This is a genomic window from Sphingomonas sp. NFX23 (assembly GCF_049887795.1).
Lineage (GTDB): Bacteria > Pseudomonadota > Alphaproteobacteria > Sphingomonadales > Sphingomonadaceae > Sphingomonas.
On sequence record NZ_JAGEKH010000008.1, the window covers coordinates 1 to 111,795 of the forward strand.

The following is a 111,795-nucleotide window of genomic DNA, read 5'->3' on the forward strand; positions in this document are numbered from 1 at the left end:
AGCGGCGATTGCAGGGAAGAAGTCTGTCTCAGCAGGCGTATGACAGCCTCGAGGCTTTGATCGTCACCACCGAACTTCGACCTGGTTCACGCACCACACTCAGCGAACTGGAAGGCGTGTCGGGGTTCGGCCGCACGCCTGTGCATGATGCCGTCAAGCGGCTCTCGACCGCACGACTGATTCACGTGCAGCCGAGATCAGGCCTGCGAATCGCTCCGCTTGATCTTGAGGAAGAGCAGATATTACTGCCGGTGCGCATTGAAATGGAGGCAATTGCGTGTAAGCTCGCAGCCCAGCGGGCCGATGACGAGCATATTGCGCAACTCATAGAGGCTGCAGATGCCCTACGCAGCGGCATCGAAATCATGACGCTAGCCGAGTTCAATGTTGTCGATAGTCAACTCAACACTGTTATCCTGTCGGCGTCCGGAGAAATGATGCTGGGCAACACACTCCTGCCGCTGCAGACTCTCTATCGGCGCTCGGGCTGGCTATTTCATCTTCATGTCGCACCGAAAAACGCGCTGCACGACCTCATCACGTCCCACCTCGATCTGCTCGATACGGTGATTAGCCGTGATCCCGTATCGGCAGAACATGTCGTCCGCGCCATGCTCGCCGGGAACTACTCTTCCTTACATAAATTGCAGAAAAGCAAGATCATGGAGCAATACGGCTAGGCGCTCTGCTGCTCCCAGCGGTCTACGGATCGCCATCGCGCGATTTCTTCGTCAGTCAGTGAAAGTGCGCCAGCGGCCTGCTTGCGTGCCGATGTCGCGCCGGCCTCGATGACGGCTATTACCGTTAGAGCCTCGATCAGAGTTACAGGATTAGGTGTTTGATCCCTTCTTCGGCATGGCGGTATCGTTGATGACGAGAAACGCATCGGCGCCACCAACCAGCCGGTCGGCCTCGCTCAACAGCGCCGCCTCAACCGGGGCGCTGTCCCAGACACCTGCGGCGACGAAGTGGTGGAGCTGATCGTAGCCGGCCTCACCGCCGCGAGCGGCCATCGGCTGCACGCTCTTGCGATCGCCCGGACCGATCAGACCCGAGACATACTGCGGGCACATCCTGCGCCGCGCTGGATGCGACAACCCCGCCAGGAACGGCTCGAGCCATCGCTCCAGATCGCTTCGCCAGCCCTCGTCCACCACCATCACACGTGATCCGTCAGCCTACACTGACACACGAGAATCAACGACGATTCCGGCCGGTTCCTTTAACCTGCCAAAGTAGTGCTAGTTTCTGTCGCGAGGTCCCAGAAGGCATCAGCTTTCCTGATCGACCATCGCTTCCGAGAACGCCCCGGCCATCTCGCTGGCCGTTCGTTTGCGGGAAGGCTCAGCCGGCTGCTGATAGTCGGCTCAGCAGCTCGGAAATGAGCAGGCGCTCTCCCGGTGTGACGGCCTCGACTTCATCAAGGCGGGCATTGAGGGCGATGGCGAGCGACGTCACGCCGGCGTGCCCTTGCTGGTCGTGAGCGGCCAGGATCGCGGCCATGACGGCATCCCGGGCAAGGGATGTAGTTGCCTTCGGCGGGCTGAACCTCGGCGATATTAGTATAAAAGAAGCCGATCGGGTAGCGCTTGAAGTGTTGTGGCTTCGCCTTGCGCTGTTTTTATGACCCTAAACCGACGGATTGTCGTTCGCCCGCAGCGGGGGCGCCGGGGGGGGGGCAGCATGCCAATTTAATCAAGATGCTTAATGAGGGCAAGGAGCCGATCCTCCAACTTTGATACGTCGCTTGGATACATCACGGTCCATTGCTGATGCAGCCTAACGGCTTTACTTGACGATTTATCAGTTGCCAACTCACGGCCCACCGGTAGGGTTGCTCGGAATACAACTATTTATAGCTTCCATTTCCTGCTCTCCGAGTGCAAACAGCTCTCGCATATGCGAAGTGTCAAACAGTGGCGCATCGTCATGCTTCGCTCGCTTCTCGATCGAGCAAACGACTAGTTTACCCTTAGTTTGAGTGGCTATAGCCTGCAAATCATCAATTCCGTTTCGATCGTTCTGTCCAAGCACGGTCGCGAGCGCACGTGACACGATTGTAAATGTTTTTTGTCGAACAATGGAAAAGTCAGGCTCAAGGCGACCATTATATAAGATATATATCACGCCTGCTGATTTATCGTCAGATGCGCCGAGCGCCAGCATAGCCTTTGGCAACACAAAGAAGCTGCCGATCGTACCGCCATCGACGTGCATTTCTTCAATTTGTTGCCCATTGGCGGCGCTCTTGATCAGCACAGGCGGAAAGGCGCCTGGGATGCTCGCGGAAGCGAGCAATACCTGCTGGAACAAAACAACCCGTTCAGGCGAAGCGCTCGCCGCAATTGCACCCATGTCCCAAATGACGCCGCGCTGCGCGTCAAGGTTGGCCGTCATGACTAATAACCGCCTACCGTGGCGGTGTTCCTGGGCGATGCGCTCGAGAAAGGCGGGGGTGACGTAGCGATCGATAAGCGCACGCAATGGTTTGGTATCAAGTACGCTGGCACCCCCGAAAAGGCCGCTCAGGATCCGCGTCCGATACACGTCCTTTCGGCTGAGGTTCGTATAGATTGTCCGTAGCGTGCCATCCTGATCACTGCCGAGAAAAGCGAAAGGCGCGATCAGAGCTCCGGTGCTTACGCCGGTCACAATGTCAAAGACGGGACGATCCCCGCGGTGGGTCCAGGCGTTTAGCAGTCCCGCCGAATAGGCACCCTTGTCCGATCCACCCGACACAGACAACAAGACGCGTGGCACACCGCTGCCGGAAGCCTGCCGCTGTCCCAAGAGAGTGCTGGACCAGTTTCGGTAAGCGGTATCATCGTCCTTCGCCCAAAACCGGACTATCTCCTGCCCGACTGGATGCGCGGTTTGAAGATCGCTAAGGGAATAGGGTACACGTGGTGCTAACGTGCTGCAGCCCGACAGCGCCACGGTCATAAGCCATACCGTAGAGATGACCTCGAGCCGCTGGTTCCGGCTCCGTGTGTTTACAGTCGACCGATACTTCGTCCGGATCTCCCTACTTTTGCTCATCGTAGGGGCTTTCCAAGATTCTATTAAGCTGCCCAGCGGCGCCCTTGAACGCCATGCGGGCGTGATCGTAGGCAACGTAGGACCCTTTAACGTTCCAAGGTTTGCCGTTGCGGTATGTCGCCATCTGGATCAGCACCGTCCCAGACTTCCCGGCTTGGACCTGCATCTCCTCACTCGCGCCGCCCTGTAGCGGTGCGAAGACGCCAAGCCCGCCTAGAGCGAAACTGGCCGCCTGGGCGGGTACGTTGAGGTACCATCGTGTCCGTCGAACGTTGGTGAGTGCGGAGCGAATCCTCAGGGTATTCGTTCCAACCCGGTCGACGACGCGGTAGCGCGTAGCAAGTTCGGCAATAAGCTGGCCTCGGAACTCATTGAGCAACTTTGATTGAATTTCCGCGTCACGTGGCGCAGCATGCCATTCCGGTATGTCCACGACCACCTCATCGTAACGCGAGAGATCGATCCCCGGCGCTACCCACAGAGCGGTGTTTTTCCGGCTCTGGACTTTGCTGAGTTGGCTGTTGTCATGGAGGAACCCGGAAGATGTGATCTTTTGCCCCCCCGTCGAGCAGGCGCTGACCAACGGCAAAAGCATCATGACGCAAGTACGGCAGGCAAAACGATTAATAGGCACGGAGTCAGTCCTTCGCCATTATGCGGTTGGTTAGATCGTTTCTCTCAACGTAGCCTCACCCTATCCAGAGAGTTTGGTTCGATGCTTTCGCAAGTGCCCAGACATTACGACCGGAAACAGATTGAATCTTCGATGATGAGGATTCATCTGGTAGATCGGGCATTGGCTTGGCGAACGTTTGACTTGCTAAGGGCAAATCATCGCGGAGCATGTCGTCCATTGCGGCACGTGCACGGGCCACACGACTTTTCAATGTCCCAAGTCGCACCCCGGAACGATGCGCCGCCTCCTCGTAAGAGAGCCCCTCGATGGCAACGAGCGTCAGCGCGTCTTGCTGTTCCTGTGAAAGACGGCTCATCGCTCGCGCAACATCGGTCAATTCTACGGTCGCAACTTGATTACCATGATGGGCTAGCTGGTTCTCGGCAACTACCTCGTCATAGACGCCGATGAAGCGGGCGCGGCGGTGAGAGCTTTTGAATGCGTTTCTTAAAATGGTGTGTGTCCATGCCTTCAGGTTCGTACCTTGCTCAAAGCGACCACGGGCAGCCCAGGCGCGCATCATCGTATCTTGCACCAGATCATCCGCTTGGTCGGGGTCGCGTGTCAGCGATCGTGCATAGCTTCGCAGCCGGGGCCGAAGCGCGGCAAGTTGCTCGCCGAAAATACGGTGGTCGCCATCACGGTGTGCCTCGTTAAGCGTTATTAGCAAATCACGAAAGATTTTGGGCACCTCCGTTACCGGCCCCTGCGCATGTCTCAACACGTCGCCGAGGCGGTTCAAGCTTGCGGTACAGTTCATCATATCACCGTTGCTCCATGAACTGGCTGATCATCCCCTGTAGGTCCAACGAGGCGCGACAGTCGGGGCCGCAGCCAATTTTCGAAATCATCGATCATCTCATAGACGACTGGAACCAGTACCAGCGACAAGGCGGTCGAAGAGATCAGCCCGCCAATTACGGCCAGGGCCATTGGTACGCGGAACTCGGATCCTTCGCCCAGTCCAAGCGCCGTAGGCACCATGCCGGCTGCCATTGCGACGGTTGTCATCACGATAGGTCGTGCCCGCTCGCGACATGCCTCCAGCAGCGCCTCGTGCTGAGGGACGCCAGCCCGCTCGGATTCAATCACGTGCTCGACGAGAAGGATCGAGTTTTTCGCGGCAAGGCCCATCAGCATTAGTAAGCCGATCAGTGCCGGCAGGTTCAATTCGGCATGACCTAAGAGGAGGCCTGCAAAAGCACCTGCAAGCGATAGCGGAAGCGCCGCCAGGATGGTGATCGGCTTGAAGAAGCTGCGAAACAGAAGGACCAGTACGCCGAAGATCATGGCAATACCGGCAAGGATCGCACCACCAAAGCTGCTGAACAGCTCCGCCATGTCTTCCGCCTGTCCGAATGCCGGTTGTGTGACGCCAGCGGGCAACTGATGAAGGATGGGCAATGTCTTGATGCGATCAAGTGCCGCGCCGAGTGAGACCCCGTTCAGTTCAGCTTGAACCGTTGCACGTCGCTCGCGATCGAAACGCTCGATCCGAGCCACACCTGGCTGGAAGCTGATGTCCGCTACGGCCTCCAGCGGCACCGAGCCGCCCGCCGAAAGAGGCACCCGCAGATTACCAATTGTGTCCAGGTTCGCACGAGCAGCGTCAGGCAAACGGACGCGGATCGGCAGACGCTGCTGCCCCGCGTTGAACTTGGCGGTGTTTGCGTCGATGTCCCCTAGGGTTGCGACGCGGATGATTGCCGCCAGGGTTTCCGAGGTGATGCCGAGCCGTGAGGCCTCATCCGGCTTGGGGCGAATCACCAACTCGGATCCCGGTCGCGGTGTTACCTGGTGGACGTTTGCGAGCTCCGGCAGGCGCCGCATCTGCTCCTCAAGCTGAAGCGCTGCCTTCGATAGCGCGTCGCCGTTCTCGCTCGACAAGATGATTTGCACGTTCGAACTGCCGCCACCTCCGCTTTCCGCGAACCCCAGGCGCACATCAGGAACGTTCAGAAACATAGGGCGAATTGCACTTTGAAACTGGGTAGTCGTCTGCGACCGATCGGGTTTGAGCAAGACCGTAATTGTTCCCGAGCCGACATCCCCACCCGCGCCGACGGACGCAAACACGAGGGCGACATCACCGAGCCGTTGCAGGTCATTGGTAATCGTTGCCGTGGCGCGGCGCATGTCGTCGATAGTCGCCCCAGGTGCGCCCTCGATCGACATTTCAACGATCCCGTTGTCACTTACGGGCGTGAACCCCGTCGGCAAAGTCGAGGCAAGGAACAATGAAGCGACGAACAATGCTGCTGCAGCGCCGAGCGATAACCAGCGGTGCGCCAACGCCCACTCGATTGCCTTGCGATAGCGCCCGGTGAAAGGCTTGCGCTCCAAGGTATGAGCCTTGGGCTTTATGAAATAGGCAGCGAGCAGCGGCGTCAGTAACCGGGCGACGAGTAGCGAGAACAGCACCGAAATCGATACGGTGAGGCCAAATTCCTTGAAGAACTGACCCGCCGCGCCTGGCATGAAGGAGACCGGTAGAAACACAACGACAATTGACATTGTAGTGGCGATGACCGCCAACCCAATTGCGTCGGCGCCAATCAGTGCGGCTTGGTACGGTGCCTCGCCCGCCTCCACCCGCTTCTCGATATTCTCGATCTCGACGATCGCATCATCGACCAGAATGCCGATGACCAGCGTTAGCGCCAGCAGCGTGATGATGTTCAAGCTGAAACCGAGCATCGCCATGGCAGCAAACGTCGGGATGAGCGAAATGGGCATGGCAATCGCCGCGATGATCGTGCTGCGCCAGTCACGTAAGAAAAAGAAGACAACGATTGCAGCCAGCACCATACCTTCGAGCAGCGTGTGTACGGTCGCGGTAAAACTGTCGCGGGTATTTTGGGCCGTCGATATGATTTTGCGAAACGCCACCCCAGGGTGATCATGTTGTAACTGCACGATCTGCGCATTTACGGCGTCCTCGACTGCGACATCGGACGCAGCCTTGGTTTTCATCACTTGGAACGCGACAACTGGGTTGTCGTTGAGCTGAGCAAAGTGAGTGCGTTGCCCCGCCCCGCTGCTTACATTTGCAACATCGCCGAGCTTGACCTGGCTTCCTTGCCCGGTCGACAACGTGGTATTGCGAAGTTCAGCCACGGTTTCGGCCGCGCCCAGAACGCGGATGGTTTGCGCCCGACCGCCGATGTCCGCGGTACCGCCTGGCGCATCGACATTGTAACGCCGTAGCGCATCGTTGATAACTGGAGCGGTTAGGCCCAAAGCATCAATTCTGACAGGATCCAGCGTCACATTGATCTCACGATCGACGCCGCCCAACCGCTGCACTTGCGCCACGCCTTTTGCAGTCGCCAGCCGCTTGGTCACCGTATCATCGACGAACCAACTCAGGTCGACATCCGACATCTTCGGCGCAGAAACCGCGTAGGTAACGATCGGAGCGCCATCAAATTCGACCCGCTCGACGATCGGCACCTCGATGTCGCGAGGCAAATCGCTGCGTATGCGATCAACCGCCGCACGCACCTCATCGGTCGCGCGCTGCGTATCTTCGCCAACTGCAAAGGTGACGGTGGTGCTGGAATTTCCCAAGGAGACGGTCGACTGGACGTGATTGACGCCTGCGATGTTCGATACTGCCGCTTCGACGGGACGCGTAATTTGGGTTTCGATCTCAGTCGGTGCCGCACCTGTCAGCACTACGCCGACTTGCACGGTCGGTAGCGACACGTCGGGCAGCAGCTTGACCGGTAGGCTCGCATATCCCGCAAGACCAGCGATCATCAGCAGAATGAAAAGGACCGCAACGGGAATGGGATTGCGGATCGCCCAGGCTGAAATCTTCACGAGGTCAATTCCCGCCCGCCAAGGCGCGGTCTATGGGGCGAACGGGATCGCCTTCAAGAAGGAATGCACCTCCTCCCATTGCGACCCTAGTCCCGGCTGCCGGACCATGCAGCAGCTCGACCCAACCACCCGCACGGACTCCGGTGCGAACCGGAACCCGGTGGGCATGATTGCCGCCATCAAGAACAACGAGCAGTGGCCCACTGGCCTCGAACTGCACCGCGGCCTCTGGAACAGCAGCCACTGTACGGGCCATGCGCTGAAACTCGGCTCGGGCGAACCCACCAGACCGCAACTGAGGATTCACAGGTAGGCTGATCCGCGCGCGCCCCAGCTTAGTCTGAGAGTCCACACGCGGCGACACGAAACGGACCGTCCCGTCAAGCCGGACGCCCGATGGCAGGCTAACCTGAGTGTCCGTACCGGGTCTAATGGTAGCGAGAGCGTCCTCTGGCACTTCGGCATCGAGCTCAATTCGGCGATCTCGTGCAATACGGAACATAGGATCGCCGCCAGGGGCGGCGACCGCACCTGGCCGGATCGTCCTCTGTAGGACAATGCCCGACACTGGAGCTCTGATCACCATTTGCGCGCGTTGGGTAAGAAGATCTTTCAGCTGCGCACGAGAGACGTCGATTGCTGCCTCGGCACTCGCCGCGTCACCACGCCTCGTTGCGATCTGCTCGTCCGCAAGAACGCCAGTGCCGTCGAGTCCACGCACCCGGTTGGCTTCACCCTGAGCTTGGGTGGCCTTTGCTTGCGACTGGACCACTTGAGCTCGGGCTTGGAGGATTTTTGCCTCAATCAGCGTCGGATCGAGGCGTGCAAGGGGTTGTCCGGCACGAACCAGATCGCCTTCATCGACGAAAACGTCTGCCACCCGGTATCCAGACAATTCCGAGTTCACCGCTGCCTCTTCGAGCGGGACCAATAAGCCGGACGCAACAAAGCTGCCGCCCAGGGCTCGCGACTGTACCCTTGTGACCGATACCGCGCGAGCGCCTTGGACAGGTGCTGCCGCCTGTTCCGTCTTCGATTTGTTAGAGCATGCAGCCAGCGAAGTTAGCAGCATGAACGCGACCATTCGGGGATTGTGCGTCATTGAAGATCAGTATCCGGAAGGTTGCGGGGTGGAGGTGCCCCAGCCCCCGCCAAGGGCTTGAAAGGCCTGGACCGAGCGTTCGAGACCGTCGATGTGCGCTGTAGTCAGGGCGGTGCGTGCACCGCGAAAAGTGCGTTCGGCATCGAGGACGGCTTGAAGGTCGGTGAAGCCGAGATCGAAACGCTTCACGGCGGCGTCGTAGGCACGACGCGCGCGTGCAAGGCCGGCGTCGAGCATTGTAATTCTACGCCGGTCTGCTTCGAGCCGTACCAGGGCCTGATCAGATTCTGAGTACGCCGTCTGCAGCGTGCGTTCGTATGTCAGAACAGCTTGTTCCGCTCGTGCGCTCGCCCCACGCAACTCGGCCTTCAACCGCGAGCGATCGAAGATCGGCACGGCTAGGCTGCCCCCACCGGAACCCGAAATCGTCGTCGTCGCGATGCCCCCAGTCTGCGTGGCGAAGGCCAAGGCCGCTTGCAGCGTTATCGTTGGATAAAAGGCCAGTTCAGCCAGCCGAACGTTGCCTGTTGCGGCTTGCAAACGCGCCTGTGCTTCGCGGACATCGGGGCGGCGGGTCAACAACTCGCCTGGCATCGAACTGGGGATGTCGGGTACCGCGCTCAATGTGGCGGTTATGGGCAGCGACTTCAGTGGCGAGGTGCCGGAACCAATCAAAACCAGTAACGCCCGACGGGTGGCGTCCAACGCCCCGGCGAGATCGGCCGCCTGTGCTTCTGCCTGCGCCAGATTGCCGGCGACCTGATCGACCTCAGAGGTTGCAATCAGCCCGCGGGCCGCGCGCTTGCCAGTTACATCCACAAGGCGCCGCTGAATCGTCACCGTCGCTCGCGCGTCTTCCAGCTGTGCGGCCAAGCCGCGCGCTTGAAAGAGAGATCGTGCAACGTCTGCGGCAAGGGTTGCGCGAGCACCTTCGTAAGTAAAGCGAGCGGCTGCCAAATCGGCATCGGCAGTCTGCCGAGCAGCACGGCGACGCCCAAACAGATCTAGCTCCCAACTGACCGGCAAGCTTGCATTGCCGGTTTTAGTCGTTGTTGGAGCAAAAAGTTCAGTGAGCGACGAGCTATCGCCCAATCCTGGAATATCGAGACTGTTGCTCAGAGTATGTGTACGCTGAATTTGGCCCTTCGCCTCCACGTTGCCCTGCACCCCGTACCGTGCGAGTGCCGCAGAGCGGACGGCTTGCGCTTCATCAAGGCGCGAAAACGCTTCTCGCGCGGTCAGCCCGTTTGCGAGCGCGTGCTCAACTAGTCCTGCAAGTTGAGCATCGGCATAGAGGTTCCACCAGCGATCCAGCGACATCGCGGGAAGCGAAGACGTGCTTGCATCATAGCTTGACGGCAGCGTGGTCACTGGCGTGCGAACGGAAGGCGCCGTTGCGCAGCCGACCAGAATCGCGGCGAGACCAAGTCCGGCGTATCGCCGAACGGCCACGGAGGCCGAAATCCCCGGCCATCCGCGGCTCACCGCACCGTCGATCACTACGCAAGCACCTAGACCGTTCAGAATATACTGAACGGATAATGCGACTGAAAGCCTGTGTCAACCGTCGACGGACGTCAGGCGTCGCTGGACGACATTAACTTAAGGGTCTCGCGATTTTTTGCCTCTGATGCCTTCAGAAGATCGGCCATGTAGCTCACACGCTGCCGCGCAACTGGCGATAGGTCCGCCCCACTGCCAAGCAATGTTTCGGCGCATTGGCGTGCCTTGCGCTCTCGCGCCATCTGTCGCTCAATTTGGCGGTGCCAGCCATCCGCTGGAAACTGAAAATAGTCCTGCCGGTCGCCCGGCCGAGACACACGTTCAACCATGCCCATCTCTTCGAGCAGGCGGACATTAGTGCTTACCCCGCCACGGCTGACCTGGAGCCGCTTTGCAATTTCTGAGAAGCTTAGCGGTGCCCCTGCCGACAGCAGGAGTGCCAGCATACGTCCGGCGGTCCGGGACATGCCGTCCTCCTCGCCGATGATGCCAAAGCGTTCTACAAATTCCTCGATGCCGTTCATTTCGGGTACGCGTGATGTTCGTTCAGTCATAACGAAACGTAATTGCAGGATGGGTGCTCTGCAACCCGCGACAGCACCGTACCAGCGACGATCATGTCACTACCTGATATTCGACCACCGGCTGCTCCACATGTGAAACGAGCAAAATGTAGCCATCGGCCGTGACGCCGTCAGGATCCTGCCCCTTTGGCCCACCTAGCGATTTGGCACTATCATGAGACATTTGATGCGTCGGAGAGCCCTACGCAATGGTCGTGTAGCGCTTGGCAATAGGCGTCGTGGCCGGCGTCATTAACCTACTGTCGATGCCTGACCCTAACGACATCACCACCTTGCCGCGGACGTCGTTCGGCAATATATGAACGATATGAACCATATGAACCATATGAACCATATGAACCATATGAACCTTTTGCCACCTCAGTGGTTCACGGCTGAGCCAACCGCCACTCGGAGCATCGTTGTGAAGCACATCGTAAGCATCGCCATTGCCCTGATTCCACTAGCCGTAATGGTCGTTGCCGTTATGTCTTCGTAGCATAGGACGGTCCTACAGGCCGACTCCCCGGCAGAGCGTAGTGCTGATGGTATCATTATCGGGGAAGAACGACCAGACAGTCGGTGATAACGCAGTTTTATGACGATATGTGCTGGGGTAATGGATAACGCATTAACCAACACCGCAGTCCCAAAGTCAATACCGATCCAATTGCAATCACCCTCGGAAAAACGCCTAATCGCGACCTTGCGATGGATCTGTAGATGAACCTGATAGATTCCGTGCTACACGATGTCGACACCGCAAAGACTGTCGTCGAACGTCAATTAGATGTGCCTTTCTCAACGCCATACGGCGGCTTAATTCTTCTAATAGCAGTCAGCGTTGCGATTGCGCTTGTGGGACCCGTCCGAATCCGGCTCCTCGTCAAATTATCGGCATTTCTTTCTGGAGCCCGTAGAGACAGTGGCACTGCTACGTATGCGAAGGCGGTAGGCGCCGTCGCGGTGACGACCGTGCTGACGGCGGTTGCCGCACAGATCGTCCTCCTTACCACTGGAGCGATCCTGCCGCTGCTACCGGAAGTCGCAGCGATTGCATCGACGATCACAATGGGCATCGGTGTTATCGGCTTCGGTCTCGGCATCGGTCGAGCCTTGCGATCCCCCGAGGACAAGGCCATGCGCCCGGTGCAGATGCCGCCAGGGCTCGGTCGCGTCATTGGCCTTTATCCATTCGCTGCCGGCATCGCCCTGGCGTTGAATGCCTTCATTGATCAAACTTCGCGCATTCTTCACGCGACCTCCGTGTCGACGCTGCTTGCCCAGATGGTCGTGGTCACCGGTGAAGCGGTCTTGATCGGTAGATTCCTAGTACTTGCTGGCCGTGCACGCGAACGGCAGACCGAGAATGCGATCGGAGGCGAGTCCAATATGGCGATCCCCGCCGTGTTTGGTATGACTGCCGCCGCTTGGCTCGCTTTAACGGTTGGATGTGCGGCGTTTATTTTCGGCAGTCGCCGGTTTGCGCTGTTGCTGCTACAGGAGATGCTGTGGGCGGCGTTGCTGCTCACGACTGCCTGGCTCCTCACCCGATTCCTCGACGCACTTGTCATTCGCCTTCTCGATACTAACCGCCGGGCCGGAAGGTTCGCGACGGCGGTCGTCGGGGTTGGGCAGGCGCGAGTAGCACAGATCGCTCTTCTCGGCAGCGTCCTGCTAACAATCGTCGTCTGGCTGATCGCGGTCGGAATGATTGCAGTGCCACTCCATGGCCAAGGCGGCGCTGTCACTGAAAAAGTCCGGCCCGGACCGCTGCTTCAATCTTTGCAGTCCCTCAATATATCCCCCCGCAGCGTGATCACCGCGCTCGCTATGTTGTTTGCCGGCATCTGGCTCACGCGTGTTTTGCGGCGATGGATGGAGAACCGGTTTCTTCCATCGACGGCGTTGGACGTTGGCGCGCGCAGTTCGATCCTGACTGCATTGACGTACGTCGGCGTGATTATTGCTATGTTGAGTGCCACGAACACGCTTGGCGTTCAGCTTGAGAAGATCACGCTGATTGCCAGCGCACTATCCGTCGGCATCGGTTTTGGCCTCCAATCAATCATTCAAAACTTTGTTTCGGGGGTTATTCTTTTGATTGAACGACCAGTTAAATTGGGTGACTGGGTTGCTGTTTCGGGAACGGAAGGCACCATTCGAAAAATCAAGGTGCGCGCAACTGAACTAGCCACCGTGGATGGGGGCATATCAATCGTCCCCAACTCCGCTCTAATCTCGTCGACGGTCACAAACAGAGCTGACACACTTATGACAGAACGGCTCGAACTTTCGCTAAGTGTGACCGGTTGCGATACCGTTCGAGCCGCGCATGATGCCCTTGCGGACTTGGTTAACCGATGTAACGCCGTGCGAGCCCAACCAGCCCCTCGCATTTATTTACGGACCCTTGGAGAAACCGAATGGACGTTCGATTTGTGCGTCTACAGTGAGGAAGGGGTATCTCGCGCACAATCTCACAGTGAGTTGCTATTCTGGCTTAGCGAGCAAGCTTCGAAATACCCTCTTCGCGTGCAATCAGCATAACACGCAGGCGGGAGTTGTCGCGTTCGTGTCGTCCTCGATCAAAAAGAAGCGCGCGTTTCGGACCTAAAACGCGGTTGCGGTGTTTAGCTACGACTGAACAGTATGAAGGCACTAAATTAATGCGCGTTGCAACGAAGGCAGGCTTAGTCTGCATGATCGCGTCGTCGCTGTTGACATCGGCGGTTCCAGCGGCGGCTCAGCGGCGATCGGGCTGGGACAATCGTCGGCCGGACTGGGGTGACGGACGGCGGCATGACCGAAACGATAAGGCGGTCGCCGGGGCCGTGCTTGGGGGCATACTTGGCCTTGGTATTGGGGCCGCAATTGCTTCAAGTAACAATGACCGTGATCGTTACCGGGATCCACCCCGTTATCGTGATGGGGGCAATGGCTATTACGCAGGTCCGGCTGAAAGCGACCCTTGGGGTTCACCCTCGGGTTACGCGGTCGGAGGGGTCGTTGATCAAGGTCGGGGAAATTACCCGTACCGGTAATACACTTCCGGCCAAACTTCTCGGGAGCATTCGCAGGCCCCATCTTTTGCAGGATTAAAAAAATGATCAAGACTTTCTGTGTCGCTCTGGCGATCGCGGCCCCCCTCGCTGGCGTGAATGCCCAGACCACCGATGCTACAAAGGCTTACATCGATGCCGGCTTCGCGGCAATGGACATTAACAAGGATGGGAACGTAACTCGCGCGGAATTTGGCGCTTTTATGCGCACGCGCCTCGATCGCCAGGCCGCCGAGTTCGACGCAGCGTTCAAGCAGTTGGATTCGAACGCCGATGGCAAGATCACACAGGCCGAAGCGAGTGCGGGTAACGCTCTTCTCGCAGCGCATTTCGCAGAGGTCGATGCCAACCATGATGGCAGCATTTCGAAGGAGGAGCTGCGTTCGGCGATGCTTGCCGCACAAGCGCGATAGTGTTCCCTTCTACAGAGTGGGATCCATCCTCGCTCACGAGCATTTCGCAGTTAGTACAGTGTAAAATCACTTAATTTAAAGGGACTTTTTATGAATAAATCCAAGATTGGCATGGTTTTACTCGCAATTTCACTCTCGGTTTCTGCGCCCGCCCTCGCGCAGGATCCAACGGCGGTAACGGGTACGCTTTCCGCTACCGACGTCGGTGTATCCCCGATCAGTGGGCAATCCGCGTCCGACTACGTGAACGCAGCCGCAGATGGCGACAATTATGAAATCGCCTCAAGCCGGATAGCGCTCTCCAAAACGAAAAACGCGAACGTCAAATCCTTCGCCCGCCAGATGATCGCCGATCACACTACAACCACACAGTCGTTGATGGCCGCTCTCAAAAATCCCGATCGTACCATCACCAAGCCGTCGCCCAAGCTTTCGGTAGCAAACGCGTCGAAGATTGAGCTCCTTAAGAAGGCCCCGAAGGCAACCTTCGATCAACTGTACATGCAGCAGCAGATGCAGGCCCATCAAACCGCCTGGGCGGTCCACAAGGGGTATGTCCTTGACGGAAACGATCCAGCTCTGAAGCAGGTCGCTTCGACGGCATTGCCGATTGTCGAGCGCCACATCAGCACGGTGAAGGCCAGCAACGTGGCCGGAATGTAACAGCGCAGATCGGTTATTGAAGCGCAAGGTATCAAGGGGCGGCTTCGGGTCTCGAGGCCGCCCAAGCCTGTTTTATGACCAGTTCAGGCCTATCTACGGCGTGATCGCGATTGACGGCACGATGATGTCCGTGATGCCGAGCGCAGGTGCGGTGCTACTGGGCTGATATTTCCTGCAGCCGATGCTGTGGCGCGGGCGGTTGTCGGTGTAGACCTCGCCGAATGCCGCGCCGAAGTCTCGATCGATGATACCCTGGTTGATTTCTTGATTCAGCCGACCCGGTGGCGAGGGGGCTCACGGCCTGCTCCGGTAATCGCTCACCGGCCGCCAGGCTGGTGGGTGACGGTTTCGGCGCTGCGCAGTGCCGCTTCGGCCTGAGCGTGTGCCGTGGTTTGATCGAGAGCCGACAGGAGCAATAGGCTCGCTTCGATTGCGACAAATCTCTGGTCATCTCTTGTTCATTCAGTCATAGCTAAACGGAATGAACATTGAGGGAGTTGATTATGAAACGATGGATGCATCAGGCTGCCGTTGGTCTAGCGCTAGCTACAAGCCTTGTTGGCGCAATGCCCGCCCAGGCTCAGCGAGGTGGTGATCGCGGCTGGGCAGATCGCGGCTGGGGCACTCGTGGATGGAGCAATCACGGATGGGGCCGGCGCAACGATCGCGCGGCTGCCGGTGCCATCCTTGGCGGATTGGTCGGATTAGGAATTGGTGCGGCGGTAGCGGCAGACGCGCGTGGTTATGACAGCCGCGGCTACGATGCCCCTCCCCCGCCAGCTATGCCCCCACGTGTTGTCTATCGCGACCTATATTACGCGCCGCCCCCCCCGCCGCGCGTGGTCTACGAACAGGACTACTACGGCTACTAATCCCCGCCCCCGCCTTTGCCTGCTCCTTTAGTGGGCACGCTTGTTCATTTAGGAGAATATCATGCGTTCCTTCTCGTTTCCCATCGCTGCTTTCCTTACTGCTTGCGTCTCGGTGACCGGTGTCCAGGCACAGACTGCTCATGCGCAAGCTGCAACACCTCGATATTCGACCGCAACGACGCCTCTCTCCAAGCTGCTCTCGGACCCAGCAGCCAAGGCAATCATCGAGGCGCATATCCCCGGAATGACAAAGCAGCACGGCCTTATGTTCGTGAAGGGCAAGTCGTTGAAGACCATTCAGGGCATGTCGAAGGGTGGCATCACCGACGAGCAGCTCGCTGCGATCGATGCCGACTTCGCCAACATCCGGTAACTTTCGCCTGCCGGACACCTGCCGCTTGTCGGAATTCGAGGGTCTAACGAACTTGTGAGCGGCAGGTCGTTCGGCGCTTGTGTGGTCGCATCGGTTGGCAGGTCGTCAATGGCACTGCAGCCGGACATGCGGTTAGAACAGGCCGATAAGGCGTACCAGCATAGCGACGATACCAGCCAGGGACAGGACGAAAACGCCCGTTCGCCACCTTTCGACACCCTTTAGGTAGAGTGGAAGATAGATTACGCGCGCGACCAGCCAGACGACTGCGCCAGCCGCGCCGATCCCGCCCGCCCTTCCCGTTGTTTCGAGCGCCAGCGTCAGCGCGATGAGCGCGGGCCATGTCTCCTTGTAATTGTCGAGCGCTCGTTGCGCGCGCGCTGCTGTCTTGCCGAGTGGCGGTTGCAGCCCGTCGCGGGAACTGAGGTTCCACGCCTTGCCGCGCTCCCTTGTCACCGCACCACCCTGGATCTGGATATGGATCAGTAGCAAGACGACGGACGCGCTCAGCACAATCATCTCGGTCGCCAACATCATGGTTCCTTGTCAGATCAGAGGAGCATAGTGCACAATCGTCTGGCGTGGCGGAAGCTATTGTCAGCCACGTGCGCAAAGGTAATAAATATTCATGGTGTCGAAGGAACACACAGGTAACGGGTTAGCATTCTGCCCGTCAAGCATCGAGACATGAGGCCGTTGTCTCTGGCGGTTTTTAGCCGATTTGCACCACCATCGATTGCTGTGCCGAGTGACGCTTTGGATTCGGTACGGTTTGCTTGTCGTTCGCATGCTTGAAATCGTGTCTCCCCGGACCCATCAGCGAACCACACCACCTCAATGTCACCAATGAATGACAATCGATAAGTGTGCTCGAACTGGTCAATCGCCGTACATAAGCAACGCCGTCTCTTTGTTTACCTTCATTCCGAGCATGCCGACGGCGATAACAACAAAATCAGCCTTGACGTTCATTCTGTTGTGAACAAACCATCAACTAATAAGTTTGGGGGCGAACACAATGGAGAAAACGATATGACGCTCAGACCCGACGGAAAGATCGCGCTGATCACCGGCGCCGCTCAGGGTATTGGTCCGGCCTCGGCGCGCATCACGGCCGAGCAGGGTGCAACCGTGATACTGGCTGACATAAACGAAGATGTTGCGCAGGCGCAGGCGGAGAAGTGACGTGCTCCCCAAAGCTCTACCAGTCATAACTGGAGTCCGGGGTTGGTATGAGCCTCACCCCTTCTCTGGTCCGGTCTTTATGAGAAACCGGCTCTCTTTTCGTCAGGGCAGGCATGCCTGCCCTGACGAAAAGGCGCGCTCCATCGGGGTCTGGTTGCCGAGGGAACTGTGCGGACGGTGCTCGTTGTAGTCGCGCCGCCACGCCTCACATTTTTCCCGTGCGTCGTCCAAGCTCAAGAACCAGTACGCATTGAGGCATTCGGCCCGCACGCGGCCGTTGAACGCCTCCGCGAACGCATTGTCGGTGGGCTTGCCGGGGCGGCTGAAGTCCAGCACCACATCATGTTGATAGGCCCACAGGTCGAGATCCTTCGAGATGAATTCCGGGCCATTATCCAGGCGAATGCGTCTGGGGCGGCCATGAGCCGCGGCGATGCGGTCGAGGGTCTCAACCACGTCAGCACCGCGATAGCTCGTCCGTACGTCGAGCGCTGGTGACACGCGCGTGAAATTGTCCACGATTGACAGCACGCGAATCTTGCGCCCGTCAAACAACTGGTCTGACAGGAAGTCCATCGACCAGCACCCGTTGGGCGCCGTTGCCGGCGTCCGGTCGTCACGCAGCTTAGCCTTCACCTTGCGCTTGGGGGTCTTGCTGCGCAGCTGCAGCCCGAGTTCGCGATACAGGCGGTGGGTGCGCTTGTGGTTGATCTCCCAACCCTCACGCCGCAGCAGCACATGGATGCGTCGATACCCGTAGCGAACACGGGTCGCAGCCAACTCCTTGATCCGCATCTTGAGGCCGGCCTGATCGAGGCGGCGGGACTGATAGCGCTGGGTCGATCGATTGATCGGAAACGCGCCGCAAGCTCGCCGTTCGCTGACCTGGTAGCTCGCCTGCAAATAGCCGACGATCTCCCGGGCTCGATCAGGCCTTACATTTTTCGGCGGATGCCATCCTGCAGCATCTCTTTGTCCAGGCTGAGGTTGGCCACCAGCCGCTTCAGCCGGACGTTCTCCTCCTCCAGCACCTTGAGGCGCTTCATCTCCGACGGCATCAGCCCTCCGTATTTGCTACGCCATCGGTAGTAGGTCTGGATGGAAATGCCCGCCTTCCGGCAAACCTCCTCGACGGTTGTTCCATCCTCAGCCTGCTTGAGGATGAACGCTATCTGCTGCTCGCTGAACCTCGACTTCTTCATTGGCGGATTCCCTCGGCCGGCACCTGCCAAACCTAACCGGGAAATTCTCACAAAGAATGGACCAATCTGAAGGGCTCAGGTCAGCACCCCCAAGCGAGGCGCTGAAAATCATCGCTGCGAACTGTCATCCCTGCCTCACATTAAAGAATGGGGACGCTTGGCGCCTGGCGATGCGGATTGAAGGTTTGGGAGACCGTCCCGACCTGATGATTGCCATTCCCTCCTGACTGCGAAACATTCCGTTCTCTGATCCCACGCGGGACGATCGCGGTCAGCGCGGTACGACTGGTTCGGTCGTAAGCGTATATCTGTGCCCGTTCCTTGCGCCGACAAGCGCTGAGCCTCGCTCCCCGGTCCTAATTGGTAAGCCCTGGCGGTTTCGATCATCGATGGTTGGCGAGAATTAGGACTCCCCCTGCCCTCGCGCACCGGCCCCTTAGCTCCGTTGCCGACGTGCACGTTGGGATAACCCTGTTGGACGCGTCTTTACCTGTGAACCTAACATCCCTTTAATATCCAAAGCATGTCGTAATCATAGCTTAGCTTTGACACCGCGAAACGGCGCGGATATATAGGTGACATTAATATCCTTTTGGGGTGCTTCCGTGATTGTCACGATAGGAAATACAAAGGGTGGCGTTGGTAAAACCACCTTAGCCGTTCAAATCGCAATCGCGAGGGCGATGGCCGGCAGAGATGTGTGGCTCGTTGATGGAGATCGTCAAGGAACCGCCGCAGCAGCCATCGCCGCTCGGGCTCAGGCTGGTCGCCTCCCTGGCATTGCTTGCGCCCAATATCCTGACGGCCCGGCACTGCGTGCGCAGATCCAGCAGCAGCGGGACAAGTGGCAGGACATCATCATCGATGCCGGCGGGCGCGATTCCACCGCCCTGCGAGCCGCGCTCGTCTTGTCGGATGTGCTCCTCGTCCCGTTTGCGCCGCGTTCCTATGACGTCTGGGCGCTCGAGGACATGGCAGCGTTGATTGATGAGGCGCGGAGCGTGCGAGACGGTCTTCGCTGTTTCGCCGTGATGAACCAGGCGGATCCCGGTGAGAAGTCGACCGACAACGCGGAGGCCGCTGCGGCGGTCAAGGACTTCCCACAGTTTGAGTACCTCCCCTCCCCCATCCGGCGCCGCAAGGCGTTCAGCAATGCAGGCGGCGCGGGTCTCGCGGTCTCGGAACTGGCCGCCAAGGACACCAAAGCCGCGGTCGAGCTAGACACGCTAATTGCATCGCTTTTTAATATTCCTTCGCGATCCTGATAGGAGCCAGACCAATGGCTATCACACCCCGCCCCAAGCCGGTTTCCAGCGCCGCCTCAATGGCCGCACAGGACGCCTTCATCAGCGGTGCGCCCGATGCCTCGCCGGTCCCTAAGGATGCGCCGGCAGAATACGAGAAGGGGATCAAGAAGGGGAACAAGCGTCAGATCACTCTGACGATCGCACCAGAGTTGCTCGAACGTGTCGACCAGGTCGCGAAGCGTACTGGGCAGGCGAGGGCGGCCGTCATCAACATGGCTATCTTCCAGGCAATCGAGGGCGATCTATTCCGCTCCTAACTCGTTCGCCTGCAGTCCGTTTTAATATCCAACGACGATCCAGAGCCCATCGATTAACCCGGATCTTCAGCTTCAAAGGCGTTTGTCTCTCATGTCTGAACCGCAGCTATTCTCCCCGGCCGACGGGGTCGACTATCTTGCCATCGGAAGGGGCAAGATTGTCTGGTTCAAGGACGCTGAGGCATATTCCGACGACCCGGACGAGATAGTCCCGCCGGAGTGGGCTGTCCTCGCGTGCGGCTGGCCGCGCAGCTCGCCGGCCAAAACCAGCGACATCGGTGCTGACGATCTCAGCGCGATCGCGCAAGGGATCATCGCCCAGCCGCTTTCCGGGTATCCCGTGGCACGGGTTGATACTCTGCCGATCCCGGCTGCGACGGCCAACTTCACGAACAACGTGGTGACGTTTGATCTCGTCACGCCGGTCCGGGATCTGGATTTGCCCGGCCTCTTCCGCGTCAATTACGTCTCGGGCGCGACGGGGCTGGCCTACTCCGATGGCATCCAGGGATATCAGATTTTTGTGACGGTGCCGCGTGGCTACGTCATCATCGTCGTGGCTTCTGACGACGATAACGTCAGGGTAGGGGCTGTGCTTCGCCCTGCTGACAAGCCAGGATGGCCTATCGATGATGGAGTTTCTCGACCTTGCGATCGCGGCGCTTGGCATCGAGAGGCTTGACCTCGATCTTGATCTGCGTGTCCCGGGAAACCTAATCTAGCGCCAAAGGCACCGCCTTTAATATTAAATGCACTGCCCTACGACATTCCTATGCACTCCATACGGGGCTGCGAACCGCCTCCATGCGTCAAGCCGAACCACCTAGATGTGTAAGCCGATCACGACCAACCCGGTAGCCAGACCGCCCGCCGCTATCTTGGCGGCGCCCAACATGGGGTCAGTTCCGGCTGAGGGCGAAATGACACCTTAAGCAGTTGGTTGGTGCTGAGCTAGCCTCCGGTTCTGAAGCCGAGGTATACCGATATTGCGCCATTCTTCTGCCTCAAAGTTGAAGATTAAAAGGGAGGCGGGATGGCTTTCTTAAAGCGAACCTTCACTATCCTGCCGCCATCCAATACGATTCCAGCGTTCCAAGTCCCGCCTGCGAAAAGAGATATGGCTTCCAGATCGTGTCCCTTCTCATCTTTCAGATCGGAATCTGATAAGGTGTCATCCCAAGCTTTGACGTAATTTCTTACGTTGCTGATGCTTGAGATTGGAAATCTCTCGATCGCAATGCGACCATTGGTTATTGGCGTTGTATACTCTTTTAGTAGGCCCTTCGCTTGGGAAGGATTCTTCCTGACATAGTCTCGCATGCCACGAGCCTCTTGGTCGTCAATGCTAACAAGAACCTTACGATCCCCGTTTATCTGTAAAGAGTTGAGCAAACGGAGAATCGTAAACGTCCGACCAGCTAGTTTTTCGTCCAAAGAAAAAAACTCGTAGCGTTTCGCTTCACATTGCGATGCTCCATTTTTTTGTACCGCCATTCGGTATAACTTCGTCAGCAACACAGATTTTGGTCGCGATGGCGGTAATTTTCCTTGAACACGTAGCACAGGTTCTAACGTCACCACTGCCCTTGTCTTCTCGCAGAAATCGGGTTGCTGAGCAGGTTCTGCCGCAGAGAAAAGCTTGATTTCGCTTTCTTCGGGTAAATCTGGAGGGGGTGGAGGAAGCATTCCCTCAGGTCCAACAACCGCCTCTACAATAGGCGAATGACCAGCCTTGAGTAACGCATCGCCTAAGTCGGCTGGTGACATGCTACGAGCTTGCTCCAGGGTAACGGGCGGCGCATCACGACGGATATCAATTGTTGCTGCTAACATGATGAGCGCAAGCATATTATCTCCCTAGATTTAGAAACCGCGCGCAACAAATTTGCGTATGTGGATGCCTGCTACCACTTATTCCATCTTTTCGACATCGGAAGACGCATCGGCTCGGGATCGCCCAACAATTGCGGCAACGGTATTTTTGCTAAGGCCTAGGTCACGCGCGATCCAGCGATAACTGCGCCCCTCCACAATAAGCGCGAGCACTCTGGGTGCGAGACGGTCGGACTTGGGACGGTCACCGATTTGCCGCCCGAGCTTGCGGCCCCGCGCTTTCGCCGCGGCGAGGCCGGACCGAACGCGCTCGCTGAGCATGTCGCGCTCGAACTGCGCGATGCCGGCAAGCATTGTCGCCATCATCCGTCCGTGAGGCGTATCGACCTCGAACGTCATGCCGCTCATCGCAACTACCGACACGCGCCAACCCGACAGCCGGTTGAGCGTATCAAGCAGGTCCTGCGTCGAGCGCCCCCAGCGGCTGAGTTCGGTGACGAGGATCGCGTCGATGTGCCGCGCCTGCGCCAGCTTCATCACTTTCCCGCGTGCCGAGCGGTTGGCCTTCATGCCCGAGGCGGTTTCGCGGAAGACCTCGACCACCTCATAGCTGCCCCGCTCGGCGAAACCGGCAAGATCGCGCAGCTGTCGCTCGCACGACTGGTCGGCGGTCGAAACGCGGGCGTAGATGGCGGCACGTTGTCCCAATTGAACCTTCCCGAAATCAGGCCTCAAAAACCCTTGATTTGCGTGGGGTCAGTGTTGTCCAAAACAGACTTCTGTTCAACAGGGACACTGCCGCATGCCGAGACGCCATATCCTGAGCGCCCGGCAGCGGTCATCGCTGCTCGACCTGCTGACCGACGAGGCGTCGCTGCTGCGGCATTACATCCTAGCCGACGACGACCTGATCCATATCGATAGGCGACGCCGGCCGGAGAACCGGATCGGCTTTGCACTGCAACTCTGTGCACTGCGTTATCCCGGTCGTATGCTCGCACCGGGCGAGATGATCCCGATCGCGGTGTCCACCTTCCTTGGTGCCCAGCTCGGCATCGCCGGCGACGCGCTCGTTCGTTACGCCGTCCGGCGTCAGACCCGCCAACAACATATGGACGTGCTGCGCTCCATCTACGGATACAGGACGTTCCCCGGTCAGGGCGCGCCGGCACGGACGTTCCGTGACTGGCTGTTCGCCGAAGCCGAGCAGGCACACTCGAACGACGATCTTGCCCGGCGCTTCATCGCCCGCTGCCGCGATACCATGACCATCCTGCCGGCGATCACGACGATCGAGCGCTTGTGCGCGGATGCGCTCGTCGCGGCCGAACGCGGCATCGAGAAGCGCATCGCATCGCGCCTTGATCTTGTCGCCTGCACCCGGCTTGACCGGCTGACGACCGAAATGCTGCCGGGGGCAATCAGCCGCTTCATCTGGCTGCGCCGGATTGAGCCGGGCAACAATTCCGCCGCGGCAAACCGACTGCTCGACCGGCTTGAGTTCGTGCGTGCGATGAACCTTGATGCCGGCCTGCTCGGCGACGTCCCGCCGCATCGCGTCGCCCGGCTGCGCCGACAGGGCGAGCGTTACTTCGTCGATGGCCTGCGCGATCTCGGCGCCGACCGGCGTCGCGCCATCCTCGCGGTCTGCATCATCGAGTGGGCCACCGCGACCACGGATGCAGTGATCGAGACGCATGACCGGATTGTCGGGCGCACCTGGCGCGAGGCGAAGCAGCTACATGATGTACGCGCCGCGGAAACCAGAGGTGGGGTCACTGCGACGCTGAGCGGCTTCACTGCGCTTGGCCAGTCGCTGCTCGAAGCGCATGGCGACGGCGCGTCGTTGGAGGATGCGGTCGCGCGTGTTGCGGGATGGGATCATCTCACCCGTCTCGTCGCGACGGCCAGAACGCTGACCGACACGCTGGGCGACGAGCCGCTGGCCCATGTGGATCAGGGCTATCATCGCTTCCGGCGCTATGCCCCGCGCATGCTGCGCTGCCTCGACCTCGAAGCCGCGCCGGTCGCCCGGCCCTTGCTGGATGCTGTGACCGCCATCGCCACCAGAGGCGCACTTCCGGCTACCGATGATTTCCTGCGCCCACATTCCAAATGGCGGCGTCAGTTGCGGGCGAAGGGCGACGATGATGCGCGCCTTCGGGAAGTCGCAGTCATGTTCCACCTGCGCGACGCGCTTCGCTCGGGCGACGTCTGGCTCGACCGCTCGCATCGCTACGGCGACCTCCGGAACGTCCTCGTGCCGATGGAGGTCGCGCGCGCTGCGAAGCTGGCGGTCCCGGCCGACCCGCATGTCTGGCTCGCCGACCGCAAGGCGCGACTTGCCGATGGCCTTGCCCGGCTCAGTCGCGCCGCGCGCAACGGTACGATCCCGAAAGGCAGCATCGAGGACGGGACGCTGCGCATCGATCGCCTGACCGCCGATGCGCCGGACGGGATCGATGACCTGGTGCTGGACCTTTACCGTCGCCTGCCGCCCATCCGCATCACCGACCTGCTGCTCGAAGTGGACGCCGCGCTGGAGTTCACCGACGCCTTCACCCATCTGCGCACCGGTGTTCCGTGTGGCGACCGGATCGGCCTGCTCAACGTCCTGCTCGCCGAGGGATTGAACCTGGGCCTGCGCAAGATGGCCGAGGCGTCCAACACCCATGATTACTGGCAACTGTCCCGTCTCGCACGCTGGCATGTCGAAAGCGCGGCGATCGACCAGGCGCTGGCCAACGTGGTCGCCGCGCAAGGTGCGCTGCCGATGGCGCGGGTCTGGGGCATGGGCACCACTGCCTCGGCCGATGGCCAGTTCTACCCCGCCGCGCGGCAGGGCGAGGCGATGAACACCGTCAATGCCCGCTACGGCAACGACCCCGGCATCAAGGCTTATACTCACGTCAACGACCGCTTCGCGCCGTTCGCATCGCGGACCATCCCCGCAACAGTCAGCGAGGCACCCTATCTGCTCGACGGGCTGACGATGAACGAGGCCGGGCGACGGATCGAGGAGCAGTATGCCGACACCGGCGGGTTCACCGACCATCTGTTCGGAATTAGCGCCATGCTCGGTTACCGCCTCGTACTGCGTATCCGCGACCTTCCGTCCAAACGGCTATACGTGTTCGATCCCGCGGCCACGCCGAGCGAATTGCGCCCGCTGGTGGGCGGTAAGGCACGCGACGCACTGATCGTGTCCAACTGGCCCGATCTGTTCCGCTGCGCGGCTACCATGAGCGCTGGCCAAGTTGCGCCGAGCCGCATCCTGCGCAAGCTTGCCGCCTATCCGCGCCAGAACGATTTGGCGGCTGCATTGCGCGAGGTCGGCCGGATCGAGCGGACGCTGTTCATCATCGAATGGATTCTCGATGCCGGCATGCAGCGCCGTACCCAGGTCGGCCTCAACAAGGGCGAAGCGCACCACGCGCTGAAGAACGCCTTGCGCATCGGCCGTCAGGGCGAGATCCGCGACCGCACCACCGAGGGCCAGCACTATCGGATCGCGGGCCTCAACCTGCTCACCGCCATCATCGTCTACTGGAACACCCTGCATCTCGGCCATGCCGTCGAAGCCCGACGCCGCGAAGGGCTCGAGACGCCCGATCACCTTCTCGCCCATATCTCACCGCTCGGATGGGCGCATATCCTCCTCACTGGCGAATACCTCTGGCCCAAGGATACCGCCGCTTAGGGTGTCATTTCGCCCTCAGCCGGAACCGACCCCTTGACGGACGCACCGGCCGTCCTGCCCGAGAGGTAGTCGCGACTTGGGTCCGCGCCGACAGCGCGATGATCGCGGACGGTCTTTCGACCTCGCTGTTCTTCATACCCCCCGGCGATCTCGCCGGGTCGTTCGCATTTTCATATGCCCTGATGTTCGCGGACGGCCGTGCCGAGATGTCGCCGTGCTTCGGTGGCGAACTCTTCATCGACTAAAGGAACGTTCATGCGCTTATCGCCCAAACATGCCGCCACGCTCGCCGGGGTCTCCGCGTCGTTACTGGGCGCCGAGGCCCCGGTGGCCGACGCGCAAACCGTCGAACCTAGCGAAGCTGCCTCCAAGGCATCGCGCTACGCCGACGGCGTTTACACTGCGACCGGGCAATATGGCGGCCTGCCGTCCTCACTCGTCGTGCGGGTCAGGCTGGTGCGGGGCATCGTCGCGCGCGTCGAAGTCGGGACGCCGGCAAAGGATCCGACATCGCTTGGCTACCAGAAACGCTTTGCCGCTGCCGTCCCCGCGGTCGTTGTCGGCAGGCCGATCGACCAAGTGAAGGTCAGCAAGCTGGCAGGCGCGAGCGGTTGTCCCGATGGATTCAACGCAGCGATCGCCAAGATCCGAGCGCAGGCGGCACGCTGATCCGAGTTTCTTCACCGACGCCGCACGTCCAGTGTAGGCAAGGCTGCGACGCCCATTCGGGGCATGGGCAGGCCACAACGGGAGCGTCGAATTGATTATCTTTGAGACAATCCTGCTCCTGCTGTTCGGTGCCGCCTTACTCTCGATCCTGGCCGGCCAGATCGGCGTGCCGTATCCGACGCTGCTGGCCTTGGGCGGCGTGGCCCTGGCGTTGATCCCAGGGACGCCGCGGCTTGATCTACCGCCGGACCTGATCCTCGCGCTCTTCGTCGCGCCGGTGCTGCTCGATGCCGCACACGACACGTCATTGCGTGATCTGCGGGCAAATTGGCGGCCGGTATTGTCGTTGGTGCTTGTCGCGGTCGGACTGACGACGATCGCGGTAGCGGTAGTAGCGCGCATCTTTCTGCCGGACATGCCGTGGGCGGCTGCAATAGCGCTTGGCGCCCTGCTGGCACCCCCTGATGCTGTAGCTGCACTGGCCGTCATGCGCTCCGTCGCACCGCCCCATCGCATCCGTTCGATCCTGGAAGGCGAAAGTCTGCTCAACGATGCGTCGTCGCTGCTTGTCTACAAGCTGGCGGTAGCGGCGGTCGCGGTCGGCTCCTTCCGGCCTGCCGATGCCGTTCCGGCTTTCGCGCTGGTCACGGTCGGTAGTGTCGTAGTCGGTTGGGTGCTCGCAAAGCTGGTCATCCGCTTGACCGCGCCGATCGAACATCCGGCAATCGCTACGATCATCCAGTTCGTGACGACGTTCGGTGTGTGGATAGTGGCCGAGCGGCTGGAGCTGTCGGGCGTCGTCACGATCGTTGTATTCGGCTTGACCGCGGGGCGGCGCAGCTCGTCTTCATCGCACACGTCGGTCCGTGTCCTGTCGTTTGCGACCTGGGAAACGCTGACGCTGGTGCTGAATGTGCTGGCGTTCACGATGATCGGATTGCAACTGCGACCGATCCTCGAGCGGCTCGATGGCGTGGAACGGGCAACCTATCCGCTCTATGCGCTTGCGATCCTCGGGATAGTCATCGTCGTCCGGCTCGCATGGGTGCTGTTCTACGGTGCATCACATCGCCTCTCGCGCAAACCGGACGACGCACTGCGGAGCTGGGCGGGCACCCTCAAGAGTGGCGTCCTGGTCGGGTGGTCGGGGATGCGCGGCATTGTCACCCTCGCAGCCGCGCTCGCCGTCCCGGAAGGCTTCCCCTACCGCGATTTCATCTTGCTGGTGGCGTTTGTCGTGGTGCTGGGGACGCTGGTGATCCAGGGCCTGACGCTCAAGCCGCTGCTGCGCGCGCTGCGGTTTCCGGCTGATACGATCGTCTCGGATGAGATGGCGACCGCACGGGCGGGCGCGATAGATGCGGCGATGCAAACGCTTGATAATGACGCCAGTCCTGCGGCGGAGCGTCTGCGCCACGAATATCGCGAGGCGCTGGGTGTCGCGCAAGCCGGCGATGATCCACGGGCTTCCTCCGACAACACGCTGCGGCAGCGCATGATCCCGGCATCGCGCCACGCGATCGATACACTGCGCGCGAACGGGACGATCGGCGACGAAGCGTATCGCGCTGTCGAGGAAGAGCTGGACTGGCTCGAACTCAGTTCGCGCCCCTCCGCTGCGGATTGATAGCCGGGGCTTTCATGAATGACGGATATCACCGCATGCCGATCTTGCCGTCTAATCGCTGGGAAGCCTGCATCTTAAATTGAGGATGACGCGATGGTCGCGTCGGTGCCGTTCGGTGCCGGACAGGTGGACCTCATGAATGCTCGACTTTTGACGATGCCCGACAACGACACCCTGATCGCCCCGGCATTGCCGACCGCAATGACCGCCCACGGTCGAAGCCTGCGCGTTATGGCAATCTTAAGCGTCCTGATGGGGTTCGGGTCGATCTCGACCGATATCTATCTGCCGGCGTTGCCGACGATGGGGGAGGCACTCGGGTCGTCCAGTGGCACGATGGAGCTGACGATCTCAGGGTATCTGGTGGGGTTTAGCCTCGGCCAGTTGCTGTGGGGTCCGATCGGCGATCGCTATGGTCGCCGGCTGCCGGTTGCAGCGGGCATAGTGCTGTTCATCATTGGGTCGGCCGGCTGTGCGCTGTCGGACACGGCGTGGCAGATGATTGGCTGGCGCGTCGTGCAGGCAGTCGGTGCCTGTGCCGGCGTCGTGCTGGCACGCGCGATGGTGCGCGACATGTACGACCGCGACCGCGCCGCTCAGATGCTATCGACGTTGATTGTCATCATGGCGATCGCGCCGCTGATCGGCCCGCTGGTTGGCGGGCAGATTCTCGCGGTTGCTTCATGGCACGTCATCTTCTGGCTGCTGGTCGGCGTCGGACTGTTGACCCTAGCGGCCCTCTTCACCTTGCCCGAAACGCTGGCCCCTGCGCAGCGCAGCCGGGAGCCACTGATCCGGGCGATCGCGGAATATAGCCACCTGCTGCGCCAGCGCGCGATCCTAGGCTACGCAGGCGTCGGAGCGTTCTTTTACCTCGGTGTCTATGCCTACATCGCCGGCACGCCGTTCGCTTACATCAGCTACTATCATGTGCCTGCGCAGCTCTACGGTCTGCTGTTCGGGAGCGTCATTGCCGGCATCATGGCGATGAATATGGTCAACACCCGGCTGGTCACGAAGCTGGGGAGTGACCGGCTGCTGCGGCTCGGCACCGTAGGTGCAGCAATCTTCGGCATTGCCGTAGCCATCGCCGGGGGCACCGGATGGGGCGGCTTGACCGGCCTTGCGACGACGCTGTTCCTGTTTTCTGCCATGTCGGGCCTCATCGTCGCCAACTCAATCGCCGGTGCCCTGGCACGCTTCCCAGAACGCGCAGGCACGGCCTCTGCACTTGTTGGAGCAATCCATTACGGAGCGGGAATTATCGGGTCGGCGCTGGTCGGAGCATTCGCCGACGGCACCCCCTGGCCGGTCGGCTGGGTGGTCGGCGTTGCGGGCATCGGTAGCCTCGTCTGCGCGCGCCTTTTCCTCCCTGCAGCTCGCACTAATCGAAAGGTGATGTCATGACTTCGAAGCCTTCCCTGACCGTCCTGGTCGTCGGCGCGACCGGCAGCATCGGGCGGCTTGTCGTGGCCGAGGCGCTGCGACATGGCCATTCGGTTCGTGCGCTGGTGCGGGACGCCCACAAGGCAGCACGCCTGCCTGCTAGCGCACCGACGATCGTCGGCGACGTGACCCGTCCCGAAACGCTCGCCGCTGCGGTCGAGGGCATCGATGCGGTCGTGCTGACGCTCGGTTCCGAGGGCGCCGGCAAGGCCGGTGCCGAGAGTGTCGACTATGGCGGCGTACGCAACATCTTCACCGCGCTCGGGGACCGGCCAGCGCGGATCGCACTAATGACAGCGATCGGCGTCACCAATCGCACCAGCGACTACAACCGGCGAACGCAAGCGCATGACTGGAAGCGCCGGGCCGAACGCCTCGTTCGCGCGAGCAAGCGCCCCTACACGATCGTTCGGCCTGGCTGGTTCGATTATCAGGCTGCGGACGAACAGCGGATCGTCATGCTTCAGGGCGACACCCGGCAAGCCGGTGACGCAACTGATGGGGCAATCGCCCGCGCACAGATCGCTCGGGTGCTGGTCGACAGCCTGACCAGCGGCACCGCGGAGAACAAGACGTTCGAGCTGGTTGCCGAAAAAGGCGGCGCGCAGACCGATCTTGCCCAGGTCTTCGCCAGTCTCGAGTCCGACGATCCCGCCTCGCTCGACGCGATCCGTGACGCCGACAACCAACCGTTGGCAGATGAGCCGCAGCGCGTGCGTGACGACTTGGAAGCCATCCAAAAATGACATCTCCCGCCGATTGCAACGCAGGCGGCGTCTTTCTCCTGCGCACTTCGACCAAGGAACGAACAATGACCCAAGTGATCGTAGTTATTGGAGCTGGCTCTATCGGCCAGGCCATCGCCCGCCGCGTCAGCACCGGCAAGCATGTGTTGCTCGCGGATTTGCGGCAGGAAACGGCCGATGCAGCCGCCAAGGTGATGAGCGACGCCGGGTTCGTCGTCAGCACCGCCACGGTCGACGTGTCGAAGCGTGAGTCCGTCGAAGCGCTGGTCGCCACGGCGACGGCGATCGGTGATGTCTTCGGGGTAATCCATGCCGCCGGCGTCTCGCCCTCCCAGGCACCGCCCGAGCTGATCCTTCACGTCGATCTCTATGGCACCGCGCTGCTCCTTGAGGAGTTTGGCAAGGTGATCGTTGAGGGCGGGTCGGGTATAGTCATCGCCTCGCAGTCCGGCCACCGTCTGCACGCACTGACCGCGGAGGAGGACACGGCGCTGGCGACAACCCCGGTCGAAGAGCTGATGGCGCTGCCGATGCTTCAGCCCGACGTCGTGACCGACCCTCTCAACGCCTATCAGATTGCCAAGCGCGCCAATTCTCTGCGCGTGAAGGCGGAGGCAGTGAAGTGGGCGAAGCGCGGTGCGCGAGTGAACACGATCAGCCCTGGCATCATCATGACGCCGTTGGCGAACGACGAACTCTCCGGCCCGCGTGGCGAGGGCTATCGCCGCATGATCGACCATTCGCCAGTGGGTCGCGCCGGCACGCCCGACGAGGTCGGCGTGCTGGGTGCGTTGCTGATGGGGCGCGACGGCGCGTTCATCACCGGCAGCGACTTTCTGATGGATGGCGGCGTAACCGCGTCGTGGTTCTACGGCGAGCTTGCCCCGAAGTGATTGACCGCGGAGCGGGCCGGCTCCTGGCCCGCTCCATCTGGAACTACATAGCACCAACGACATTCGACAGCGCGTTCGCGCTGGCATTGCACATGAGGAAGGCAGAAAATGGCAGACGTTATCGTAGTGATCGGTGCGGGCGGCATCGGTTTGGCGATCGCCAAACGACAGGGCTTCGGAAAAACGGTGCTGCTGGCCGACTTCAATGAGGTGGTGCTCGAGGCCGCGGCCGAAAGCATGAGGGATGCGAGCTACCTCGTTGAGACGCAGATCGTCGATGTGGCCTCGCGTGGGTCCGTACGGGCCCTGGCTGACAAGGCGGCATCGCTCGGACCGGTCATGCAGGTGGTCAACACCGCCGGTCTGTCGCCCAACATGGCGCCTCCGCAGAAGGTACTCGAAGTCGATCTCTACGGCTCGGCCGTGGTGTTCGAGGAGTTTGAGCGCATCATCGCCCCAGGCGGCGCCAGCGTCATCATTTCCAGCATGGCGGGGCACATGATGCGTCAGTTGCCGGAAGATCAGGAGCACGCGCTGGCGTTCGCGCCCGCCGACGAGCTGCTCGACCTGCCGTTCCTGAAGGACGTCACCAATTCTCTCGTCGGCTACATGATCGCCAAGCGCGCTAATCACCTGCGCGTCCAGGCCGCGGCAATGACGTGGGGCGAAAAGGGCGCGCGGGTCAACTCGATCAGCCCGGGCATCATCGTGACGCCGCTGGCACAACACGAGCTGAACTCCGAGATCGGCGACGGCTATCGCGCGATGATTGCCGCGTCGCCGTCCAAACGCATGGCACCGCCCGAGGAAATCGCGGTTGCGGCCGCGTACCTGCTGGGCCCCGACGCGGGCTTTATTACTGGCAGCGACCTGCTCATCGATGGCGGTGTCATCGCAGCTATGCGCGCCGGCAAGCTGCCTGTCCCGGCCTGACGATCCGCATCCAAAGGTTATGATCCAAATAGGCGCTCCGGTGTACCAAATCCGTACGGCAGTGACGACGGACGCCTCGATGCTTGGCAGGCTCGCGGCGGACCTCATGAGGCTCCATCACGAGTTTGATCCAAGCCGCTTCATCGCGCCCGCCTGGCGGACCGCTGCTCGATACGCCGATTTCCTGGAAGCGCAGCGATTGCGCGACGACGCCATCGTGGCCTCTGTGCATTATCCGGACACAGATTCACGGTAGAAATCGGTTGGCCTGAAAGCGTCCAGTGTCGAACGCTAAGCTTGGCGATCCGCGCAACGAACGCACCCTTTCGTTAGGCGTGATCATTCCCGTTTTCCCATCTCTGATTGGCAATTTCGGGAAAGAGCAATCGGGAACAGATTTTGGGAAAAAGGGGATGGCGCGACGGCGACCGGTACAATCGCCAAGGCGACTTTCCTGCTGTGGGTTCGTTTACGGGAAGCGCCTGACCTCCACCCGACCACCTGAGACGTTCATAAGATTCTCATACGTCGCGTTCATTCTGTCTGGGTGACCGAAGCCGGTTCACGAGGCGATCAGGCAAACGATACGGACTCTTATATGCGAGTAGGAGGATTAGGGGGACTGATAGCTTGTGGGCTATTACTGGCAGGATGCGTGCAACGCCTCCCTACACTGCGCTATCGTTTAACAGTCGAAATCGAGACTCCTTTCGGATTGAAGGCTGGATCAAGCGTCATCGAAGTAACGACTGTCGATCAGGGCAAAGGTTTCCCTGGACCAGAAGCGGGCGGTGTTCGCCGCGATGCAAAAGGTCAAGCTGTTGTTATAGAGATAGCACCGCATGAATACGTCTTTGCTCTGCTCGGCAAAAGACGTTACTACGATTACGCCGATGGCCTTCCGGTTGGGGTTCTTCAACCGTTAGTTGGTTCCGGTCGGAAGTCGATCGGGCCAAACACGGATCGGATTCAGGACTACCTTTCGTACGATCAGTTTCACAAGCGGATGATCGCTGACCACAACATATGGCCAGTCCCGCGAACAGTGCCAGCTAATGCTGGAGATGGACAGCGGGATTATTGGCCCGACCTAGTTCGATTCCGCGACCTCAATAATCCTAAAACGCTTGAGCTGATTGCGACCAATTCCGTCAATGTCAAACGCGTGACCCTGCAAATAGTTGATGAGCCAGTGACGACAGGCATATCTGCGATATTACCTTGGTTGGACAATCCCTCGTACGTCAACGCACCGCCAATGATCGTCAATGACGATGAGACATTGATCGCAATGACTCGCGGAAACTTTATTAGAAAATAGGGCGAGGCGGCATTTTCCCATTTATCGATCGATTCCGAGAACGCCCTTCCAGTCCCTACAACCGCCGCCCCCTCGGAGGAGGTTTATCCGAAGAGACGTCCCACTTGCGGCCATCCGCGCCTCGCCCGTAGACTCGTACAAAGCTGCTGGAGTGCGACAATGGACCTACCTGATCTGCCTGGTGAGAACGATAGGGATGCGATCTTCACATTTGCGATGACCTTCAACGGCTATGAGCACTTCGGCTCCTTTGAAGCTGCGGCCGACGCCGCGAAGTCGCGTGATAGGTCCTCGCTTGAACTTCTGAGAAATGAGCTATTTTTCGCGGCCCGTGCATCACGCCATCGTGATGACGATCGCTTCGTCGATACCTACCAAGACCTTTTGGCTTTGCTTCGGCTACACGCCAGCAACGCGTAAGTCAGCGAGCCGCGACGAAGCTCTCAACCCGGACATTCCCGTAATTCGATCCCTTTGAGAAACAAAACCGCCGTTATCAGCCGGTATATTCAGTGCGACGCAGCCGCTTGCAGCCCCTCTGCATCGGTGAAATCACGGAGTGACAAATCGAAGTTGTAGCCCATGTCGGTGATGCGGAGTGGGCTGGAAATACCTGATTGAAATGCCAGAACAAACAGCGCAGCGGGGCGTTCAAGATACCCGTTTACCGTTACCGTTTCAGCATCCGCACTTAGGCGAACGATCAACTCGCTATCGTCGCGGGCACAAAGATATTGGCTGACTGCCCCGATACCTGGTCCAGTTTGAGTGACGGTCCAATCGGCAAGAGATGTGATTGCTCGCTCAACAGCGACAGGGTCGAACGCCTCGTTAGGGCCAAGGAAGATGAGGATCTTATCTGACATGGCGCTCGCATACCGTTCTTGCCTCGCCCTGTCTGGTGTTTATCAGACGCCACCATTCATTGCCGACCGTCCGGATTCCCATTTCTCGATCCCTCGCGGGAAGCGCCGACCGTCTCAATTCCGGTTCTCGATCAGAAGCCTAGTCGTTTGCTGTTCCCCCTCGCAGGGCCGGGCCGGCTTATATAGGTTGTCGGCTCCGCTGGAATTCGACCCGAAAGGCGAAAAGCGAAGTGAGTTTGATGGTTGGGGAAGGGGCAGGACCGGCCGCGCGCCTGTTTCGTTACGATCGGCGGATCGCGATCAACGCTGCGAGGGCTACCTTTTCGGGTTGGCACGACCGTCTGATCGCGGCGACGATGCTGTTGTTCGCTTTGGCGGCCGCGCGCTCATGGCTTTTGGATCGCGCATGGCCGATCGCCGCCTGGACAGCCTTCGGTGCCGGCGTATCGATGGGTCTTACCGCCGGACGCCTGATCGCGGTACGCCTTGCGTTTCACACCTTCGATGGACCCTTGGCGGCCGACGCCCTGTGTCCAGAGCTCCGCAGGCGTTACTTGATCGCATGGTATGGGATCGGGCTGACACTGCTGGCAATTTTCACGGTCATCGCCCGCCCATCCCTACTGATTACAATTCTACCCGGCTATCTGATTGGTGCAGTCGTCGGGCATGTAACAGGTAGCCTCTCCATAGCCGCCTTTGGCGCGGGCAAGGCGGGGTTCGGCCGGATGCTCCGATCATGGATTCAGCGTCCCGGTGCCGGGATCTTCGCTGCCGCCATATTGCTTCTGTCACTGGCGTTTGCGGCTCAATACCTACGGGGTAATGCCTTGGTTGTAGTCGCTGGTATCGAGACCGCCCTATCCGGGTTGGCGCTGACTATAGTCGATGACAGCAGCGTCCGCTTCCAGACAATCGCAGGGCGGGGCGCATGGCGCATCATTGGTCGCCAAGCGCGCGGCGCGATGCTCTTCGTCTGTACAGCGGCACCGGTCTGCGCTTTCGCATTCGGACCTGCCCTCGCCGCCGTTGTCGCGGCAACCTCGATCGGGGCTCTGCTGCTGATGGTACTCCAAACCCTCGCCTATCGAATCCACGGCAAGGGCTTCGCCGATTTCATCGTTTCGATACTGACGGGACTACTCATTCTGACGGCTTTCTCCATGCCGATCATCCTGCCATTCGTCGGCATTGCCATCTTGTGGCAGTTGCAGCGCCGCTCTGCGGCAAGGACCTGGTTGCTTGCATGAATCCGATCATCGACCTCACTGCCGTATCGATCGAGCGTACTGGCGAGCGTGTCGTTCGCCACGTTGAGCTGACGGTTATAGAAGGATCGTGGTTCGGCCTGATCGGGGCAAACGGGTCGGGCAAGACCAGCTTGCTTCGCGCACTTGCGGGGCGATTGCCATTCGCCAGCGGATCATGCCGCATTGATGGCGTGGAGATGATCGCGGACCGGCCGGCGCGAGCGACGCACTTCGGCTTTTCGCCACCGGCCGAAACACTGCCCGATGCGTTGCGCGGACGCGAGGTGCTGGAACTGGTCGGCGGGGATATCGAAACGATCTGGCCCCGTTTAGGCCCATTGCGTGGGGCGCTCGGTTTGGACGCCTTGCTCGACCGCTGGATCGGCGACTGCTCGGCCGGTATGCGGCAGCGGATCACGATCGCCCTTGCGTTCGCGCAGGGCCACACGCGGGTGATACTGGACGAGCCCTTCAACTGGCTGGACCCCGTTGCCGCGTTCGATCTTCGCCAAGCGCTGCGTGGGATGGTCGACAATGGACTGACGCTGATGACCGCCCTTCACGATCTCGGGACGCTCGCGGTCGCGTGCGACGCCGGCATCATGCTCGCTGGTGGCAACGTCGCAATGGAACTGGACAGCCGCTTGCTCGAAACTGCCGCTAAAGATCCGCAGGCATTCGAACGTCAGACAATCGACCGGCTGAGGTCAGCAGCGGTATGAGGGCGGTAATGCTATTCCCCCATCTCGACAGCTACGCTTACAAGAGAGCCAGTTGGTATCGGGTCAACCCTACCTATCAGCTGATTTTTCCCTATTGAGATGAGGGAAAATCTTGAGCCGCTGGCGACCGCTTTAACTCCAGTCGCTTGCTCTAACGCGAGCGTCAAAACGGTCAGATCATATGGCTGGCGTATGTTGAAGCTGATAATACAGCTTCCTCCACTTGGCCGGGTTCCTAAAGATGCGCGGAGATCGTGTTTCGAATAAAAACGATCGCCGGGCGCTCCACTAGCAGCCTCTGTTGTCCAACCCCCGCTCAAGAATGGTTTGTCATCGACACCGAGCTTTGTAGTCGCTTGGACGCAGACCTCTACGGCACGCGTGAATTCGCCTACGTCCACCGCAGGCACGCCCGCCGCAGCCGTTGACAAGCCAAGCGCACCAAACAGCAGGCCGAGCTTGAATTTTGGTCCCATGACGTTGTCCTTTGCCATACAGCTAAGTCTCCGCCGCTTAATTCGGCAACTCCGCTACGGGCAATCATGCGCCTAAACGTTGCCAGGCTGCAATTTATCAAATCGCGCGGTGCATTGCCGTTTCGGGGCCACGTGGATTCCCATTTCTCGATCGAGTTTCGCGAATGGCCAAGCCGATCATGAACGGCACGGATCAGTGGCATGCTGCCCGTTAGGTTTCGCCTTCAGGGTAACTTCTCGGCAATGCGATCTCGCTATGCTCACCTAATCTGAAGCGGTACGAGGCGGACTCTTTCGAATGTGGCGTGCTTGGGGATGGTTGGGCCTTGCTCTTCTAACGCCAGTTCTGCTGATCATTGTTGCCCTGAAGAAACAGGAGGCGGTTGGACGTCAGTGGGCATCCGAGCAAGAAGCAACAGAGATTGCAGCCTTGCGTCCACCAGCATCGCCTCCAAATTGTCCGGCTTACACTTCTATTGACGGCACCCGTGTGCCGGCCGGCAACCTCGCCGACGTACGAATCATTCGGTTTGGAAGAACCGTCTATTATTATCCGACCCATTGGATTCACTTCGAGCAGCCTTCACCATATAATCACGTCGGCGGCATCGACCGGGATGCTCTCGGTGTTCTCGATCCGGACCTACACCTCGTCGAGTGCCCAGGCATCGTCCATAAAGTCACGAATGGAGGGCTGTATTTCAGTCGCTTCATGGGAATTGGTGTTAGCCCTGAGCCAGGATTTCTAATGAACAATGCCCTTCGCCCGTTACGTAGCGTCACGTTCATCTACGCACAGAAGCTGCGACATGAGGGCGATAACATCCGAGAAGCTCGCATCCTCGATTATATGGAGGACGGCTTTAAGGAAAGCTTTGATCACAAGCGACTTGACGCTTACGCGTATCTTGCACCAGACTTGGGGTGGCGAATTGGCTGGCATCCACGTAGGAAAAGCCAAGCGGAGTGGGACCGGCAATTCGAAGACTGGCATCATTCATCCAGCCGTCCACGTCCCTGGGATAAAGAGTCCCGGACCGCAGAATATGGTGCGCTGATGGCCGCCGCACGCAAGCTCCACGCGTGGCTGATGACCCCGCCAATGGTCCGGAGCGCTAATCCATAGCTAATGGCTGAACCAAGTATTCGCCGATCGACGTTCCCACAAACAAACGGCAGGCGAGAAGGGATCGGCGTTCTCGGAACCGATGGTGAAATGAGAATATGCTTCTGCGTTGGGCGGTGAGAGTGATTACCAGTTTACCGGAATGCCACCCATTTGAAGCTCAGCTAGCTAGGCGTGCCCGTAGCAATGGCGCGTGACAAGGCTCCGGCTGCGGCGCGCATTCGGCATTTGTATATGGAAGATGCGACCTCGAGTGATCGATTACCTCGGATCGAGGCCAATACAGGATTAGTTTCCTTTGGTGCGCGACCTGCACATCGCGCGATCAGCTTGCCGCTGCCTTCCGCCACCAACGTGAAATTAAGAATCTGCGCGTCACCATCATCGACGTGTTCCAGCTTGAGATAGGGTTTGTGGGCTTCGGCATTGGCTGCAGTATCGACATTTTGTTTAGCGCTTCCCCAGCTTATCACCCAAGTGCGTGGCAAACTCTGAGCAAGCCTCGCGTCAACAATTAACGGCTGCAAAGTTGCAAGTTCAGCAGTTGGGCCGCGAAGCCATTGATAGAATACCGCTCCACCTATAATTCCGCTAAATATTGCTACGATGCCGACAATATCAATGCGCCCATCTCGACGAAATCCGCTCCGGACACTTCGAAAGCCACTCATAATTAACGCAAGTAGAATTGCACTAAACACAAAGGGTGCGGCTAATACGAGCATTAACTCGACATAAAATGCACCCACCATCATCCGCTCACCCTTTTAGCCTTCAACGGCATTAACGCGGATGGCTTACAATCATTCTAACGCGTACCCCCGCAGCCGGCCAATGGCTTCCCGAAAACGATGGAGTTTTGGGAATGGCTGAGGCGGGAGTATGGCAGTAAGGCCACTGTGCGACAGCGGCATGTCCTGCTTGCCAACGACTAGATATGCAGAACAAAGGCTCCGATGAAATGGAGAATAATTTCTCGCGCAAGGTCGTGTTCTTGATCGGAAACTAGTGGGTCAGGCCATGGCACGACAACCAGCAAAGGTCGATCGGTGATTGCATAGAGTTCAGAAAACGCCTCACTATCCGGCGCGTGAAACCGCAAAGTAGCTTGCGAAGTTGACTCTGCAAACATGGTAAGTACCTCAACATCAGATTGAGGCTCTTTGCCCGAAGCGAAGGCCCCCAATAAGACAGGGCGATTATGAATTGAAATTGTTACAAGTGCTGCAGCGTTAGCGGAAACGAATTTGATCGACAGATGGTTCAGATTCCCGCCAAGCGATTTGTCAAAAGTCGTGCCATTTTCTCGAATCAAATCACTGCACACTCCAATCCATTTGGGAGATAGATCAGCGACGTTCCAGACAGCACGCCCCTCTAACGATCCGTCTAAGCCGAAAGGGGCGATGGAGAATTGCTGCGACTCTATCATGGGTGCGATCATATTCTCAGTCTTGGAGCAGCTTTTGGGAACGCGCAATGTCAGCATTTGAGCGGATGCAAATGATCTTGGGTATTCTCGATTAACGATCGATTTCGAGAACGCCCGTGCCTTCCCGCTGACGGTTCCCAATCGGGAAAGCGGATCGCCGACGCATCTTTGGCTGACACACGCTTGCCGCAATGATGGAGGACGTTGCGACAGGGAGCATGGGCAGATGTTGGCAATGATGATGTTGCAAGCGACGGTAACGCCTGCTGACCAAGGGCCTCCGATCGACTTTGATCTTCGATCAAGCGCCGATCTCAGGTCCAGCTCTTGCAGGTCTCCGGCCACTGACGATGGAGAGATATTGGTATGTGGTCGACGTGACGCAGACAGCCGCTATCGTCTCAAACCTCTTGACACCTCTCGTTATGAGCCGAACCGCCGTGCGGAAACAACGCTAGTTGGCGACCTCAAGGGAGCTGCCGAAGTCGAACAAAAAGAGCTTGCGCCCGGAATGACAAGTAACCGTATTATGTTTCGGCTGAAGCTGCCATTTTAATATCGGAGTATCATGCTAATTTATAGATTCAGGCACCTGGTTGTGGTCATTTGTTCCTTCGCGGCAGCCGAAGCAAGAGCCGACGAGCTACAGACCAAGGTTCTTCATGCTATTCGTGCCAGCCAGCCTGACGCGTACAGTTTTCAACGCACTTTGGCGTTTGAAAGAACTGGATCAGCGCGCAAGGTGTTGATGGAGCGTTATGATCCGCGCCATCCGATGAATCAGCGGTGGTCGTTGGTTAGCGTAGATGGGCATCCGCCTAGCAGCAAAGAGGTAGAACAATCACAGAAATCCCGGAAAGGACCTACGCCGTCATACCATGAATTGGCAGAGTGGTTCGGCGCGCCAGCGGTACGAAGTGATGCCGCGCCTGGATATGTGACTTACCACTTTAGTCGGTTGCCTGCCGGCGTTATGAAGATAGGATCACATGACGCGTCTGCCGATACACAGGCGGACGCATTGGTAAATATCAAAGGCAAAATACCATTTGTAGAGAGGGTTCAATTTACATCGGCTAAAGGGTTTAGAATGATGATGGTTGCATCGGTGCAGAGCATCGATTTTAGCGCGCGGTACACGCAGTTCGCAAACGGTGCTGTCGTTCCGGCAACATCTGCAAGCACGATCAAAGGTTCTATGCTTGGTAAATCTGGACAGATGACTACGTCTGTGACGTTCGCCTCGTTCGAGGCTGCCCGATAAATTTCAACGCCTGCCCATGACTCGCGCTCCCAAGTGCAGTTTCGAATAACTTGCCGGGCGTGGCACCCTATTCCCAGATGACCATCCCTTTGAGGACGCATCGAGGGGCCTGTTTCAGCGCTTACGACGTTCGCCTAGGCGTTCGAACTAGATCTTATTTATTCGGCCGAACTCGCCCGCGCCGCTTTAATCCGCGGTCTCGCAACGGCGCGAAACAGGGCGTATTGTCCTAAGAACAAGACGACCTTGCTGCCAATAGCGAGCGGCACCATTATCAGCGCGGTTGCCCGAGGATCGGCGGTCAACGCTAATATGAGATTCACCGCGCCGGTGCATAACATTAGCCCGGCCCAAGCGCGTTCGAAGAAAGCAACCATGTGTTCTGGAATGTGTCCGTGCGCGATATTCGGTATGTATCGTGTCATCCAACCCGGTCTGAGCATCGTCACCCCGAACGCTGCATAAAAAACGGTTACTTTTACCAATACGAAGCGCGGGTCATGCGTCACGATTGTCAGTCCACCAAACACAACAGCCATGATCGTGCTCGCCCATTGTAGGGGAGCGACCGACCTACCTTGGAATTTAATCCACAATATCTGCGCTATCCCCAGCCCTATGCTAATTCCCGCAGCAACCCTCGGGTCGCCAGTGAGCGCAAGTACGCCGTAGAAAAAGAACGTTGAGGCAAGATCGGTTGCGATCGGCCGAACAGCATACAGGAACGATGACGTTTCCAACCGTGATGTTCGAGCCGCAAGGTTATTGTCACTTGTTGTCATATTAGTCAGCCTGCTTGTTCATCAGGCACTAAGCAAGATCGTAATTAGACAGGGAGCGCTGCGAAGGCAGCGGGATCATTTTGACTGTGGCAGGCGCGCGATCATCGCATCGAAGGCTGCAAGGTCATGGCGTTGCCCGACCGTCCCCCCGACGGGCAGATTAGCCGGCAGACTGAACTGGACGCGGCCGGGCAGCACCACATCGAGCACCGTGTACCATTCGAGTAGTGCGGGACGCAGCCGCGCATGAAGATCAAAATTGCGCCTGCGCCGCCTTGAGTCGGTCATCGCCTGTCGTCGTGCCGTCTCCACATCGGTATCTGCGACGAGATAGCGGTCAGCAAAGCCGATCCGGCCATCGGCGATCGTTTGGCGGGTTGCGGCGAGTTCGAGCGACCAGTCACGTTCGGAGGCCTCACCGACCCGCCATAGGCACCAGACATAATGGAGCTTCAGAGGGTCGGTGTCGCACAGGGCATGGCCTGTCGCACGCTCCACGGCCAAGGCCGCCTGCCATCGGTCGATGTTGCGCTCCGCCCAAAATGCAGCTGCGCCTGTTGGATCGGCGACACGATCGGGCGCTCCGGCAATTCTTGCGTTCTCTGGAACGACATGCGAGCCGCCATGCCGGGCGCACCAGGTGCTTTTACCGCTCGCGCTGATACCTTCGACGACAACGATCATGACAGCATCTATCACCGGATGCGGTGACCGCTGCCAAGCAGTGATTCCCGATTACCCATCGAATTTTGGGAATGGAGGTCTGGTGGCTAGCTGGCGCAGCCGCTACCGCTCCAGCCGACGACGGGGGCGATAAATGCAATTTGATGTAGAAGGTAACGACCCGCTACTCGACCCATCTGAGCGGCAGGTTCGATCAGCTATCAGCGCGCTACGTAGCTACGGTCCGAAATCCTTCGCATCGATCACAGATGCCGCTGGTAATTATCTTCAGGTCGCCGGGGGCTCCCAAACCTGCCTACTCGAACGACGCGACGCTGCGGCCGGTCGTCACTTCCGCGCCTATCGGAACGAACGAAGCACAATTTTCGAAGACGGCACTATCCTCGCCTTTAGCGGCGGGAAAATGCCAATGATGGCGGATGAGTGGTTCCCGTCAACGATTGTGGCGGATGCGTTTGCCTGTTTTCTGACCGGTGCAGATTTACCAGCCCAAATCCATTGGCGAGACATCACTGGCAATTTGTTCGGCCACGACAGCTAAGGCAACGGGCGGGTTATAACGATCCCAGGTCTCGATAGAACCCGGACAGCCGTTGCCGTGACCGGATTCCCGTATTCCGATCCTAATGGGAATGCCCCGACCGTCTCGCTGGCCGTTCCCAGACAAGATCCTGGAAAAACGGCTGACGTACCCGTTGCGATCATGCGCGCTTACATCATCAAGCTTCCACGGAGAGATAGCCGGCCTCCACCTTCGGAGGCCAGCCCGAGGTTACTCTGCTACGGCGTCGTCAGCCTTGCGCTTACGCGGCGCTGGTTTTGCAGCCTCTGCCTTGGTCGCGTTTGTCTGGCCCGGCTTGCGACCAAGGCCGATCTTTTTCGCCATCGCGCGACGGCTTTCCGAATATGTTGCCGCGACCATCGGATAATCAGCTTTCAGGTTGTAGCGCTCGCGGTACTCCGCTGGTGTCATGCCGTTGGTTGCGAGGTGGCGCCGCAGCGTCTTGTACGATTTGCCATCGATCATACTGATGATGTGATCTGGGCTGGCAAGGGACTTCCGGGCAGTTACCGCGCCAATATATTCTTTGGGCTCTTCGACGGGAGATTCCGATGTCGGCGAACCGCCAACAAGCGACTGAACGCTAGTGTGCATCTGCAAAAGGAATGCTGGAACGTCATCGGCAGACGTTCGGGTATTTGGGTTGCTCAGCCAGGCGATCGTCAACTCGGTAGCGAGTTCGACAGCGTTGGGCTGGTAGGTATCATCAGACATAAAGGGCTCCATGTAGCTGGCGAACCTGTATACTAAAGCCACCATGGCGGACGACGCAAAATTGTTTAGAGAGCGTGCAGCCGCGGAACGCCTGGAGGCAAGTACCGCCGTGTTACCCAATGTTCGGGATCGAGCGCTTCGGTCTGCTGAGCGATGGGACGAAATGGCTCGCCGCGCTGAGCTGACTCAAGCAATGTCTTTGGGGCGAAAGGGTTAACTCGCCAATTAATGAACGTCGCGGACGCAACGACAGTGACAGCCGCCAACCGACTCAATAAGCCATCTTTTCGCGAAGGGCTGTATCGGCAGAAAGCGCCCACTTGCGTACGCTAGTGAATGGTCGGCTCGGTTCCCGACAAGACCCATGCCCGGCCCTCCTCTGTCGTTGCCACGATGCGGGCGTAGGGCTGGGTGAAAAGGCGGCGAACCTGCATCCGGGCTAGCGAACTGCCGACCACGACGGCGAGGGCCGTGGCCTTGGGCATGGTAGCCATATGTGAACCCATCGCCTGGATCATACTCTGCTGCTGGATCGGGCAGTTCGTCACGTCGACGATCATCGAGTAGCTGTGCAGTTTCTTCATCACGAAAGCGCGCTTCAGGTCCACAATGTACTCTGCTACCTCATCGATCGTCATCATGCCGCCAAGGGTGGCTTCAACGAGGTTGTGCGTGCGGTCTATATGAATGTCGTACATGGGCGTTCCTCGCTGGCTTTATACCAGCAGCCGATTGACGAAGCGTTACTATCCCGTTCATGCCGGGTTTGAGCATGACAGCTAACGCCCAGATAGCGGACGCACCGCGCGCGTGTTAGCAGATGCCGTGTCACGCCGCTTTTTCGCCCACCCGCTCGTCATTTGGCTTATCGTTGTGAGCGCCACTTTCGTACTCGAGACTGTCTTTCGGGGTAGGACTGAGGCGGCCGCAAACGTTCCGTATCGGGCGTTAGCGGTAGGAGTTGTGATCCTGTGGACGCGTCGCGCGGCGAGCAGACGAATGACAGGCAATTGACTGACCGTTCCAAAGCCGGTCATTCCCAAAATTCGATCGATTCTGAGAACACAGGCGTCGTCTCGCTGGCCGTTCCTTTCCGGGAACTGGATCACCCGCAGAGTTCGCCCCCTGAACTGCTGTGTTAGCGTGCCAACTGTAATGCTAACCATTGCCGCCGAAGAGCGTGAACAGCTTGCGGACTATTCCAGGCTTTGGAGCCTTTTGCTCGTGGCGCGCTCGATATTCGAGCATCGCCTGCTCCGCGTGACGGCGCTGATCTGCCAGCCCTGCGAAATAGCGATCCAAAACGCCAGTATCCGAGACCGGTCCTGCAAAATCCAAAAGGTAGTCTGCGATTACACTTGGCGCTAGCGCGTTGATGGCTTCGATCGCATTCCGCAGTCGATCAACGGCAACCGTTTCCTCAGTGCTTAGGTCGAACCATATATTGCCGACCAACGAACCCTTAGCATCCAGCTTAAGATAGCAGTCGGGTCCCAGTCCGAAGCACCACGCATCGTCTTCATACGACCCGTACGGATCGCGCTCTTCACTACCCATCGCGGAGCCGATCGTTGCGTGAAACCCGCGCACGCGCGGGAGTAAGGGCGCAAGCGCGAGCTCCGCTGCCTCCAGCGTCAAACCTACCTCAGTATAATCGGCAGACGGCTGCTTCGCCATATACATGTTCGTGAAGCCGAAGCCGGACGGATCGCGATTTTGCTCTGCGGCCGCAGCAGCGTTTGCCACGTCTTCTTCAACTTCTTCCCGAACGGTCAGCGGGTATAGATTCCGCATCCCCCAATCGTCTTCGTGGACGTGAATTACATCGACCATTGCACCGCCCGCCTGTAGCTTTGCCTGATTATGGCAGAGAAAATTTCGAAGATCCTATCTTATTGGTTGCGGCATTCTCCGGATTCAGGGAACCTTACACTCGATAGTTCGGGCTGGGCGACGGTGAAAGCGGTTCGAGTTTCGTTGGCTCGAGAGGGGATCGATCCATCGTCATTGGAGTCCACCGTGGCGGAAAGCGACAAACAGCGGTTCGAACTATCCGATGATGGAACTCGCATCCGCGCCCGGCAAGGTCACTCCGTTTCTGTCGATCTCGGTTGGCCCATCACGACTCCACCCGAAAACCTTTATCACGGCACCGTCGATCGGTTCTTGAACTCGATCTTTGCCGAGGGGCTGATGCCCATGACGCGACACCATGTTCACCTTTCTCCCGACGAAGATACGGCCGCTCGGGTGGGTGCTCGCCGCGGGCTAGCTGTAATACTAAGGGTTGCAGCAGGAAAGATGGCGCATGAGGGTTCATTCTTCCGATTGTCGAGCAACGGTGTCTGGTTGACGGATGCAGTGCCCCCTCGCTTCATTGATCGTGTTTGAAACCCGGATCATCAGCTGACAGCGCCACTTTGCGTTCCACGCCGGTCGTTCCCGTTTCACCATCCAGACCGTCCGAAAACTCGCCCGTGATCGAGGTCCGTACGATCCCCCGCTGAAAAATGGCTGAGGGCTAGCCTTTTCCGGTTTTTATGCGCTGATGAGGCCGGAATAGGCTGTCACAAGGCGATATTCGGCGTCGTGACGGCAGGCGTGGCGGGCCGGATCAGGGCTGCACCGCCCGCATCATCCCCGGCACACCGATGAGGGTGATAGCCCGCCTGAGATTGTAGGCGAGTGCCGTTAGGCTGAACTCGGCGCGGACCTTCTCCAGCCCGCGCATCAGGAACGCGCCCTGGTTCATCGACTGCTTGATTGTTCCGAACGGGTGTTCGACCGTGGAGCGGCGGATGACGAGGAGGTCTGGCCGCTTCGCAAGGCGCGCCGCCATGCGCTCGAGGATTTCCTCCTTCTCCCAACGGTTGACGCGCCGCCAGCGTCCCTTGGTGCACAGCGTCTTCATCGGGCAGCCGGAGCAGGCGGCAGGATTGGAATACTGGATCGTGACATGCCCGCGCGTCACCGAGTTGTAGCGGGTGTCGAGCAGCTGCCCGGCAGGGCAGTGATAGGCGTCGGCTGCTGGATCGTAGCGAAACCGCTCTTTGGGAAAGAGGCCGTTGCTGACGTTGACGCCCCGGTGCGGGCGGGGAATGTACGGCGTGATGCCGGCGGCTTCGCACGCCTCGATATCTTCGCCCTTGTGGTAGCCCATGTCGGCAACCGCATCGATCTGCTCGACGCCGAGCAGCTCCTTTGCAGCACCGGCGGTGGGCGCCAGCAGGCCCATGTCGTTGCACGCGTTCGTGACGTGCTGCTCGACGATGAGGCTGTGCTTAGCATCGACTGCCACCTGCGCGTTGTAGCCGATGGTCACCTTGCCATGGGCGACCATCGCGCGCGCATCGGGGTCGGTAAGCGAGATCTGCCCTTCGCCACTCTCCTCCAACTGACCGAGCAACGCCGAACTGACCTGACGCTGCTCGCGCAGTTTAGCGATCTTCGTCGCCAGAGCGTCGGCGCGGCCGGTGCCGGCACCATCTTCGCCGCGGTCGATCTGGTCCAACTCGGCCAGGTAGCGCTCTAGCCGCGCGTCGGCCGAGGCGAGATACGTTGCCAGCCGCTCGCGGCTGAAGTTACGCGACCGGCTGTTCACCGCCTTCAGGCGCGTACCGTCGACCGCCAACAACTCGCGCCCAAACAGGTCGAGTTTGCGGCACAGGACCACGAACTCGCGGAACACCGCCTTGAACGCGGCTCGGTTGTCTCGCCGGAAGTCGGCGATGGTTCGGAAGTCAGGCCGCACCCCGCGCAGTAGCCAGATCAGCTCGAGATTGCGTATAGCTTCAGCCGCTAGGCGCCGGCTCGACCGCACCCGATTAAGGTAGCCGTACAGGTACAGCTTGAGCATATCGGCCGGATCGTAGCCGGGCCGCCCCGTCGCCTTTGGTTGAGCTCGCGCGAAGCCGGCACCGCCAAGATCAAGGTCATCGACGAAGGCGTCGATGAACCGCACCGGGTTATCCGCAGCTACATAGTCGTCGACTGACGCCGGTAGCAGCAGCGCCTGGTCCCGAGCATGACCTTCGATGTATGCCATGTCCGCAGGATACACCGTCCCAGCATGCCGGGGAATCCAGAATGCCGTTTTCGGACGGTCTGCATCCCTCGCGAGAATGCGGGATCGTACCAGAACGCCCAAATTCGGTCATCCAAAGGTAACAAGCGGCCGCCTGATAGCGGTCACTTCACTCCGAAATAGAACGCTGCTTTACTACAGCAATTGATCCTTCCTCGCCGGGCCAGAGCTGAACTCTGTAGAGGTCGTTTCCCTCTAGGCCATCAGCGGACAGATCGTTCAGATTGGCATATGATACACGCGCTTTGTATGAGCCGGGCTGAACGGAGAACCGTTTCGCATCATCAGGATTTTCGGTGCAGCCAAACGCGATAACCGTGCCACTCGAAAGTGATAACCCGCAGTCAATCACTTGATCCCACTCGGAGATATCGCTGGCGGGCTCAACGTCATGAACCTCAAGTTTCAGCGGAACGTCCATATTTCGGGCGGTTCCGACCGCCACAAGATCGGCGCCTACTGCCAGCATACGATCGGTCGCGACTTCATCCCAAAGTGTGCTTGTGTCCGTCTCGAAATGCCCGTCGCAGACATAGAACTGAAAATAATCAGCGAACAGGTCGAGGCTATGAAGCTGGGTTTTCATCGCAATTGAGTACCGCAACCCGTGTCAGCTTTCCATCGCATTTGCTCGAAACCGGAGCGGCCGCAGTCCACCAAACCCGGCCATTCCCGGAATCCGATCGATTCCGGGAACGTGCATCTTGTCGAGGAACCATCCGTGTGAGACGCTGCTAACCCTGCAATACAGGGCTAGACATGAAGAACGCCAGAACTCGATACCTGCCGCTCATCATCGTCCCCGCGATCATGCCGGCGGTGCTTATGCCGGTATTGGTAAGCCAGCATGTGCCGGACAATCTGATCGGCGGAGCAATGGGCGTTTCAATCGGTTTGGCTATTGTAGGCCTCGTTCGGATGAAAAGAGGCGGTGGTCGCTGCGCTACAAATAGCTGACCTCGCCTAAGGGTTCGACCCTCCTGATCGCGATTCCAGACCGGAAACGGGCGTTGGCTCGACGTCCAGATCAGGGCAACGTCACCGGATGCCACAGCACTTGAACCTGACCGCCGTCCTCGTCGACGAATATGACACCGCCATCTCCTTCTTCGTCGGGAAGCTTGGCTTCGAGCTGCGTGAGGACATCGCGCTGACAGATCATAAGCGGTGGGTCGTGGTCGCGCCGCCCGGCGCGGCGAACGGACTGTTACTGGCGCGGGCTGTCGGCGACAGGCAACGTGAAGCGATCGGCGATCAGAGCGGCGGTCGAGTGTTCCTGTTTCTCGAAACGGACGACTTCGCCCGCGACCACCTTGCCTATACGCAGCAGGGTGTCCGCTTCGTTGAGGCACCTCGCCATGAACCATATGGCATCGTGGCTGTCTTCGAAGATCTGTATGGCAATCGATGGGACCTGATCGAACCTGTCACCGGCATGCGATGATTCCCGATTGAGCATCCCTTTCGAGACCGTAATCCGACTGTTCGGGCAATCTGCGCCCCGTTAAACCGACGCTGCCTCCACCCCGATTTGATCGAGGAAAGCATCAAAGTCAGGTGCGATCGCCTTGGCGCTGCTACCGCCCGCTACCATGTCGATGGTCACCACCGGCCAGGGTGATACGTCGCGGGTGTCGAAGGCAATATACTCGCCGCCACCATTCGAACCGAAGATAAGGAAGCCTTGCAAATCCGCCTGTCCGTTGTTCTCGCTTTCAATCGCATCTGCGACCGTCGTTGCTGGGTCTAAGCACAGGTACAAAGGCTGGATCGGCAATGGACCTTCTCCACCGTCGCTGAACGCGAGCAGATCGTGATACCGCTTAGGCAGACCGTTTGGCGCAACCCCCTCAAGGCGTGACAGTACCTCAAGCGTCGCACTATTCACCCCCGCCCAATCACGGCCTTCAAGCATTGATCCGCCCCTACTCTGTATGTCGCCGCATGGTGGCCCGCCTTTAGCCACTCTGCAATCGGCAGCGGACCGGCGTCGTCTAGCTCCCAATCCGGACATTCCCGAAATTCGATCCTTTTCGAGAAAGGCGGCAGCGTCGCGACATGTCGGCCAGCGCGACGGATCATCCGTAAGCCGACCGGTCTATCATCCCAATCCTGGCCGTTACCGAACCAACTTCCGCCCTACCATTCCTTTCATAAACGACCGTCTTCGGGGTAATGGCGGCGCTGGCGTGTCCCTACGGGAAACGCCTTTCGCAAACCCCTTTCATCCGCTGACCGAAAGGCAAGGCTAGTGTGAAAGCCAAGCCTACCGTGAATCTGTGTCCGGATAATGCACAGGGGCCATCGTGCTGGTCGCCGTGGAAGGCGAGCGGGTCCAAGGCTACGCCTACGGATTAATCGAAGGGAACGACTTCATGGCTTTGCGCGGCCCGGCGGGCGTGCTTCACGACCTTATGGTTGATCCCGATGATCGCGGACTAGGCATCGGCCGCGCGCTTGTCGAAGCGATCCGAGACCAATTCGTCCGCCGTGGTGTACCCCGGCTCGTCCTGTCGACCGCGGCCAGGAACGAGCCGGCAAAACGCCTGTTCGCTGGCCTGGGCTTCCGAGCGACCATGATAGAGATGACGACGGATCTAGCTTGAGATCGGTGCCGACGTAGCGAAGTCTAGCATAGGCCGGACGACAGCACCGTAAGCCTGTAGTTCAGGCGATCGACGGTAGCTTCGCGAGGTGCTTATCGAGCGTCATCGGATAGTCGCGCACACGCACGCCCGTTGCGTTGTAGATCGCATTCGCGATCGCCGGCGCGACGCCCGAAAGTCCCAGTTCGCCAACGCCCTTCGCCTTCATCGGCGAGATGGTCGCGTCCGTCTCTTCGAGGAAGATCACGTCCATGTGCGGCATGTCGGCATGAACCGGCACTTCGTAGCTTGCGAGGTCATGATTGACGAAGAAGCCGAAGCGCTTGTCCACTGCCAGCTCCTCCATCAACGCCGCGCCGGCGCCCATTGTCATGGCGCCAATGACCTGGCTGCGCGCGGTTTTAGGATTGAGAATGCGTCCTGCCGCGCAAACCGCGAGCATCCGCCTGAGCCGTACCTCCCCGGTGTATGCATCGACACCGACCTCGACGAAGTGAGCGCCGAAGGCCTCCTGCGCATAGATCTTGCCAAGCTCTTCGCCGAATTCGACTGTGTCTTCGCCGACCAATGGTCCGGTGCGAGCGGCGTCGGAGAGCGCGATGCGCCGATCGCCACTAACGACACGTCCATCATCAAAGCTGACGTCGGCTGCGTTCAACCCGAGCCGCTGTACGACCGCCTCGCGCAGCTTCACGCAGGCGGCGTAGACGCCCGATGTGGCGCTGGTCGCGCCGCGCTGTCCCACGGAGCCGACCGTCACCGGATAGTCGCTCTCGCCGAGCCGCACGTCAATGCGGTCGAGCGGTAGCCCCATCATCTCTGCTGCCGTTTGCGCGATGATCGTGTAGCTGCCGGTGCCGATATCCGTCATATCGGTTTCGATCACGACGCGGCCGTTCGGCTCCAGCTTCGCGCGAGCGCCCGAAGTCCTTGTGCGTGCACCGCGGATCGCGGAAGCGACGCCCATGCCGACCAGCCAGCGGCCGTCGCGGACCTGCGCCGGTTTCGAATTGCGGTTGCCCCAGCCGAACCGCTGCGCACCGGTGCGCAGCGCAGGCACCAATGCACGCGTTGAGAACGGGCGCTTGCCGTCGCCGGGATGGACCTTTGCGTCGTTGCGAACGCGCAGCTCAACCGGATCCATCTCCAGCACCTCGGCTAACTCGTCCATGGCGATCTCAAGTGCCATCATGCCGGGCGCCTCGCCCGGCGCACGCATCGAGCTCGCTTCCGGCAGATCGAGCAGTGCAAGACGCGTCTCCGTCATCCGGTTATTGCCGGCGTACAGCGATGGGGTCTGAATGGTGCATGGCTCCACCATGCCGTCGGGCAGATTGCCGCTAACGGTCTCGTGTCCGATCGCGAGGATGCGCCCGTCGCGCGCGGCACCGATCCGCAACCGCTGGATCGTCGCGGCTCGGTGGACAGTGCCGTTGACCATCATCGGCCGGGCGAGCGCCACCTTCACCGGTCGGTTCGCCGCCCGCGCGCCGAGCGCAGCCAGGACGACGTCGGCCATCGCCGTCGCCTTCCCGCCGAAGCCACCCCCGATGTAAGGCGAGCTGATCTTCAAATTATCCTTGGGCATTCCCAGGATCTTGGCGAGGTCGCGCCGCGCCCAGTCAATCGTCTGCACCGAGGTCCACACCGTCAGCCGGTCGCCAGCCCAAGCTGCGATGGTGGCGTGCGGCTCCATCATCATGTGGCTCTGGTCCGGGGTCGTGTAGGTCTGGTCGATCCTGATCGGTGCGCCGGCGAACGCTTCAGCGAAATCGCCGCGCGCGGTTGGCGGCGAGGTTGGGGCCAAGGCCGCCGACGACTTCTCCCTGGCAAGGTCGAACCTGCCCGCCGTGCGCGTATAGTCGACCCGCACCAACGCTCCTGCGGCGCGTGCCTGCTCAAACGTGTCGGCTACCACCAGCGCGACCGCCTGATGATAGTGGGTAACCACGGTACCAGCCAAGGCGGGGGCGTGGATGAAGTCGCCCTTGCCAAGCACCCCAGCATTCTCGACCGTGACGATCGCGATCACACCCGGTGCCATCGCGGCTTCGTCGGTGTCGATTTTGACGATGCTTCCCTTTGCGATCGCCGCCCCCACGACATGGCCGTACGCAGCGTTCGGCGCCACGTTGTGCCGCTCGTAGGCATAGGGAGCCGTTCCCGTGGTCTTGAGTGGACCGTCGATCCGGTCAAACGGCTTACCAACCACGCGCATGCGGTCGATCGGATTGGGCCCCGCCGGCGTGTCGAACTTCATGGCATGGCCCTTATTGGTGTTGCTACGGGTCTCGCTGCTCAGCGACGGGTCATGGCAAGCGCACCTTCGGGCAGCCGAGTGCCTTCTACTGCGAAGCCGGCAGTTCCGCTCTCAATCTCCGCGAGGTCTTGTGCCGTCAGTGTCAGGTCGACCGCGCCCAGGTTTTCCTCGAGCCGCGGCAGTCTGCTGGTTCCTGGGATCGGCACGATCGAAGGACTTTGTGCCAATAGCCATGCGAGCGCGACCTGAGCGGGTGTTGCCAGACGCCGGGCGGCGACGCGTCGGACGACGTCGACCAGAGCCATGTTCGCCTTGCGCGCCTCGCGCGAAAAGCGCGGGACGTGGTTGCGGAAGTCACCCGGGGCGAAGACGGTGTTCTCATCGATTTGCCCTGTCAGGAACCCGGCGCCGAGCGGACTGAATGGGACAAAGCCGATCCCCAGTTCCTGCACCAGTGGAAGAAGCTCCTCTTCGGGTTCGCGCCAGAACAGCGAATACTCGCTCTGCAGCGCCGTGACCGGCTGGACCGCGTGTGCCCTGCGGATCGTCTCCGGTGCCGCCTCGGACAAGCCAAAGTGTCCGACCTTGCCCTCGGCAATAAGCCTCCCGACCGCGCCGGCGACGTCCTCGATCGGCACGGCCGGATCAACCCGATGCTGGTAGAACAGATCGATGCGATCGGTGTGCAGTCGCTTCAGCGCCGCCTCTGCCACCGCCCTGATGTGCTCGGGCCGGCTGTTGACGCCTCCGCGGCGCTCGCCGGTTTCCAGGTCGATGTCGAAGCCGAACTTGGTCGCGATCACCACCTGATCGCGGACGGTCTGTAACGCCTCGCCTACCATCTCCTCATTAGTGAAGGGGCCGTATGCCTCGGCGGTGTCGAAGAAGGTCACCCCCGCGTCGACAGCTCGGCGCAGCAATGCGATCCCGTCCTGCCGGTCACCCGCCGGACCATAGGTCGATGCAAGGCTCATGCACCCGAGCCCGAGGGCAGAGACCGTAAGACCGCCCTGTCCAAGAATACGCTGTTTCATCTGAAGTCCTGTCAAAGCCGAGCGATCAGGCGACCTGAGGAAGCCGGGCGAGATGCTTTTCGAGCGTAATTGGATAGTCGCGGACGCGGACGCCGGTGGCGTTGTAGATCGCGTTGGCGACCGCCGCGCCAACGCCGCAGATGCCGAGCTCGCCAACGCCCTTGGCCTTCATTGGCGACGAAATCGGATCAACCTCGTCGAGGAACACGACCTCCTGGTGGGGAATGTCGGCATGGACTGGCACCTCGTAAGTCGCCAGATCGTGATTGACGAAGAAGCCGAAACGCTTGTCGACCGCCAGCTCTTCCATCAGCGCCGCACCGGCACCCATAGTCATGCCCCCGATCACCTGGTTGCGGGCGGACTTCGGGTTGAGGATGCGTCCTGCGGCGCAGACCGCGAGCATGCGGCGGATGCGGGTCTGGCCAGTGAACGAGTCCACAGCGACCTCGACGAAGTGACCGGCGAAGGTCGACTGCTGGTACTTCTTGGCAAGGTCGCCATACTCGATGAAGTCCTCGGCGGTCAGCGGACCGTTGCGGGCCGCATCGGCGAGCTTGGCACTGCGACCGCCTGCACGGACTTCGCCATCCGCGAACTGGACATCGCCGCTCATTCCGAGCCGCTGGCCCACCTGCTCGCGCAGCTTGATGCACGCCGCATAGACGCCCGCAGTCGAGTTGTTCGCGCCCCACTGGCCGCCTGAGCCCGCCGAAGCTGGAAAATCGGAGTCACCGAGCTTCACCACCACCTTGTCGAGCGCGACGCCCATCATCTCCGCAGCGGTCTGTGCGATGATCGTATAGGTGCCGGTGCCGATGTCGGTCATGTCGGTTTCGACCGTCACGATCCCCTTAGCATCAAGGCGAACACGCGCAGCAGACTTGGTCAGCTGGTTGTTACGAAACGCCGCGGCCATTCCCATCCCGATCAGATAGCGCCCCTCGCGCACTGATGCGGGCTTTGCGTTGCGTCGGCTCCATCCGAACCGGTCAGCGCCTTCGCGCAAGCACTTGATCAGCTGCCTCTGAGAGAACGGTCGCTGCGGCTTCTCGGGGTCGACCTGCGTGTCGTTGACGATGCGGAATTCCACTGGGTCCATACCCAGCTTCTCCGCCATCTCGTCCATCGCCATTTCCAGGGCCATGAGACCGGGTGCCTCGCCCGGCGCACGCATGGCGTTGCCTTCAGGCAGATCAATGACCGCGAGCTTCATCAGAGTCATGCGGTTCGCACCAGCGTACAGCAGCTTGGTCTGCGCAACGGCGGTCTCGGGCTTGCCGTCGGGCAGGTTGCCGGAGGTGCTCTCGTGCGCGATCGCGGTGATCTTGCCGTCCTTCGTCGCCCCCAGTCGGATGCGCTGGATGGTCGCAGGACGGTGCGTCGCGTTGTTCGCAATCAACGGCCGTTGCATCGCCACTTTCACCGGACGACCCGCCGCCTTCGCGCCCAGCGCAGCGAGCGGCACGTCAGCGCGGACGAACAGCTTCCCGCCGAACCCGCCGCCAATGTAGGGCGAGTCGACGCGCACGTTCTCGGGTGCGAGGCTCAGTGTTTTGGCGACGTCGCGCTTCGCCCACGCGATCATTTGGTTGGACGTCCAGACCGTCAGCTTCGGACCATCCCAGGCGGCGATGGTCGCGAACGGCTCCATCATGGCATGGCTGTGACCCGGCGTCGTATAGTGCTGATCAAGCTTCACCGGCGCCGAGGCGAAGGCACCGTCGAAGTCGCCGACGCGGTCGATCGGCGGTGCGCCGCTGCCTTCACCACTGCTGCCGCCTTCCAGCGGGGCGGTGGGCGCAAGTGCCTCAAGGTCATACTTGCCCTTCGTCCGGGCATAGTCGACGCGGACTAGGTTCGCCGCGGCACGCGCCTGCTCGAAGGTCTCAGCGACGACGAGTGCGATAGCCTGATGATAGTGCTGGATCTCCGCTCCGCCGAACAGATTGGCAGTGTTCTGCGGTCCGAGAGGCAGCGGCTTGTGGTCGAGCGTCGAGACGATCGCCAGGACGCCAGGCGCAGCCTTGGCATCGGCAAGGTTGATCGAGCTGATGCGGCCCTTGGCGATCGCCGATCCGACGATGTAGCCATAGGCCTGGTTCGGCGCGACGTCGTGCCGCTCGTAGGCATAAGGCGCGGTACCGGTGGTCTTGAACTTGCCGTCGATACGATCGGTCGGCTTGCCGACGACCTTGAGCTGATCGATCGGGTTGGTACCCGCAGGTGTCTCAAACTTCATGCTGCCACCTTTTTCATGCCTGCGTCATGCATCACTGCAGCGAGTGTCCGCTCGACGAGGGGCACCTTGAACGCATTGTCCTCGGTCGGCTTGGCACCTGCCATCAGACGCGTTGCTACGGCGCGAGCGCCTTGCGGCATCGCCGTCTCCGCCGCCTCGACCCGCCACGGTTTGTGGGCGACACCGCCCACCGCGACGCGGCCGGTGCCGTCGGGCTGGATCACCGCAGCGACGGAGACGAGCGCATAGGCGTAGGATGCACGGTCCCGAACCTTGTTGTAGAAATGCTGCCCGCCGAGCGGCTTGGGCAGCGTGACAGCAGTGATCAGCTCGCCGCGCGCAAGCGTGTTGTCAAACTGCGGCGTATTGCCGGGTAGCCGGTGGAAGTCGCCCATCGGGATGGCCCGAGTCGTGCCCTGCGGGTTCACCGTTTCGACCGTTGCATCGAGGACCCGGAGCGCGACCGCCATGTCGCCGGGGAAGGTGGCGATGCAGGCGTCGGACGAACCGATAACAGCGAGCTGACGCGAATAGCCGCCGATCGCGGCACAGCCGGACCCCGGCTTGCGCTTGTTGCAGGGCTGGTTGGGGTCGTAGAAATACGGGCATCGGGTCCGCTGCAGGATGTTGCCGGCGGTCGACGCCTTGTTCCGCAACTGTCCGCTGGCGCCCGCGACAATCGCCTTGGTCAGTACCGCATAGTCGCGCCGAACCCGGTCGTCCGACGCCAGCGCGGTGTTCGTGACGTTCGCGCCGATCCGCAGCCCGCCGTCGCGCGTCGCCTCGATCCGATCGAGCTTCAAATCCTGGACATCAACGAGGTGCGTCGGCGTCTCGATTTCCAGCTTCATCAGATCGAGCAGGTTGGTCCCGCCAGCGATGAACTTGGCGCCAGGTCGGCCAGCGACAATCGCGGCAGCCTCGGCGGGCGTCTTTGCGCGTTCGTAGGTGAAGGGCTTCATGCGTTCGCTCCCGCGACTTCGGTCATCGCCTCGAGGATGTTCGAATAGGCACCGCAGCGGCAGATATTGCCGCTCATCCGCTCGCGCATCTCGTCGTTGGTGGCCTGTGGTCGCGCAGTGACGTCCGCCATCGCGTGGCTTGGAATACCAGCCTTGATCTCACCGAGCACCGCCACGGCCGAGCAAATCTGTCCAGGTGTGCAGTAGCCGCACTGATAACCGTCGTGCTTGACGAACGCCGCCTGCATCGGATGCAGTTTGTCCGGCGTGCCGAGCCCCTCGATCGTGGTGATCTCGTCGCCTTCGTGCATCACGGCGAGGCTCAGGCACGAGTTTATGCGGGTGCCCCCGACCATGACGGTGCAGGCACCGCACTGACCATGATCACAGCCCTTCTTGGAGCCGGTCAGCTGCAGGTGTTCGCGGAGCGCATCGAGCAACGTCGTCCGAGTGTCGATCTCTAGCGAACGGCGCTGGCCATTCACCTTCATGGCGACCTTCATCATTGCCGGCTTCGGCTGGACCGGGGCGGCCTGTGCGTCCGCTACGGACACGGTCGTCAACGCCGCAGCCGCGGCGCTTCCAACGAGCACTCCGCGCCGGGAGATCTCCATGTCGTTTGAGCTGCTCATATCCCTGTCCTTCCCGGTCCGCGCATGGGCGGCCGTCAATGCAAACGCCGATATTATCGTCACTGCAGAGCGCAGCTTACGACCCCTCGACACGATAACGCATGAGAACTGATTTGATTACATGCCCTTATCGGCATGAACCTATCTGCCGTATTCATAAACGACGGCAAGCTTTGTTGGTCTTTCCATCAGCTGATGGGACGCCGACCATAATCCTTGTCAGTGACCGGCTCTGCCCAGACGACCTGTTGTCCGTCTACCGCTTCGCTCACTGCGACGTGGGACATAACGCTGTCCGGTGCGGCGCCGTGCCAGTGCCTAACTCCTGGTGCGGTCCACACGGCATCGCCGCGCCGCATCGTGCGGACAGGCCCGCCCTCTTCCTGAACTAGTCCCCTACCTTCCGTGACGAAAAGAAGCTGGCCGAGAGGATGGACATGCCAGTTGCTGCGCGCGCCAGGCTGGAAGGTCACACGCGCGCCGCCCAGCATTGATCCACCCGTTCCGCGAAATGGCGTGTCAGTAGCGACCACGCCGGTGAAGTTACTGGCTGGCCCGCGTGCCAATCCGGCACCCGCGGGCACGATGGTCAATGCAGCCAATGGGGCGCCGTCACTGGCCGTAACCTTTTCCGCAACCGCAACCGCCGCCATCGACTTCGGCCAGCCGGCGTAGAAGGCGAGATGCGTCAACGCCTCGCCAATCTGCTCGCGCGTCAGCCCATTCTCGATACCGCGCCGGATATGGAAGGCGAGCTGATCGCTGTCACCGCCAGCGGCAAGCGCTGCAATGGTGACGAGGCTACGGTCACGCGGTGCCAGATCCGCACGGCGCCACAGATCGGCGAAGAGCACGTCGTTGGTCATCTCCGCAAGCTTCGAAGCAACCGGTGCCACAGTCGCACCTACCGCCTTCGCCCGGTCGCCATCCGACGCAGGCACCGGCAGCATTCCAGTGCGTCGCGGGATCTTGGACGTATCGATCCCCCGGGCGCGGAACACCTTTTCAATTACTTCTAATGACGAGACCGCGCTCGGCCAGCCGCTATAGAAGGCAAGGTGAGTGACGATCCCCGATACCTCGGTCGACGTCACACCGTTGTCGAGCGCGCGTCCCAGATGCCCTTCCAATTGCGCTGTCTTACCCGTCGCGATCAATACGGCAACGGTGACGAGGCTGCGATCACGTGGCGCGAGCTGCGGTCGGCGCCAGACATCACCGAACAGGACGTCGTCTGTATAACCGGCAAGGCCCGGTGCAATTCGTTGCATCGCAGGTGGAGCAATAGATCCAGTCTGCGGCTGTTGCGCGAACGCGGGCGACGCGATCACGGCGAAGATGATGGCGAGACGCTTCATGAAGCATCTCGATCCGACCGCACGTCATAGCTCAAGTGAACGACGCCGTGCTCCATCGGGGTCGCCGACAGGAACGAAAGTTTCACCGTCCCGGCGAGGCCGCCAGCGCCATGAGAGACGATACCCTGGATGCCGTCGCCGCCATCCAGCGCTGGCGCGACCAGCACGTGAAGTTCGTCCACGAGGCCAGCCGCCAGCATCGAGCCGTTAATTCCACCGCCGCCCTCTAACAGCAGGCGACGAATGCCGAAGTGCGCAGACAGAGTGTCGAGTGCCGCAGCGAGATCGATCTGCGCCGTATCCGCGACGACGTAGGACACGCCATCGCCCGCAAGCTCGGCCAGATGCTCGTCCGAAACGTCGGCACCGAGCAGCACGATCACATGGTCGCCGCCCACGTCACCCTTGTCAAAATGCAGCTTACCCCCGCGGTCGGCCGCGACGGCGTAGCTGTCAGCCTTCGCAGCGACATGGACCGGCCTGATCGCGGCGACGCCGTCAGCGGGTGCGTGAGGACCCGCCTTAGACATCTCCGCCATCGTCACGCGCCCGACGAGCCACGCGTCGGCCGCCATCTCGCCATGCAATCGTTCATAGAGACCGCTCCACTCCTTCCGGGTGCCGTCCGGACTATCAGTGTAGCGGCTCGGGTGCAGACGTCCGTCGATCGATGACATCATCAGGCAAGCGACATGCGGCTTCATAAGCGGATCCTTTCAGTTCAAACGGCTTCGGCCAGATCGAGCGAGGCCATGTCGATGACGAACCGGTAACGCACGTCGGACCGCTCCATCCGTTCATAGGCCTGGTTGATGTCGGCCATCGCGATCATCTCGACCTCAGGCAGGATGCTCTTCTCCGCGCAGAAGTTGAGCATCTCCTGCGTCTCGGCGATGCCGCCAATCGGCGAACCCGCGACGCGTCGGCGCCCGAGCAGCAGCGGCACGGTGTTCATTTCACTCATCGGGCCGATCTGGCCGACCAGCACCAGCGTGCCATCGACGTCAAGCAGCGGCAAATAGGGATCGAGCTCGTGCTTGACCGGCACCGTGTCGATGATGAGGTCAAAGCTGGATGCCGCCTGCGTCATCGCGTCCGCGTCCTCTGAGACGAGGAAGGCGTGTGCGCCCAGCGCCAGGGCATCGGCCCGCTTATCCGCTGTGCGGCTCATTACGGTCACGTGCGCGCCCATGGCGGCAGCCAGCTTTACCGCCATATGGCCGAGACCGCCGAGCCCCGTCACGCCGACGCGGCTACCGTCCTTGATGCCCCAGGTCTTCAGCGGCGAATAGGTCGTGATCCCCGCGCACAGCAGCGGCGCCGCCTTGGCGACGTCCAGGCCATCAGGCATTGTCAGAATGAACTCCTGCCGGGCAACAATGTGCTTGGAATAGCCGCCCTTGGTCGGCTCGCCGGTGACCCGGTCAGTGCCGCCATAGGTGCCAGTGTTGCCCTCGCGGCAGAGCTGCTCCTCGCCTTTGAGGCACTGGTCGCAATGCTGGCAGCTATCTACCATGCAGCCGATCGCGACGATGTCGCCGACCTTGTGCTTTGTCACATCGGGCGCGACCTCAGTGACGCGGCCGACGATCTCATGACCCACTACCGTCGGATAGGTTGTCCAACCCCAGTCGTTGAGGACGGTGTGGAGGTCTGAGTGGCAGACCCCGCAATACAGGATCTCAATCGCAACGTCGTTCGGTCGCAGTTCGCGACGGTCGAAATGGAAGGGCGCAAGATGGCCGCTGGTGTCTTGGGCGGCGTAGCCGATGGTCTGCATGATCTTCCTTGGATTCTGAGATAAACGGATCAGACGCCCGCGTCGGCGAACGCCTGACGCAGCACGGGAATGGCCGTGTTTGCCGTTGGCCAGCCCGCGTAGAAGGCGAGATGGATAACCGTCTCGACCAGCTTGTTCTTGGTGACCCCGTTGGCGAGCGCACGGGCAACGTGGCCAGGCAGCTCGTTGTGCCGATAGGTCGCGATCAGCGCCGCGACGGTAATAAGGCTGCGGTCACGTGGGGAGAGGCCGGGCCGCTCCCAGACCTCGCCGAACAGCACGCGGTCAGACAACTCGGCGAAATCAGGGGCGACGTCCGCATAGGCCTTCTGCGCGGGGGTGCGTTCGTGCGCCATTACGCAACACTCGCCTGATAGTCGGCGTCAGACACCTTCTCCAACCAGTCGACCGCCTTGCCGTCCTGCACCTCAGCAATGGCGATGTGGCTCATGGCATTGCTCGGCGCAGCACCGTGCCAGTGCTTCTCGCCTGGCCCGAAATAGACGATGTCGCCGGCGCGAACCTCCTCTACCGGGCCACCCTCACGCTGCACACGGCCTAGCCCGAACGTGATGATGATCGTTTGGCCAAGCGGATGCGTGTGCCACGCAGTGCGGGCGCCGGGCTCAAAGGTGACCGTTGCACCACTCAGGGCACCGCTGCCCTTGAACGGTGCGTCGGTCCGCACTGTGCCAGTGAAGTAATCGTCCGGTCCCTTGCCCGAAGGCTGTGACCCACTGTGGGTGATGTCCATCGCTCGATCTCCGCTTGAGAATGAGGATATGGTCCTGCGCGCCGCATTCGATTAGGCGCTAGATGCCGCATGAACCTATCGCTATGGTTCATGAATGGACCGCGATGACCTTGTCGATCTGAACGCCTTCATGGCGGTCGCTGCAGAGCGCAGCTTTACCCGTGCAGCAGCGAAGCTAGGGACATCGCAATCGGCGCTCAGTCATACCGTACGGCGACTTGAGACGCGCCTTGGTGTCCGACTGCTGACGAGAACCACCCGGAGCGTTGCGCCCACCGCAGCTGGTGAGCGACTGCTGGCGACGTTGACGCCGGCGCTAGGAATGATCGATGCCGAGCTCGCTTCCCTCAGCGATCTTCGCGACAAGCCGCGGGGCATGATCCGGATCACCACGTCGGAACACGCGGCGGAAACAGTGCTGCTGCCAGTGTTGGCGCCGTTCCTGGCAGAATACCCGGACATCCAGGTCGAGCTCAGCATCGATTCCGGCCTTACCGACATCGTCACGGATCAGTTCGATGCCGGCGTCAGGCTTGGCGAGGCGCTGGCAAAGGATATGGTCGCCGCACGGATCGGCCCCGATCTACGGATGGCGGTGGTTGGCTCACCGTCTTACTTCGATCAACACCCCATCCCGAAAACACCGCAGGATCTGGCGCAGCACAATTGCATCAATCTTCGTCTGCGGTCGGCGGGCGGCATGTATGCCTGGGAGCTGGAACAAGGCGATCGGGAGGTACGGGTCCGCGTCGAAGGTCAGATGTCCTGCAACAACACGGCGACAATCGTTCGGGCAGCGCTTCGCGGCGTCGGCTTGGGGTTCGTGATGGAGACCTCGGTTGCCGAGCACATTCGCCAGGGTAAGTTAACACGCGTGCTGGAAGACTGGTGTCCACCATTCGCCGGTTATCACCTCTATTACCCCAGTCGACGACAATCGTCGGCCGCCTTCATCCTTTTAGTGGATGCTCTGCGACATAGGTCATAGCTCCAAATATTCCTGCTTCCGACATGGAAAATTACGGCTTTCAGAGCCATTGCCGTTTGCCTGCAGGGTTCGGCAGAACTCGTAGAGCGCCAACAATTCCAAGTCGTGGATGCCTATGACGTTCACCGCGATGTAAACATCTGGCGTTAGCGTACTTTGCTCAATGCAGCGGCCTTTACCGAAAGAGATGGTGAAGCGGGAAGGCGATTGTCATCTACACTGCCCCATCGGAACCAACGGAATTACCTTCCTGGGGTCGCGACACAGAACGGGCACAGATATACGCTAAGCGCAAGCCGCGTTGTATCCGGCTCTGGTGAACTTCGGTCCGGCCGATTTTGAGCGGCCGTGCAGCGTGAGTTGCCGTTGCCGACGTTCCGGGCTGTCTCGCAGATGCCGTCTGGCAGCCCGTCTGTAGCCGGGTGTTCTCAGGCGCGCCGGCTGGTTTCGGCGAGTTCTGCCGACCGCGATGCTTCCCAGCGCCGGAGCAACGGCCCGCGTGGTTCGCCGATCGGCTGATCCAGGAGTTCGGCAGCCTGCATCCGGTCGGTGCGGAAATGGCGAAAGCCCTGCTGCGTCTCGCACCACGCGATCAGTACGCGCTTGGTGTCGGAATAGCCAAGCACAACGGGCCAGACGACCCGCTCGGTCCGCTCACCGTTCTCAGCGCAGTATTGGAGGCGCAGTTTCAACCGCTTGCGAATGGCGTCCCGCAGGCTGGCGGTTTCCACCACCTCCTCCATGTCGTTGAGGGATGGCTCTGTGGCCGTGCTCGGTTCCGCGATAAACGGCCTCAGATGGGCCGGCACGGCGGTAGCAATCTTGGCGAGAACGTCACGGGCAGCGGGAGAGAGAAGTTTATCGTCCCGTCCGGCGACCCACTGCGCGCCCAGGACGACGGCTTCCAATTCGGCCGATGTCAGCATCAGTGGCGGCATGTCGTACTCGGCTGCCAGCAGGTAGCCGAGCCCGGCCGCGCCCGTGATCGGCACCCGCTGCGCCATCAGGTCCGCGACATCGCGGTACACGGTACGCGTGGACACCTCCAGCTCGGCTGCCAAGGCGGCTCCCGTCACCGGCCTGGTCGACCGGCGAAGGATCTGAATGATCTGGAAGAGGCGTTCGGCGCGACGCAACGGCTCATGACTCCTGCTGACAGAACGCTGTCAGCAGGCCTGTGCCATTAGCCCGCCCCGTACAAGCCGATCTTCGGCCAGCCAGGAAGATGATCATGAAATTCGCCTCTGTCCGTTTGATCGCCGCCGACATCAAGGCGATGGTCGCCTTCTACGAGACGGTGACCGGCCAGGCCGCCGATTGGCTCGCGCCGCAGTTCGCCGAGATCGTCACGCCCGCCGCCACCTTGGCGATCGGCAGCGCAGAAACCGTCGCGGTCTTCAGCGCGGGAAGCGCCGAGCCGGGCGCGAACCGCACGGCGATCCTGGAGTTCATGGTCGACGACGTGGATGCCGCGTTTGTCCGCCTGAAGGACAAGGCCGAGTTGGTGCATGAGCCCAAGCTGCTTCCCTGGGGCAATCGCTCGGTCCAGTTCCGCGACCCCGAAGGCACGATCATCAGCCTCTTCATGCCCGTCACCGAAGCCGCAAAAGCCCGCTTCGGATCACGATTGGATCATTTCCGGTTGGCCTTCCCCGGAACGCGGTGATCGCCTGAAACTTCGAGGAGAATGCGTAAGCTGCCGATCCTCCCTGACGACAATCACATCAGACCGTCCGAAAACCGCCTGATGGATTCCCGTAAGGTTTCGTATCCGGTATGATCGGGCATGGGCTACATCGAACGTCAATCGCGCGATCAAATGCTGCTGCTGCCAGCCTCGGTCGATGACTATGTGGCGGCAGACAACGCGGTGCGTTTCATCGCGGCCTTTGTCGACGATCTGGATCTGGGGGAACTGGGCTTTGACCGCTTTCGGCCAAAGGCGACGGGCCGACCCGGCTACGATCCCGCGGATCTGCTGAAGCTTTATCTCTATGGCTATCTCAATAGGGTCCGCTCAAGCCGATGCCTGGCGGCGGAAGCCGGGCGCAATCTCGAAGTGATCTGGCTGCTGGGTGGCCTGCGTCCCGACTTTCGCACGATCGCGGATTTTCGGCGCGTGAACCGGGCAGCATTCAAGCCGCTGTTTCGCGCCTTCGTGCTGCTGTGCCGCAAGCTCGATCTGTTCGGGCGGGAACTGGTTGCCGTGGACGGCACGCGCCTCAAGGCGGTGAACAGCCGCAAGCGCAACTTCACGCAGCAAAAGCTGGCCGGATGGATCAAGCTCGCCGACGAGCGGATCGAAGAGTATTTGGGACGGCTTGATCGGGCCGACCGCGCGGAAATCGAAGCGCAAGGCGCGGCGCGCCGTTCGGCCACGCTCGAGGCGAAGCTCGCGCGGGTGCGAACACGGCGTGAGCTGCACCAGGCGATGCTCACCGAACTGGTCGCCAGCGGTGAGAGCCAGCTGTCACTTACCGACCCTGATGCCCGGGGGATGGCGATGCACCCCAAGGTCGGGGTGGGCTACAATGCACAGGTCGCGGTCGATGCCCGATACAAGCTGATCGTCGAGCAGAACGTCACCAATTCGGGCAGCGACCTTGGATTCCTGGCCCAGACAGCCGGGGCCGCGCGTGAGGTGCTGGGCGTCGAACGTATCGATGCAGTCGCTGACAAGGGCTACTACAAGGGCGAGGACATTGCTGCCTGCGAGGATATCGGCGTCGTGCCCTATGTCGCGCGGCCGCAGCGCGGCTCGGCGGTTGCAAGCGGCTATTTCAACAGGACCGAATTTCACTACGACCCGAAGGCCGACTGTTACGTCTGCCCGAGTGGTGATCGCCTTGATCCTTATACCCGCACCCGCAAGGACGAGCATATCTCTATCCGCTATACCAATATGCGGGCCTGCCAAACCTGCTCCCTAAAGCCGCAATGCACTTCAGGCTCCCGGCGAACTATTGATCGCTGGGAAAACGAGGCTGTGCTTGAACGCATGGCCGAACGACTTGTCGCGCGGCCCGATATTCTCGACAAGCGACGCGAGACGGTCGAGCACCCGTTTGGATCAATCAAACAGTGGATGAACCAGGGTGCGTTCCTCATGCGCGGTCTCGCCAACGTCAATGCCGAGTTCAGCCTGACAGCGCTCGCCTACAACCTGCGGCGAGCCATCAACATCCTCGGCATTCCCGCCCTGCTCCGCGCCGCGCAGGCCTGAAAAGGCCGGACATCCATTTCTCAAGAGAATATCGCGCTGACGATGCCCAATGTGAGGGATTTGGGCCGCCGACGAGCGATCCAATCCAGAAATCCTGCCTCACGCGCCCTCCAGCGCAGCGCGCGCCTAATGGCATGGCCATCCCGGAGTTTTCGGACGGTCTGACATGCTTTCGGACAGGGTGCGCTCCGGCCTTGGGTCGTGGCGCCAACAGGATGGCAGAGTGTGCGACAAACCCTGTCGCTTTGGTCAGCTGTACGGAAACCCGAATCTGGGGGTTTGCTGACACCCGATCGCGTTAGCGTACATCTGGGTCCGTTCTATGTGCAGACCCCTCTTCAAAGCTGCGCGTCACCGCTCCCCGAACGGGTGCTTGCCGTAATGGCGCATGAGAAGGTCGATTGCCTCGCCCATCAAGGCCTGAAGGGTAGTTCCGTTCTCGGCCGCCAGCACATTTAAGCCTCGGCTAACTTCCGGACTAAAGTATGCGCTGACAGCCTTCTTGCCCTGCCGCGCCGCCGATCGCACCGACGCCGAGCCCTCAATGGCTGGGGTCGAGACGCTCGGCTCCACCTTCGCGCGTTCTGCACGCTGCTGCCTCATGGCGCCAAATTTGCTCATGTCAGCCTCGCTTCTTTCTGCCCTGCTTACTTGTGGGCAAGTTCACACGTTCGCTTGTCCACGTCCATAGCGCGGCGATCTCCTCCGCCGCCTTACCGTCAGGCTCCGCCTCTATCGCGGTTTTCCCTTGCGCCGTGCTGTGGTGATAGATCGCGCGCATCGTGAGCATGACGGGCGCGACCGGCACACCCATACCCTCAACGCCTTCGCTGCCCTCAATCAGCTCCCGCGCGTCTCTGTAAGTAGTTGGCGCGCGCTGAGGACCGCCCATGAAGAGCACGAAGGCCGGCTTGCCTGCTGCCTTCACCAGCTCGGCCGTCGTTTCAACGGCTGACAAGTCGAACGCTTGGGGACGACAAGGAATAAGGATCAGGTCCGCAGCCTTGCACGCCTCGCGCGCCATGATGTCCGCGTGTGGGGGCGTATCGATAATGACTAGGTCCGCGCCTAGATCGGCTGCTTGCTGCACCTTGCGCGGAAGGAGGGTGGGGGAGGCACAATCTACGACCTCAGGGTCCGCGCCGCCTCGCCAGTGGTTCCATTGGCTAGCGGTCGCTTGCGGGTCCGCGTCGAGGATCAGCGCGGAGAGGCCCGCACTGGTGGCGGCACCGGCAAGGTGGATGGCAAGCGTGGTCTTACCCGCTCCGCCCTTCTGGCTGATGATAGATATGGTCTTCATGTAGCCCCTGCACGTGTTCGCGTGTGAACATGATGGATAGCACACAAGTGAGCAAGATAACAATCTCACTTGTGAACTGATAGCCTTCGTGGCCTGTAGCAGCGTGGTTGGGTGGTCGTAAGCTGCACCCGAGGTTCGCGGCATAAGGGAGCATACGTGACAGGAATATCAGGGGGGTCAGGATCAGGCGGCTGGACGTGGGTGCAGGGCTTCGGAACGGCCTTTGCGGGCGTGCTTGCCTACCTTGGCGCGCGTTTTGGCGCGCAGGCCGGGAAGGAGAACGCAGACAAGGCCATCTTCGTCCAGATCGTCACCAGCGAGCGCGCGGTATGGCGAGAAGCAATGCGAGGGCTGGTTGTAGAGTTAACGGCCGAGGTGCGGCGTGGTGCAGTTAGCCCTGCCAAGCCGGTGAATTGGCGAAAGGTACATGCCGCGCGCGCTGGTATCGTACTCCGCCTAAACCCGGCCTGCCGCGACGTAGGGACTGAGGACAAACATGCCCTGGATCGCGCGCTCTTCCGCGCAGTCGAGGAGCTAGTGAGTGCGCGGCATACTCCAAAGCCCGATTGGCTCAAAAAGGCGGATACGGTCGAGAAAGCAGCCCAACGGCTCATCAAGAAGGAATGGGACAAGTCGAAGAAGGAGGCTCGCACAGGCAGGCTTGAAGAATGAGGCTGTGAGGGCCGCAGGATAGCAACTGTCGACTGTCTCAAATGTTCTAAGTTTCGCAACAGAGCCCTTAGAGCTCGTGTTCTCTCATGTGCTGATGTCGCAAAAGTCGGTTGCAAAATACTTTTATTACGATACAATTTTGCAACATGCTGATTGGCTATGCTCGTGTGTCCACCGATGACCAAGATCTCCGGCTGCAACGCGCCGCGTTGAAGGAGGCCGGATGCAAGCGGACGTTCGAGGAGAAGATCTCGGGCGCGAAGCGTGACCGGCCCGAGCTGGCCAAGATGATCGAGCAGCTGCGCGACGACGACACGGTGGTAGTGACGCGGCTCGACCGACTGGCGCGCTCGACGCGCGACCTGCTGGACATCGCCGAGAAGCTGAAGGAGGCTGGTTCCGGCCTGCGCTCGCTGGCCGAGCCCTGGGCCGACACGACCTCGCCAGCTGGTCGCATGGTGCTGACCGTGTTCGCCGGCATCGCTGAGTTCGAGCGTGAGCTGATCCACCAGCGCACCAGCAGCGGACGAGTGGCGGCTAAGGCGAGGGGAGTCCGCTTTGGCCGTCCGCCAAAGCTCACCCCCGATCAGATCACGCTCGGCGAACGATTGATAAGCGAAGGCACATCGGTGCGCGAAGCCGCCAAGCTGCTCAAATGCCACCATGCCACACTCTACCGGGCGCTGACCGCAGCGACGGTGGCTTTATAATGCGGTGGACTGCGCAGCCTGACACTTCGGCAGGGAAGGCCTGATGCCTATCCGGCCCGAGCACGTGTTCTTGTACCCGATCGACTGGGTGCAGCTATCACACCAGGTACGCTTCGTGCGGGCGGGGGGACACTGCGAGCATTGTGGACGTCCCCACAGGCAGAAGGTCTTCCACCTAGGCGACGGACGGTGGTGGGATCGGAACCGGCAATGCTGGCGCAATGGCCGGGGCCGGCGCGTGCGACGGCCTACGGAAAACATTCTGGTACAAGGCCGGTGGACACCGGTGGTCCTGGCCTGTGCGCACCTTAACCATGATCCGAGCGACAGTGCGCTTCACCAGCTCGCAGCGCTCTGCCAACGCTGCCACATGCTCCACGATGGCCCGGAGCATCGACGCCGGCGCTGGATGAACGCGCACTATCGGCGTGCGCTGGGTGATCTGTTCTACGGTCCATACCCCAAGCTGGGAGGCGACTGGATTACGCCCACCCCGCTCAGCATGCTCGACGATCACCGCAGTGGAACGTCTTCCCGTTGACACTCGTTTCACTTATTGCGTTTACAACTCGCAGTCACTAGATGGCTTCCGCCCTGGGAGATGAAACATGGCCGCCGTGGCCTTCAATATCGACGAGGCCTACGAGCCTACTGCACACGAGATCGAGGCGGCCGGTAACGCCGCGCGTGCACTGTCGAGGGTAGATTCCAGCCGCCCTATTCACCTGACTGTAGAAGGGGCAGGTGAGGACGTTATCAGCCTGCCGTCTGGTGTGTTCAACAGCATCGTCAAGATGCTAGTTGAGATCGGCAACGGTCATGCCGTCACTGTCGTGCCGGTACAGGCAGAGCTTACAACTAGCCAAGCAGCCGACCTGCTCAACATGTCGCGTCCACACCTCATTAAGCTCTTAGAACGCGGTGATCTGCCGTTCCGGATGGTCGGCACGCATCGTAAGCTGCTCGGACGCGACGTGCTGACCTACCGCAGCCGCATGGATGCGGCCCGGCATGAGGCCCTGCAGGAAATGGCGGATCTGGATCAGGAAGCTGGCCTCTTCGACGATCACACGCCTCTCGATCGTCCCTGATGCTGGTCGGCCGCTACACCGTCCTGCTCGATGCCAACGTCATGCACCCCTCCATCGTGCGGGGTGCGCTTTTGTGGTTCGCCGCCAGCCGGCTGTTCCGGCCGCTCTGGAGCGAGGCCATCCTGGCCGAGTGGGAGGAAAGCTTAAGGCGACGGTTTGCCGATCTGGCAGCTGACCATTTCCAACGCCAGCGGACCTACATGGACAGCTTCGGAGAGGCGCTGGTGGAAGGCTACGAACCGCTGATGCCTGCCCTGACACTGCCTGATCCCAAGGACGTCCATGTTCTTGCCGCAGCGATTCACGGCAGAGCCGACGCGATTGTCACGTACAACCTCAAGGATTTTCCGGTCGAAGCAGCCGCCCGCCACGGTATCGAGGTGAAGCATCCCGACGACTTCATCGTTAATGTCATCGACCTCGATACGGCCAAGGCGCTGACCGCAATCGGAAACCAACGCCGTCAGTTTCACAATCCCGCTGTCACCGCCGAAGATTACCTCGACCGCTTTCGGAAAAGCGATTTGGTCCAAGCAAGCCACCGACTGCAACCCCTTGTCGAGCTATTCTGAATGAGGGTTCTGACACCAGTAAGCGCTTGAAAGGCGGCGACCTATCTCAAGCGTCAGAACCGTTCGGTTTTGACACAAAGCTTCCTCGAAAACGATGGTCTTTTGGGAACGATAGATCTTTCCCAAAAGCCGTTTTCACACGAGAAGGGAGAACACTAGAACCGCTTGCGAACGCCCACAGGCGGTAGAGCGCGGCACGCTAAGCGCCGCGCTCGATCGGATTATTCAGCGAGGCTTTCGATAATTGGGCACTCCGGGCGATCATCGCCGTGACAGCGCTCAACCAAGTCGATCAGCGCCAATTGCATAGCTTTCAACGCGCGCGCCTTGCGGCCCAGCTCGGCAGCGCGCGCTTTCGCCAGCGCCTTAACTTCGGCGCTCGACCGATCCCGATCCGACCACAAGCCGAGTAGCGTGCGGATCTCCTCGATTGGAAACCCAAGGTCTCGCGCGTTGGCGATGAACCGCAGCCGATGAATGTCCACTTCCGAATAATCCCGGTAGCTCCCGCGCCGGAGCGGTGCGGGCACAAGGTCGATCTTCTCGTAGTGGCGGATCATGCGTTGCGAGACGCCGCTGGCCTCCGACGCCGCCCCGATGTTCATAGTTTCACCGTGTTCAGACGCAGCGCGTTGAGCACGACGGTGAAGGAAGAGAGGGCCATCGCAGCGCCAGCCAGCATTGGTGACAGAAGGATGCCGGCAACGGGGTAGAGCACGCCGGCCGCGACGGGCACGCCGACCCCGTTGAACAGGAATGAGAAGAACAGGTTCTGCCGAATGTTCCGCATCGTCGCACGGGCGAGCTTGCGCGCGCGCACGATCGCCGAAAGATCGCCGCGTGTGAGCGTCATGCCCGCGCTTTCTATCGCTACGTCGGTTCCCGTCCCCATCGCGAGCCCAACGTCGGCAGCGGCCAGCGCCGGGGCGTCGTTGATACCGTCGCCGGCCATTGCAACCTTGGCACCATCAGCTTTCAATTCGCCGATGATCCGCGCCTTATCTTCCGGTCGCAGATCGGCGCGTACATCGTCCAGGCCGCCCACGGCGCGCGCAACCGCATCGGCCGTCCCGCGATTGTCGCCCGTCAGCATGATAACGCGCAGACCTTCCTTGCGAAGAGCCGCGATGGCGTCGCGCGCCGAAGGGCGCACCGGGTCAGCAACCGCGAGCAAGCCCGCGAGTGCGCCGTCGATCGCGATCAGGATGACGCCGGCTCCCTCGCTCCGATGGCGATCGGCCGAAGCGTCGAGTGACTGGGGATCGGCACCGACCCGGCTCATTTGTGCGGCATTGCCGATCACCACCGATCGGCCGCCAACCGTGGCACTGACACCCATGCCGGTCTGCGAAGCGAAGTCTGCGACCGTGGCGAGTTGCAATCCGCGTTCCTTGGCGGCGACGACGATCGCGTGGGCTAGCGGGTGTTCGGACTGTCCTTCGACAGCCGCAGCGAGCGCGAGCATGTCGTTCTCTCCAACGGTGCCGGTTGCCTCGATCGCGACCAGCGACGGCTTGCCTTCCGTTAGCGTGCCCGTCTTGTCGATGACCAGCGTATCGACCTTATCGAGTGCCTGTAGGCTTTCGGCATTCTTGACGAGCACGCCGGCCTGCGCGCCGCGGCCGGTGCCAACCATAATCGACATAGGGGTCGCGAGCCCGAGCGCGCACGGGCAGGCGATCACCAGCACGGCGATCGCATTAAGAAGGGCGTGACCCATGCGTGGCTCGGGACCGACCAGCGACCACACCACGAAGGTCGCGACCGAGATCAGCACGACCAAAGGTACGAACCAGCCCGATACCCGGTCGGCGACCGCCTGGATCGGGGCACGGCTGCGCTGCGCTTCCGCGACCATGCGGACGATGCGCGCCAGCATCGTGTCCGAACCGACCGCGCCGGCTTCCATAACGAGGCTGCCCGTGCCGTTCACCGTCCCCCCCGTGACTGCGGCATCGACTTCCTTGAGGACGGGGGCCGGCTCGCCGGTGAGCATGGATTCATCGACCGAGGAGCGACCCTCGACCACCACGCCATCGACCGGGATCGCATCGCCGGGGCGGACCCGCAACCGATCTCCGGTTGCCACGTCGGCAAGGCTGACTTCTTCCTCTGACCCGTCAGACCGCAACCGTCGCGCTGTCTTGGGAGCGAGGTCCATGAGGGCGCGTATCGCGCGGCCAGTCGCCGCTCTGGCGCGCAATTCGAGAACCTGTCCGAGCAACACCAGTGTCACGACGACGCCGGCAGCTTCGTAATAGACTGGGACCATGCCCCCGTGCATCCGGAACGTCGCAGGGAAGATGCTGGGCGCGAGTGTTGCGACCAGGCTGTAGAGGAATGCCGCACCGACGCCGATCGCGATCAGCGTGAACATATTCAGATGGCGGGTGCGAAGCGACATCCACCCCCGCTCGAAAAACGGCCATCCCGCCCACAGCACAATTGGCGCAGTGAGTGCGAGTTGGACCCAAGGCGAAGCGGTAGGGCTAACAACATGGAGCCCAAACATCTCGGCGAACATCGAAACAATGAGCAGCGGAACGGTGAGCGCTCCTGCTACCCACAAACGCCGGGTGAAATCGACTAGTTCTGGATTGGGACCGTCATCGAGCGACGGCTCTTCCGGTTCGAGGGCCATGCCGCAAATGGGGCACGTTCCCGGCCCTTCCCGACGAATCTCAGGGTGCATGGGGCACGTCCACATCGCTCCCGGGGTTGCCACCGGCTCGGGCTTTGGCTTGGCCCCAAGGTAGGCATCAGGGTCAGCGACGAACTTGGTTCGACACCCTGCACTACAGAAATGATACTCGTGCCCGGCATGCTCGGCATGGTGCGCTGTTTTTGCCAGATCAACGGTCATGCCGCATACCGGGTCGGTCACTGTGGCAGAAGGTTCTCCGCCCGCTTTCCCTGAGCAGCATCCTTCCTTGGCAGCTTGTGGAACAGCCGGAGATTTGGAGGACGAGCAGCAGGACGCGCCCGCCTCGCGCTCGATCGCAGCAGCTTTATCAGCTTGCTTGTTCGAGCACCCGCAGCCCCCGGCCAAATGGGCGTGGAAATCAGGGTCGTTCATAGAAAAACTCCTTCAACCCGAGAGCATGTAGGGTCTGACACCGTGTCAGGGTCAAGCCCCCCTTCCAACGACTCACGGCACCTAATTAAATTACGTCGCAAAGCTCGATTGCCCTCAAACCAATAGCTACATGGCCGACGCAGGGGGTTCGAGCGTGCCGAGCCAACCTACCAGCACGAGGATCGCGACCACGCACGAAGCCTCGACTGCAAGACTTGTTCGCAAGGTTCGCAGCGCGCCTTTATAATCGCCTGCTGACACCGATCGTTCGAATGCCGGTGTAAAGCGGAAGCGGTTAAGCGAAGCGAGTCCGAGCATCCCACCCAACAGCACAAGCTTGGCGATCAAGAGCCTGCCGTAGACCGTCGTGCCGAGGGTCGGGAGATTGCCAAGGCCAACCAACAGCCAAGCGTTGATGAGGCCGGTGATGACGATCGTACCGACGACAATCGTGCCGGTCAGACCGAACCCGTGCAGCGCTCGATAGGTCAGTGCGAGGTGGGCGGCATCGGTGCGCCGCGCTGGTCGTGTCACCAGCAGCCCAAGCCCGAGCAGCGCTCCCACCCACGCACCAGCGCTCAGGAGATGGAGGATATCGGCCGCCAGATGCACCCACCCGGTCGCGCCTTCGTCCATCGCCCCGTGCCCCGTCCAGGCGAGCGTTGCGAGAGCGACGCCGGAAAAGATGGCGACCAAGCCAAGCGGCATCGTGCGCCGCGCCGCTATTAGGGCAGCGATAGACGCCACCAAGAGCGCGATCATGCGTACTTTCCATGCCGTGCCCGTTGCGGAGTCAGAGAGCAGCATTCCGACTGCTTCCCGATCGATCGGCCACGGAGGTGCACCTGCCATCGCGGCTGCGAGCAGCGCGACCGCTATGCCGGAGAATAGCAGGGCGAGAAGCCCGGTCCCGAACAGCCAAGGGCGGAAGGCAAGCGCGTTGCCGCGCTCACCGACCTTCAACCCGTAGAGGCCGAATGCCGAGAGGCCGAACAGCCCGCTCAGCGTCACGTAAAGCGCGAAGCGAACCGCGATCAGCGGCCAGTCGGCTTCCACCTTACTTCACCGTGAAGGCGTAGTTTCCGGTGATGCGGTGTGTGTCGGTCGAGACCACATGCCAGGCAAGCTTATAGCTACCCGCGCCGAGCGGCGACTTGGGCGTGACGACGAGGGTGCGACCGTCCGAGCCGACAGTTGCGGTCCCGACGACTTTCATTGGTGCGTGCGTCATGCCGCCATGCCCGGTCATCATCAGATCCGCACCGGAAAACTTGGGCATCAGCTTCTCGCTGAAGCGCAGTGTGACATTGGCGGGCTTCGCGACCATCGCATTCGGTGCCGGGGATGCGGATACGAGTTTGGGATGGGCCTGGGCGGCTCCGGCAAGGCCGAGAAGGACGACAGCGGTAGGAAGGAAGACGCGACGCATGGGAATACTCCGATCAGGTTCGTGCCTGTTCTACGCGGCCCGGCCGCTCGCCCCTCATGACGGAAGTCGAGGGGTGATGGGCATCGCTGCGTAACAAGTGGTAGAGGCGCGGAGTGGACAGCATGGACGATCTAGACAGAACATTGGCGAGGCTCGCGGGCGCACCCGTGCCGGCATCGCTGGACGGGATCGAAGCGCAGGTGTTCGCACGCATCGGTGCGCAGCCCGTCGCACGGTTGACCGGATTGGGCGTCGGGGGCGTGATGGTCGCAGCGCTCGCGATCGGCATGGTTGGCGCGGAACTTCCGGCGACCGCCAGCCCTGCGGTGTCGCTTTCGCCGCTCGGGGGCGCATCACCACTGGCGCCATCGGTCTTGCTGATTGGTGAGCCATGACATCGACCAAGCGGCTTATCGTCTGCGTTGTACTGGCCTTCCTCGCGGCTATCGCAGGCGTATTTCTTGCGCGCGTGTTGCTGCCCCAGCCTAAGCAACCGGGCACCGCCTTGCACGAGGTCCTGCACCATAAGCTGGCGCTTGATGGCAATCAGCAGGCCCGGCTGAAAAGCCTAGAGGACCGGTTCGCGGTGCAACGCCACGCGCTGGAATTGGAAATGCGCGCGGACAATGCACGGCTAGCCGAGGCCATTGAGACCGAGCATGGCAACGGCCCCAAGGTGACCGCCGCGGTCGATCAGAGTCATGCGGCGATGGGCGAGTTACAGAAGGCAACGTTGGCGCATATCTTCGCCATGCGGCAGCTTTTGCGCCCGGATCAGACCCCCCAATTCGATGCTGCGGTGGTGAAGGCGCTCACCGACGACCAGGGGTGAGCCTCGATTGGACCACCCTGTCCGACGGCGAACTGGCGACGCTCAGCATCGCTGGCCGACAAGCGGCATTCTCCGAAATCATGCGTCGCTATCGTCAGCCTATATTCCGGCTCGCGCGCGCCTTTGTCGGCGAGGCCGACGAAGCGCTCGATTTGGTTCAAGAGACGTTTGTCGCGGCGCATCAGGCGATGCCGCGCTACGATACACAGCGGGCGATGAAAGCATGGCTTTCTACGATCGCCGTCAACAAATGCCGGGATTGGGCAAGGAAGCGCGCGGTCCGTCGGTTTTTCTCCTTTGCCGCACCGCTCGACGAACAGGCCGAGACGATCGCGGACGATCAGGTAGCAATCGATGACGCAGCAGCCGATCGGCAGGAACTTGCCAAAGTGACGCGCGCCATCGCGACCTTGCCGATGAATCTCAAAGAACCGTTGGTGCTCCGCACGATCGAGGGTTTGAGCCAGGCGGAAACGGCCGATGTATTGGGGATCAGCCAGAAGGCGGTCGAAACCAGGCTATATCGGGCTCGCGCGCGCCTCGCCGAAAATTTGAAAGAGAACCAAGGGGTAGGCGCACGGGACGCGTAAGAGGTGAGACGGGCCGGCAGCGGCTCAATCCCAAGGAGCTACCATGTCGCGCGTTCTAGACCGCCGCCAATTGCTGCGCGGTGCCACTCTTGCAGGAGGCGGTGTTGCGCTGTCGGCATATATGCCGGCATGGGCGCAGCCTGTTTCCGCTGGTATTGTGAAGCCGCTGCCTACTGTATCGGGTGATGAAATCCGGCTCCGGGTCGCGCACCAGATGATGATGATCGACGGACGGCAGAGCCACGCCATCGGCATTAACGGCACTGTGCCCGCACCGCTGATCCGGCTGCGGGAAGGTCAGACCGTGCGGCTGCATGTCGAGAACGGTCTTGATGAGCAGACCTCGTTGCACTGGCACGGCCTGATCGTGCCGTTCCAGATGGACGGCGTGCCGGGCGTTGCCTTCCCCGGCATCGATAAGCGCACGACCTTCACCTACGAGTTCCCGATCGTGCAGGCCGGCACCTATTGGTATCACAGCCATTCCGGGTTGCAGGAGCAGATGGGGCTCTACGGCCCCATCGTGATCGACCCCAAGGGCGTTGACCCGATCCAGTCGGATCGCGAGCACGTTATCGTGCTGTCCGACCACAGCCAGCTCCACCCGCATCGCATCTTCATGAAGCTCAAGAAGCAGTCGGGCTATTTCAACCGGCAGCAGCAGACGCTCGCCGGCCTGCTCAAGGGCGAGGACCAGCCGCTCAAGGATCGCCTCGATTGGGGCAAGATGCGGATGGACCCGACCGACGTCGCCGACGTGACGGGTTCAAACTACACCTATCTCGTCAACGGGCATGGGCCGCAGGACAATTGGACGGGGCTGTTCAGGCCGGGCGAGCGGGTGCGGCTGCGTGTCATCAATGCGTCCGCGATGACGACCTTCAACGTCCGGATTCCGGGGTTGAAGCTGAGCGTTGTCCAGGCGGACGGCCTCAACGTCCGTCCCGTTGAGGTCGACGAGTTCCAGATCGGCGTGGCCGAGACCTACGACGTGATCGTCACTCCATCGGACGAGCGCGCCTACACGCTGGTCGGTGAGAGCGTGGACAGGTCCGGCATGGCGCGCGCAACGCTAAGCCCCCGCGAAGGCATGGCCGCTGAAGTCCCTCCACTTCGCAAGCGCCCTGTCGCCACCATGAAGGACATGGGGATGGACATGAACATGGATATGTCGGGCGGCGGTTCGATGCAGGGCATGGACCATAGTGGCATGCCTGGAATGGATCACGGATCAATGGCCACGGCTGAAAAGCCCGCCGCTGCGATGGACCACGCGCAGATGGACCACGGTGCTGCCGGTGCCGGCGCGGGCGGAATGGCCGGGATGGATCACGGCGCGATGCAGTCGGGTGCTACGATGCCAGGCATGGCAGGTGCGCCCGACGCCGCAGGTGGTATGGCAATGGGCGGCATGGCGGGCATGGACATGAACATGCGCGACTTTTCGAAAGCGCCGGGCGTGAAGAAGGGGCCGGGTGTCCAGACCATCTCGCCGATGCCGATGGATCGTACCGGCGACCCCGGTCAGGGTCTGGAGAATGTCGGGCATCGTGTGCTGAATTACCGCGATCTGGTCGCGGTCGATCGCAATCCCGATCTGCGCGCGCCGTCGCGCGAGGTGCAGATCCACCTTACCGGCAACATGGAACGCTACATGTGGGCGCTCGACGGTGAAAAGCTGTCCGAGGTGAAGGCACCGATCCCATTTCTTGCTGGCGAGCGCGTCCGCGTCACGCTGGTCAACGACACGATGATGGGCCACCCGATCCACTTGCACGGCCACTTCTTCGAATTGGTGACGGGGCACGGCGCGTACAGCCCGAGAAAGCATACCGTCATGGTCCAACCGGGGGGCAAGGTCAGTTGGGACGTGACCGCCAACGAGGGCGATTGGGCATTCCACTGCCACATGCTCTACCACATGCACGCGGGCATGATGCAGGTCGTCCAGGTCCGTTCGGCGAAGGGAGAGGCGGCATGAAGGCGCTGCTTCTCGCCGGGATCGGCGCGCTGGTCGCCACGGCACCTGCCACGGCGCAGACGATGGACCATTCAATGATGCCGGGCATGAGCATGCCGGGCATGAAAATGCCGGCGAAAAAACCGACCGCTAGATCGAGACCGGCCACAAAGCGGGCCCCTGCCAAGAAGGCAGCGACTAGGAAGGTCCCGGCAAAGCGTCCCTCCAAGCCTGCAGCCGATCCACATGCCGAACACACGATGCCCGGCATGGACATGAGCGGTGCGAACGCGGCCGATCCGCACGCCGGCCACGACATGTCCCAAATGTCAGGCATGAACCCTGCTCCGGCTACCGCAACAGGCGAGCACACCGGCCATGATATGTCGGCGATGCCCGGCATGGATATGGCACCCGGCCAGCCAACGCAGCATGACATGTCTTCAATGCCGGGAATGGCGACCGTGCCTGTCGGTACAGACCTGAAGCCGGGCAATGCGCCCGCGCCTGCACCATCTCCGGTGCTGGCAGCGTCTCGCTATTACGGCGAGGCAGCCATGAGCGATGCCAACCGCGACCTGCGCCGCGAGCATGGCGGAATGACCTACTACCAAGTGCTCTTCAACCTTGCCGAGTATCAGGCGCGCAAAGGCGGGGACGGCTATCGATGGGATGGCGAGGCTTGGATCGGGGGAGACATCAACCGTCTCACCCTGAAGAGCGAAGGCGAGGGCACATTTGGCAAACCGCTCGAAGCGGCCGAGGTGCAGGCGCTCTACAGCCGTGCGCTCGATCCCTATTGGAACCTTCAGGCGGGCGTCCGCTACGACTTCAAGCCGAACCCTTCTCGCACCTACGCGACGGTCGGGATCGAGGGGCTTGCGCCCTATTGGTTCGACGTCGAGGGGGCACTGTTCCTTTCTGACAAGGGCGACGTGCTTGGCCGAGCCGAGGCATGGTACGACGAGCGAGTGACACAATTCTTCGTCCTTCAGCCTCGCGTGGAAGCCAACTTTGCAGCCCAAGACGTGCGCCAGGACGGCATCGGATCGGGGCTTACGGACCTCGAACTCGGGCTCAGGCTGCGCTACGAAAAGTCGCGTGAGTTTGCGCCCTACATCGGCGTGTCGTGGGAAAGGCAATTCGGCGACACGGCACGCTTCACGAGAGCACGCGGTGATGACACGGGCGGCTTCAGCTTCGTTGCCGGCGTGAGGACCTGGTTCTGAGGAGCGGCAGGCTCCGCCTTCATGTCGGTGCCAGCAAGCTTCATCGCTGGCTGGCACTGATTATCGGGGTGCAGCTACTGCTCTGGTTCTCCAGCGGCTTGTTGATGAGCATCCTGCCGATCGAGCGGGTACGAGGAGAACACCTCGTTGCACGCGAGAACACGGCGACGATCGATCCGGCTCAGGAGTTTGCTTCCCCGGCATCGGTGTTGGGCGCTGCCCCCGGCCCGGTGCGCGAACTGCGCTACACGACCTTGTTCGGACAACCCGTCGCCGAGTTGACGATGGCTAACGGCACGGTCCGGATGCACGACGCCCGGACCGGTTTGCCGATGCAGCGTATCGATGCGCCCTTTGCGCTACGAGTTGCACGCGCGGCATATCGCGGCCCCGGTGTCCCTGTTGCGTCCGTCATGTTTGCTCGAACAGCGAGCACGGAGTTTCGTGGCAAACTGCCGGTCTGGCGTGTGGAGTTCGAGGACGCCGAGACGACGCGCGTGTTCGTGTCACCGGAGAACGGTAGGATTGTCGGTGTCCGAACGGGTACGTGGCGGCTCTATGATTTTTTCTGGGGCCTCCACATCATGGACTGGAAAAACCATGAGAACTTCAACACCCCTTGGATGATGGCATTTGCAGCTGGGGGGCTAGCCCTTGCGGTGGCAGGCGTGGTGCTGCTCTACATGCGCTGGCCGCGCCGCAGGCAAAGAAAAGTCCAAGGGGTGCACGACGTTGCCGCGTAACTCTCTCTAGGTGGGGGATACCTCGGGAGAACGACTATGAAGACCATTACCACGATCGGCATGTTAGCCGCAGCGCTCGCCGCCAGTCCGCTTGCCGCACAGAGCAGCATGGCGGGCATGGATCATAGCCAGATGCAGGGAATGGATCATTCCAAGATGATGAATGATCCGGGCAATCCTTACGCCGCATCCGAGATGGACATGCATCAGAAGATGATGGCCGCGAAGCAGGGAGACGCATCGGAGATGTGGACCCGCAAGATGATCGAACATCATCGTGGAGCCGTTACCATGTCGCGCGTGGCGCTTCGGGACGCGAAGGATGCCGACACGAAGCGGATGGCGCAGATGACCATTACGAAGCAGGAAAAGGACATCGCCGAGCTTCAGGGCTGGCTCAAGTCGCATGGCAAGCGCGCCCAATAAGGCCGCTGGCAGGAACCCCGCCCCCGGGCGGGGCTTCACCAAAGGAGTTTAGCAATGAAGTTTACGATCCGGAGTGCGATCGTCGCCGCAGCGATGATGACCCCGGCTGTGGCCTTAGCGGCGAACAGCATTGCCATGCACCGCGATCCAGGGTGCGGCTGTTGCGAGCAGTGGGCCAAGCAGGTCCGTCAGCAGTTCGGGCGCAACGTGCAGATCATCGATGACGCTCACCGCGATGTGCTTCAGCGCAAGATGGGTGTCCCCGCCGACCTCAGTTCATGTCACACCGCGGTAGTCGACGGTATGGCATTTGAGGGCCATGTACCGATTGCCGACATGAAACGGGTGCTTGCCCAGCATCCCAAAGGCGTAAACGGGCTTGCCGTGCCGGGTATGCCGGTGGGATCACCTGGCATGGAAATGCCGGGCATGAACGCACAGCCCTATGAGGTGATCGCGTTCGGACCAACCGGACGCAAGGTGTTCGCCCGCCATTAAAAGAGGGAGGCGCGGACGCCTCCCTCCCATTTACTTTTCATGCCCGACATGTCGTGGCCGGCATGGTCTTTACGCCTGCCGCTTTCATGTCGGTGCAGGGCGTTGTCGGAATCGATAGTGGTTTGAAGATCGTGAGAGCTTTCATAACTTAACATATCCGCTATGCCGGATGCATGGATAACGATTCGGCTATCATTGCGCTTGGTGCGCTCGCGCAAGGCACACGCCTCGACGTGTTTCGCCTGCTGGTTCGCCACGAACCGGACGGCATGGCGGCGGGTGAAATTGCCCGTCAGCTCGACGTGCCGCAGAACACCATGTCCGCGCACCTCGGCATTCTCGCGCGCGCCGGCATCGTGCGCTCGGAACGGCATAGCCGGTCGATTATTTACCGTGCCGATCTAGACGGGCTGCGCGCGCTAACGCTGTTCCTCGTCAAGGATTGCTGTGCCGGCTCGCCTGAACTGTGTGCGCCGCTCCTGGCCGAACTCACCCCCTGCTGCTGAAAGGACGCCCCGTGGCCGTCGATATCGTGATCTATCACAACCCCGAGTGCGGCACGTCGCGCAACACGCTGGCGATGATCCGCAATGCTGGCATCGAGCCGCACGTCATCGAATATCTGAAAACCCCACCCTCGCGCGCGTTGCTGGTCGAGCTGATCGACCGCGCCGGGATCACGCCCCGCGATCTGCTACGCGAGAAGGGGACGCCCTATGCGGAGCTGGGCCTTGGTGACGATGCGCTGTCAGACGACACGCTGGTGGACGCGATGATGGCGCATCCGGTCCTCATTAACCGGCCGCTGGTCGTCTCGCCGCTCGGCGTGAAGCTGTGCCGACCGTCCGAAGCGGTCCTCGATCTGCTGCCTGATGCCCAACAGGGCGCGTTTGCCAAGGAAGACGGCGAACAGGTTGTGGATGCTTCGGGCCAGCGCATCGCCTGATGCTGCTCGCGTTCGCTATCTTCGTCGTCACGATCGCGCTCGTCATCTGGCAGCCCAAGGGCCTGGGCATCGGCTGGAGCGCGCTAGGCGGCGCGGCCGTCGCGCTACTCGTCGGGGTCGTTTCGCTCTCTGACGTGCCGGTGGTGTGGGGCATCGTCTGGAACGCGACCGCGACGTTCGTCGCGATCATCATCGTCAGCCTGTTGCTCGATGAAGCCGGGTTCTTCGAATGGGCGGCGCTCCACGTTGCGCGCTGGGGCGGGGGGCATGGTCGTCGGCTGTTCGTGCTGATCGTCCTGCTCGGGGCGGCGGTGTCGGCGCTGTTCGCCAATGACGGCGCCGCGCTGATCCTGACGCCGATCGTCATCGCGATGCTGAGGGCCCTGGGATACAAGGACAAGGCGACGCTGGCGTTCGTCATGGCGGCGGGGTTCATTGCCGATACCGCAAGCCTGCCGCTGATCGTCTCCAACCTCGTCAACATCGTGTCGGCCGACTTCTTCCGGATCGGCTTTGCCGATTATGCCTCGGTGATGGTGCCGGTCGATCTGGCGTCGATCGCCGCGACGCTGGTCGTGCTGCTGCTGTTCTTCCGGCGCGACATACCCGCCAGCTACGATGTGGCGCAGCTCCGCGCGCCCGCTGATGCGATCCGTGACCATGCCACATTCAAGGCGGGCTGGGTCGTCCTCGCCCTGCTGCTCGCCGGCTTCTTCTTGCTCGAACCTATCGGCGTGCCGGTCAGCGCCGTCGCTGCTGCCGGTGCCGTGCTCTTGCTGGTCATCGCCGCGCGCGGCCATGTCATCCAGACGCGCAAGGTGCTGGCCGGCGCGCCGTGGCAGGTCGTGATCTTCTCGCTCGGCATGTACCTGGTCGTCTATGGCCTGCGGAATGCCGGACTGACCGACCATCTTGCCGGCCTGCTCGATCGCACCGCGCAAGGCGGCGTTTGGGGTGCGGCGTTCGGCACCGGGATCATTGCCGCGCTGCTGTCGTCGGTGATGAACAACATGCCGACCGTTCTGGTGGGTGCGCTGTCGATCGACGCGACGCACGCCACGGGCGCGATCAAGGAAGCCATGATTTACGCCAACGTGATCGGGTGCGACCTTGGCCCGAAAATCACACCGATTGGCTCGCTCGCGACGCTGCTCTGGCTGCACGTCCTCGGGCAAAAGGGCATTCGGATCGGCTGGGGCTATTACTTCAAGGTCGGCGCGACGCTAACGATTCCGGTGCTGCTGGTAACGCTCGCGGCACTCGCGATCAGGATCAGCATGGGATGACGGCACTCGTATATCTGGCCGCGTCGCTCGCGGAAATCGCAGGCTGCTTTGCCTTTTGGGCATGGTTGCGGCTGGGCAAATCGCCCCTGTGGCTGGCTCCGGGCGTGGTATCGCTTGTGCTGTTCGCCTGGCTGCTGACACGCGTGGACAGCGATGCAGCAGGGCGGGCCTATGCAGCCTATGGCGGCGTCTACATCTGTGCATCGCTGATCTGGCTGTGGGCTGTCGAAGGGGTGAGGCCCGACCGCTGGGACGCTGGTGGAGCGACACTCTGCCTGATCGGCACCTGTATCATTCTGCTTGGCCCAAGGACCGCCTGATGCCGCTTCGCGCCCTCTCTGACCCCGATCATCTACCCGCCCTTGATCGGCGCTATGCGCTCGATCATCCTGCCCTTGGGCTGGGCGCTGGTGATCCACCTCCGCGCATACTGTTGCTCTACGGCTCTTTGCGGGAGCGGTCCTTTTCGCGGTTGTGCGTTGAGGAAGCCGCTCGCCTGCTGCAATTCTTCGGCTGCGAAACGCGAATCTTCGATCCTTCGACGTTGCCGCTGCCCGATCAGGTGACGGGGGACGATCACCTGGCCGTCCACGAGCTACGCGAACTGTCGATGTGGTCGGAGGGGCATGTGTGGTGCAGCCCCGAGCGCCACGGCCAGATCACCGGCATCATGAAGCTGCAAGTCGATCACCTGCCGCTGTCGATGGGTGGGATGCGCCCGACGCAGGGCCGCACGCTTGCCGTCATGCAGGTGTCGGCCGGATCGCAGTCGTTCAACAGCGTGAACACCCTGCGCGTCCTCGGCCGTTGGATGCGAATGGTGACGATCCCAAACCAATCGAGCGTCGCGAAGGCGTTTGCGGAGTTCGACGAAAGCGACCGAATGAAGCCTTCGGCCTACTATGATCGGATCGTGGATGTGATGGAGGAGCTGGTGCGCTTCACGGTCCTTCTACGCCCGCACACCACGCAGCTTGTTGATCGCTATTCCGAGCGAAAGGAGGCAGATGTGCCGATCGATAGCGCCACGGACCTTTCGAGCATCGCAACCTCGCCAACGTACCGGAAAGGCGAGTAAAGTTCTCTTAGTGTGGCGAACCGCTCCTCCGACATTGTGCATCACTGAGTGTGCTTCTAGATGCATCCAATGAAACGCCGGGCTCGCCCATTCTCCAAGATATTGCGTTCCATGGCGTTTTTCGTCCTGGCAGTGATGTTGCTGGTCCGGCTTGGCCCGCTCTGCGAGACGATGGCGATGGCCGCGCCTCCGGCTGCGTCCGCGATGATGGACTGCGCCAGCAAATCAGCAGGCGCTCCCATCAAAAAGGCACCTGCGTCGGCCTGCGCCATACCGTGCGTTGCGGTTGCCGGCGAAACCGTCGAGCATATCGGGCTGGTTCCGTCCTCCCATCTATCGCCTTGGCCAGCTCCACAGACGGGCCTTTTGGGCATGGCATACGCTCCGGCCACGCCCCCTCCGCAAACCGTGTGACGTCGAACACCATCACACGTAAATTTCGGAGAATATCATGACCAAGTTTAAGCTCATCAGCGCTGCCTTCGCCCTCACTCTGTCGACTGGCGCATTCGCCGCTGTCGCCAATTGCTGCGCCGACATGGCGTGCTGCAAGGACGGTGCGGACTGCTGCAAGGATGGCGCAAAAGCCAAGGCCGCGGACTGCTGCGATCATGCTAAGGGCGGCATGAAGCACGGCTGAAGCTGGATAGGGGCGGGCAACCGCCCCTATTTTTCTAGTCTACATCTACCCGCCGCGGCACGCCGTCGCGCCATGGTCGCTGTGACGAGCGGAGAGTTACCCGTAGGGTTGAGGCTCTTCCCCGAACCGCATCCATCGTTCGGCCCATCTCGCGTGCGATTACCGCCAGAGTCTGCTTGGCCTCGATACGCCGACGAAGCTCGACGTCATCATCATTGGTCCAAGACGTTCCACGTCGAGCGGTCAGCCCAAAAACTCCTCGATCAGGAGCAATCCCAAAAAGCCGATGAAAAACATGGCGCTGATAAGCGGGGTATCGGGCTTCTCGTGCGCCTCCACCAATAGCTCTTCCGTCACAAGGTAGAGCAGCGCCATCAAACCGAAACTGAGAAACCCGGCGATGACGACGGGCGGAAACGTCGCAACGGGAGTCGCTATCGCCGCACCGATCGGCAGCAACAACGCGATCCCCATCGTAATCGCGATGATCCGCGCCTTGGACTTGATCGTCTCGCCCAACTCGGTGGTCACGGTCAGTCCGAGAAACAGCACCTCCAACGTCAACGCGATCGTCAGCAACACGCCGGCCTTCCCGCCAGCGACGAACGCCAACCCGAGAACAAGCCCGTCGATCAGGATATCCACTGCGACCGCGCCCAACATAGCGATCGGGCCACTGGCGCGACCCTCAAGAGCTTTGAGCGACAGCATCACGAGAATGCCAAGCGCGCCGCCTGTGAATGTCGCGATCGGTGAACCTTCGTGCATCACCTGGGGCAAGATCTCGGCTGCCGCTGCGGCGAACACGACGCCTGCCGCCAAGTGCTGCATAGCGCTTACGAAGGCATCACTTGGCCGTCTCGATACCGCGAATAGCGAGCCGATCAGTACGGCGACGACGGGAATGAGCGTGAAGGCAACGGCCTGCATAGCTTAAGCCCTCACGCTGTCATGATTCAAAGGCGGCAGTTCGATGTGTCCCCCTGATGGGGCTGGCAGCTCGCGCCGTCCGAAACGAGCGTAGAGCGTCGGCAGCACGAACAAGGTGAGCAAGGTTGCGGATATCAGGCCACCAATGACGACGGTCGCCAGCGGCTTTTGCACCTCGGCTCCAGCACCATGACCAAGTGCCATCGGCACAAAGCCAAGCGATGCGACGAGCGCCGTCATCGCAACCGGCCGGAGCCGCGCCAGAGCGCCTTGATGCGCCGCTACCGCACGACCCATGCCTTGCCGCATCAGATCATGGATGGACGACACCATGACCAGCCCGTTGAGAACCGCGACACCTGATAGCGCGATGAAGCCGACTGCCGCTGAAATGGAGAACGGCATGCCTCTTAGCACCAGCGCAAGGATGCCTCCGACCAGCGCCAGCGGAACGCCGGTAAACACGATCAACGCATCCCTGACGGAGCCAAGCGCGCCGTAGAGCAGGAACATGATGACCACGAAGCAGATCGGCACCACAACGCTAAGCCTATCGCGGGCAGATGCCAGGTTCTCGAACTGACCGCCCCATTCGAGATACGTGCCAGGCGGCAATTTCACCTGAGCGTCGATGGCTGACCGGGCATCAGCCACGACACCGGCCACGTCTCGATCGCGCACGTTGGCCTGCACCACGACACGCCGCTTGCCGTTCTCGCGGCTGATCTGGTTGGGACCATCGACCACGGCGATATCCGCCACTGTCGATAGCGGTACGAAGCCGCCACTGCCGGTCGGCACCGGCACCTGAGCAACCGCCGTCAGATCGGATCGTGAGCTTTCGGCCATCCGGATCACGACGGGGAAGCGACGATCGCCTTCAAAGATCACGCCAGCCTGTCGGCCGCCAATGGCTGCGGCAACCGTGTCCTGCACGTCACCCGCCGTCACCCCGACGCGGGACATGGCAGTGCGGTTCGGCCGGATATCGAGCATCGGCAAGCCTTCGGTTTGTTCAACCCGCACGTCTGCTGCACCCCGCGTCTTTCGAAGGATGCCGGCTATCCGATCTGCGGTCGCGTTCATCTCGCCAAAGTCGTCGCCAAAGACCTTGATCGCGATGTCGCCGCGCACGCCTGCAATCAGCTCGTTGAACCGCATCTGGATCGGCTGAGTGATCTCATAGGCGTTGCCGGGCAGAGTGGAGAGCCGCTTTTCCAGCCGCTCGACCAGCTCTTCCTTGGACAGGCCGGGGTCGGGCCACTCCTTCTTCGGCTTCAGGATGACGAAGGTGTCGGTCGCGTTAGGCGGCATCGGGTCCGATGCGATTTCGGACGTGCCGGTGCGCGAGAAGGCGAAACGGACCTCAGGGGCCTTGGCGAGTGCCTTTTCCACCTGGAATTGCATCGCCTGGCTCTGATCGACCGATGTGCCCGGGATGCGGACCGCCTGCACGAGGATGTTGCCCTCATCGAGCTGCGGCAAGAACTCCTGCCCCAATGTCGTAAAAGCGGCCCCGGCGAGTGCCAGCGCACCGATCGCGACGCCGATGGTGAGGGTGGGTCGGCGCATTGCCGCATCAAGTCCCGGCTCATAACGTTTCCGGAGGAAGGTGACGACGCGGCTTTCCTTCTCCTCGACCCGCTTGCTGAGACAGATCGCAATCGCTGCCGGTATGAAGGTCAGCGATAGGATGAAGGCGAACACCAGAGCGATGATGACCGTGAGCGCCATCGGCTCGAACATCTTGCCTTCGACACCCGTGAAGGTGAGCAACGGCGCATAGACAAGGATGATGATAGCCTGCCCGTACACCGATGGCCGGATCATCTCGCGCGCCGACGCCGCGACAATCCCGAGACGTTGCTCGATGGTCAGCACGTCATCACGACCATGCTGCGCCTCGCCCAAACGCCGTAATGCGTTCTCCACAATAATGACCGCGCCATCTACGATCAGACCAAAGTCGAGCGCACCAAGGCTCATCAGATTTGCGGAAACGCCCGCCTCCAACATGCCGATGCTGGTCAGCAGCATCGTGATCGGAATGACGCAGGCCGCGATCAGCGCCGCGCGGAAATTGCCAAGCAGCGCAAACAGAACGACGATTACCAGCACCGCACCTTCGGCGAGGTTGCGGGCAACCGTCGAAATTGTGGAGTTCACCAGCTCGGTCCGGTTCATGACCGGCTTCACGACAACATCGACCGGCAAAGAGCGGCCGATCTGCGTCAGCCGTTCGGCAACGCCGGTCGATACCGTGCGGCTATTCTCCCCGATCCGCATAACCGCGGTGCCGACGACAACTTCATGGCCGTTTTCTGACGCCGATCCCATGCGTAGCGCCTGCCCGGTGCGAACGGTCGCGATCTGGTTAAGCAGGATCGGAACGCTCTCGCGGGTGGCAACGACGGTACGTGCCAGCTCGTCGGCGTTGCGAACACGCCCATCCGATCGAACCGCCAGCCCTTCTCCGTTGCGGTTGACCACGCCAGCGCCCGCGCTGGTATTGCTGCGCTGAAGGGCGGTGGTGAGATCCTGAAGCGTTAGCCGCATTGCCGCCATGCGCTGTATGTCCGGAATAACGAGATATTCCTTGGTGTAGCCACCAAGGGAGTCGACGCCAGCAAGCCCGGCCGTGCTTTTGAGCTGCGGCGTGACGATCCAATCCTGTACGGTGCGCAGATAGGTCGCCTTGTCGGCGTCGCTGACAAGGTGATCCCCCTCGGGGGTGATATAGCTGGCATCGCGCTGCAAGCCGGGTTCGCCGTTGCGGTGGTGAACTTGGTCCAGCTCGCGATATTCGACCGTCCACATGAAGATATCGCCGAGGCCCGTAGCGATCGGCCCCATCTCGGGGTTCACACCTTCGGGAAGGTCTTCCTCAGCGGTTCGCAGACGTTCCGCGACCTGCGCTCGCGCAAAGTAGATATCGGTCTTTTCACCGAAAACCGCTGTGATCTGGGCAAAGCCATTGCGACTTAGCGAGCGGGTATATTCAAGGCCAGGAATGCCCGCGAGCGCGGTTTCGACCGTGAACGCAACCTGCTTCTCGATCTGATCGGGGGAGAGGGCAGGAGCAACGACATTGATCTGCACCTGGTTATTGGTGATGTCGGGTACGGCGTCGATCGGAAGCTGACGCAGCGCGCCAATCCCGAGCAATGCAGCCGCGATGGTGAGAAGCAGGACGAGCCAGCGCTTCTCGACGGAGAGGGTGACGATGCGACCGATCATGGCTCAGTCCTCATCCCCGCCTGCACCCTTGCCGAGTTCGGCCTTGAGCGTGAAGCTGTTGGTGGAAGCGATGCGCTCCGAGCCGGTAAGGCCTGCCGTTACGGTGACTTGCCCGCCGTTGGTGCGACCAAGCGTCACGGGAATTGCCCGGAATCCTGTCGCAGTGCGGACGAACACGAACGACTTGTCCTCGATCATCTGCACTGCGGCCGATGGCACGGCGACGGTGCGGTCCCCGGTCGCAGGAACGAGGATCGATACGTTGACCGTTTCGCCGACGCGCCATGTGCTGCCGGCGTTGTCGAGGGTAGCGATCACCGGCACCAATCGGGTCGTCTCGTCCAGAATGGGGGATACGAACGTGACGCGCCCCTCCTGACGCCGCCCCGGTGCCGTCACTTCGACACGCACGCCGGGTTTCACCCGACCGGCATCGGTGGGGACGAGTGAGGTGGTTACAGTGACCTTCGACAGGTTGGCGACGCGGAACAGCTCTGCATCGGCCGCGACCGCCTGCCCGAGTGTAGCGGATCTCGCGATGACCTGGCCGGCGATCGGCGAGCGAACCGCGATGCGGTTGAGCGCGCCGCCTCCGCTGCCCGTCGCTGACAATTGCTGCTGCGCGAGGCGAAGGGCAATGCTGGCCTCCGTCGCTGCCGTCCGCGCTGCGACCAGATCCTGCTCTGGCGAAACACGTTCAGCGAACAGGCGCTGTTCGCGGCGAAGGTTTGATTGGGCGAGTGCGGAACGCGCGCGCGCGGCTTCTACCTCCGCTTTCAGTGATGCCGCTTCCCGGCTTTCGATGATAGCCAGCGGGTCTCCCCGGCTGACTGACTGCCCGAGATTGCTGGTGAGGGAAACGAGCCGACCGCCTACGGAGGTGGACACAACCTGCACACCCTGAGGATCGCCCTCGATCGTTGCCGATAGCTCGATCGCTCCGGCCACGCCGCCTACTGTAGGACGCGTAACCTCTATCCCGGCATCCGCAATCTGCTGCGCGGACAGGGTGACGATATCCTTTGGACCCTCCTTGGCTTCGCTGGCCTCGGCACCTTCGGTCTTCTCGGCTCCGGCTTTCTCACCGGCCTCGCCGTTGCCACCCCCGCCGCATCCGGCAAGGAGGACAGCCAGGGTCACAGGCGCGAGCGCCCGCATGATGGTCTTCGTCATTGATTGGTTTCCTCGGTCGAGGGCGCTGCGGCAACGAGCCGTTCGAGGCGTGCCTTGGCGTCGTGATAGGTGGCGAGCGCATCGATCGCGGCGGTTCGTGTTTCGGACAGGGTACGTTCGGCATCGAGCAAATCGAGCTGACCGAACTTGCCCTCCCGGTAGCCGATCCGGGCGATCCGAGCGGCTTCGCTTGCCGACGCCAATGCCGGCCCGCTGGCGTTGCGAGCGGTCGTCGCGGCATTCGCGACGTTCGCCTGTGCGCTTGCGATATCCTGCGCGGTATCCAGCTCGGCCGCGCGACGTAGCGCCTGCGCCTGATCAGTCTGCGCCCGCGCCTGCGCCACTGCCGCCTTGCCGTTGTTGAACAGTGGGAACGGGATCGACAGCCCGAACACCGCTGCCACGTCGTTCGTAGCCTCAAGCCGTCGTGCGCTGGCGCTGAGTGTCACGTCGGGAATGCGCTGCGACCTAGCAAGCCGCACCTGTGCCTCTGCCGTTGTCACGTCCGCGCGTGTCGCCGCCAATGCCAGCGTCCCGGCGGTCTCGATCGGCCGCGCTGGACCAAAGCCCTCGACACGGCCGAACCACACCAAGTCCAACGGTCCCGTGAGGGGTTGGCCGATCCGTCGGGCAAGATTGCTTCGGGCGACCTCGGCAAGCCGCTCTGCGCGCTCCACAGCCGTCTCCGCGTTGATCCGCAATACATCGGCGCGCTGCTGTTCGAGCGGTGATGCTCGCCCCGCTTGAACGCGGACGCCGGCTGCGCGCGATGCTTCGCGGGCGATACCGGCCTGCTCGCGCGCGGTCACCAGTCGGCGTTCCGCTGCGGTCGCCTCGATGTAGAGCTGCGTGATGGCAAGCCGTAGATCAGCCTCGGCCAACGCCGTGCCTATCCTCGCTCGATTACCAATCGCATCTGCGACAGCGATCCGTGCCGATCGTTTGCCACCCAACTCGATCGGTAGTGCCAGACCTGCCGTTGTCTCGGCGCTTCGAAGACCGCGATATTGGCCGCTGCCGGCAATGTTCTCGGTCTCGGCGACGATCGACGGGTTCGGGCGGTAGCCGGCAACCGTGCGGCCTGCTTGTGCTGCCCGGACGCCAGCCGTGGCAGCCTCAAGGCTGGGGGCGCTGGCTCCGGCAAGCGAAAGCGCCCGCTCAAGGGTGAGCGGGGGACTGGTCGATGTTGGATCGGCTGACTGCGCCTGTGCGATCGACGCGCACGACGCCACGGCCAATAAGGCCGCAATAAAACGGTGCATGGGTAACGGACTCCTGACGAACCTTGGGCATCCGCACGGGCTTTCCCGGCGGAATTAGGCGTTGGTCAGGCTTGGGGAGGACGTAGGGCTGGGTCCGACGCTACCGGGGCCTTGGGCGCATTGCGCCACATCGATGCAGTCATACGAACGCTGCTGGCTGGTCCGGTTGAATCGGACGCGATCGGCACGCCGACATGATGGCCGTGGCAACCACCATGATGGTGAGGATAAGCCTTGTCGGCGTCTGCCGGCACTTGGTCGGCATCGCCGTCGCAATGATCGAGGGAGCTGACCGCTGTGGTATCAACGCACGTCACGCCTTCGGTCGCATGCGCGACTGATCCAAGCCCGAGCATAAGCACGAGCATGAAACTGAGGAACAGGGCGGAGAGGCGGTGCATCGGCCCGCGCCTTAGCAGCTTACCGACTGCCATGTAACGACTGCTGGTAACTAGCGGGGGCGGGTGAGGGCTCGCTACGCATTTCGGCGCGTGCCTGCCGCATGATCTGAACACCGCCCGATATTCCCAACACAGCCATCAAGGTGGCGACGGCGAGATCAGGCCACGCGCTGTTGAGGCCGAACACTCCGCCTGCGGCCAGTACGACGGCGATGTTGCCAATCGCGTCGTTACGCGAGCAAATCCACACTGACCGCATGTTCGCATCACCGCTTCGAAAGCGGTACAGCATGACCGCGACTACAAGGTTCGCGATCAACGCGGCGATGCCGACCACGCCCATAATTTCGGCATGGGGCGTTGCTTCGTGGAGCGCCCCCCATCCCGCCGCGAACAAGACATAGACGCCTAGCAAAGCAAGCGTCGCCCCCTTCAACATCGCAGCGCGTGCGCGCCAGGCTATCGCCATTCCGGCAACGCCAAGGCTGATTGCGTAGTTCGCAGTATCCCCAAAAAAGTCGAGCGCGTCGGCTTGCAGCGCCTTCGATCCACCCGTGATGCCGGCAACGATCTCGATAACGAACATGCCGCCATTGATGGCGAGCGCAATCCATAGCGCGCGCCGCCACTTAGGGTCGTTGAGAGTGTCCGCCTTGTCGGACGCACAGCTTGTGCAGGCCATATTCGCCACCTCGATAGAATCGATCTGACAGCCTATATGCACCCTCTAGTCGCTAGAGGGTCAAGCGCTGTGTCTGAGAAACTGACGATCGGAAAACTGGCTGGTGCGACCGGCACGAAAGTCGAGACGATCCGCTACTATGAGCAGATTGGCTTGCTGCCGGCTCCTGAGCGATCGGCGGGGAACTATCGGACCTATGAGGGCGCGCATCTACGCCGCCTGTCCTTCATCCGTCGCGCGCGTGATCTTGGCTTTTCAATCGATCAGGTGCGCGAGCTTATGGGGCTTGCCGATCGGCGCGATCAGTCCTGCATCGCCGTCGATGTCGTTGCCAACCAACACCGCGACGCGATTAGACGCAAAATTGCAGACCTCACCGCGCTTGCTGGTGAACTCGACGCGCTAATAGATTCCTGTAGCCGCAACACCGTCGCCGACTGCCGGATCATCGAAGCACTTGCCCCTTCCGCATAGCGCATCGCTGCTGTCCGGTGGAATGATCGGCTTGCACCGCTTGGGCACTTCAATCCGTGGAGCTGACGATCGCACTTCTTGCCGCCACGTCATCCCGACTGATCTCGATGGTACAGCGCACCGTCTTCTTAGTCCTCACAGCTATCTTGTAGCAGGCTTGCACAGCCTTGCGATTTGCGGTGATGATCCGATCGGCTGCCGCGATGTTGGCGAAAGCATCCGGCCCAGCAGCTCGCATGAGGCGCTGCCCGGCTTCCCATTTCGGTAGGTCAAGCGTGCGCGCTGCCATCCACTCGGGCACCTGCCACTTCCCCGGGAGCTCGCGCGCGATGATCCCCGGCACGATCGTCCATAGCAGCGCCCCGCCCAGGCACGCTCCCGCACCGACCTGCCACAAGGTACGGCGCTGCTCGTCCGCACGGCGGGCAGAACCGCCGATACCGTGCAAAGCGGTCGTCGCCTTGTCCATCTTCTCACCGGCGGTCGCGATCATGCGCCGATCCTCGTCGCGGGCATGGCCGCCAGCCGCGACGATCCGGTCGGCGACATAGCGCGGCGCGACATTGTCCTCGGCCGTTTTCGCCAGCACGCCGACATTTTGCATGGTCGCGTTGAGCGCCTTCGCCATTTTCCCCAGCGTCTCGCTGTAATCGGGTATCTCCGGCACCTCGGCGCGCTCCGCGGACAGCCGCTCGACGGCGCGGCGCAACAGCGCAAGCTCACCGCGGACACCTTCAAACGCCTCCGCTGCGGCGTCCGGTTCGTGATCGTCACTCATGCACTTCTTCCCCTTTACTGCATGAAACCACAAACCGGATCGTACCCGAAAGCACGAACCGTCACCGGCTCATCCCCCGATCCCGGTCGCGCCCACGATCGAGCGACGACGACAGCGCATCGCCGATCGACCGCTCGCTTTCCTGCTTCAGCGCCAGGTCGGGTGCATGGCGACGCAGTGCGGATTCGAGCTGCGGGTCACGGTGCAGCCCGCCCGCCGCCTTCTCCATCCGCTCGCGCAACCGCTCGGCACCGGCACTGTCGCCGGCCCGCTCCATGCCTGCCCGCGCCTGCTGCATTTTCTGCCAGCCTTCCACGAACCGCTCGGCACGCGCGTCCGGGTCTAGCCGCACACGCTTCTCGTCGGCCATCGCGCGTGCCGCGCCAACTGTATTGCCGCCCGACACCTGCTCGATAAGCTTCGGATCACGCGCAAGCGCCGATGCAAGGTCGCGCGCGGCATGGGGACGGGTCGCGTCCAGCCTCTCGCCAGCCTTCTGCAAAGCGCTCTCCTGATGCGGCAGCACGGGCAGACCCTTGTTGCGCATCCGGCCGATATCGCCCGCGGCACGTGCATAGCGTTCGATCGCCTTGGCCTGAGAGACGTCCAAGGTGGTGTTAATCGGCCCCCCCTGGCTGCGATCACGGGCGGTGTTAATCAGACCCCCCTGGCCGTGATCGCGGGCAGTGTTAATCGCCCCCTCTTTCGCGACAGCCGGCTTTGGCCGGAAACCGGCAAACATGCCCTTGGCCTTGTCGCGCACCTTCTCGACCATCTGGCGTGCGAGTTCCGGGAACCGGATCTCGCGCCGATCGGCGAACGCCCGCGCCTGATCCTGCTCGGGCTTAGCGTAATCGCCCGCCATGTCCTTGCCGCGATCACGCGAGAGCGCGCGGACGAGCTGGCGCTGGTCGCTGAAGTCGTCGCGGCCATAGTGGAGCTGCACGTCGTCACGATGACGCGACATGCCGACATAGGCGCTGTGCCGGTCCATGCCGGGGGTGGCGAGGACGTGCGCGCGATCGACCGTCACGCCCTGCGATTTATGGAACGTCGCCGCATAGCCATGATCGACATGGGCATAGTCCTTGGTGTCGAACGCGACGCCGCGCCCGTCATCGAGGCGCACCGCCATGCCCTCGGACGATACCCGCTCGATCGTCGCCAGCGTGCCGTTCTTCACCCCCATGCCGCGCTCGTTGCGCAGGAACATGATGCGGTCGCCCGTCGCGAACTGCCGCTCACCGCGCTCGGCCTTCACCGTCACGTCGTCGCCAAGGTCGCCGGATGCGCGCAACCGGTTGCGCGCCTCGCCATTGAGGCTCTGCACCTCGGCGTTGGTGTGGGTGAGGATGATCCGGGTCTTGCCCGGCTCGGTCTGGCGTGCGCGATCCCAACCGTCCACCAGCTCGCCCCGCGCCTCGTCACGGTTGTCGGCGACGTGGACCATGCCCTTGCTGTCATAGGCATGGATCGCCTCGCCGGTGCGCCCGGTCGCCAGCGCACGCGTGGCGTCGCGCTGCCAGTCCTCGCGCTGCCGGCGTATCTCGGTGATCTCGGCCGCGCCGTGGCGCTCGGTGACGCTGCGAAAGGCCGCGCCGGCCTCGATCGCCTGCAACTGCTCGGGGTCGCCGACCATCACGACCTTGGCCCCGGCATCGCGTGCTTGGGACAGCACCCGCTCCATCTGACGCGAGCCGATCATGCCGGCCTCGTCCACCACCAACACGTCCCTTGGGCCTAGCTGTTCACGCCCCCGCCCCCATGCGTGTTCAAGGCTGGCGATGGTGCGGGACTGGATGCCGGACCCGCCCTCAAGGTTCTCGGCCGCGATGCCTGACAACGCCGCGCCGCGCACCGTGTAGCCCTGCCCCTCCCAAGCCTCGCGCGCGACGCCCAGCATCGCCGATTTACCGCTGCCGGCATAGCCGACGACGGACGCCAGCCCACTGTTGCCGGTGACGTGATCGAAGGCGTCGCGCTGCTCGCTCGACAGGACAAGCCCTCGGCCCTCGGCTGCGTCGATCGCGGCGTCACGATGCCGATCGACGATGCCATGCGCGGCGCGGCCCGCCAGCTCGTCGCTCGCGCGCTCAAGCCGGTTCTCCACCGCGATCATGTCGCGGCTGGTGAACCGCTCCTGGTCGCGCCCGTCCTTCCCCAATGCGACCAGCTCGGGGCTGGCGCGCACCGCCCCCATCACCTGGTCGAACTGCTCCTTGCCGTCGCTGTGCCGGAAGGCGAACGTCGCCAGGTCGCGAGTGGTGAACGTGGCCTGCTGCCGCGTGATCGCGTCCAGCGCGACATTGGGATCGGCGATGATCTTCTCGCCGTTCTCACGAGCGATGCGCGTGTGATCCTCGATCCGCTCCGCCTCAAGCCCCTGCTCCGGACGACGCGATGCGGCCGGGCCGATCTTGTGCTGCGGTTCCAGCCCGATCCCCTGCGCCTCGTAACTGCGGTGGTCGATGCGACCCTCAAGCCCAAGCTCGGCCATGCGCTCATTAACGTGGGCGCTCCACGCCTCGCGCCAGTCCTTCAAAAGCTCGGTCGAGTTCCAGTCGCGGTTCTTCTTCCCGAACCCCTCCGGCCCCACGTCGCGCATCGCAAGCATGACATGCGCGTGCGGCTTGGGCGTGCCGTCCTTCGCCTTGTCCCAATGCACGTTCAGATCCGCGACCATCCCGCGATCGACAAACTGCTGCTTCACGAAATCGCGCGCTAGCTGGACGCCCTGTTTCTCATTCATCTCGCGCGGAATCGAGAACTCCACCTCGCGGGCAAGCTGCGCGTCCTTGCGTTTCTCGCCTGCCTCCACCTCGTTCCACAAGGTCGTGCGGTCGTTTAAACGCTCCGGTGCGCCCTGTGGCAACATCACTTCGGAGTGGATCACGCCTGCCTTGTTGCTGAAGTCGTGATTCCGGTTCAACCGATCGTCGTGCAGCTCGGATGCGGAGCGATAGGCGGCGCTCGCGACGGCGCTCGATCCGTTCGCGCGGCTCACAACCTTGGCGGAGAAATGGTAGATCGCCATGACGCCCTGCTTATTGCACTTCTGAGCGCACGTCGGCAACGACGTATAAGCGCGCACTCATCCTCCGCTTCGCTCCTCCTGATTGACTTGGTGCTGCGTTCTGCTCGTTCTGGCTTTACCCATATGCTCGGCGCGCTAAGATGTTGATGAGCGATACGCGGAAGGGTAAAGGCGATGCGGAAGGTTCGCGATTACGATGCCGAGCTGAAGGCACTGGGTGACAAGGCCCGCGCGCTCAAGGCAAAGCGGGTCGAACAGCTTGGCCAGCTCGTCGTTGCGACCGGGGCCGATGCGCTTGATCCGGAAACCCTCGCCGGGGTGCTGCTCGATGCGATCGGATCAAAGGATGCGGGCGCGAAGGAGGCATGGCGCGCGAAGGGCGCGGCCTTCTTTCAACGACGTGGGCGCAAAGGTGGCGGCGCTGCTGCAATCGACGGATCGGGCACTGCGACTGAACCAGGCGGCGACGCTGCGGGCGGAAGCGGCGGAACGGCGAACGGATAGCAGGGGCTGGGTCGTGCAACGTCGCGAACGAACACGCCATCTGATTGAACTGGGCGGGCTGGTCCAGAAAGCCGGGCTGGTCGAGCTGACCGACGACGATCGCGCCACGCTCTACGGCGCGCTGCTCGATCTCGCCGGGCGTGGTCGCGGCGACGATGCTGGCGACGTGCTGGCGCTATGGAAGCGGCGCGGCAAGCGGGCGTTCGACGCGGAAGCGGAAGGGAGCGAAGCGCAATGAGCGATTTCGATATCGAGACGATCCGTGCCCAAGTCCGCGCGATGAATTTCGTGCGCGGCACGCCGGCGGAAATCGCGATGTGGCATGAGGACATGGCGGACTCGCGCGCCAACCTGGTCATCGAGGACATGATCCCGACGCCCAACGACGATGCGTTCTTCGCGATGATGCTTGACGAGGGCGTGCCCCCTCCCCTTGTATCGCAAATCCTGCTCCGGCTGCTCGATCATCCCGACTCCGACCGGTCCTTGCCGGTCACGCCGATGGAAGCGCACTGATGCCGAGGCGACGGATCAGCCCGCTGTTCGCGGTCTTCGTCGCCTTCGTGGTGCTGATGGCGAGCAACGCCTGGCTCAAGGGCATCTTCGGCTATGGTGAGATTGCGACCGACATTCCGTTCCTGCTGGCCGGCGCGATCCTGTTCCTGGCTTGGCGCTTCAACCGGCGCGCCGCCAACCAGCGGAGCGATCTGCTCGGCTCCGCTCGTTTCGGCGACCGAACCGACGTGCGAAAGCTGGAGGCGAACGGAGATCTCCTGATTGGCCGCTCGGCGAAGTCAGGCAAGCTGCTGCATTACGACGGCGCGGCGCATCTGCTAACGATGGCACCCACCCGGTCGGGCAAGGGCGTCGGCACGATCATTCCCAACCTGCTGCTGCTCGATCGCTCGGTGATCTGCATCGACCCCAAGGGTGAGAATGCCCGCGTCACCGCCCGTGCGCGTGCCGCCAAGGGCAAGGTCTGGTGCCTCGATCCGTTCGGCGTGTCGGGTCAGCCGCCTGCCCGCTACAATCCGCTCGACCGGCTCGATCCCGCCAGCCTCGATCTCGCGGAAGATGCCAACACCCTCGCCGACGCCCTAGTGCATGACGCGCCGGGGCAATCGGGCGAAGCGCATTGGAACGAGGAAGCCAAGGCGCTGATCGCGGGGCTGATCCTGCATACCGTCGTCCACGAACCCGCCGACGCCCGAGTGCTGGCGACGGTGCGCGACAAGCTGACGCTCGCCCCTGCCGGCTTTGCCGCTTTGCTGGCCAAAATGCAGGACAGCGCCGGCGCCGGTGGCCTGATCGCCCGCGCCGCCAACCGCCAGCTCGGCAAGTCCGATCGCGAAGCCGCTGGCGTGCTGTCCTCGGCACAGCGCCATACCCACTTTCTCGACAGCCCTCGCATCGTCGCCAGCACCGCCGCGTCGGATTTCACCTTCGCGGGGCTGAAGGACACGACCGCCACCGTGTTCCTGTGCCTGCCGCCCGATCGGCTCGACACCTATGCGCGCTGGCTGCGGCTGCTGGTGAGCCAGGCCGTCACCGACATGGCGCGGTCCACCGCCCGTCCTGCCCGGCCCGTGCTGTTCCTGCTGGACGAGTTCGCCGCGCTCGGCCGTCTCGAACCGGTTGAACGCGCGATGGGCCTGATGGCGGGCTATGGCCTCCAGCTCTGGCCGATCCTCCAGGACATGCACCAGCTTAAGGCCACCTATGGCGAGCGCGCCGGCACCTTCATGTCCAACGCCGGCGTGATCCAGACGTTCGGGGTCAACGATCATGCCACCGCCGACATGCTCTCGCGCACGATCGGCGACACCACGATCGAATATGATACCGTCAGCACGTCGCGCGGCACCGGCTGGGGCGAAAACCGCGCTGGTCCCTCGGAGAGTGTCAGCGGGCACGTCTCCGCTCGCCGGCTCGCCACACCGGACGAAATCATGCGAATGCGGCCCGATCAGCTTCTGCTGCTCCGCCAGGGCGAAAACCCGCTCGCGGTCGAGAAAATCCGCTACTACGATCAACGCGAGTTCACTGGCCTGTTCGATCCTGCGTGACGATGTGCGAAAGGTGAGTTTTGGGGTAGCGCCTCACCTTCCGAAGGTGACGGAGCTGGTGATCGGATTGACGATCTACGAAACCGATCGCGAAGGAGCTGATTTAAGCACCAACAGCGAGGTTCGGTGCTGCAAGGGTGCGGATCGTGGCAAAGCCCTCTTCCCTGCCCTCATGGCGCTCTTGGTCGGCTCTGGCGTAGTATCTGGTCGCCAGCTTGCCTTTCTTCTTTTTCCGCTAAGCACGCGGCGTTTGCGCCGCTCTGGTGACAGCGCAGCTGGCACCAGACGAATAGTGCATCGGCCATTAGGCCGATTCCATTTGCCTATTCTGACGGTGGTTATCCACAGGCTCGCCACCCCAAAGCTCACCTTTCGCCGTTCAGATTCTCTAATTCTTCTGATTCAAGATTCAGAGCCCTGAAAGGTCCGTATTTCTGCCGAAAAATGCCTCCAATAGTGAGCGTTGGGGTCGATTCGCGTGAGTTTCGGGGTAGCATGCGGTGAGCTTTGGGGTCGGTAAAAGTGAGTGTTCGGGCAGGGTCCAGTGAGTGTTGGGGTACCCCAATGGTTGGGTTAAAAGGATCGGTGAGTTTTGGGGTATCCGCCTCTCTGCTCCACGGGGGAGCTGAAACATTTGCCTAGCTCACTTTTCGTGATTAGGGTGAGTTGGTAAGTTCCTCTAGCTCACCGTTGGTCAAGCCTATGTCGCAACCTGCCGTGGTCGATATGACATTCCGCACGCTGGCCCAGAAGGGACGTGGAAATCCTTTTGATCCCGCCAACTACGGTGAAATCGTCAAGCCCGGCGAGTTGGTCGATATTGTAGAGCTAAGCCCCCTCACCCTCGCGGATCGCCGTATCTACAACCTGCTGATCGCCAATGCCTGGGAACGCATTGGCGAGCCGATCATCCATCGCATTGCGAAATCCGGACTGAAAGGGACGCACCAAGGCAACGAGCGCATAGAGAGTTCACTGCTGCGCCTCATGGGCACCATCGCGATCGTCACGATCCGCAAGGATGGCAAGAGCTACAAGCGCCGTGTCCAGCTGCTCGGCCCAAGTGATGAAAGCCTCGAAAAAGACGGCTTCCTTCACTATCGTATCCCAGAAGAGCTAATCGAGATACTGCGGAACAGTCAGGTTTATGCCCGTCTCAAGACGCAGGTAATGTATTGCTTCGAGTCAAAATACGCACTTTGTCTCTATGAAATGATCGAGCGGCGCATTGGTCTCGAATACAAACAGAAAGAGGAGTTTACGATCGAAGAGCTGCGCGGCCTGCTTAACGTGCCTGAAGGTAAACTCGAACGCTTCGCTGATATGAACAAATATTGTCTGAAGGTGGCTGTCGAGGAAATTAACAAGCTTTGCCCCTTCTATGTCGATTTCACGCCGATCAAGAACGGGCGCAAGGTCGAACGGGTGGCACTCCACTGGTTCCCAAAAACGTCCAGCGGCAAGCGCGACGCACAGAACCTGATCGACCAGCACAGCATTGTACGACGGGCAAAGCTGCGCGGCGGAATTCCCGAACTGCCCGTGCTGGTAGATTTCAGCGCGTCGGCCCAAAGGTGAGCCGCTACCCCAAAACTCACCGATAGGCTTTGCTACCAACCTCTACATGCCAGACACGTGTTCACGTTCCATCGTGTTCTCGTGTTCTCGTGCTATCATGTTCACATGCCAACAAGTGGGCTGGCGGATTCCGGGGTGCCCGTTACAGATGCCGGGCATTCACCCAGCCCTTGCATGTTCCACTCGGGACGGATCATTCGGATCGCCCCCTCTTCGGGGTCGGTACATAGAACGGACCCAGATATACGTTAAGCGCCCTCATCCGGGTTCAGGCGGCGCAAATCACCCGTTTGTCGCGCATCTGCGATGGCGACAGGGTTTTCCGTCATCCCTAGTACCTAGCGACGACTTTTGGGACAAAGCCGTCGTAGCAAGTCCAGTCACATCGCGACGATCTACGGGAAAGGCTGTCTGGCGCTCGGCGCCTTTCGCGCGACGGCATGGTGATCGCTCCACCGCCGTCTAGAAAGGGATAGGCTATCGAAAGAGTCTGGGTGACATCGCCCAGCAAAACGATCGATTTCGCTACTGATTTCATCATGGTAGGCCGCTTGCATGACCGCATCCGATCGCGCCGAACAGAATCTGATCCTCCGCTGTCCGGAGCCGCTCAATGCGGAAACGCCCCCGGATAAACTGATCACGTCCTTCCTGACGCCGCAGGCGAACTTCTACATCCGCAGTCACGGACCAACGCCGGAGCTGGCCGACGATCATCGTATAGCGCTGGACGGCTTAGTCGACCGCCCGCGCTCCTACACGGTTGCCGAACTTCAAACGGCATTTGCGACCCGGACAGTGACCGCGACCATGCAGTGCGCCGGCAATCGTCGGGCACATCTTCAAGACGTGGAAAAGACTTCGGGCGATCCCTGGGACGTGGGCGCGATTGGCAATGCGGCGTGGACCGGCGTCGCACTGTGCGACGTGCTCGCCGCAGCCGGCATCCAGGACGGCGCGTCGTTCGTCGGCACTACGGGGGCCGACAACGTGGATGTCGATGGTGAGACGGCACCGTTCGGTGCCTCGATCTCGATCGCCAAGGCGCTAGAGCCCGACGTGCTGATCGTCTGGGCCATGAATGGCGAGGCGCTGGCCCCCGAACATGGCGCACCGCTGCGGCTCGTCGTGCCGGGTTATGCGGGCGTTCGTAGCGCCAAGTGGCTGACGCGCATCGAGGTGCGCGATCGCCCGTCCGATGCGCCGATCCAGGCTAAGGACTACAAGCTCTTTCCGGCGTCGGTAGCGAAGGAGGACGCAGACTGGGATCGGGGTCTGACTATCGAGGAGATGCCGCTCAATGCTGCGATCTGCGCGCCGGTGGACGGCGCGCATGTCAGCGCCGGCGCGTGCGAAATCGCGGGTTATGCGGTCGCCTTCGGCCGAGCGGTCACCCGCGTCGAGGTCTCCGTCAATGGCGGCACCGACTGGCTGCAGGCGGAACTGACTGCAAAACCCGATGCGCCTTGGAGCTGGACGCAGTGGCACGTCACGGTCGATCTGTCTCCCGGACTCCACGTCCTGATCGTGCGCGCCGTTGACGGTGCCGGGCAGATGCAGCCCGAACGGCCCGAGCCGATCTGGAACTTCGCCGGCTATCTCTCGACTGCCTGGCATCGCATCGCCGTTACCGCTGGCTGATGGACGCGCCGCACGACGCCGATCGGGCCCATGCGAAGCTGGCGGAGAGCGCGAGCAAGCTGAAGGACAGCGCAGTCCAGCAGGTGGACAGCGCCGACCGTCGCACAGAGCTTGCCGCGGACCGCACAATCCTCGCCGGCGAACGCACCTATGCTGCCTGGGTGCGTACCGGACTGGCGGCGCTCGCTTCCGGTATCGGCGCGCGCGCGCTGCTCAAGGACGTCGTGTTCCCGTGGCTGGCGACGGCGACCGGGACCATGCTGATCTTGTTCAGCGCCTTTTGCTTCGCCGCTGCGGTGTGGCGAGAGATGGGCGCAGGCGCCCCGCCGCCACGACCGGACATCAAGCGCCTGCCAGCGACGTTGCTCCTAGTGATGAACGGGTTTCTTATGCTCGTGTCACTGGCCGCGCTCGTCGGCATCTGGACGGCACGCTCGTAGCAGCCATCCCTAGGTTTGCTGCGAACCGATCAGACCCCGCAGCGCATCCGCGGCTTTCGTGCGGTATCGCCCCCTTGTGACGAAGCCCGAAAACGACGTGGGCCAAAGCCGATCGGTCCCGCATGCAGCGTACCCGGGGTCGGTACATATAACGGGCTCAGATAGACGCTGCCGACTGGCCGGTCCGAGCATTTGCCCGACCAACATGCCCATTGACGGTTGGGGCAAACGTCTAATAGATCGACTTTGGCAATGGATTTCTGCCGGGCAATTTGGCCGAACCGCTCTGATAAGAGCTGATGATTCCTACTTGGCGCCTTCAGGCAGCAAGGAGGAATTGTGCGCGCTACCTTTCGCAATCTCGTCGGCACGCTGAATGTCGCGGCATTCATGCGCGATCGTCACGACCATGCGATCTCTGTCCTGCGCTGGGCGCTGATCTTGCTGCCCATGGCGGCACTCGTCGGGACGCTATGTGCGGCGTTCCTGCTGAGTCTCGATACCGTTACGCGACTGCGGTTTGCATCGCCTTGGCTGCTCTATCTGCTACCGGTGGGCGGGTTCGTTGTCGGATTCCTCTACCATGTCACCGGGCGCACAGTGGAAGGCGGCAACAATCTGATCGTCGAGCAGATCCACGAGCCTGGCGGCGGGGTGCCTCTGCGGATGGCGCCGCTCATCTTCTTCGGCACAGTGGTGACGCATCTTTTCGGTGGCTCGGCCGGACGTGAGGGCACCGCCGTCCAATTGGGTGGAAGCCTTGCCAGCGGTTTCGGCCGCGCGCTCCGCCTCGATGCGGGCGGCACGCGCATCCTGTTGATGACGGGTATCGCAGCCGGGTTCGGCGCGGTCTTCGGCACGCCGATCGCAGGCGCGGTCTTCGCGCTCGAAGTGCTGGCGATCGGCCGCGTTGAATATTCCGCGCTAGTGCCTTGCCTCGTTGCAGCGCTAGTCGGCGATTGGACGTGCCTCGCCTGGGGTATCCATCACGGTGTCTACCCGATCGGTGCGTTGATACCGGTCGATGCGCTGCTCGTGACGAAGGCGGGTATTGCGGGGATCATATTCGGATTGGTCGGTTTGGCCTTCGCCGAAGCCAACCACGTGGTCGGGGGATGTCTGAAGCGGATCGTCCCCTATGGTCCGCTACGTCCAGTGATCGGCGGGGTCGTCGTTATCGCGCTCGTCTTCCTGTTCGGCACGCGCGACTATCTAGGCCTGGGTGTCCTGGCAGCGAGGCCCGAGAGCCTTACCATCGCCAGCTTCTTCGGACCAGACACGCATCCGTGGAGTTGGGCGATCAAGCTGCTGTTTACTGTCGTCACGCTCGGTGCGGGTTTCAAAGGCGGTGAAGTCACGCCGTTGTTCTTCATCGGCGCGGCGCTCGGTAACGCGCTGGCGCCTTTCTTGGACGTACCGACGGGCCTGTTCGCCGCGATCGGCTTTGTTGCGGTCTTTGCCGGGGCTGCCAATACCCCGCTCGCCTGCACCTTCATGGGGATTGAACTGTTTGGCGCCAGCTATGCGGTGCCGATCGCCGTCGCCTGTTTCGTGGCCTATCTCTGCTCGGGCCACAATGGCATCTACCTGTCGCAGCGCGTTGCGATACCCAAGGTGCCCGCGAACGGCCTCGCGCCCAATGCAACACTGCGCGAGACACGTACACGCCGCACAGCACTTCGCGCGCAGAACCGCGTGTCGTGAGTGATGTGCTTAGCCTGATCCCCCCGATACGTCGGGCGCAGCCTTCGGATCGGGGTCTTGCGCCTTGCCCTTCGCGGCGCCCGGCTGCTTTGCGCTCATGGCGGTCAGATAAGCGACGATCGCCGGCACGTCAGCCTGTGCAACAGGAGCCTTGTAGACCTCGCGCATCTTGGTGACCTCCGCGGTCCACTGATCGGAGGAGAGTGGCGGCTGGTTCAGCGCCATGCTCGCCGAATGACACGAGGTGCAGTTGGCGTTGATGACGTCGGCATGCGGGCCGGCGGGATATTGCCCTTCGTCGGTCGGGAGATCGACCGAGGTGGACGCCAGCGAGAAGCCGCGCGCCGAAACGCTTGGCGGCGGTGGTGCGGTCGGGGCGGCAGGCGGCGGGGCGATGCGGCTGTTCGGGGCACCGATCGCGAGTAGAAGAACGACGGTCGCGCCGACGAACCCGAACGACAGCGTGCCGATGGAAGGCGTTTTCATGGGGGAGCGCTCCTCAGCCGACGACGATGTTGGTGGTTTCGATGTTGCCGCGCATGAACCCGCCCGGGTTCCAGATCGGCGTCATCGGCTGCGCGATGCCGGCGGTGTTCCAGCAGCGCGACATCAGTCTGGTCGGGCCCGCATGGCTGAGCGGCACCTGCGCATCCCAGCGGCGGAAACTGTATTTGCCGTGATCGGGGCCAAGCGTCGTCTTGTACCAGCTCTTGCCGTTGTCGGTCGACACATCGACCTTGGCGACGCCGCAATCGCCGCCCATCGCGATGCCGCCCAGCGGGATTGACCGGTCAAACGCGATCGCCTGCCCTTCGTCGAGGCTCGTGACCCAACTGCGCGGGATCATCTTGTTGATCGGGACGGCCGGGAAATCCTTCTGGCCAGGCCGCACGTTCGCGCCTGGAGTGTCAGGGATCTTGTACGCCTTGGCCATCCAGTAACCGTCGTCGGGCGCGGCAAGCACCTCGATGTCGTTCAGCATCTTGACCCAATAGGTCGAATACCAGCCGGGTACGATCAGCCGGACCGGGAAGCCGTTGAGGAGCGGCATCTGTTCACCGTTCATCCCGAAGGCGAGCATCACTTCGCCGTCGCGTGCGTGGTCGATCGACAGCGACTTCGCAAAATCCGGTCCACCCGCGACCACCGGCTGGTCGAGCGCACCGAACCGCACCGCGACCGCGCCCGGCTTCACGCCGGCGATATCGAGCACGTCGCGCAGGCGCACGCCGAGCCATTTGGCGTTGCCCATCGCCCCGTGACGCCACTGCGCACCGGCAACAGGGGGCTGGAACAGCGCACGCGAATTGCCCGAGCATTGGTTGATCGCCGCCAGCTCGACGCGTGGCAACTTCAGCAGTTGCGCGAGCGAGATCGACAGCGGCCGCGTGACCGCGCCGTGCACCTTGATCCGGAACGCCTCGACATCGATCGCGGTCGGAATGTCGGCCCAGTGCCAGCGGACGAAGAACTGGTCGTTCGGTGTGAAGACGTCGCCATTGAACACGCTCATCGGCGTTTCCAGCAGCGGCGGGTGGATCCGCTGGAGGATCATGCTGCCCTTGCCGGGGAACGCACTGGTTATCGGCCGTTCCGATGGGCCACCCGGAAGATGCAGGTCGACCATGCTCTGCGCCAGCGCGGGTGCGGCGATCAGCGCGCCGCTGCCGATCGCAGCCTCTGCGAGAAAGCGACGGCGGTTCGTCGCCTGCGCCAGTTTCATATCCAGGCTGTCCACCAGCATTCTCCCTTCGATGTCATGCTCTTATGCGCGATCCGTCCGACGGTCTGCCCGGTACGGGTCGATCGGATGGGCCGGTTCGATCCGGCAGGACGATCAGTTCGGCCCATCAATTGGCTTGGGCGATGCAGGGCGACACGAACAGGTTTCCGCGCCAGCCGCCTGCGACCGTCTTGGCGCCGACCAGCAGCCACATCGCTGCGAGCGCGATGGTGAGGATGGTGCCGACGATCCCGAAAAAGCCGAGCTGGAGCGTCGTGCCGAGCTTGAAGGTGGCGACAGTGTAGACGCCGAGCGGGAAGGTGTAGCCCCACCAGCCAAGGTTGAACGGGATACCCGCGCGCCAGTAGCGGATCGTGATCAGCGTCGCGAGCGCCAGCCACCACAGGCCGAAGCCCCAGAGCAACAGCCCGGCGATCGTGCCGATCCCCTGCGCTACCGCGCCGATCTGGCCGAGGCCGTTGGCGGCGAGGATCGCGGGCGCGTCGCTACCGAGCACCAGCATCCCGAGCGCACCGGTGCCGATCGGACCGAGCGCGAGCCAGCTCGAGGCGGCCATGCTCTCGTGCGGCAGCTTGTGGAGAGCCATCCGCAGGATCAGGATCGCGAGAATGCCGAACGCGACCGGCACCGAATAGGCCCACAGGACATAGGAGGTCGCCAGCACCACGAACTGATGATGGGCGTCGGCCAGATGCGGTGCGAGCAGGCCTCCGCTCGCGCCTGCGACCTCGGCCGCGACCACTGGCAGGAGCCACACCGCGGTCATGCCGTCGAGCGAATGTTCGTGCCGGGTAAACATGAGGTAGGGGATCGCTACACCGCAGGCGAGCGACATCGCGACGTCGATCCACCACAATGTCTCGGCGATCGGGATCACGCCGGCGCCGAACCGCGGCAGGCCGAACGCCAGGAACCCGTTGATGATCGTCGCGAGGCCCATCGGGATCGTACCGATGAACATCGATACGGTGTTGTGCCCGAAGATCCGCCGCGCCTCGTGCCCGAACATCGTCCAGCGCGCGGTGTAGAGCCCGGCGAACAGCGTGAAGAGCGCGATGTTGAAATACCACAATGCCTCGCCGACCGGGTGCAGCGACGTGCCGACGCCCGGCACCTGCGGTAAGGCCAGCGCCAGGATACCGGTGCCCATGGTCGCGGCGAACCAGTTGGGCGTGAACTGCCGGATCATCTCGCGCGGTGAGTCGAGCCGGCTGAGCGGCTTCAGGCCATCAAGAACGGGTTTCAGATCGGCGGTCACTTGCCAGTCTCCTTGATGAGATCGGTCAGCGCATCGGCCGCCCGGGTACGATAGCGCTCTTTGTGCCGCAGCGCGTAGAACGGACGCCGCGGCAGACCGAGCGGCAGATCGTGCAACGTTCCGGCCGCGATTGCAGGTGCGACGACATGCTGCGACAGGACCGCGACGCCTGCGCCAGCCTCGACCGCGCTACGTACCGCCTCGTTCGACGGCAGGGTCAGCGCGGTGGTGAGGTCCGACGGATCGACGCCGCGCTGGCGCAACACCTCCTCGAACGACGAGCGCGTGCCCGATCCCTGTTCGCGGACGATCCAGCGCGCGGCGCGGATCCAGTCCTCGTCGATCGTGTCGGCTGCGCGATCGCTTACCAGCACCATGCGGTCGTTCGCGACCGTCCAATGCGCGAGCGCGGGCTCGTCGATCACACCCTCGACGAAGCCGAGCTCGACCGCACCGTCGAGCACGCGCGCCGCGGCCCCCTCGGTGTTGTCGATCGCCAGTTCGATTGAGATCGCGGGGTAGCGCGCATGGAACGCCGCCAGCTGGCGGGGCAGCCAATAGCCTGCGATCGTCTGGCTTGCGACCAGCCGCAGTGTGCCGCGCTCCAGTCCTGCATATTCGGCCAGTGCAAGTTCCGCGCTGGCGGCACGGCCAAGCACTGCGCGCGCGTCGACCAGAAACATGCGGCCCGCTTCGGACAGTTCGATCCCGCGGCCGACCCGGTGGAACAGCGGCACGCCGTGCCGAGCTTCTAGCGCGGCGATGGCAGCGCTTGCGGCTGACTGCGTCACATTGAGCGCTTCGGCAGCGCGCGTCATGTGCTCGCGCTCTGCGACACCGACGAAAATCCTGAGTTGTTCGAGGGTCATGCCCGATCTCCTTGCCCCAATGATAGGGAAAGGAGATCAATCGCACCAACCAAAGATTACAGTCATTCCAATCAGATATACCGATCGTTCATTTCAGAATGTCGATAACCGCCTCACGTTCATCGACCAGTTCGGCAATCGTGCGATCGAGCATCGATCGCTGGAACGGATCGAGGGTCAGGCCTTCGATACGCGCATACCCACCGCTCATGCAGTGCACCGGCACGCCGCACACCAGTCCTTGCGGGATACCGTAGGAGCCATCTGACACCACGCCCATCGACACCCAATTATCGCCTGCGCCGTGCACCCAGTCGCGCAGATGGTCGATCGCTGCATTTGCGGCCGACGCGGCCGAGGACGCACCCCGTGCTTCGATGATCGCGGTTCCGCGCTGCGCAACGGTGGGGATCAGGGTTTCGCGGTACCAGGCCTCGTTTCCGATACGGTCGGCAAGCTTTTGGCCATCGAGTTCGGCATTCCCCCAGTCGGCAAACATCGTCGGCGAATGGTTTCCCCAGACGACGAGCTTTGTAATCGCATCGACACCTACACCCGCCTTGGCCGCAAGCTGTCCCTGCGCGCGGTTGTGATCGAGGCGGATCATCGACGTGATGTTTTCGGCAGGAAAACCCGGTGCGCTTTGCGCAAGAATCCAGGCATTTGTGTTGGCGGGATTGCCGACGACCAGGATCTTGGCGTCACGTTTGGCCACTGCGTCCAATGCTGCGCCCTGCGTCTTGAAGATCGCTGCGTTGGCAGCGAGCAAATCACGGCGCTCCATGCCCTTTGAGCGGGGACGAGACCCAACCAGCATGGCCGCATCGATGTCCTTGAAAGCCACCATCGGATCATCAGTAATGATCACACCTGCCAGTAGCGGGAACGCGCAATCCTCCAGTTCCATGACCACGCCGCGTACGGCGTCCATAGCCTGCGGCACGTCGAGCAGTTGAAGGATAACGGGCTGGTCCGGTCCGAACACGTCACCCTGCGCAACCCGGAAGAGCAGCGAATAGCAAATTTGTCCTGCGGCACCGCTGATCGCGATCCTGACGGGGGGCTTGGTCATTTTAGAAAGGGCTTTCCTTGGGAAATTACAGACGGTGTAAGACCGATCAACGCGCCGCCACGGCAAGCGCCGCATCGCGCCCGGATGGCACCAGATTGGCGAGACCTTTTCCTGATCGCACGGCACCAGGAACGTAGATCAGGCTTTGCGCATCCGTACTGATAGGGATTGTCGACACGGTGGTGTACGTCAGCGTGTCGATCCCAGCGACCTTGTTGGTTCCGGCCAGGCTGGCATAGATTCTCGTACCATCGCCCGACGGCCAAACCGCACTTGGAGCCGCTTGTAGCGGGACGGTTGCCACAGCCTCCAGGCTGTCGGTTCTATAGACCTTGATTGCAGGTTGATCGCCGCCAATGCTGACATAGGCAAAGGAATCGTCCGCGCGCTGGGCGAAGTTGACCGCGCCCGTTGCTGGACCAGTGTTTATCACTTCGCGTACCGCAAACGGCGGTTTGGCAGCAAAAACCGTGGTCGTGCCGCTCTCGCGGCGTGTTGCCCAAATCTGTTTGCCATCTGGCGAGACCGCGATTGCTCCCTCACCTGCACCGTTGCTGGCAACGTGTCCGACGACGCGCCGATGCTCGACGTCGACAACCAGGATGGACGGCCTTTCAGTAAGCGATACAAAGGCATAGCGTCCGTTTGGCGACAGGATGGTCGCGCCCGCTCCGCCACTTGCTGGTACGCGGGTGATCTCCCGCGCGGTCTTAGGATCCACGACTGCGATGGCATGTTCATCGCCGAGCGAAACCCAGAGTTCGTGCCCATTGGGCGTAAACGCGACGGCGGTAGGCGACGTCTGGAACACGGTCCGGCCTCGTTCCGTGTTCGTGGCCAGATCTACGAGCGTCACACTGTGCTGCGCTAATGCCGATACCGCCAGGGTCCGCCCGTCACGCGTTGCAGCCAGGTGCTGGACTTTGGGGCTGGAAAAGCTGGGCTCAGCTATCGCGCTTTTGGTGAGGTCGATGCGTCCCAGTTCGTTGCCCGCTGCAGGATCGATGACAACGATCTTTGTCGATGTCGGGTCAGACACATAGATCCGGTCATGATGACTAAGGTCGATATCAGCCTTCGACCACGGTGCCTGAACCGCCTTGATATCGCAGGGAAAGTCGTCCGCCGCAGGTGCAGCCCAATAGGCCTGAGCGATCGCCGGGACTGGGGCTACGGAGGCCAACATCGCGGCAACCAGAACGATCGCAGCTTTCATCGTTTGATCCTTATCGCGGATCCGGCGGGTGATCGTGCCAGTCCGATGCCGCTAGATCGACCGATATCTCCCCTGCGTCCAACGCATGGTAGCGATGGTTTCAATACGAAAACGCGATCATAGATTGTCTACCGTTCTTTTTAGATGATCAGAACAACCATGCTTATGCGTTGGATCGATGGCTGCGCCGCGATCATTTACGCTGTCACGCTCGGCATTCATCGCTCGCGTGTCATAAATGGGAATACTAAAGGCATGACGATGAAATCTCGCACGGCCTTGCTAACGGCGATAGCCGTGTCCGTATCGACGGGTGCGTTAGCGCAAACGGACGGTTTCGCGTCCGCAATGGATGCGGCGATGGCGCGGATGCACGGCGCGATGATGACCGGTTATTCAAGCGATCCCGATCGCGACTTCGCAAGAATGATGATCCCGCATCATCAGGGTGCGATCGACATGGCCGAAGTCGAACTGCGGTTCGGCAAGGATGAACGCCTGCGCCGGCTCGCCCAGGGAATCATCGTCGAACAGCGTCAGGAAATCGCGGTGATGCAGGGCATCCTATCCGAAGGCGGCGCGTTGCTGCCTCACACCGAACCGACCGCGACCGGTCACCCCCATCACGGAGACCGTCCATGAAGCGTTTCACCCTAACCGCCTGCGCCGCCTTGTGTTTCTCGGGCCCTGCGTTTGCCCAGCAAGTGCCGAACGCGACCCCCGACGTCCCCGTCAGCGCGCAGGACCGGTTCTACACCTCGGACCAGTTCTCCAACACCGTGTCGGTGATCGATCCGTCGACCAACACGCTGCTCGGCGTGATAAAACTCGGCGACCAGACCCCCGCGAACCTCAGCCCGCTCTACAAGGGACAGCTGCTCGTCCACGGCATGGGCTTCTCGCCTGATCGCAAGACGCTGGCGGCGATCTCGATCGGCTCGAACTCGGTGACGTTCATCGACACTGCGACCAATGCCGTGAAGCATACGACCTATGTGGGCCGATCGCCGCACGAAGCGTTCTTCCGCCCCGACGGTCGCGAAGTCTGGGTCGCGGTGCGCGGCGAGGATTATATCCAGGTGCTCGACGGCAAGACCTTCGCGCCGACTACGCGCATCCCCGTTCCTAATGGCCCCGGCATGACGATCTTCTCGCCGAACGGGAAATACGGTTACGTCTGTTCGAGCTTTTCTCCCGAGACCGTTGTGATCGACACCGCCTCGAAGAAGATCGTCGGTCGCGTCAAGCAGGCGAGCCCGTTCTGCCCCGACATCGCCGCGACGCCCGACGGCAAGCAGGTCTGGTTGACGCTGAAAGACGTCGGCAAAGTCATGGTGTTCGACGCCAAGCCACCCTTCGCAGTGCTCAAGACGTTCGACACAGGCGCGATCACCAACCACGTCAACATCGCCCGCACCAAGGCTGGCCAGTTCGCCTATGTGACGGTCGGCACCGAGAACGTCGTCAAGGTGTTCCGCACCACCGACTTCGCGCAGGTCGCGAACATCCCGGTCGGCGCGCTCCCGCACGGCCTTTGGCCGTCGGGCGACGGTACGCGGATGTATGTCGGGCTGGAGAACGCCGACGCAGTCGCGGCGATCGATACCGCCAGCAACACCGTTATCGCGACGATTCCGATCGGT

Annotated in this window: 119 protein-coding genes, 1 pseudogene and 1 riboswitch (1 of these 121 only partly in view); of the genes and pseudogenes, 63 read left to right on the forward strand and 57 right to left on the reverse strand. The window is 61.4% G+C overall.

Annotated elements, in window-relative coordinates; all coding sequences use genetic code 11:
* The coding region (locus tag J4O76_RS19820; RefSeq protein ID WP_426283792.1) for a GntR family transcriptional regulator at positions 1–680 on the forward strand (680 nt) is incomplete at its 5' end.
* 153 nt (positions 681–833) lie between these two features.
* Here J4O76_RS19820 and J4O76_RS19825 read toward each other — a convergent pair.
* Together J4O76_RS19825 and J4O76_RS19830 are read right to left on the reverse strand one after the other, a co-directional pair.
* Positions 834–1,160: pseudogene (locus tag J4O76_RS19825) on the reverse strand (transposase); the annotation flags it as partial.
* Positions 1,161–1,344: 184 nt separating this feature from the next.
* Positions 1,345–1,503 carry a hypothetical protein gene (locus J4O76_RS19830; RefSeq protein ID WP_426283795.1) on the reverse strand — a complete coding sequence of 53 codons (159 nt, stop codon included), beginning with the start codon at positions 1,501–1,503 and terminating at the stop codon, positions 1,345–1,347.
* Between J4O76_RS19830 and J4O76_RS19835 the strand changes: the two genes are divergently transcribed.
* Entirely contained in the window at positions 1,502–1,627 is a 126-nt protein-coding gene (locus J4O76_RS19835) for a hypothetical protein (RefSeq protein WP_426283797.1), read from the forward strand. The two genes, J4O76_RS19830 and J4O76_RS19835, sit on opposite strands and share 2 nt — an antisense overlap.
* Positions 1,628–1,815: 188 nt before the next feature.
* Here J4O76_RS19835 and J4O76_RS19840 read toward each other — a convergent pair whose 3' ends face one another.
* The 7 genes from J4O76_RS19840 to J4O76_RS19870 all read right to left on the reverse strand — a co-directional run bounded on the left by J4O76_RS19840 (position 1,816) and on the right by J4O76_RS19870 (position 10,669).
* A complete protein-coding gene (locus tag J4O76_RS19840; RefSeq protein WP_426283798.1) occupies positions 1,816–2,943 on the reverse strand; it encodes a patatin-like phospholipase family protein in 1,128 nt (375 codons plus the stop codon).
* Between the two features lie 82 nt (positions 2,944–3,025).
* Entirely contained in the window at positions 3,026–3,637 is a 612-nt protein-coding gene (locus tag J4O76_RS19845; RefSeq protein ID WP_426283800.1) for a DUF3313 domain-containing protein, read from the reverse strand.
* Positions 3,638–3,728: 91 nt separating this feature from the next.
* Positions 3,729–4,457 (reverse strand): sigma-70 family RNA polymerase sigma factor, encoded by a 729-nt coding sequence (locus J4O76_RS19850; protein WP_426283801.1) that lies wholly within the window; start codon positions 4,455–4,457, stop codon positions 3,729–3,731.
* A gap of 17 nt (positions 4,458–4,474) precedes the next feature.
* Positions 4,475–7,540 (reverse strand): efflux RND transporter permease subunit, encoded by a 3,066-nt coding sequence (locus J4O76_RS19855; RefSeq protein WP_426283803.1) that lies wholly within the window; start codon positions 7,538–7,540, stop codon positions 4,475–4,477.
* Between the two features lie 4 nt (positions 7,541–7,544).
* Positions 7,545–8,642 carry an efflux RND transporter periplasmic adaptor subunit gene (locus J4O76_RS19860; protein WP_426283805.1) on the reverse strand — a complete coding sequence of 366 codons (1,098 nt, stop codon included), beginning with the start codon at positions 8,640–8,642 and terminating at the stop codon, positions 7,545–7,547.
* A 6-nt stretch (positions 8,643–8,648) separates the two neighbouring features.
* Positions 8,649–10,142: an efflux transporter outer membrane subunit gene (locus J4O76_RS19865; RefSeq protein ID WP_426283807.1), complete on the reverse strand. Its 1,494-nt coding sequence runs from the start codon at positions 10,140–10,142 to the stop codon at positions 8,649–8,651.
* A gap of 77 nt (positions 10,143–10,219) precedes the next feature.
* Complete coding sequence (locus J4O76_RS19870) at positions 10,220–10,669, reverse strand: GbsR/MarR family transcriptional regulator (RefSeq protein ID WP_426283808.1); 450 nt, start codon at positions 10,667–10,669, stop codon at positions 10,220–10,222.
* A 762-nt stretch (positions 10,670–11,431) separates the two neighbouring features.
* On the opposite strand from J4O76_RS19870, the gene J4O76_RS19875 reads away from it, so the two are divergent.
* From J4O76_RS19875 to J4O76_RS19890, 4 genes are all read left to right on the forward strand, one after another.
* Positions 11,432–13,258, forward strand: a complete 1,827-nt coding sequence (locus J4O76_RS19875) for a mechanosensitive ion channel family protein (protein ID WP_426283810.1) — start codon at positions 11,432–11,434, stop codon at positions 13,256–13,258.
* A gap of 556 nt (positions 13,259–13,814) precedes the next feature.
* Positions 13,815–14,183, forward strand: coding sequence for an EF-hand domain-containing protein (locus J4O76_RS19880; RefSeq protein WP_426283812.1), 369 nt, complete (start codon positions 13,815–13,817; stop codon positions 14,181–14,183).
* A gap of 90 nt (positions 14,184–14,273) precedes the next feature.
* Entirely contained in the window at positions 14,274–14,846 is a 573-nt protein-coding gene (locus J4O76_RS19885) for a DUF4142 domain-containing protein (protein ID WP_426283814.1), read from the forward strand.
* Between the two features lie 933 nt (positions 14,847–15,779).
* Positions 15,780–16,091 carry a hypothetical protein gene (locus J4O76_RS19890; RefSeq protein WP_426283816.1) on the forward strand — a complete coding sequence of 104 codons (312 nt, stop codon included), beginning with the start codon at positions 15,780–15,782 and terminating at the stop codon, positions 16,089–16,091.
* 132 nt (positions 16,092–16,223) lie between these two features.
* On the opposite strand, the gene J4O76_RS19895 is transcribed toward J4O76_RS19890, so the two are convergent.
* A complete protein-coding gene (locus J4O76_RS19895; RefSeq protein WP_426283817.1) occupies positions 16,224–16,628 on the reverse strand; it encodes an MAPEG family protein in 405 nt (134 codons plus the stop codon).
* Between the two features lie 327 nt (positions 16,629–16,955).
* On the opposite strand from J4O76_RS19895, the gene J4O76_RS19900 reads away from it, so the two are divergent.
* Positions 16,956–17,276, forward strand: coding sequence for an SDR family NAD(P)-dependent oxidoreductase (locus J4O76_RS19900; protein ID WP_426283819.1), 321 nt, complete (start codon positions 16,956–16,958; stop codon positions 17,274–17,276).
* A 102-nt stretch (positions 17,277–17,378) separates the two neighbouring features.
* Here the strand turns inward: J4O76_RS19900 and J4O76_RS19905 are convergent.
* Positions 17,379–18,478, reverse strand: a protein-coding gene (locus J4O76_RS19905) for an IS3 family transposase (RefSeq protein ID WP_426283821.1) whose coding sequence is annotated in 2 segments (ribosomal slippage) — positions 17,379–18,217 and positions 18,217–18,478 — 1,101 coding nt in all. Because the reading frame shifts where the segments join, the coding sequence is not laid out codon by codon here.
* Between the two features lie 605 nt (positions 18,479–19,083).
* Between J4O76_RS19905 and J4O76_RS19910 the strand changes: the two genes are divergently transcribed.
* The 3 genes from J4O76_RS19910 to J4O76_RS19920 all read left to right on the forward strand — a co-directional run bounded on the left by J4O76_RS19910 (position 19,084) and on the right by J4O76_RS19920 (position 20,724).
* Positions 19,084–19,743, forward strand: coding sequence for an AAA family ATPase (locus tag J4O76_RS19910; protein ID WP_426283823.1), 660 nt, complete (start codon positions 19,084–19,086; stop codon positions 19,741–19,743).
* 14 nt (positions 19,744–19,757) lie between these two features.
* Entirely contained in the window at positions 19,758–20,042 is a 285-nt protein-coding gene (locus tag J4O76_RS19915) for a CopG family transcriptional regulator (RefSeq protein WP_426283825.1), read from the forward strand.
* 91 nt (positions 20,043–20,133) lie between these two features.
* Positions 20,134–20,724, forward strand: coding sequence for a hypothetical protein (locus tag J4O76_RS19920; protein ID WP_426283828.1), 591 nt, complete (start codon positions 20,134–20,136; stop codon positions 20,722–20,724).
* Between the two features lie 335 nt (positions 20,725–21,059).
* Here the strand turns inward: J4O76_RS19920 and J4O76_RS19925 are convergent, their stop codons facing one another.
* The gene (locus tag J4O76_RS19925; protein ID WP_426283829.1) at positions 21,060–21,890 is read right to left on the reverse strand and encodes a hypothetical protein; all 831 of its coding nucleotides are present in this window, start codon (positions 21,888–21,890) and stop codon (positions 21,060–21,062) included.
* 63 nt (positions 21,891–21,953) lie between these two features.
* The gene (locus J4O76_RS19930; protein ID WP_426283830.1) at positions 21,954–22,583 is read right to left on the reverse strand and encodes a recombinase family protein; all 630 of its coding nucleotides are present in this window, start codon (positions 22,581–22,583) and stop codon (positions 21,954–21,956) included.
* A gap of 94 nt (positions 22,584–22,677) precedes the next feature.
* Here J4O76_RS19930 and J4O76_RS19935 point away from each other — a divergent pair, with 94 nt between their 5' ends.
* The 11 genes from J4O76_RS19935 (at position 22,678) to J4O76_RS19985 (ending at position 33,630) form a co-directional block, all read left to right on the forward strand.
* The gene (locus tag J4O76_RS19935) at positions 22,678–25,575 is read left to right on the forward strand and encodes a Tn3 family transposase (RefSeq protein ID WP_426283832.1); all 2,898 of its coding nucleotides are present in this window, start codon (positions 22,678–22,680) and stop codon (positions 25,573–25,575) included.
* 98 nt (positions 25,576–25,673) lie between these two features.
* The gene (locus tag J4O76_RS19940) at positions 25,674–25,820 is read left to right on the forward strand and encodes a hypothetical protein (RefSeq protein WP_426283833.1); all 147 of its coding nucleotides are present in this window, start codon (positions 25,674–25,676) and stop codon (positions 25,818–25,820) included.
* A gap of 10 nt (positions 25,821–25,830) precedes the next feature.
* Positions 25,831–26,244: a hypothetical protein gene (locus tag J4O76_RS19945; protein WP_426283835.1), complete on the forward strand. Its 414-nt coding sequence runs from the start codon at positions 25,831–25,833 to the stop codon at positions 26,242–26,244.
* Between the two features lie 91 nt (positions 26,245–26,335).
* On the forward strand, positions 26,336–27,871 hold the full coding sequence (locus tag J4O76_RS19950) for a cation:proton antiporter (protein WP_426283837.1): 1,536 nt from the start codon (positions 26,336–26,338) through the stop codon (positions 27,869–27,871).
* A 93-nt stretch (positions 27,872–27,964) separates the two neighbouring features.
* On the forward strand, positions 27,965–29,278 hold the full coding sequence (locus J4O76_RS19955) for a multidrug effflux MFS transporter (protein ID WP_426283839.1): 1,314 nt from the start codon (positions 27,965–27,967) through the stop codon (positions 29,276–29,278).
* The gene (locus J4O76_RS19960; protein WP_426283841.1) at positions 29,275–30,063 is read left to right on the forward strand and encodes an SDR family oxidoreductase; all 789 of its coding nucleotides are present in this window, start codon (positions 29,275–29,277) and stop codon (positions 30,061–30,063) included. The genes J4O76_RS19955 and J4O76_RS19960 overlap by 4 nt, the downstream gene beginning before the upstream one ends.
* A 65-nt stretch (positions 30,064–30,128) precedes the next feature.
* A complete protein-coding gene (locus J4O76_RS19965) occupies positions 30,129–30,956 on the forward strand; it encodes an SDR family oxidoreductase (protein WP_426283842.1) in 828 nt (275 codons plus the stop codon).
* A gap of 108 nt (positions 30,957–31,064) precedes the next feature.
* Positions 31,065–31,889 (forward strand): SDR family oxidoreductase, encoded by an 825-nt coding sequence (locus tag J4O76_RS19970; RefSeq protein WP_426283844.1) that lies wholly within the window; start codon positions 31,065–31,067, stop codon positions 31,887–31,889.
* Between the two features lie 61 nt (positions 31,890–31,950).
* Complete coding sequence (locus tag J4O76_RS19975; protein WP_426283846.1) at positions 31,951–32,145, forward strand: hypothetical protein; 195 nt, start codon at positions 31,951–31,953, stop codon at positions 32,143–32,145.
* A 291-nt stretch (positions 32,146–32,436) separates the two neighbouring features.
* The gene (locus J4O76_RS19980; protein ID WP_426283848.1) at positions 32,437–33,210 is read left to right on the forward strand and encodes a hypothetical protein; all 774 of its coding nucleotides are present in this window, start codon (positions 32,437–32,439) and stop codon (positions 33,208–33,210) included.
* A 159-nt stretch (positions 33,211–33,369) separates the two neighbouring features.
* Positions 33,370–33,630, forward strand: a complete 261-nt coding sequence (locus J4O76_RS19985) for a hypothetical protein (RefSeq protein ID WP_426283850.1) — start codon at positions 33,370–33,372, stop codon at positions 33,628–33,630.
* 89 nt (positions 33,631–33,719) lie between these two features.
* On the opposite strand, the gene J4O76_RS19990 is transcribed toward J4O76_RS19985, so the two are convergent.
* The gene (locus J4O76_RS19990; protein WP_426283851.1) at positions 33,720–34,076 is read right to left on the reverse strand and encodes a hypothetical protein; all 357 of its coding nucleotides are present in this window, start codon (positions 34,074–34,076) and stop codon (positions 33,720–33,722) included.
* A 239-nt stretch (positions 34,077–34,315) separates the two neighbouring features.
* Here J4O76_RS19990 and J4O76_RS19995 point away from each other — a divergent pair, with 239 nt between their 5' ends.
* Together J4O76_RS19995 and J4O76_RS20000 are read left to right on the forward strand one after the other, a co-directional pair.
* Positions 34,316–35,326 (forward strand): hypothetical protein, encoded by a 1,011-nt coding sequence (locus J4O76_RS19995; protein WP_426284008.1) that lies wholly within the window; start codon positions 34,316–34,318, stop codon positions 35,324–35,326.
* Complete coding sequence (locus tag J4O76_RS20000) at positions 35,323–36,048, forward strand: ATP-binding cassette domain-containing protein (RefSeq protein WP_426283852.1); 726 nt, start codon at positions 35,323–35,325, stop codon at positions 36,046–36,048. The genes J4O76_RS19995 and J4O76_RS20000 overlap by 4 nt, the downstream gene beginning before the upstream one ends.
* Before the next feature lie 11 nt (positions 36,049–36,059).
* On the opposite strand, the gene J4O76_RS20005 is transcribed toward J4O76_RS20000, so the two are convergent.
* Complete coding sequence (locus tag J4O76_RS20005) at positions 36,060–36,542, reverse strand: hypothetical protein (RefSeq protein WP_426283853.1); 483 nt, start codon at positions 36,540–36,542, stop codon at positions 36,060–36,062.
* Positions 36,543–36,822: 280 nt separating this feature from the next.
* On the opposite strand from J4O76_RS20005, the gene J4O76_RS20010 reads away from it, so the two are divergent.
* Positions 36,823–37,650 (forward strand): hypothetical protein, encoded by an 828-nt coding sequence (locus J4O76_RS20010; protein WP_426283854.1) that lies wholly within the window; start codon positions 36,823–36,825, stop codon positions 37,648–37,650.
* A gap of 164 nt (positions 37,651–37,814) precedes the next feature.
* On the opposite strand, the gene J4O76_RS20015 is transcribed toward J4O76_RS20010, so the two are convergent.
* Positions 37,815–38,405, reverse strand: a complete 591-nt coding sequence (locus J4O76_RS20015) for a hypothetical protein (RefSeq protein WP_426283855.1) — start codon at positions 38,403–38,405, stop codon at positions 37,815–37,817.
* A 176-nt stretch (positions 38,406–38,581) separates the two neighbouring features.
* Positions 38,582–39,094: a hypothetical protein gene (locus J4O76_RS20020; protein ID WP_426283856.1), complete on the reverse strand. Its 513-nt coding sequence runs from the start codon at positions 39,092–39,094 to the stop codon at positions 38,582–38,584.
* Positions 39,095–39,650: 556 nt separating this feature from the next.
* Here J4O76_RS20020 and J4O76_RS20025 point away from each other — a divergent pair.
* On the forward strand, positions 39,651–40,346 hold the full coding sequence (locus tag J4O76_RS20025; protein WP_426283857.1) for a hypothetical protein: 696 nt from the start codon (positions 39,651–39,653) through the stop codon (positions 40,344–40,346).
* A gap of 158 nt (positions 40,347–40,504) precedes the next feature.
* Here J4O76_RS20025 and J4O76_RS20030 read toward each other — a convergent pair whose 3' ends face one another.
* Complete coding sequence (locus J4O76_RS20030; RefSeq protein WP_426283858.1) at positions 40,505–41,128, reverse strand: inner membrane-spanning protein YciB; 624 nt, start codon at positions 41,126–41,128, stop codon at positions 40,505–40,507.
* A gap of 75 nt (positions 41,129–41,203) precedes the next feature.
* Complete coding sequence (locus tag J4O76_RS20035; protein WP_426283859.1) at positions 41,204–41,812, reverse strand: hypothetical protein; 609 nt, start codon at positions 41,810–41,812, stop codon at positions 41,204–41,206.
* Between the two features lie 133 nt (positions 41,813–41,945).
* Here J4O76_RS20035 and J4O76_RS20040 point away from each other — a divergent pair, with 133 nt between their 5' ends.
* On the forward strand, positions 41,946–42,353 hold the full coding sequence (locus J4O76_RS20040) for a hypothetical protein (protein WP_426283860.1): 408 nt from the start codon (positions 41,946–41,948) through the stop codon (positions 42,351–42,353).
* 231 nt (positions 42,354–42,584) lie between these two features.
* Here J4O76_RS20040 and J4O76_RS20045 read toward each other — a convergent pair whose 3' ends face one another.
* The 3 genes from J4O76_RS20045 to J4O76_RS20055 all read right to left on the reverse strand — a co-directional run bounded on the left by J4O76_RS20045 (position 42,585) and on the right by J4O76_RS20055 (position 44,921).
* Positions 42,585–43,088, reverse strand: coding sequence for a MucR family transcriptional regulator (locus tag J4O76_RS20045; RefSeq protein WP_426283861.1), 504 nt, complete (start codon positions 43,086–43,088; stop codon positions 42,585–42,587).
* Positions 43,089–43,417: 329 nt separating this feature from the next.
* The gene (locus tag J4O76_RS20050; RefSeq protein ID WP_426283862.1) at positions 43,418–43,786 is read right to left on the reverse strand and encodes a hypothetical protein; all 369 of its coding nucleotides are present in this window, start codon (positions 43,784–43,786) and stop codon (positions 43,418–43,420) included.
* Between the two features lie 460 nt (positions 43,787–44,246).
* The gene (locus J4O76_RS20055) at positions 44,247–44,921 is read right to left on the reverse strand and encodes a hypothetical protein (protein WP_426283864.1); all 675 of its coding nucleotides are present in this window, start codon (positions 44,919–44,921) and stop codon (positions 44,247–44,249) included.
* A gap of 30 nt (positions 44,922–44,951) precedes the next feature.
* Between J4O76_RS20055 and J4O76_RS20060 the strand changes: the two genes are divergently transcribed.
* Entirely contained in the window at positions 44,952–45,479 is a 528-nt protein-coding gene (locus J4O76_RS20060; RefSeq protein ID WP_426283865.1) for an RNA 2'-phosphotransferase, read from the forward strand.
* Between the two features lie 223 nt (positions 45,480–45,702).
* Here J4O76_RS20060 and J4O76_RS20065 read toward each other — a convergent pair whose 3' ends face one another.
* Both J4O76_RS20065 and J4O76_RS20070 read right to left on the reverse strand, forming a co-directional pair.
* Positions 45,703–47,133, reverse strand: a complete 1,431-nt coding sequence (locus J4O76_RS20065) for an IS1182 family transposase (protein ID WP_426283866.1) — start codon at positions 47,131–47,133, stop codon at positions 45,703–45,705.
* Positions 47,134–47,281: 148 nt separating this feature from the next.
* Positions 47,282–47,758, reverse strand: a complete 477-nt coding sequence (locus J4O76_RS20070) for a hypothetical protein (protein WP_426283867.1) — start codon at positions 47,756–47,758, stop codon at positions 47,282–47,284.
* A 173-nt stretch (positions 47,759–47,931) separates the two neighbouring features.
* Between J4O76_RS20070 and J4O76_RS20075 the strand changes: the two genes are divergently transcribed.
* Both J4O76_RS20075 and J4O76_RS20080 read left to right on the forward strand, forming a co-directional pair.
* Positions 47,932–48,129: a hypothetical protein gene (locus J4O76_RS20075; protein WP_426283868.1), complete on the forward strand. Its 198-nt coding sequence runs from the start codon at positions 47,932–47,934 to the stop codon at positions 48,127–48,129.
* Between the two features lie 100 nt (positions 48,130–48,229).
* Positions 48,230–48,616: a VOC family protein gene (locus tag J4O76_RS20080; RefSeq protein WP_426283869.1), complete on the forward strand. Its 387-nt coding sequence runs from the start codon at positions 48,230–48,232 to the stop codon at positions 48,614–48,616.
* 60 nt (positions 48,617–48,676) lie between these two features.
* Here the strand turns inward: J4O76_RS20080 and J4O76_RS20085 are convergent, their stop codons facing one another.
* Complete coding sequence (locus J4O76_RS20085) at positions 48,677–49,087, reverse strand: SMI1/KNR4 family protein (RefSeq protein ID WP_426283870.1); 411 nt, start codon at positions 49,085–49,087, stop codon at positions 48,677–48,679.
* Between the two features lie 391 nt (positions 49,088–49,478).
* On the opposite strand from J4O76_RS20085, the gene J4O76_RS20090 reads away from it, so the two are divergent.
* Positions 49,479–49,778 (forward strand): GNAT family N-acetyltransferase, encoded by a 300-nt coding sequence (locus tag J4O76_RS20090; RefSeq protein ID WP_426283871.1) that lies wholly within the window; start codon positions 49,479–49,481, stop codon positions 49,776–49,778.
* A 61-nt stretch (positions 49,779–49,839) separates the two neighbouring features.
* On the opposite strand, the gene paoC (J4O76_RS20095) is transcribed toward J4O76_RS20090, so the two are convergent.
* From paoC (J4O76_RS20095) to J4O76_RS20140, 10 genes are all read right to left on the reverse strand, one after another.
* Complete coding sequence (gene paoC, locus J4O76_RS20095; RefSeq protein ID WP_426283872.1) at positions 49,840–52,038, reverse strand: aldehyde oxidoreductase molybdenum-binding subunit PaoC; 2,199 nt, start codon at positions 52,036–52,038, stop codon at positions 49,840–49,842.
* Positions 52,039–52,076: 38 nt separating this feature from the next.
* Positions 52,077–53,072 (reverse strand): aldo/keto reductase, encoded by a 996-nt coding sequence (locus tag J4O76_RS20100; protein WP_426283873.1) that lies wholly within the window; start codon positions 53,070–53,072, stop codon positions 52,077–52,079.
* A 25-nt stretch (positions 53,073–53,097) separates the two neighbouring features.
* Positions 53,098–55,314, reverse strand: coding sequence for an aldehyde oxidoreductase molybdenum-binding subunit PaoC (gene paoC / locus J4O76_RS20105; protein WP_426283875.1), 2,217 nt, complete (start codon positions 55,312–55,314; stop codon positions 53,098–53,100).
* Positions 55,311–56,276, reverse strand: coding sequence for an FAD binding domain-containing protein (locus tag J4O76_RS20110; RefSeq protein WP_426283876.1), 966 nt, complete (start codon positions 56,274–56,276; stop codon positions 55,311–55,313). The genes paoC (J4O76_RS20105) and J4O76_RS20110 overlap by 4 nt, the downstream gene beginning before the upstream one ends.
* The gene (gene paoA, locus J4O76_RS20115; protein WP_426283877.1) at positions 56,273–56,908 is read right to left on the reverse strand and encodes an aldehyde dehydrogenase iron-sulfur subunit PaoA; all 636 of its coding nucleotides are present in this window, start codon (positions 56,906–56,908) and stop codon (positions 56,273–56,275) included. The genes J4O76_RS20110 and paoA overlap by 4 nt, the downstream gene beginning before the upstream one ends.
* 188 nt (positions 56,909–57,096) lie before the next feature.
* Complete coding sequence (locus J4O76_RS20120; RefSeq protein WP_426283878.1) at positions 57,097–58,266, reverse strand: (R)-mandelonitrile lyase; 1,170 nt, start codon at positions 58,264–58,266, stop codon at positions 57,097–57,099.
* On the reverse strand, positions 58,263–58,970 hold the full coding sequence (locus J4O76_RS20125) for a dihydrofolate reductase family protein (protein WP_426283880.1): 708 nt from the start codon (positions 58,968–58,970) through the stop codon (positions 58,263–58,265). The genes J4O76_RS20120 and J4O76_RS20125 overlap by 4 nt, the downstream gene beginning before the upstream one ends.
* A 17-nt stretch (positions 58,971–58,987) precedes the next feature.
* Positions 58,988–60,046 carry an NAD(P)-dependent alcohol dehydrogenase gene (locus tag J4O76_RS20130; RefSeq protein WP_426283881.1) on the reverse strand — a complete coding sequence of 353 codons (1,059 nt, stop codon included), beginning with the start codon at positions 60,044–60,046 and terminating at the stop codon, positions 58,988–58,990.
* Positions 60,047–60,075: 29 nt separating this feature from the next.
* A complete protein-coding gene (locus J4O76_RS20135) occupies positions 60,076–60,402 on the reverse strand; it encodes a carboxymuconolactone decarboxylase family protein (protein ID WP_426283882.1) in 327 nt (108 codons plus the stop codon).
* On the reverse strand, positions 60,402–60,800 hold the full coding sequence (locus J4O76_RS20140; RefSeq protein ID WP_426283883.1) for a (R)-mandelonitrile lyase: 399 nt from the start codon (positions 60,798–60,800) through the stop codon (positions 60,402–60,404). The genes J4O76_RS20135 and J4O76_RS20140 overlap by 1 nt, the downstream gene beginning before the upstream one ends.
* Before the next feature lie 94 nt (positions 60,801–60,894).
* Here J4O76_RS20140 and J4O76_RS20145 point away from each other — a divergent pair, with 94 nt between their 5' ends.
* A complete protein-coding gene (locus J4O76_RS20145; protein ID WP_426283884.1) occupies positions 60,895–61,788 on the forward strand; it encodes a LysR family transcriptional regulator in 894 nt (297 codons plus the stop codon).
* 428 nt (positions 61,789–62,216) lie between these two features.
* On the opposite strand, the gene J4O76_RS20150 is transcribed toward J4O76_RS20145, so the two are convergent.
* Entirely contained in the window at positions 62,217–62,924 is a 708-nt protein-coding gene (locus tag J4O76_RS20150) for a helix-turn-helix transcriptional regulator (protein ID WP_426283885.1), read from the reverse strand.
* Positions 62,925–63,019: 95 nt separating this feature from the next.
* Between J4O76_RS20150 and J4O76_RS20155 the strand changes: the two genes are divergently transcribed.
* Both J4O76_RS20155 and J4O76_RS20160 read left to right on the forward strand, forming a co-directional pair.
* The gene (locus J4O76_RS20155) at positions 63,020–63,454 is read left to right on the forward strand and encodes a VOC family protein (RefSeq protein ID WP_426283886.1); all 435 of its coding nucleotides are present in this window, start codon (positions 63,020–63,022) and stop codon (positions 63,452–63,454) included.
* A gap of 120 nt (positions 63,455–63,574) precedes the next feature.
* Entirely contained in the window at positions 63,575–65,011 is a 1,437-nt protein-coding gene (locus tag J4O76_RS20160) for an IS1182 family transposase (RefSeq protein WP_426283887.1), read from the forward strand.
* Positions 65,012–65,362: 351 nt separating this feature from the next.
* On the opposite strand, the gene J4O76_RS20165 is transcribed toward J4O76_RS20160, so the two are convergent.
* Together J4O76_RS20165 and parA are read right to left on the reverse strand one after the other, a co-directional pair.
* A complete protein-coding gene (locus J4O76_RS20165) occupies positions 65,363–65,632 on the reverse strand; it encodes a ribbon-helix-helix domain-containing protein (RefSeq protein ID WP_426283888.1) in 270 nt (89 codons plus the stop codon).
* Position 65,633: 1 nt separating this feature from the next.
* A complete protein-coding gene (parA, locus tag J4O76_RS20170) occupies positions 65,634–66,311 on the reverse strand; it encodes a ParA family partition ATPase (RefSeq protein WP_031392882.1) in 678 nt (225 codons plus the stop codon).
* Between the two features lie 201 nt (positions 66,312–66,512).
* Here parA and J4O76_RS20175 point away from each other — a divergent pair, with 201 nt between their 5' ends.
* The 4 genes from J4O76_RS20175 (at position 66,513) to J4O76_RS20190 (ending at position 69,356) form a co-directional block, all read left to right on the forward strand.
* Positions 66,513–66,983, forward strand: a complete 471-nt coding sequence (locus J4O76_RS20175) for a hypothetical protein (protein ID WP_031392881.1) — start codon at positions 66,513–66,515, stop codon at positions 66,981–66,983.
* Positions 66,984–67,129: 146 nt separating this feature from the next.
* The gene (locus J4O76_RS20180) at positions 67,130–67,693 is read left to right on the forward strand and encodes a recombinase family protein (RefSeq protein WP_031392880.1); all 564 of its coding nucleotides are present in this window, start codon (positions 67,130–67,132) and stop codon (positions 67,691–67,693) included.
* A 608-nt stretch (positions 67,694–68,301) separates the two neighbouring features.
* Positions 68,302–68,784: a helix-turn-helix domain-containing protein gene (locus J4O76_RS20185; protein WP_055763354.1), complete on the forward strand. Its 483-nt coding sequence runs from the start codon at positions 68,302–68,304 to the stop codon at positions 68,782–68,784.
* A complete protein-coding gene (locus J4O76_RS20190; RefSeq protein WP_055763351.1) occupies positions 68,784–69,356 on the forward strand; it encodes a PIN domain-containing protein in 573 nt (190 codons plus the stop codon). The genes J4O76_RS20185 and J4O76_RS20190 overlap by 1 nt, the downstream gene beginning before the upstream one ends.
* 221 nt (positions 69,357–69,577) lie before the next feature.
* Here J4O76_RS20190 and J4O76_RS20195 read toward each other — a convergent pair whose 3' ends face one another.
* The 4 genes from J4O76_RS20195 to copC all read right to left on the reverse strand — a co-directional run bounded on the left by J4O76_RS20195 (position 69,578) and on the right by copC (position 73,861).
* Positions 69,578–69,961, reverse strand: a complete 384-nt coding sequence (locus tag J4O76_RS20195) for a MerR family DNA-binding protein (protein ID WP_055763348.1) — start codon at positions 69,959–69,961, stop codon at positions 69,578–69,580.
* Entirely contained in the window at positions 69,958–72,240 is a 2,283-nt protein-coding gene (locus J4O76_RS20200) for a heavy metal translocating P-type ATPase (protein ID WP_200909707.1), read from the reverse strand. Before J4O76_RS20200 ends, J4O76_RS20195 begins: the two co-directional genes overlap by 4 nt.
* Before the next feature lie 318 nt (positions 72,241–72,558).
* The gene (gene copD, locus J4O76_RS20205) at positions 72,559–73,488 is read right to left on the reverse strand and encodes a copper homeostasis membrane protein CopD (protein WP_055763342.1); all 930 of its coding nucleotides are present in this window, start codon (positions 73,486–73,488) and stop codon (positions 72,559–72,561) included.
* Between the two features lies 1 nt (position 73,489).
* The gene (copC, locus tag J4O76_RS20210; RefSeq protein WP_055763339.1) at positions 73,490–73,861 is read right to left on the reverse strand and encodes a copper homeostasis periplasmic binding protein CopC; all 372 of its coding nucleotides are present in this window, start codon (positions 73,859–73,861) and stop codon (positions 73,490–73,492) included.
* Positions 73,862–73,983: 122 nt separating this feature from the next.
* Here copC and J4O76_RS20215 point away from each other — a divergent pair, with 122 nt between their 5' ends.
* From J4O76_RS20215 to arsH, 13 genes are all read left to right on the forward strand, one after another.
* Entirely contained in the window at positions 73,984–74,256 is a 273-nt protein-coding gene (locus J4O76_RS20215; RefSeq protein WP_055763369.1) for a hypothetical protein, read from the forward strand.
* Positions 74,253–74,693 carry a periplasmic heavy metal sensor gene (locus J4O76_RS20220; protein ID WP_055763336.1) on the forward strand — a complete coding sequence of 147 codons (441 nt, stop codon included), beginning with the start codon at positions 74,253–74,255 and terminating at the stop codon, positions 74,691–74,693. Before J4O76_RS20215 ends, J4O76_RS20220 begins: the two co-directional genes overlap by 4 nt.
* Complete coding sequence (locus J4O76_RS20225) at positions 74,690–75,283, forward strand: RNA polymerase sigma factor (protein ID WP_055763333.1); 594 nt, start codon at positions 74,690–74,692, stop codon at positions 75,281–75,283. Before J4O76_RS20220 ends, J4O76_RS20225 begins: the two co-directional genes overlap by 4 nt.
* Positions 75,284–75,326: 43 nt before the next feature.
* Positions 75,327–77,264 (forward strand): copper resistance system multicopper oxidase, encoded by a 1,938-nt coding sequence (locus J4O76_RS20230; RefSeq protein WP_056405756.1) that lies wholly within the window; start codon positions 75,327–75,329, stop codon positions 77,262–77,264.
* Positions 77,261–78,472 carry a copper resistance protein B gene (locus J4O76_RS20235; protein WP_055763326.1) on the forward strand — a complete coding sequence of 404 codons (1,212 nt, stop codon included), beginning with the start codon at positions 77,261–77,263 and terminating at the stop codon, positions 78,470–78,472. Before J4O76_RS20230 ends, J4O76_RS20235 begins: the two co-directional genes overlap by 4 nt.
* The gene (locus tag J4O76_RS20240; RefSeq protein ID WP_268795171.1) at positions 78,469–79,215 is read left to right on the forward strand and encodes a PepSY domain-containing protein; all 747 of its coding nucleotides are present in this window, start codon (positions 78,469–78,471) and stop codon (positions 79,213–79,215) included. The genes J4O76_RS20235 and J4O76_RS20240 overlap by 4 nt, the downstream gene beginning before the upstream one ends.
* A 36-nt stretch (positions 79,216–79,251) precedes the next feature.
* Complete coding sequence (locus tag J4O76_RS20245; protein ID WP_235516307.1) at positions 79,252–79,641, forward strand: DUF305 domain-containing protein; 390 nt, start codon at positions 79,252–79,254, stop codon at positions 79,639–79,641.
* Between the two features lie 54 nt (positions 79,642–79,695).
* Entirely contained in the window at positions 79,696–80,139 is a 444-nt protein-coding gene (locus tag J4O76_RS20250) for a DUF411 domain-containing protein (RefSeq protein WP_055763320.1), read from the forward strand.
* 173 nt (positions 80,140–80,312) lie between these two features.
* The gene (locus tag J4O76_RS20255) at positions 80,313–80,645 is read left to right on the forward strand and encodes an ArsR/SmtB family transcription factor (RefSeq protein WP_055763316.1); all 333 of its coding nucleotides are present in this window, start codon (positions 80,313–80,315) and stop codon (positions 80,643–80,645) included.
* Between the two features lie 11 nt (positions 80,646–80,656).
* Entirely contained in the window at positions 80,657–81,085 is a 429-nt protein-coding gene (gene arsC, locus J4O76_RS20260; protein WP_082446616.1) for an arsenate reductase (glutaredoxin), read from the forward strand.
* Positions 81,085–82,371 (forward strand): arsenic transporter, encoded by a 1,287-nt coding sequence (locus J4O76_RS20265; RefSeq protein WP_055763311.1) that lies wholly within the window; start codon positions 81,085–81,087, stop codon positions 82,369–82,371. Before arsC ends, J4O76_RS20265 begins: the two co-directional genes overlap by 1 nt.
* A complete protein-coding gene (locus J4O76_RS20270) occupies positions 82,368–82,691 on the forward strand; it encodes a YnfA family protein (RefSeq protein ID WP_055763308.1) in 324 nt (107 codons plus the stop codon). Before J4O76_RS20265 ends, J4O76_RS20270 begins: the two co-directional genes overlap by 4 nt.
* Positions 82,691–83,449, forward strand: a complete 759-nt coding sequence (arsH, locus tag J4O76_RS20275; protein ID WP_426283890.1) for an arsenical resistance protein ArsH — start codon at positions 82,691–82,693, stop codon at positions 83,447–83,449. The genes J4O76_RS20270 and arsH overlap by 1 nt, the downstream gene beginning before the upstream one ends.
* Before the next feature lie 56 nt (positions 83,450–83,505).
* Here arsH and J4O76_RS20280 read toward each other — a convergent pair whose 3' ends face one another.
* Positions 83,506–83,721, reverse strand: a complete 216-nt coding sequence (locus J4O76_RS20280; protein ID WP_055763301.1) for a hypothetical protein — start codon at positions 83,719–83,721, stop codon at positions 83,506–83,508.
* 179 nt (positions 83,722–83,900) lie between these two features.
* On the opposite strand from J4O76_RS20280, the gene J4O76_RS20285 reads away from it, so the two are divergent.
* On the forward strand, positions 83,901–84,089 hold the full coding sequence (locus tag J4O76_RS20285) for a hypothetical protein (protein ID WP_041394287.1): 189 nt from the start codon (positions 83,901–83,903) through the stop codon (positions 84,087–84,089).
* Positions 84,090–84,332: 243 nt separating this feature from the next.
* Here the strand turns inward: J4O76_RS20285 and J4O76_RS20290 are convergent, their stop codons facing one another.
* From J4O76_RS20290 to J4O76_RS20315, 6 genes are all read right to left on the reverse strand, one after another.
* The gene (locus J4O76_RS20290; RefSeq protein WP_055763298.1) at positions 84,333–85,019 is read right to left on the reverse strand and encodes a ZIP family metal transporter; all 687 of its coding nucleotides are present in this window, start codon (positions 85,017–85,019) and stop codon (positions 84,333–84,335) included.
* Positions 85,020–85,022: 3 nt separating this feature from the next.
* A complete protein-coding gene (locus tag J4O76_RS20295) occupies positions 85,023–88,256 on the reverse strand; it encodes an efflux RND transporter permease subunit (protein ID WP_055763295.1) in 3,234 nt (1,077 codons plus the stop codon).
* Between the two features lie 3 nt (positions 88,257–88,259).
* Positions 88,260–89,429 (reverse strand): efflux RND transporter periplasmic adaptor subunit, encoded by a 1,170-nt coding sequence (locus tag J4O76_RS20300; RefSeq protein WP_055763292.1) that lies wholly within the window; start codon positions 89,427–89,429, stop codon positions 88,260–88,262.
* Positions 89,426–90,691: a TolC family protein gene (locus J4O76_RS20305; RefSeq protein ID WP_426283891.1), complete on the reverse strand. Its 1,266-nt coding sequence runs from the start codon at positions 90,689–90,691 to the stop codon at positions 89,426–89,428. The genes J4O76_RS20300 and J4O76_RS20305 overlap by 4 nt, the downstream gene beginning before the upstream one ends.
* Before the next feature lie 65 nt (positions 90,692–90,756).
* The gene (locus J4O76_RS20310) at positions 90,757–91,092 is read right to left on the reverse strand and encodes a hypothetical protein (protein WP_156363440.1); all 336 of its coding nucleotides are present in this window, start codon (positions 91,090–91,092) and stop codon (positions 90,757–90,759) included.
* Positions 91,093–91,111: 19 nt separating this feature from the next.
* Positions 91,112–91,774, reverse strand: a complete 663-nt coding sequence (locus tag J4O76_RS20315; protein WP_055763288.1) for a cation transporter — start codon at positions 91,772–91,774, stop codon at positions 91,112–91,114.
* A 69-nt stretch (positions 91,775–91,843) separates the two neighbouring features.
* On the opposite strand from J4O76_RS20315, the gene J4O76_RS20320 reads away from it, so the two are divergent.
* Positions 91,844–92,248, forward strand: coding sequence for a MerR family transcriptional regulator (locus J4O76_RS20320; RefSeq protein ID WP_235516308.1), 405 nt, complete (start codon positions 91,844–91,846; stop codon positions 92,246–92,248).
* Between the two features lie 49 nt (positions 92,249–92,297).
* On the opposite strand, the gene J4O76_RS20325 is transcribed toward J4O76_RS20320, so the two are convergent.
* The gene (locus J4O76_RS20325) at positions 92,298–93,026 is read right to left on the reverse strand and encodes a DUF6118 family protein (RefSeq protein WP_192143182.1); all 729 of its coding nucleotides are present in this window, start codon (positions 93,024–93,026) and stop codon (positions 92,298–92,300) included.
* 61 nt (positions 93,027–93,087) lie between these two features.
* Positions 93,088–96,060: a Ti-type conjugative transfer relaxase TraA gene (gene traA, locus J4O76_RS20330; RefSeq protein ID WP_055763284.1), complete on the reverse strand. Its 2,973-nt coding sequence runs from the start codon at positions 96,058–96,060 to the stop codon at positions 93,088–93,090.
* A 174-nt stretch (positions 96,061–96,234) separates the two neighbouring features.
* On the opposite strand from traA, the gene J4O76_RS20335 reads away from it, so the two are divergent.
* The 9 genes from J4O76_RS20335 (at position 96,235) to J4O76_RS20375 (ending at position 103,993) form a co-directional block, all read left to right on the forward strand.
* Positions 96,235–96,564, forward strand: coding sequence for a conjugal transfer protein TraD (locus J4O76_RS20335; protein WP_031393025.1), 330 nt, complete (start codon positions 96,235–96,237; stop codon positions 96,562–96,564).
* Positions 96,565–96,577: 13 nt separating this feature from the next.
* Positions 96,578–96,802 (forward strand): conjugal transfer protein TraD, encoded by a 225-nt coding sequence (locus tag J4O76_RS20340; RefSeq protein WP_031393026.1) that lies wholly within the window; start codon positions 96,578–96,580, stop codon positions 96,800–96,802.
* Entirely contained in the window at positions 96,799–97,080 is a 282-nt protein-coding gene (locus J4O76_RS20345; RefSeq protein ID WP_031393027.1) for a hypothetical protein, read from the forward strand. Before J4O76_RS20340 ends, J4O76_RS20345 begins: the two co-directional genes overlap by 4 nt.
* Positions 97,080–98,630: a type IV secretory system conjugative DNA transfer family protein gene (locus J4O76_RS20350; RefSeq protein ID WP_082446614.1), complete on the forward strand. Its 1,551-nt coding sequence runs from the start codon at positions 97,080–97,082 to the stop codon at positions 98,628–98,630. The genes J4O76_RS20345 and J4O76_RS20350 overlap by 1 nt, the downstream gene beginning before the upstream one ends.
* Before the next feature lie 58 nt (positions 98,631–98,688).
* Entirely contained in the window at positions 98,689–99,051 is a 363-nt protein-coding gene (locus tag J4O76_RS20355; protein WP_156349055.1) for a hypothetical protein, read from the forward strand.
* Positions 99,052–99,332: 281 nt separating this feature from the next.
* Positions 99,333–100,208: a replication initiation protein gene (locus J4O76_RS20360; RefSeq protein ID WP_031392895.1), complete on the forward strand. Its 876-nt coding sequence runs from the start codon at positions 99,333–99,335 to the stop codon at positions 100,206–100,208.
* Positions 100,209–100,763: 555 nt separating this feature from the next.
* Complete coding sequence (locus tag J4O76_RS20365; protein ID WP_031392894.1) at positions 100,764–101,849, forward strand: sulfite oxidase; 1,086 nt, start codon at positions 100,764–100,766, stop codon at positions 101,847–101,849.
* Positions 101,849–102,289, forward strand: a complete 441-nt coding sequence (locus J4O76_RS20370) for a YidH family protein (RefSeq protein WP_051916165.1) — start codon at positions 101,849–101,851, stop codon at positions 102,287–102,289. Before J4O76_RS20365 ends, J4O76_RS20370 begins: the two co-directional genes overlap by 1 nt.
* 239 nt (positions 102,290–102,528) lie before the next feature.
* A riboswitch (Fluoride riboswitch) is annotated at positions 102,529–102,605 on the forward strand.
* A gap of 23 nt (positions 102,606–102,628) precedes the next feature.
* Complete coding sequence (locus J4O76_RS20375; protein ID WP_031392892.1) at positions 102,629–103,993, forward strand: voltage-gated chloride channel family protein; 1,365 nt, start codon at positions 102,629–102,631, stop codon at positions 103,991–103,993.
* Positions 103,994–104,002: 9 nt separating this feature from the next.
* On the opposite strand, the gene J4O76_RS20380 is transcribed toward J4O76_RS20375, so the two are convergent.
* From J4O76_RS20380 to J4O76_RS20405, 6 genes are all read right to left on the reverse strand, one after another.
* Positions 104,003–104,479, reverse strand: a complete 477-nt coding sequence (locus tag J4O76_RS20380; protein WP_031392891.1) for a hypothetical protein — start codon at positions 104,477–104,479, stop codon at positions 104,003–104,005.
* Between the two features lie 13 nt (positions 104,480–104,492).
* Positions 104,493–105,737: a molybdopterin-dependent oxidoreductase gene (locus tag J4O76_RS20385; protein WP_197975372.1), complete on the reverse strand. Its 1,245-nt coding sequence runs from the start codon at positions 105,735–105,737 to the stop codon at positions 104,493–104,495.
* Positions 105,738–105,843: 106 nt separating this feature from the next.
* On the reverse strand, positions 105,844–106,995 hold the full coding sequence (locus tag J4O76_RS20390; protein ID WP_031392889.1) for a TDT family transporter: 1,152 nt from the start codon (positions 106,993–106,995) through the stop codon (positions 105,844–105,846).
* Positions 106,992–107,864: a LysR family transcriptional regulator gene (locus tag J4O76_RS20395; protein WP_031392888.1), complete on the reverse strand. Its 873-nt coding sequence runs from the start codon at positions 107,862–107,864 to the stop codon at positions 106,992–106,994. Before J4O76_RS20395 ends, J4O76_RS20390 begins: the two co-directional genes overlap by 4 nt.
* Before the next feature lie 88 nt (positions 107,865–107,952).
* Positions 107,953–109,011 (reverse strand): malate dehydrogenase, encoded by a 1,059-nt coding sequence (locus J4O76_RS20400; RefSeq protein ID WP_426283893.1) that lies wholly within the window; start codon positions 109,009–109,011, stop codon positions 107,953–107,955.
* Positions 108,983–110,152 carry a hypothetical protein gene (locus J4O76_RS20405; protein WP_051916164.1) on the reverse strand — a complete coding sequence of 390 codons (1,170 nt, stop codon included), beginning with the start codon at positions 110,150–110,152 and terminating at the stop codon, positions 108,983–108,985. The genes J4O76_RS20400 and J4O76_RS20405 overlap by 29 nt, the downstream gene beginning before the upstream one ends.
* A 261-nt stretch (positions 110,153–110,413) precedes the next feature.
* On the opposite strand from J4O76_RS20405, the gene copM reads away from it, so the two are divergent.
* Both copM and J4O76_RS20415 read left to right on the forward strand, forming a co-directional pair.
* Positions 110,414–110,794 carry a CopM family metallochaperone gene (gene copM, locus J4O76_RS20410; protein WP_031392885.1) on the forward strand — a complete coding sequence of 127 codons (381 nt, stop codon included), beginning with the start codon at positions 110,414–110,416 and terminating at the stop codon, positions 110,792–110,794.
* Positions 110,791–111,795: the 5' portion of a YncE family protein gene (locus tag J4O76_RS20415; protein ID WP_051916163.1), read on the forward strand. 414 nt of this gene lie beyond the right edge of the window; 1,005 of the gene's 1,419 nt are visible here — the first part of the coding sequence; its start codon is at positions 110,791–110,793; its stop codon lies off the right edge, out of view. Before copM ends, J4O76_RS20415 begins: the two co-directional genes overlap by 4 nt.

Excerpts from the sequence above, each read along its gene's own strand:
- J4O76_RS19965 (WP_426283842.1), top strand. The coding sequence starts at position 30,129 with ATGACCCAAGTGATCGTAGTTATTGGAGCTGGCTCTATCGGCCAGGCC.
- J4O76_RS20035 (WP_426283859.1), bottom strand. The coding sequence starts at position 41,812 with ATGATCGTTGTCGTCGAAGGTATCAGCGCGAGCGGTAAAAGCACCTGG.
- J4O76_RS20020 (WP_426283856.1), bottom strand. The coding sequence starts at position 39,094 with ATGATCGCACCCATGATAGAGTCGCAGCAATTCTCCATCGCCCCTTTC.
- J4O76_RS20190 (WP_055763351.1), top strand. The coding sequence starts at position 68,784 with ATGCTGGTCGGCCGCTACACCGTCCTGCTCGATGCCAACGTCATGCAC.
- J4O76_RS19915 (WP_426283825.1), top strand. The coding sequence starts at position 19,758 with ATGGCTATCACACCCCGCCCCAAGCCGGTTTCCAGCGCCGCCTCAATG.
- J4O76_RS20140 (WP_426283883.1), bottom strand. The coding sequence starts at position 60,800 with ATGGACATCACCCACAGTGGGTCACAGCCTTCGGGCAAGGGACCGGAC.
- J4O76_RS20230 (WP_056405756.1), top strand. The coding sequence starts at position 75,327 with ATGTCGCGCGTTCTAGACCGCCGCCAATTGCTGCGCGGTGCCACTCTT.
- J4O76_RS20120 (WP_426283878.1), bottom strand. The coding sequence starts at position 58,266 with ATGAAGCGTCTCGCCATCATCTTCGCCGTGATCGCGTCGCCCGCGTTC.
- J4O76_RS20165 (WP_426283888.1), bottom strand. The coding sequence starts at position 65,632 with ATGAGCAAATTTGGCGCCATGAGGCAGCAGCGTGCAGAACGCGCGAAG.
- J4O76_RS20110 (WP_426283876.1), bottom strand. The coding sequence starts at position 56,276 with ATGAAGCCCTTCACCTACGAACGCGCAAAGACGCCCGCCGAGGCTGCC.
- J4O76_RS20315 (WP_055763288.1), bottom strand. The coding sequence starts at position 91,774 with ATGGCCTGCACAAGCTGTGCGTCCGACAAGGCGGACACTCTCAACGAC.
- J4O76_RS20220 (WP_055763336.1), top strand. The coding sequence starts at position 74,253 with ATGACATCGACCAAGCGGCTTATCGTCTGCGTTGTACTGGCCTTCCTC.
- copM (WP_031392885.1), top strand. The coding sequence starts at position 110,414 with ATGAAATCTCGCACGGCCTTGCTAACGGCGATAGCCGTGTCCGTATCG.
- J4O76_RS20365 (WP_031392894.1), top strand. The coding sequence starts at position 100,764 with ATGACCGCATCCGATCGCGCCGAACAGAATCTGATCCTCCGCTGTCCG.
- J4O76_RS20100 (WP_426283873.1), bottom strand. The coding sequence starts at position 53,072 with ATGAAACAGCGTATTCTTGGACAGGGCGGTCTTACGGTCTCTGCCCTC.
- J4O76_RS19840 (WP_426283798.1), bottom strand. The coding sequence starts at position 2,943 with ATGACCGTGGCGCTGTCGGGCTGCAGCACGTTAGCACCACGTGTACCC.
- J4O76_RS20070 (WP_426283867.1), bottom strand. The coding sequence starts at position 47,758 with ATGAAAACCCAGCTTCATAGCCTCGACCTGTTCGCTGATTATTTTCAG.
- J4O76_RS20010 (WP_426283854.1), top strand. The coding sequence starts at position 36,823 with ATGTGGCGTGCTTGGGGATGGTTGGGCCTTGCTCTTCTAACGCCAGTT.
- J4O76_RS19920 (WP_426283828.1), top strand. The coding sequence starts at position 20,134 with ATGTCTGAACCGCAGCTATTCTCCCCGGCCGACGGGGTCGACTATCTT.
- paoA (WP_426283877.1), bottom strand. The coding sequence starts at position 56,908 with ATGAGCAGCTCAAACGACATGGAGATCTCCCGGCGCGGAGTGCTCGTT.
- J4O76_RS20050 (WP_426283862.1), bottom strand. The coding sequence starts at position 43,786 with ATGTACGACATTCATATAGACCGCACGCACAACCTCGTTGAAGCCACC.
- J4O76_RS20325 (WP_192143182.1), bottom strand. The coding sequence starts at position 93,026 with ATGAGTGACGATCACGAACCGGACGCCGCAGCGGAGGCGTTTGAAGGT.
- J4O76_RS20075 (WP_426283868.1), top strand. The coding sequence starts at position 47,932 with ATGAAGAACGCCAGAACTCGATACCTGCCGCTCATCATCGTCCCCGCG.
- J4O76_RS20255 (WP_055763316.1), top strand. The coding sequence starts at position 80,313 with ATGGATAACGATTCGGCTATCATTGCGCTTGGTGCGCTCGCGCAAGGC.
- J4O76_RS20125 (WP_426283880.1), bottom strand. The coding sequence starts at position 58,970 with ATGAAGCCGCATGTCGCTTGCCTGATGATGTCATCGATCGACGGACGT.
- J4O76_RS20300 (WP_055763292.1), bottom strand. The coding sequence starts at position 89,429 with ATGACGAAGACCATCATGCGGGCGCTCGCGCCTGTGACCCTGGCTGTC.
- J4O76_RS20185 (WP_055763354.1), top strand. The coding sequence starts at position 68,302 with ATGGCCGCCGTGGCCTTCAATATCGACGAGGCCTACGAGCCTACTGCA.
- paoC (WP_426283875.1), bottom strand. The coding sequence starts at position 55,314 with ATGAAGTTTGAGACACCTGCGGGTACCAACCCGATCGATCAGCTCAAG.
- J4O76_RS20055 (WP_426283864.1), bottom strand. The coding sequence starts at position 44,921 with ATGGTCGATGTAATTCACGTCCACGAAGACGATTGGGGGATGCGGAAT.
- traA (WP_055763284.1), bottom strand. The coding sequence starts at position 96,060 with ATGGCGATCTACCATTTCTCCGCCAAGGTTGTGAGCCGCGCGAACGGA.
- J4O76_RS19860 (WP_426283805.1), bottom strand. The coding sequence starts at position 8,642 with ATGACGCACAATCCCCGAATGGTCGCGTTCATGCTGCTAACTTCGCTG.
- J4O76_RS20405 (WP_051916164.1), bottom strand. The coding sequence starts at position 110,152 with ATGAAAGCTGCGATCGTTCTGGTTGCCGCGATGTTGGCCTCCGTAGCC.
- J4O76_RS20395 (WP_031392888.1), bottom strand. The coding sequence starts at position 107,864 with ATGACCCTCGAACAACTCAGGATTTTCGTCGGTGTCGCAGAGCGCGAG.
- J4O76_RS20180 (WP_031392880.1), top strand. The coding sequence starts at position 67,130 with ATGCTGATTGGCTATGCTCGTGTGTCCACCGATGACCAAGATCTCCGG.
- J4O76_RS19925 (WP_426283829.1), bottom strand. The coding sequence starts at position 21,890 with ATGCTTGCGCTCATCATGTTAGCAGCAACAATTGATATCCGTCGTGAT.
- J4O76_RS19830 (WP_426283795.1), bottom strand. The coding sequence starts at position 1,503 with ATGGCCGCGATCCTGGCCGCTCACGACCAGCAAGGGCACGCCGGCGTG.
- J4O76_RS20285 (WP_041394287.1), top strand. The coding sequence starts at position 83,901 with ATGACCAAGTTTAAGCTCATCAGCGCTGCCTTCGCCCTCACTCTGTCG.
- J4O76_RS20160 (WP_426283887.1), top strand. The coding sequence starts at position 63,575 with ATGGGCTACATCGAACGTCAATCGCGCGATCAAATGCTGCTGCTGCCA.
- J4O76_RS20380 (WP_031392891.1), bottom strand. The coding sequence starts at position 104,479 with ATGAAAACGCCTTCCATCGGCACGCTGTCGTTCGGGTTCGTCGGCGCG.
- J4O76_RS20345 (WP_031393027.1), top strand. The coding sequence starts at position 96,799 with ATGAGCGATTTCGATATCGAGACGATCCGTGCCCAAGTCCGCGCGATG.
- J4O76_RS20025 (WP_426283857.1), top strand. The coding sequence starts at position 39,651 with ATGCTAATTTATAGATTCAGGCACCTGGTTGTGGTCATTTGTTCCTTC.
- J4O76_RS19970 (WP_426283844.1), top strand. The coding sequence starts at position 31,065 with ATGGCAGACGTTATCGTAGTGATCGGTGCGGGCGGCATCGGTTTGGCG.
- J4O76_RS20245 (WP_235516307.1), top strand. The coding sequence starts at position 79,252 with ATGAAGACCATTACCACGATCGGCATGTTAGCCGCAGCGCTCGCCGCC.
- J4O76_RS20085 (WP_426283870.1), bottom strand. The coding sequence starts at position 49,087 with ATGCTTGAAGGCCGTGATTGGGCGGGGGTGAATAGTGCGACGCTTGAG.
- J4O76_RS20270 (WP_055763308.1), top strand. The coding sequence starts at position 82,368 with ATGACGGCACTCGTATATCTGGCCGCGTCGCTCGCGGAAATCGCAGGC.
- J4O76_RS20155 (WP_426283886.1), top strand. The coding sequence starts at position 63,020 with ATGAAATTCGCCTCTGTCCGTTTGATCGCCGCCGACATCAAGGCGATG.
- J4O76_RS20135 (WP_426283882.1), bottom strand. The coding sequence starts at position 60,402 with ATGGCGCACGAACGCACCCCCGCGCAGAAGGCCTATGCGGACGTCGCC.
- J4O76_RS20005 (WP_426283853.1), bottom strand. The coding sequence starts at position 36,542 with ATGGCAAAGGACAACGTCATGGGACCAAAATTCAAGCTCGGCCTGCTG.
- J4O76_RS20350 (WP_082446614.1), top strand. The coding sequence starts at position 97,080 with ATGCCGAGGCGACGGATCAGCCCGCTGTTCGCGGTCTTCGTCGCCTTC.
- J4O76_RS19945 (WP_426283835.1), top strand. The coding sequence starts at position 25,831 with ATGCGCTTATCGCCCAAACATGCCGCCACGCTCGCCGGGGTCTCCGCG.
- J4O76_RS20250 (WP_055763320.1), top strand. The coding sequence starts at position 79,696 with ATGAAGTTTACGATCCGGAGTGCGATCGTCGCCGCAGCGATGATGACC.
- J4O76_RS20215 (WP_055763369.1), top strand. The coding sequence starts at position 73,984 with ATGGACGATCTAGACAGAACATTGGCGAGGCTCGCGGGCGCACCCGTG.
- J4O76_RS20000 (WP_426283852.1), top strand. The coding sequence starts at position 35,323 with ATGAATCCGATCATCGACCTCACTGCCGTATCGATCGAGCGTACTGGC.
- J4O76_RS19880 (WP_426283812.1), top strand. The coding sequence starts at position 13,815 with ATGATCAAGACTTTCTGTGTCGCTCTGGCGATCGCGGCCCCCCTCGCT.
- J4O76_RS20060 (WP_426283865.1), top strand. The coding sequence starts at position 44,952 with ATGGCAGAGAAAATTTCGAAGATCCTATCTTATTGGTTGCGGCATTCT.
- J4O76_RS20130 (WP_426283881.1), bottom strand. The coding sequence starts at position 60,046 with ATGCAGACCATCGGCTACGCCGCCCAAGACACCAGCGGCCATCTTGCG.
- J4O76_RS20305 (WP_426283891.1), bottom strand. The coding sequence starts at position 90,691 with ATGCACCGTTTTATTGCGGCCTTATTGGCCGTGGCGTCGTGCGCGTCG.
- J4O76_RS20280 (WP_055763301.1), bottom strand. The coding sequence starts at position 83,721 with ATGGCGCAGGCCGACGCAGGTGCCTTTTTGATGGGAGCGCCTGCTGAT.
- J4O76_RS20045 (WP_426283861.1), bottom strand. The coding sequence starts at position 43,088 with ATGTCTGATGATACCTACCAGCCCAACGCTGTCGAACTCGCTACCGAG.
- J4O76_RS19940 (WP_426283833.1), top strand. The coding sequence starts at position 25,674 with ATGATCGCGGACGGTCTTTCGACCTCGCTGTTCTTCATACCCCCCGGC.
- J4O76_RS19870 (WP_426283808.1), bottom strand. The coding sequence starts at position 10,669 with ATGAACGGCATCGAGGAATTTGTAGAACGCTTTGGCATCATCGGCGAG.
- J4O76_RS20195 (WP_055763348.1), bottom strand. The coding sequence starts at position 69,961 with ATGAACATCGGGGCGGCGTCGGAGGCCAGCGGCGTCTCGCAACGCATG.
- J4O76_RS20065 (WP_426283866.1), bottom strand. The coding sequence starts at position 47,133 with ATGGCATACATCGAAGGTCATGCTCGGGACCAGGCGCTGCTGCTACCG.
- J4O76_RS19990 (WP_426283851.1), bottom strand. The coding sequence starts at position 34,076 with ATGTCAGATAAGATCCTCATCTTCCTTGGCCCTAACGAGGCGTTCGAC.
- arsH (WP_426283890.1), top strand. The coding sequence starts at position 82,691 with ATGCCGCTTCGCGCCCTCTCTGACCCCGATCATCTACCCGCCCTTGAT.
- copC (WP_055763339.1), bottom strand. The coding sequence starts at position 73,861 with ATGCGTCGCGTCTTCCTTCCTACCGCTGTCGTCCTTCTCGGCCTTGCC.
- J4O76_RS20030 (WP_426283858.1), bottom strand. The coding sequence starts at position 41,128 with ATGACAACAAGTGACAATAACCTTGCGGCTCGAACATCACGGTTGGAA.
- J4O76_RS19895 (WP_426283817.1), bottom strand. The coding sequence starts at position 16,628 with ATGATGTTGGCGACCGAGATGATTGTGCTGAGCGCGTCCGTCGTCTTG.
- J4O76_RS20400 (WP_426283893.1), bottom strand. The coding sequence starts at position 109,011 with ATGCGGCGCTTGCCGTGGCGGCGCGTTGATCGGTCTTACACCGTCTGT.
- J4O76_RS20145 (WP_426283884.1), top strand. The coding sequence starts at position 60,895 with ATGGACCGCGATGACCTTGTCGATCTGAACGCCTTCATGGCGGTCGCT.
- J4O76_RS20290 (WP_055763298.1), bottom strand. The coding sequence starts at position 85,019 with ATGCAGGCCGTTGCCTTCACGCTCATTCCCGTCGTCGCCGTACTGATC.
- J4O76_RS19955 (WP_426283839.1), top strand. The coding sequence starts at position 27,965 with ATGGTCGCGTCGGTGCCGTTCGGTGCCGGACAGGTGGACCTCATGAAT.
- J4O76_RS20295 (WP_055763295.1), bottom strand. The coding sequence starts at position 88,256 with ATGATCGGTCGCATCGTCACCCTCTCCGTCGAGAAGCGCTGGCTCGTC.
- J4O76_RS19985 (WP_426283850.1), top strand. The coding sequence starts at position 33,370 with ATGGACCTACCTGATCTGCCTGGTGAGAACGATAGGGATGCGATCTTC.
- J4O76_RS20265 (WP_055763311.1), top strand. The coding sequence starts at position 81,085 with ATGCTGCTCGCGTTCGCTATCTTCGTCGTCACGATCGCGCTCGTCATC.
- J4O76_RS19875 (WP_426283810.1), top strand. The coding sequence starts at position 11,432 with ATGAACCTGATAGATTCCGTGCTACACGATGTCGACACCGCAAAGACT.
- J4O76_RS19890 (WP_426283816.1), top strand. The coding sequence starts at position 15,780 with ATGCGTTCCTTCTCGTTTCCCATCGCTGCTTTCCTTACTGCTTGCGTC.
- J4O76_RS20040 (WP_426283860.1), top strand. The coding sequence starts at position 41,946 with ATGCAATTTGATGTAGAAGGTAACGACCCGCTACTCGACCCATCTGAG.
- J4O76_RS19885 (WP_426283814.1), top strand. The coding sequence starts at position 14,274 with ATGAATAAATCCAAGATTGGCATGGTTTTACTCGCAATTTCACTCTCG.
- parA (WP_031392882.1), bottom strand. The coding sequence starts at position 66,311 with ATGAAGACCATATCTATCATCAGCCAGAAGGGCGGAGCGGGTAAGACC.
- J4O76_RS20370 (WP_051916165.1), top strand. The coding sequence starts at position 101,849 with ATGGACGCGCCGCACGACGCCGATCGGGCCCATGCGAAGCTGGCGGAG.
- J4O76_RS20310 (WP_156363440.1), bottom strand. The coding sequence starts at position 91,092 with ATGCACCGCCTCTCCGCCCTGTTCCTCAGTTTCATGCTCGTGCTTATG.
- J4O76_RS20385 (WP_197975372.1), bottom strand. The coding sequence starts at position 105,737 with ATGCTGGTGGACAGCCTGGATATGAAACTGGCGCAGGCGACGAACCGC.
- J4O76_RS19995 (WP_426284008.1), top strand. The coding sequence starts at position 34,316 with ATGGTTGGGGAAGGGGCAGGACCGGCCGCGCGCCTGTTTCGTTACGAT.
- J4O76_RS19835 (WP_426283797.1), top strand. The coding sequence starts at position 1,502 with ATGACGGCATCCCGGGCAAGGGATGTAGTTGCCTTCGGCGGGCTGAAC.
- J4O76_RS19845 (WP_426283800.1), bottom strand. The coding sequence starts at position 3,637 with ATGATGCTTTTGCCGTTGGTCAGCGCCTGCTCGACGGGGGGGCAAAAG.
- J4O76_RS19935 (WP_426283832.1), top strand. The coding sequence starts at position 22,678 with ATGCCGAGACGCCATATCCTGAGCGCCCGGCAGCGGTCATCGCTGCTC.
- J4O76_RS20335 (WP_031393025.1), top strand. The coding sequence starts at position 96,235 with ATGCGGAAGGTTCGCGATTACGATGCCGAGCTGAAGGCACTGGGTGAC.
- paoC (WP_426283872.1), bottom strand. The coding sequence starts at position 52,038 with ATGAAGTTCGACACGCCGGCGGGGCCCAATCCGATCGACCGCATGCGC.
- J4O76_RS20235 (WP_055763326.1), top strand. The coding sequence starts at position 77,261 with ATGAAGGCGCTGCTTCTCGCCGGGATCGGCGCGCTGGTCGCCACGGCA.
- J4O76_RS19960 (WP_426283841.1), top strand. The coding sequence starts at position 29,275 with ATGACTTCGAAGCCTTCCCTGACCGTCCTGGTCGTCGGCGCGACCGGC.
- J4O76_RS20015 (WP_426283855.1), bottom strand. The coding sequence starts at position 38,405 with ATGATGGTGGGTGCATTTTATGTCGAGTTAATGCTCGTATTAGCCGCA.
- J4O76_RS20360 (WP_031392895.1), top strand. The coding sequence starts at position 99,333 with ATGTCGCAACCTGCCGTGGTCGATATGACATTCCGCACGCTGGCCCAG.